The sequence below is a fragment of the Bradyrhizobium sp. CB1717 genome (assembly GCF_029714325.1).
Classification (GTDB): Bacteria; Pseudomonadota; Alphaproteobacteria; order Rhizobiales; family Xanthobacteraceae; genus Bradyrhizobium.
This window is the reverse complement of sequence record NZ_CP121666.1, coordinates 8333693-8446332: the sequence shown is the minus strand read 5'-3', so window position 1 is coordinate 8446332 and position 112640 is coordinate 8333693. Positions and strand designations below refer to the sequence as shown.

The following is a 112640-nucleotide window of genomic DNA, read 5'->3' as shown; positions in this document are numbered from 1 at the left end:
CGGGCTTTCCCTCCGTGATCATCGACGGCGAGCATTACTGGGACGGCGGCATCGCCTCCAATACCCCGCTCGATTACGTGCTCGATGCAGAGCTCGCGCGCGACATGCTGATCTTCCAGGTCGATCTGTTTTCCGCCCGCGGCGATTTGCCGAATTCGCTGCTCGAGGCCACCGAGCGCGAGAAGGACATCCGCTTCTCCAGCCGCACGCGCATGAATACGGACAAGAACAAGCAGATCCACAACGCGCGACGGGCGGTGCGCGACCTGATTTCCAAATTGCCCGATTATCTCAAGAACGACCCTTCCGTCGAATTCCTTGCCAAGGCAGCACGTGAGAGCACCGTCACGGTGGTGCATTTGATCTACCGCAGCAAGAACTACGAATCCTCGTCCAAGGACTACGATTTCTCGCATGTCGCCATGGTCGAGCATTGGGAAGCCGGCGTGCGCGACGTGCATCTGTCGATGCGCCACAAGGACTGGCTCGAGCAGCCGCAGTCCGGCGAGACCATGGTGACCTACGATCTCACGGGGGACGTCACCGCGCCCCCGCCAAAAAGGAGCGAATGACATGGGTACTTTGTCAGGCAAGAACGCCGTCGTCACCGGTTCGACCAGCGGCATCGGACTCGCCTACGCGCGCGGCTTCGCGGCTGCCGGCGCCAACGTCGTCATCAACGGCTTCGGCTCGCCCGAGGACATCGAGAAGGAGCGCGCCAAGATCGAATCCGATTTCGGCGTCAAGGCGGTTTACTCGCCCGCCGACATGACCAAGCCCGCCGAAATCGCCGGCATGATTGCGCTCGGCGAGAAGTCGTTCGGCTCGGTCGACATCCTCGTCAACAACGCCGGCATCCAGTTCGTCTCGCCGATCGAGGAATTCCCGCCGGAGAAGTGGGACCAGATCATCGCGATCAACCTGTCCTCGGCCTTCCATGCCATCCGCGCCGCCGTGCCCGGCATGAAGAAGAAGGGCTGGGGCCGCATCATCAACACCGCCTCGGCGCACTCGCTGGTCGCCTCGCCCTTCAAGTCGGCCTATGTGTCGGCCAAGCACGGCATCGCCGGCCTGACCAAGACAGTGGCGCTCGAGGTCGCGACCCACAAGATCACCTGCAACTGCATCAGCCCCGGCTATGTCTGGACCCCGCTGGTGGAGAAGCAGATCCCCGACACGATGAAGGCGCGCGGCCTGACGCGCGAGCAGGTCATCAACGATGTGCTGCTCGACGCGCAGCCGACCAAGGAGTTCGTCACCTCCGAGCAGGTCGCAGCGCTGGCGCTGTTCCTGTGCAGCGACGATGCCGCGCAGATCACCGGCACCAACCTGTCGATCGATGGCGGCTGGACCGCGGAGTAAGCACGCGATGCCGTAGGGTGGGCAAAGGCGCGCCAGCGCCGTGCCCACCATCTTTTTCTGATCGAGAGAAATGGTGGGCACGCTCCGCTTTGCCCACCCTACGAGAGCGAGAATGAGGCGGCGGTCGCCTCGCTCAATGCGTCCAGGCCAGCGCCGTCACGATGGCCGACGACAAATTCAGCTCCGCGAACATGATCTTGCCGGCGACCACGAACAGCACGCTGGCAAGGGTCAGGCGCAGCACCGTCTCGGGGACGCGTGTCGCGCTGTAGCTGCCGACGATGATGCCGGGCAGTGAGCCAAGCAGCAGCACGCCCATCAGCGCCCAGTCGACATCGCCAAGCGCCCAGTGCCCGATCCCGGCCACCAGCGTCAGCGGCACGGCATGGGCGATGTCGGAGCCGACGATGGTTGCCATCGGCAGGCGCGGGTAGAGCAGCAGCAGCACGGTCACGCCGACGGCGCCGGCGCCGACCGACGAAATCGAGACGAGCACGCCGAGCACGATGCCCGTGATGACGGTCGCAACCGCCGTGGTGCGATCGTCGACCTGCTCCAGTCTCCTGCGATAGCGCTCCATGATCGCCTTGCGGAAGATCAGCGACGTGGCGGTCAGCAGCAGTGCGAAGCACAGCACCAAATTGACCAGGCTGCGCTCGGTATCGCTTTTGAGATCGAGCTTCCACAGCACCAGCAGCGTCAACGCGCTGGCCGGAATGCTGCCGCAGGCAAGCCGCAGCACCGCCGGCCAGTGTACGCTGCGCGACCAGCCATGCACGATGCTGCCGCCGGTTTTGGTGGCGGCGGCGTAGAGCAGGTCGGTGCCGACGGCGGTGGAAGGATGGACGCCGAACAGCAGGATCAGCAGCGGCGTCATCAACGAGCCGCCACCCACGCCGGTCATCCCGACAAGCAGGCCGACGCCGAATCCGGAGGCGACATAAAGCGGATCAATCATGGTCTCGGGAATCTTAGGTTTATCTCGTCAGTTGGGCAATACGACGTAGAATAAACTTTCCCTGAGGCGCAACTAGTTGGAGGGAATAAGAAAAATCATGCTGCGGGTCGGGTGCCGGTAGTCATTCCATCCAACCTGCCGCTCTCCTGCGAAACGGCCGTTTCGTCCCGTCCGCGTAGACTAGGGCAGGATTGCACAGTTCGTTGGCGAAGAAATCTTGCGGAGACCGCTTTAACCTCACTCTCGGTAGCAACCTCGCCGCGATCTATGGAGGCCAAGGCGGCATCGATCATCCGCAGTTCATCCGCGGTGGCATAATACTCGCCTCCGCCCGGCTCGTCTTGAGGAGTGACTGTCTGGTCGGACTTCGTCATGGCCTGAAGTCTATCAGAGCGTCGCAGCAGGCTCTACCGCACCAAATGGCTAACGTCCGAACGCCAGCACGTGCAGGCCGAGGCGCTGCCGCACGATCCAGAACAGCAGCACCGTCTCGAAGCTCAGCGAGATCGAGGTCGCTGCCGCCGCGCCATGGCCGCCGTAGCGCGGCACCAGGATCAGGCAGAGCACGAGGTTCATCACGAAGGCCAGCGCGTAGGCGAGCGCGCAGATCTTCTGCTCGCCGAGCATGTTGAGCAGGCGCTCGACCGGCCCGATCGCGGCGCGCACCACGAGGCCGATCGCGGCGACGAACATGATGTCGTAGCCAACCACGAATTGCGGCCCGAACAGCCAGAGCAGTGGCCTGCCGAGCGCGAGCAGCACGATGGTCGCCGCCAGCGACGGCCAGAACGTCCAGTTGATGGCATGCGCGACGTAAGCCGACAGCCGCGCCTTGTCGCCGCTGGCGTTGTATTCCGCGAAGCGATGCGCCGTCGTCGCCGACATCGCGTAGTGGATGAACGAGACCAGCGCCAGTGTCTTCACCACGGCGAAATAGACGCCGACCTCATCGGACGGCCGGAACTGCTGCAGCACCAGCACGTCGGTATAGGACAAGAGCAGGTAGAAGCTCTCCACCAGCAGGATCGGCAGCGACACGGCGAGCCAGCCGCGCACGTCGTAAGCCCTGGGACCCGGCTCGATGTGGTCGGCGAGCTTGCGGTTCAGGACCACCATTTGCCCGGTCATCGCGATCCACACCGCGCCCAGGCTCGCGACCATCGCGGCGACCGCGCCGAGATGGTAGCCGAGCAGGAAGGCAGCGCCAGTGATGCCGATGATCAGAGCCTGGCGGATGATGAATTGCGGCATCAGGCCGAGCTGCATCCAGTCGTGTGAGCGCGCGATGCCGTCCTGGGTGTTGGCGACGACGAAGGCCGGCAGCGTCATGCAGCCGATATAGAGCGGCAACACCTCGGCCGGATCGATCCAGGGCGACAGCAGCCTGACGATGCCGGCAAGTCCGAGCGACACCAGCGTGGAGGCGGCAAAGGTCAGCCAGCGGCTGCCGGAGAGGAAGCCGCGCAGCAGCGCATGCGCGCCGCTCGTGCGGTACTCCGGAATGATCTTTTGCGCGGAGGCCGAGATGCCGAAATCCATCATGCTGCCGAGCAGCAGCACCCAGGTCCAGACATAGACATAGATGCCGTAGTCAGACGTGCCCATCCAGCGCGCCAGCAGCACCTGCGAGACATAGGCAAGGCCTGCGCTGATCACGCGGATGATGAAGATCGTACCCGCCAGCCGCCGCGTCAGCGACGCCTCGCTCGATCCGCCCGTGAGCTTTGCCCGCAGCCGCGCGATCAGCCCGGCCGGTCCGGTCGTTGCGGGTTGTGCATCCATCACGGCCACGTCGAGGTCCCCAAGCATCCCGCACCAAGCGCCGCATGCTGCGGCAGCCTTTGACCTAGCAACCATTCGTTAAGATACGGTTGGGTCAACCATGTTGTCCCGGCCCTAGGGCGCGTACGCATGAACTGGCGCGGTGGTCAGGCCGAGTAAGAGGTGAGTGCTGTGCCGAGAGGGGCCAGCGACCATCGGCTGGAAGACAAGCGTCTGGTCGCCTCCACGTTGGCCCACTCAGGACGACAACCACGGTCGGGCATGAAACAGGCGGCCCTTTGGGGCCGCCTGACGTAGCCCAAGTGCGGATGGGTTATTGGCAGAGATGCTGGCGACCGTCGGCACCCTTGTAAGTGGTGCCAGGCCTGCAGACGATGCCGTTGCGAGCGGCATATGCAGACCAGCTGCCGTTCCAGCCGTAACCGCCGCCGACGCCGCCGCCATACATGGCGTAGGAATTGCCCCAGCCGCCGGGATTGCCCCAGCTGCCGGCGGCGGGAGCGCCTACTGGCGCCGACTGTTGATACGCCGTTCGACGAGATGCTTGCCGATACCGAGGGCCGGCGGGGGTACTGCCGGTTCCAAGACCCGTGCAGTTGGCGAATTCAGCTTGGCAGAGATCCGGATTGGATTGGGCCCACTGCGCTGGTGCAGCAGAACTGAACAAGGCGGATGCCGCAACCACGGCCGCGCCAAGAATCCTTAGCATCATGGCTTGCTCCTTGTGGTTCGACGTGGCGCTGATTGCCACGTCTGGCAGAGCCTATACGACGCTTACGAGACTGACCATGCTGCTCGGCATCGCCAAAATTGGGACTGCTCTGGGTCCACGAACGGTAATGCTCTGGCTGATCGTGAGATTTCCGCTTGAGCGTCAGAGGCCGACGTCTGCGCTTCTCGAGTACACGTTCTCGTGTGCAATATGCACGGGAGCGGGGACGATCGGGAAACATCATTCCAGGTTCGTATTGAACTCGTACGACTTCTCCGGCCCAACCAGCGTGAACTTCAGCGCTGCGCCCTCGGCCTTGGCGCCTGGCGGCAGCCCGTCGAGCTCAAATGAGAAGCGCTTCACGCCGGGCGGGCTGGGCTCGACCGGCGCGGGGATCGGCAACGACCAGTCGGGCGTCGGCCCTTCGACGAACAGATTGACGTTGCGGCCATCAGGCACAATCACGTCGACCACCACATTCTTGGCCCCGTCGCGCTTGATGTCGCGGATGGTGAGCGGATTGGGATCACCGATCGTGGCGGGCTTGGGCACGGTGTCGAGTGCGGCACGCAGGTTCGCGTCCTCGGTCGATGCGACGCTGTTGAAGCCGAGCTCGGCATTGGCCTCGACGGGTATGCAGAGTTTTTCGCACACCGCGTAGTTGATCTCGGCACGCAGCGTCACCGGCTTGTCGGCGGACTTGGCGACGATGCGCAGCGGCAGCACGATCTGGTCGTGATAGCCGATCGAATGGCCGCCCGCGCCGTCGTCGAACTTCAGCGGCGCCGGCCACATCACCGTCACCGCTTCGACATTTTCTGATTTCGAGAAGTCGAACCGCGGCGGAACGCCGGAATCGCCGGGCATGCGCCAATAGGTCTTCCAGCCGGGCTGGAGCTGGAAGGCGATACCGCCGAGCAGCACGGCGCCGCTACGCGATCCCGCCAGCAGCCGCACTGCGGAATGTCCGTCGCGCTGCCAGGGCGAGGCGTCGTCGGCGCGCACGGCAAGCGCCGACGCAAGCAGGGTTGTCGCGACGCCAATCGCCGCACGCAGGGGAACTCTTGTCAGCATAGCACGTCTTTACAGGGTCACACCTGGGCAAACCATTGAATTGCTTGTGATGCATGCACTCGAATCAAATCTCTGCAAGCCTTGATTTGACAGCGGCTAGGTCCGACATCAGGATAGGAATTGAAACCGGAGTGCTTCAGCGATGGCTCCCACTGGCAAGAGGACGGGCGAAAGCACCCGCGGCGCGGGCGCCGGGCTCCCCAATTCGGCCGGTTATCTCGACGGCCGACTCCTGATCGCGATGCCCGTGATGGGCGATCCCCGTTTCGAGCGCTCGGTGATCTATCTCTGTGCCCACTCGGCCGAAGGCGCCATGGGCATCATCGTCAACCACCCGGCCGGCAGCATCGATTTCCCCGAGCTGTTGCAGCAGCTCGGCATCATCAAGAAGGGCGAGCACATCAAGCTGCCGGGGAACGCCGAGAGCATGAAGGTGCTGCAAGGCGGTCCCGTCGATACCGGCCGCGGCTTCGTGCTGCATTCCAGCGACTTCTACATCGAGAAGGCGACGCTGCGGATCGACGACGGTGTCTGCCTCACCGCGACCGTCGACATCCTGCGCGCGATCGCCAATGGCTCCGGCCCCAAGCACGCCATCCTCGCGCTCGGCTATGCCGGCTGGGCACCGGGCCAGCTCGAGACCGAGATCCAGAGCAATGGCTGGCTGCATTGCGATGCCGACGCCGACCTGATCTTCGGCGACGACGTCGACGAGAAATACGGCCGCGCCCTGCGCAAGATCGGCATCGATCCCGGCATGCTCTCGAACGAGGCGGGGCACGCGTAGCTGGCGTTGAGTGTAGCTCAGCTCCCACCACGTCATTGCGAGGAGCGAAGCGACGAAGCAATCCAGAATCCCGACGCGGTGGGATTCTGGATTGCTTCGCTTCGCTCGCAATAACGGAGTGTGTTGAAGCGCCCGCGCCCTGTCGTCGGCATCTCTGCAGTTGCTGCCTTTTCACCACGACGGCCGGGCCTACTCCGCCGCCTGCTGCTGCACCGTCGGCTCGGTCCCTGCGACCGTCGCCCTGCGCATGTCGCGGGGCTGGGACTGGTCGTAGCGGCGGACGCGGTGCATGGTCTGGCGGTTGTCCCACATCACGAGATCATGCAGCTTCCATTTGTGCACGTAGACGAACTCTGCTTGCGTCGCGTGTTCATTCAGATCGCGCAGCAAGAGGCGTCCCTCCGGCACGCTCATGCCGACCACCTTGCCGGCATGCGATGAGAGATACAGCGACTTGCGGCGATGCACGGGATGCGTCCGCACCAGCCGTTGCAGCACCGGCTTGAACATCTCCTTCTCTTCGTCGGTGTACTCGGTGAAGCCGAGCGATCCGCGCGAATACATCAGCGAGTGCTCGCAGAGGAGGTCCTGGATCTCCGCCCTGGTCTCCTCGTCGAGCGCGTCGTAGGCCGCGCGCATGTCGGCGAACTCGGTGTTGCCGCCCTTCGGATTGACCACCCGCGCGGACAGCAGCGAGAATTTTGCCGGAATGGGGCGGAACGAGCTGTCGGAATGCCACAGGCAGTTGCCGAGGTTGAACAGATGCGCGCGGCTATCCTTCGCCAGCGGCTTGCCGTCCTTGCCGAGATTGGAGACGTCGTTGAGGCCGGACTGCAGCCGGTAATCCTTTTCCTTGGTCACGGTGCCGCCGCGCGCGTCCTCGCGCTGGCCGAAATTCAGCGCGAAGGCCATCTGCTGCTCGTCGTTGATGTCCTGGTCGTGGAAGACCAGCACCGCGTATTTGTCCATGGCAGCCTCGACCTCGCGCGCCTCGTCAGGTGTGAGAGGCTTGCGCAGATCGAGGCCGGACACCTCGCCCACAAAATGTTTCTGAAGCTGCCGGATGGCGATCGTCATGACGTTCTCTCCCGCGTGCCGCGAACGGTTGGTCCCGTTCTGTCGGTGAAAAAGCTACTCCTGCGTCCGACGATGTCAACGCTTCGAGCGCATGGCAGCCCGTAGCCCGGATGGAGCGTAGCGAAATCCGGGAAGGTCTTTCCGCGAGGTGAGACCCCCGGACTACGCTGCGCTCCATCCGGGCTGCGATCCTTTAACAGCTCTCACGCGTTGCGCGCCATCAGCCCGCCGTCGACCGGGATCACAGCGCCGGTCAGGAAGGACGCCGCCGGCAGGCACAGGCTCAGCGTCATATGCGCGACCTCTTCGGGGTCGCCGTAACGGCCGAGTGCGGTGCGGCGCTTGGCGTAGATGGTCTTGTGCTCCTCGGAAATGCGGTCGGTGATGGCGGTGCGGATCGGGCCCGGGCAGATGCAGTTGACGGTGATGCCTTCACGGCCGAGCTCGACCGCGAGCGAACGGGTGAGGCTCGCGACGCCGCCCTTCGCCGCCGAATAGGGGCTGTGCAATGCGGTGGCGCCGAGCGCCTCGGTGGAAGCGATGTTGACGATGCGCGGGCTCTTCGACCGGCGCAAATGCGGCAGCGCGGCGCGGATGATGCGCGGATGCGCCGTCAGCATCACGGCGATGCCCTTGGCCCAGGCGTCCTCGTAAGCTTCGTCATCGATCGCAACGCGCACGGAGATGCCGGCATTGTTGACGACGATGTCGAGCCCGCCGAAATGCGCGGCGACATCGCCGACCACGCGCTTGATCTCGCTGGCGTCGGCAACGTCGAGCTTCCACGCCTTCGCTGTTCCGCCGCTCGCCGCGATCTCCTTCGCGACGGACAATCCACCCTGCTCGTCATAATCGGTGACAGCGACGTTCGCGCCCTCGCTTGCGAACACGCGTGCGGTGGCGCGCCCCATGCCGCTGGCAGCTCCGGTGACGAGAACGGTCAGGCCCTTCACGGAGCGGCTGAGCTCTTTGAACTCGGACATGCTGTTTCCTCGCTGCGTTTTGCTTGTTGTTATGAGATTGACAAGGCTGGCATCGATCCGCAGAGAGGTCAAACAAGCAAGACAAAATGGGAGGCCGCGATGGCGAACGAGCTGGATTTTTCAGGCAGGCAGGTGCTGGTCGTCGGCGGTTCCAGCGGCATCGGCAACGGCATCGCACAGGCCTTTCGCAGCCGGGGCGCAGCTGTCGCCGTTTGCGGCACGCGTGCTCACGCAACGGAATATTCAGCCGAAGAAGGCTCCGATCTCACCGGTCTTTCCTATGCGCAGCTCGACGTCAGCAATGCCGCTGCGATCGAAGCGTTCAAGCCGTCGTTCGATCGGCTCGACATCCTGGTGCTCGCGCAGGGCGCGGTGATCTATCGCCGCGGCGAGTTCGAGATGAGCGGCTTCCGCAAGGTCGTCGAGGTCAATCTGATGAGCCTGATGGCCTGCGCCACGCGGTTTCATTCCATGTTGCGGGATGCGAAGGGCGCGCTGATCATGGTGTCCTCGACCGCCGCCTTTCATTCCACGATGGGCAATCCCGCCTACAACGCCTCGAAGACCGGCGCGGTCGGATTGACGCGCACGTTGGGCGAGGCCTGGGCCGAGGACGGCATCCGCGTCAACGGCATTGCGCCCGGCCTCGTCGACACCAAGATGACGAAGGTGACGACTGACAATCCCAAGCGGCTCGAAGCGGCGCTGTCGCGCATTCCGCTGCGGCGACTGGGCACGCCGGCCGACATGGCAGGCGCAGCCTTGTTCCTGGCCTCGCCGCTGTCGTCCTACATCATCGGCCAGACGCTGGTCGTTGATGGCGGTCTGATCTTGTAGAGGATCCCGTAGCGCGGATGGAGCGCAGCGCAATCCGGGGTCGTTCAATACGACTGACGCTGTCCCGGATTACGCTGCGCTCCATCCGGGCCACACACTACACTTTCGTCGAGACTTGGAACTGCGCTGCGCCTGATCGGTTACTTGGGCTGACCCCCGAGGAGGAGCATCATGGACACGGATCGGATTGTCGGATCAGCCAAGGAATACGCCGGACGCGCGGAAGGCGCAGTCGGAGACATGGCAGGCGATGCCAAGACGGAGGCGTCGGGCAAGGCGCGCGAAGCTGCAGGCGCGGTGCAGAACCTCTACGGCCAGGCCAAGGATGCGGTGCGCGACGCTGCGGATACCGCGACGAGCTATGCCAAGGACGCCTATGAGAACAGCGGCGACACCTTCCGTGATGGCACGCAGGCGCTGTCGAAGAAAGTGCAGGACAATCCGCTCGGCGCGCTGCTCGTTGCCGGCGGCATCGGCTTTGCGCTCGCGCTGCTGATGTCGCGCCCCGCCCGCCGTCCGCCGCCGCGCTGGCGCTATTACGGCTAGGAACCAAACACACACTCGTGCCCCGGACGCAATGCGGCGTGTAACGCCGCGTTGCTGAGCCGGGGCCTGTTCTTTGTTGATGCCGCAACTGGGTCCCGGCTCTGCGCAGCAACGCCAAGGAGCGTTGCAGCGCTTCCGGGACACGAGACCTCAGTACAGAAAATTACCTAACTTCCGCCGCGCGCCCGACATTGCCGGGCGGGCGCGGGATCGCAGGGTTCTGCGCCGGATTGCGCGGTCCGGGTGCCGGCGTCATTTGCCGAGGCGCCGGCGGCGGCGAGCCGAAGCCAAAGAAATCCCGGAACGACGGCGTGGCCTGCGCCGGCTGCTGCTGCTGTGGCGCGACTGGCGGTTTCTTCGGCGCGAGCTTGGGCGGGGCGATCGCAGCGGCCGCACCCGATGCATTGGGAGAGGCGGTGGCGCCGTCAGGCGTCGTCGCCGCCATCGGCGTATCGCCTTTGGCCTGCTCGCGGCCGACCTCGCGGCGGGGCCAGGCATAATCGTCGGCGCGTCCGGCGGGCGCCGACAGCGGCTCGCCCTTCACCATCGTCTTCGCAGCGAGTGCATCGACGGCGGCGGGACGCGAGCCCGGGCCGCCCAGCAATTGATCGGTCGAGATCGAAGCCGCGACCAGCGGCACGATCGGGCCGGCGAGCGGCCGGGGCGCGGGCTTGCCGGGTTCGGCGCTGGTGTCGGGCGTCGCAGGCTCGCTCGGCAACGCGATCGGGCCGGAGCGCCCCGCCAGCAGGCGCGTGATCTCGCGCTCGACATAGTGCGCGAGTTTTCGCGCGCCCGGCTTGGTGAAGTAGACGCCGTCGGAGCTGCGGAGCTGGCGGATCTGGCCTTCGAAGTCCGGGCCCTTCTGCAGGAAGCGGCCGGCCTCGTCGACGAAACCGTCCCAGACATCGACATAGGTGATTCCGGCCTTGGCCGCGCCCTCGCGATAGAGCGAATCCAGGAACAGCATGTCGGCCGTCCCTTTCTGTCCTCGGATCGCGGGCAGGCCGACCCAGAGCACCGGCACGCCCTTGGCCTTGAGCAGATTGGCCAGCTCCTCGACCTTCTTGGTGTAGAGCTCGACCCAACGTTCGTCGCGGAATTCGTAGAGGCCGTTGGGATTGCGCGCCGTCTTTTCCGGAGCGGCCGCAGGCGTGTCGGCATTGTCGGCGTCATCCTGCGGCAGGTCGGCATCGGCAGGCTTGTCGTCCGGCTTGGTGGCGGTGTCGGGTTTGGCGTCGCCGGGCTTCGCAGGTTGCTTGGCGCGGGCGCCCTTGTCGTTCTTCTTGTCCTTGTCTTTGTCCTTGTCCGACTTGTCGGCGACAGGTTCGCGGATCGCGATGCGGTCGTTGAGGCCGAGCATGACGACGATCACGTCGGGCTTCTCGGTCTCGAGGATGCCCTTCGCCGCCGCGGTCCAGTCCGAAGGCTCGCCCTTCGGCTGGTACTTGATCAGGCCGGACGTGGTCTTGTGCTTGCGGATGACGCCCATGTCGGGCTGCTCGGTGTAGGCATCTTCGAGGCCGTAGGCGAGCCAGTCGGCCATGGCGTCGCCGATCACGAGCACGTTCTTGTCGGGCGTGGTGTCGCGCTTGGCTGGTGCCGGTGCGCGCGAAAAATCCTGGCGCGGCGCCTGCTGCTGTTGCTGCTGGAACGGCGCGAAGAAATCGCCGCCGAACCAGCCGCCACCACCACCGCCTTGGCGCGGCGGCGGGGCCGAACGTTGCGGCGGGCCGCCGAAGCCGGGGAAGTTGAAGAACTGCGCAGAAGCGGGTCCCGCGACCGAGACCAATATCGCAAGCGCCGTCCCCAGCGCGATCAGCGGGCCGGTCTCGGTCAGCGCCTTGAACAGGGACTTCTTCGACATGCGATCTCGGCCGCGCAGTGGGTCTGGAATAGGCTCGATATAATAACGGAATCGGGCGCCAAACGGGCAGATTCCGTTGCGGATTTTTGACGGATTCTCGCGCCATACACCGGGGAACAGCCGCCCCCGTCAAGACCGCCGGGCAAAATCCCTGTTCAGGGTTACTTTCGGCGCGATTTTACCGCCCGCGCAGCCGGTCCAGCACGTCGGAGGAGGCAAATCCGTCCGCAGGCACCCCGATCGAGGCCTGGAAGCTGCGCAGCGCTTCCCTCGTCTGGCCGCCGAACTGGCCGTCCGGGGTGCCCTTGTAGAAGCCGCGCTGGGCCAGAAGCTGCTGCAGTTCCAGCCGCTCGGTCCGGGACAGCTCGCGTTCCTGGCGCGGCCAGGGCTGCACGAAGGGCTGCCCGCCGCGCAGGCGGTCGGCGAAATGACCGATCGCCAGCGCATAGGCCTCGGCCGGGTTGTACTTCATGATGACCCGGTAGTTCTGCAGCATCAGGAAGCCCGGGCCCTGCGCGCCCGCCGGCGCCAGCAGATAGGCTTTCTCCGCCGGATGCGGGAACGGCTGGTTGGTCGGGCGCTTCAGCCCGAGCTTCTCCCACTGCGCGATCGTCTGCGCCTTGGCGCGGTCGGCCAGCATGTAGTTGAACCCTTGCGGCACCACGACCTCGAAGCCCCAGGTCTGGCCGGACTGCCAGCCGTCCTTCTTCAGATTGTTGGCGGTGGAGGCAATCAGGTCGGTGGGATTGTCGACGACGTCGCGCCGTCCGTCGCCGTCGCCGTCGACCGCGAAGCGCTTGAACGCGGTCGGCATGAACTGGGTCGGGCCGAAGGCGCCGGCCCAGGAGCCGCGCATCTGCTCCGGGCTCAGATCGCCGCGGTTGAGGATCTCCAATGCGGAGAGGAATTCGTCCTTGAAATAGGCCTGGCGGCGGCCGATGCAGGCGAGCGTCGCGGTCGATTGCAGCACGCTGCGATCGCCCATCTGCGTCGAGTAGTTGGACTCGATGCCCCAGATCGAGGCGATGATGTAGCGATCGACGCCGGTGGCCTTTTCCGTGGCATCGAACTGCGCCTTGTATTTGGCGAGCACCTCGCGGCCCTTGGCGAGGCGATTGTCGTTCACGAGGATGTCGAGATAATCCCAGATCGACTTGGTGAACTCCGGCTGCGAGTCCATCAGGTCCATGATGCGCAGATCGGGGCTGAGGCCCGCGGTGAAGCGTTGGAAGTTGTCCTGGGTGATGCCGCGCCGTGCGGCATCGGGCCACATGCCTGCGACGCAGTTGTCGAAATTGCCGGCGGCTTCGCGGATCGCGGCGGCCGTCATCAGCGGATGGCCGGAGGCGCCGTCCTCGCCGCTCCAGGGTTGCGCGCCGCCTGGGCTTGGTGCGGGTTGCGAGGGCGCGGGATTCGTCCCGGAGAAAATGCCGCCGAACAGGTTCGACAGCCCGTTCTGCGCCTGGGCGTGTGCATGAACCGGCAGCAACAAGGCGGCCGCAATCATCGCTCCACCGGTCACGGATCGAGCACGTTTTGCCAGCCCTGCCATCGATTGCATCATGTCCCACCTGTCCGGCCAAAAATCCGCCATCAGGAGGCCCGGTACCGGTTGCCAATAGCTTAACAAAGGTGAAATTTTAGTGGCTGCTTTTTTCTTAACTCTGTGATCGCGAGGCCCCACATCCGCCTTTGTTAGCGGCTGCAAACAGTCTAGCAAGACACCATTGCTCCCTTCACGTCCTCAGGTATTCGATCAATCCCATGAAAATTCGCAAAGCTGTATTCCCCGTCGCCGGCCTCGGCACCCGCGTCCTGCCCGCCACCAAGGCGATGCCGAAGGAGATGTTGACCATCGTCGACAAGCCGCTGATCCAGTACGTGTATGACGAGGCGAGGGAGGCCGGCATCGAGCACTTCATCTTCGTCACCGGCCGCAACAAAAACGTCATAGAAGATCATTTCGACAAGATGTTCGAGCTCGACACCACGCTGGCCGCACGCGGCAAGAAGGCCGAGCAGGAGATCCTGGCGCAGAACCAGCCGGATGCCGGCGCCGTCAGCTTCACCCGCCAGCAGGCGCCGCTCGGCCTCGGCCACGCGGTCTGGTGTGCACGCGACATCGTCGGCAACGAGCCGTTCGCGGTCGTGCTGCCGGACGAGCTCGTGCTCAACACGCCCGGCTGCCTGAAGCAGATGATCGAGACCGCCGCAACGCTCGGCGAGAAATCCAATCTGATCGCGGTCGAGGCGGTGCCCGATCATCTCACCCATCAATACGGCATCTGCGGCGTCGGCAAGCGCACCGGCAAGATGTTCGAGGTCGACGGCATGGTCGAAAAGCCGGCCAAGGGCACCGCGCCCTCCAACCTCTCGATCACCGGCCGCTACATCCTGCAGCCGGAGATCTTCAAGATCCTCGAGACCCAGGAGCGCGGCGCCGGCGGCGAGATCCAGCTCACCGACGCCATGATCGGCCTCGCCAAGTCGCAGAAATTCTACGGCGTCGAGTTCGAGGGCGAGCGCCATGATTGCGGCTCCAAGCCCGGCTTCCTCCGCGCCAACATCGCCTACGGCCTGCAGCGCCCCGAGCTGCGCGACGGGCTGATCGCGGAGATGAAGAAGTATCTGGGGCGGTAGCCCCCGCCGTCATTGCGAGCCACCGGGTCCGCGCGAAGCGCGGCCCGATGACAGGCTCCGCGAAGCAATCAAGAATCTTTCCGCGGAGAAAGTCTTGCTTCGTCGCAAGAGCTCCTCGCAATGACGGGGAGAGAGCCCCTCACGCCACCAGCGACAGCTTCGGCAGGCTCGCGACCACGGACTGGTTGCGGCCGCCGGCTTTGGCGGCGTAGAGCGCCTTGTCGGCGGCGGCGACCAGGATCGTCCAGTCCATGCCGGCGGCGGGGACGAGGCTGGCGATGCCGCAGGACACCGTCGATGCCGCCTGGTCGTCGGACCAGCCCTGCACCTTGAGGCGGATCGTCTCGGCGGTCTTGAAGGCGTCGGCTGCCGAGGTGTCCGGCAGCAGCACCGCGAATTCCTCGCCGCCATAGCGCGCAGCGCAGTCGCCGGCCCGTCGGACCGAGTCGGAAATGCAGATGGCGATGCCGACCAGCACCTGGTCGCCGGCCTGATGGCCGAAGGTGTCGTTGTAGGCCTTGAAGTGATCGGCATCGATCATCAGCAGCGCGACCGGCGTCTTCTGGCGCATGGCGCGCCGCCATTCCACGTCGATGACGGTGTCGAACTTGCGGCGGTTCTTCAGGCCGGTGAGCGCATCCGTCGTCGCCAGCTCCTCGAGCTTGCGCTCGGCCTCGGCGCGCCGTCCGATCTCGCGCGCGAGCACGAGCGTCGATGCCAGCATGAACACGATCAGCGCCAGCACCACGGCGCCGATTCGATAGGCCTCCTTCTGCCACAGCTCGAACACCGCGCTCAGGGGCTTGCCGGCCACGACGAACAGCGGGCTGTCGCCGTTGCTGCGAACATAGAGCCGCGGCGTGGTGTCGACCGGGCCTTGCCCCGCATAGGAGGTACCGGCGCGGAGATTGTCGGCCTTCCAGTTCTGACGGTCGTTCAAATTCCTGCCGATCACGTCGAGGTCGAACGGCCGCCGCATCATGATGGTGCGGTCGCGCTTGAGCACCGTGATGGTGTCTTCGGCATCGAGGCTCAGGCGTTCGAACAATTCGTGGAAATAGCTGAAGCGGATCGAGCCGGTGACGACGCCGAGGAAGCCGCCGTCGGTGTCGCTGATGCGCCGGCTCAGCACGATCGAATAGGCGCCGCGGAACAGCATCGGGCGACTGATGAAGAGGCCGGCGCCGGGATTGTCACGGTGAACCCTAAAATAGTCTTCGTCGCCGCGATTCTCGGGAGACGGATCGAGCGTGGAGGCGTCGATGGTCAGCCTGCCCTCCGAATCATAGACCTGGATGGCGCCGAAATGCCGGGCCGTCGTCGCGTGATCGAACAGGATCAGGTGCCGGACCGGCTTCGAGACTGTGGCGAGCTCCGGCAGCAGCATGTTGCTGGCGACCGCCTTCAGCGACAAATCGTAGATTTCGATGTTGCGGCTGATGTCGGATTCGATGGTGGTGGCGAGGTTTTCCAGGGTCTGGCGGGCCAGCGCCTCCTCGCCGCGGCGCATGTCGAGCATGACGTTGACGCAAATGGCGGAAAAGCCGATCACCGTCACCACGGACGAGATGATCAGCAGCTTCGCCGAAATCCGCCACGGCCGGCGGGCCATGACTTCGCGCCATCCAGACAGCATCGTTTGCTCCCGACCCTGATGGATGCGCCCTAAACCTTGAGCAGTGTTTAAGCTGGTACGGCGCTGCCGCAATGAGTTAAGAATCGGTTGATGCGGCTAACGATTTTCGGCAGGCCTCATGTGAAGAGATCCGGGCTTCGGACGAGAGGACGAGTGTGAACGACTACGACGCGTTGCGCGATTATCTGCTGCGGCAGAAGCAGGCAGAATTCGTGCTGACCTTTGAGCAGATCGAGGAGATCATCGGTGCGGCGCTGCCGCGCGCGGCCAATCGTGCCTCATGGTGGGACAGCCTGCGCAGCCCCGACATCCAGATGCCGCAGCGCGAAGCCTGCCTCGCCGCCGGATTCGTGGCGACACGGATGCCCGATGGCCAGAGCGTGCGGTTCAGGAAGAAGAGCGACCGGCGGCGGTAGTGTGCGGCACGCTGTCCACCCTCCCCCTCCAGGGGAGGGTAAGAGCCCGCGCCACAAAAGCAGTATCGTAAGGGGGGCAAAGCGTCTTGTCGCCATAGCTCGAAGAGCGACGGCGGAAGCGGGCCCACCATGAGCGCAGCATGCGCGGAGAGATGGTGGGCACGGCGCAAGTGCGCCTTTGCCCACCCTACGGTACGAGATCAAATGGACGCGCTGGTCCACCGCGAATGTGAGAACGGTTGCCGCTAGCCGAGCCGTCGTGCCCCGGCCTTCATTGGCGCTCACGGAACCAGCGTTCGTCGGCGGCGTGTGCTCGTATCAGACATCTCGTTGTCTGCCGGTCGCAGGCGCGCATGCACACGTTCTGGCGGCCCCGAACGTCACCGGCCCCGCCGGTGTAGTCGGCACATGTGCCGACGCAGTTTGCGCCTCGATCCTCGCATCGTGCAGCCGTCACTGCTTCGGCCGAGGGGGCGAGGAACATTCCGGTGCCTATGAGGGTGATCGCGTAGAAAAGGTGCCGGCTCATCCGTAACTCCTGAGAAGGACGCGCTTGGTCTGCTCATTCCTGTCGTTGCGCTTGACGCGTGTGGGCACGCCGAGAACGACAGTGGCGAGCCCAACGACCTCGATGACGAACCCGTTCTGGATCGAATGCTGCGCGCCCTTTTTCGCGGCGGTTGAGCCGCGGCCCATTGATCTGGATCAAGCACGGCCTCATCGGCCCCTCACCCCGTGGCCTCGCGGGCGGCCCCTCAAGAAGGGGGAGGAGGGAGGTTAGCTCGCCGCTTCCAGCCGCACTTCCGTCAAGAGGCGCATCGCCGCGTCCGCGTCCATCGGCTCGCCGAAGGCAAAGCCTTGCGCGTATTCGCAGCCCATCTGGTAGAGCTCGACCGCGTCGGAATCGGTCTCGGCGCCTTCGGCGACCACGTCCATGCCGAGGTCGTGCGCGAGCGCGATGATCGACTTCAGGATCACCGGTCGCGTGCCGCGGTTGGTGGTGCGCACGAAGGACTGGTCGATCTTGATGGTATCGAATGGGAAGCGCTGCAGATAGGCCAGCGAGGAATGGCCGGTGCCGAAATCGTCGAGCGACAGGCCGGTGCCGAGCTCGCGGATGCGCGTCAGCATCTGGGCTGCGTGCTCCGGGTTCTCCATCACCAGCGATTCCGTCAGTTCGAGCTTGAGCGTGCCGCGCGCCACCGAAGAGCGCGACAGCACGGTGCGGATGTCGTGGATGAGGTCGTGGCGCAGCAGCTGCCGCGAGGAGACGTTGACGCTTGCGAAGATCGGCTCGCGCGAGCGCATCGCGCGCTGCCACACCGAAAGCTGCTTTGCGGTCTGGTCGAGCACGAACATGCCGAGGTCGACGATCAGGCCGGTCTCTTCCGCGATTGAGATGAACTCCGAGGGCGCCATGCGCCCGAGCTTCGGATGATCCCACCGCGCCAGGGCCTCGAAGCCGGCGACGGAGCGATCCTCCAGCCGCACGATCGGCTGGTAGAGGATCGTGATCTCCTGCCGCTCGATGGCGCGCCGCAGCTCGCTCTCCAGCGTCAGGCGGTCGGTTTTTCGCGCGCGCATCGCGGGCTTGTACACATCGATGCGGTCGCCGCCGATGCGCTTGGAATGATACATCGCAAGCTCGGCATCCTTGATGATCTCGTCCGTCAGCTGAACCTGCGGATCGGAGAGCGCAAGACCGATTGAAGCCGTCAGGAAGATCTCGCGATCGTTGAAGGCGATCGGCGCGCGGATGGTCTTGCGGATGGTCTCGGCGAAATTGGTGATCCGCGCCGGATCCTGCTCCGACAGAAGGATCAAGCCGAACTGGTCGCCGGCGAGCCGCGCCAGCGTGTCCTGTGGCTTCAGGATGCGGGTGAGGCGGCGGGCGAGCGTCAGCAGGATGGAGTCGCCGACCGCGATGCCGACGGAATCGTTGACCTGCTTGAAGCGGTCGAGGTCGATCACCATCAGCGTCGGCCGCAGCGTCGGCATGGTCTTGGCGAAGTTTGCGACGGCGCCGAGCCGGTCCATGAACAGTTTTCGGTTGGGCAGGCCGGTCAGGTTGTCATGCACGGAATCGTGCAGCAGGCGCTCCTCGGCGTTGCGCAGCTCGGTGACGTCGGTGAGCGTGCCGACCACGCGCGAGACCTCGCCGTCGGAGCCGACCACGGGGCGGGCCTTCAGCGCGAACCACATGAAATGGCCGTCCGGAGTGCGCAGGCGGAAATCCTGCACCAGGCGGCCGCGGCGCTGGTCGAGCACGCTGTCGAGCGCGGCGCGGAAACGGTCCTGGTCGAGCGGATGCAGCACCTCGAGCCACGAGGCGGCCGGGCCTTCCAGCGTGCCGCGCTTGAGGCCGAGCAGGGCTTCGGTCTCGGGGCTGGTGAAGACCTTGTCGGCCGATACGTCCCAGTCCCAGATCAGGTCGCCGGAGCCGGCCAGCGCCAAGGCCCGCCGCTCGATGTCGGAGACGACGCCGGTGGTGGCGCCGCCGCCGGCAAAGGCGTGCTGCATCACCGTGAAGCCGATCAGCATCACGATCAGCACGAGGCCGCCGAGCAGGGCGGGGCCGACGATATCGTTGGTGACGGAGCCCGCCACCGTCATGCCGGCCGCGACCACCCAGACCACGAGGAGGAACCAGGTCGGGATCAGCAGCACCGCGCGGTCGAAACCGTGGGTGGAGAGATAGACGATCAGCGCAAAGCCGGCGAAGGCAATCAGCACCAGCGAGATGCGGGCGATGCCGGAGGCGACCGCCGGATCGAACAGAGCGAGCGCGACGAGAGAGCCGAGGAACGCGAGCCAGCCCACCGTGATGTGCGAGTAGCGCACATGCCAGCGGCTGAGGTTCAGATACGCGAACAGGAACACCAGGAGCGTCGCCGCCAGGATCGCCTCGCCCGCCGCGCGCCAGATGCGCTCGGCGTTGTTCGACATGTCGAGCACCTTGCCCCAGAAGCCGAAATCGACGCCGATATAGACCAGCACCGCCCAGGCCAGCGCCGCGGCGGCCGGGAACATGATGCTGCCCTTCACCACGAACAGGATGGTCAGCACCAGCGCCAGCAGGCCCGAGATGCCGATCACGATGCCCTGGTACAGCGTGAACGAGTTGACCTTGTCCTTGTAGGACTCGGGTTCCCACAGATAGAGCTGCGGCAGCTTGTCGGTGCGCAGCTCCGCGACGAAGGTGACGACGGCGCCGGGATCGAGCGTGATGCGGAACACGTCCGCGGTTGCGCTTTCTTGGCGTTCGGGCCGGTCGCCGATCGACGGTGTGATGGTCGCGATGCGCGACAGGCCGAGGTCGGGCCAGAGCAGGCCCGAGGAGACGATGCGGTAGTGCGGCGCGACGATCAGGCGGTCGAGCTGGTCGTCGGTGTTGTTGGCGAGCGCGAACACCACCCAGTTCTGGCCGCCTTCGCGGGCACGCACCTCGATGCGGCGGACGATGCCGTCGGTGCCGGGTGCGGTGGAGACCTGAATGCGGTCGGCATCGCTGCGCTGATGCTCGAGCACGCCGGTGAGGTCGATCGCGGGCGCGTCACTGCGGACGCTGACGGCGTCGAGCGCGCGCGCAGGGTACGCGGCGACGAGAATCATGAGGCCCAGCGCGATGGGCGCGAGGCACCTGATCAGACGCAAGGCCAGTTCTCCGCGTTCGACGCAACTCTTCGGTGGAAGGCGATTTCACACCGGACAGAATTGGTTCGGTGCGTCGCGATAGATGCCACGAAAGCGAGGAAAATCAAAGGGTTTCCGGCTGGCCTTGTGGGCCAGCGGCCTAGACCTCCAACACAATTTTGCCAATATGTGCGCTCGTCTCCATGCGCCGGTGGGCGTCGGCTGCCTTTTCCAGCGGGAAAGTGCTGTCCATCAGCGGTTTGACGCGGCCTTCGCGGAAAAGCGGCATCACTTTCTGTTCGATCGCGGCCACCATCGCCGCCTTGTCCGCATTACTACGGGGGCGCAGCGTCGAGCCGGTATGGGTCAGGCGCTTGACCATCACCTTGGCGATGTTGGCGGTGATCTTGGGGCCGTTGAGGGTCGCGATCTGGACGATGCGGCCCTCGACCGCGGCGGCATCATAGTTGCGGTCGACATAATCGCCGGCGACCATGTCGAGGATCAGGTTCACGCCGGCCTTGTTGGTCTCTTCCTTGACGACAGTGACGAAGTCTTCCGTCTTGTAGTTGATGGCGCGATCGGCACCGAGCTTGAGGCAGGCGTCGACCTTGTCCTGCGATCCCACGGTGACGAACACTTTTGCGCCGAACGCCTTCGCGAGCTGGATGGCCATGGTGCCGATGCCGGAGGAGCCGCCGTGGATCAGCAGCGTCTCGCCGGCCTTCAGGCCGCCGCGCTCGAACACGTTGTGCCAGACCGTCATCAGGGTTTCCGGCAGCGCACCGGCTTCCTTGATCGACAGCGCCGGCGGCACGCTCATCGCCTGGGCATCCTGCGCGATGCAGTACTGCGCATAACCGCCGCCGGCGACCAGCGACATCACCTTGTCGCCGATCTTGTGCCGCTTGGCGTTGCTGCCGACCGCGACCACTTCGCCGGCGATCTCGAGGCCGGGCAGGTCGCTGGCGCCGGGCGGCGGCGGGTAGGCGCCGGAGCGCTGCGCCACGTCGGGGCGGTTGACGCCGGCAGCCATCACCTTGACCAGGATCTCGTCAGGACCGGGCTGCGGCACGCTGCGTTGTTCCGGCACCAGCACCTCCGGTCCGCCGGGTGTGGAGATGGCGACCACGGTCATTTGCGCGGGCAGCTTGTCCATGATGTGTCCTTGAGCAAAGGTGCGGGAGGAACGAGGCCATTGCTTAGCCAGCGCGGCCCAAGCTGGCAACCGCCTCAGCCGTGTGACAGGCACGAACGCAGGAGGAACGACATGCCGATCGAAGACGACGACCGCCCGCGCAAGAAGGTCACCCACGAAATCGGACAGGATCTCTCACTCTTGTCAGTGGAGGAACTGACCGAGCGCGTAGCTCTCCTGAAGACCGAGATCGCCAGGTTGGAAGAAGCCGCCACCAGGAAGCGCGCCTCGCGCGATGCGGCCAACAGTTTCTTCAAGTCGTAGTCGCCGCCACACCAACGGCTGTCGTCCCGGCCGAGTGCGCAATTGCGCACTCGGCCGGGACGACTCGCGGAGAGCGTTTTGTTCCGCACTGCACTCGGCCAGCGGCCGACATGCCTAACGAACCCTCAAAAAATTAGCTCGTTTACGGTCGATTAAGCTTTCGGGTTTATGACTGGAACTGTCCTCGTTTGGACACCGAGTGGCTCCTGTCCACTCTGTTTGACGCCTCCCTGTTATCAACTTTCAAAGCCGCCGGTCTCCGGCGGCTCTTTTTTTGAATCTCCTTCCACTTTTTGCGTCTAGCCCCGGTTGAATTCTGAGGAATGACCCGCGGAAACCATATCCGCGCTTGTCGCTGGACTCCGCGCTTCGCCCGCGCAATGATTTGTTCATCATAATCCGGCGCCAAAGCCGGACCGGTAAACAGTTGCGTAAGGGGCGTTAACCATGGAACGTTTGCAAGTCGAAGGTGCTCTCGTTCAACTCAGCGAGCGGTTCACCAATTCTGCGGCGTTCGGCGCCCTGTTCCGTGAGGGTATGGATCTGGTCGAAGAGACCGCCGCCTATCTCGACGGCGCCGGCCGCACCGAGGCCAAGGCGCTCGACCGCGCCGTCAGCCTCACCTACGCGACCGAGAGCATGCGCCTCACCACCCGCCTGATGCAGCTCGCCTCCTGGCTGCTGCTGCACCGCGCGGTGAAGGAAGGCGAGATGACGCTGATGCAGGCCAACCGCGAGAAGACCAAGGTCAAGCTCACCGCCGCCGATCCCGGCCCGGCCGACACCATCGAGAAGCTGCCCTCGCAGCTCCAGGAGCTGATCCATCGCTCGATGAGCCTGCAGATCCGCGTCCGCCGCCTCGACACCTCGATCCACACCCCGCCGGCCGAACACGTCGCCATCGGCAACCCGCTGGTGCCGCACCTCAACGCGCTGAAGGCCGCGTTCGAGCGGTAATCACAGGTGCCGTAGGGTGGGCGAAGGCGCGCAGCGCCGTGCCCACCATCTCTCTCTTGAGGACCATAATTGCGGTAGGGTGGGCACGCTCCGCTTTGCCCACCCTACGAGTCCTCGGCCTTGGCGACGACCCGTCCCCAAAACAAAAACGCCCCCGGTCCTCCGGGGGCGTTTTTCGTCTCCAGCCTTGCGGGCCGGATCAATCCTTTTTGAGAAAGCCCGAAAACTTCTTCTGGAAGCGCGAGACGCGGCCGCCGCGATCCATCAGCTGCTGGGAGCCGCCGGTCCAGGCCGGGTGCGACTTCGGGTCGATGTCGAGGTGCAGCTTGTCGCCTTCCTTGCCCCAGGTCGAGCGGGTCTGGTACTCGGAACCGTCGGTCATCACGACCGTAATCGTATGATAATTCGGGTGAATTTCGGCTTTCATGGCAATTCCTCGGCGCCCTGCGCCTATCGCTAGAGTGATGATCGATGACGGATTTGGGCGGCTCTATACCCCACAGGCCCCCTTAAAACAAGCCATTGTGGGGACTGGAGAACCGGGCCGTCCCCTAAGGGACATCCCGGATTTGCCACTCCTCCTGCACCGGCCTATGTGGGGAGAATTGTCTCCTTGGGTCCGATCTCATGAGCGCTGTGGAACGGCTTGACGACCAGTACCGCGACGGGCGCGACACCGCGCCGGCAGACACCCCGTCGATCGAGGCCGAGCTGATCGAGCAGCCCGCCAAGGGGCGCCCGAAGCTGCGGCCGCTGCTGGCGCTCGCGCCCTATGTGAGCCGCTATCGCGGGCGCGCCGCGCTCGCCTTTGTCGCGCTCACGATCGCGGCACTGACCACGCTGCTGGTGCCGGTCGCGGTGCGCCGGATGATCGATTTCGGCCTGACGCCCGAGGGCATCGAGCTGATCAACAGTTACTTCTCGGTGATGATCGCGGTCGTTGCCGTGCTCGCGCTGGCGAGCGCGGCGCGCTACTACCTCGTGATGACGATCGGCGAGCGCATCGTCGCCGATCTGCGCCGAGACGTGTTCGCGCATCTGTTGTCGCTGTCGCCCTCCTTCTTCGATTCCGCGCGCAGCGGCGAGCTGATCTCGCGGCTCACCGCCGACACCACCCAGATCAAGTCCGCCGTCGGTGCCTCCGTGTCGATCGCGCTGCGCAACCTGATGATGTTCTTGGGCGCCGCCGCGATGATGGTGATCACCAGCCCGAAGCTGTCGGGCTTCGTGCTGCTGGCGATACCCTTGATCGTGCTGCCGCTGGTCGCCTTCGGGCGCTGGGTGCGCCGGCTCTCGCGCAACGCCCAGGACACGCTCGCCGATGCCTCCGCCTATGCCGGCGAGCTGGTCGGCGCGATCCGTACCGTGCAGGCCTATACCAGCGAGGGCTTCGCCGAGAAGCGTTTCGGCGGGGAGGTGGAGCAGGCCTATGAAGCCGCGCGCACCTCGACCCAGGCCCGCGCCGTGCTCACCGCCATCATCATCTTCATCGTGTTCGCCAGCGTGGTCGCGATCCTCTGGATCGGCTCGCATGACGTCCTCACCGGAGCCATCACGCCGGGCCGGCTCGGCCAGTTCGTCCTCTATGCCGCGTTTGCCGCCGCCGGCCTCGGCCAGCTCAGCGAGGTCTGGGGCGAGGTCTCGGCTGCCTCGGGCGCCGCCGAGCGCCTGTTCGAGATTTTGCACGTGCAGCCCGAGATCGCCGCGCCCGCTGCACCGCGCGCACTGCCGATGCCGCCGCGCGGCGAGGTCGGCTTCGACCGCGTCAGCTTCGCCTATCCCGCGCGTCCCGACGTCAATGTGCTCGACGCCGTGTCGTTCACCGTGCGGCCCGGCGAGAAGGTCGCGATCGTCGGCCCCTCCGGCGCCGGCAAGAGCACGATCTTCCATCTACTGCTGCGCTTCTACGATCCGCGCAATGGCGCGATCTCGCTCGACGGCGTGCCGGTGAGGTCAGCCGATCCCCGCGACTTCCGCTCCCGCATCGCGCTGGTGCCGCAGGAATCCAACGTGTTCGCCGCGAGTGCCCGCGAGAACATCCGCTTCGGCCGGCCCGATGCGACCGACGCCGAGGTCGAGCGCGCCGCCGAGCTGGCGCACGCCGCCGAATTCATCCGCCGCCTGCCCGAAGGTTTCGACACCCCGCTCGGCGAGCGCGGCGTGACGCTGTCAGGCGGCCAGCGCCAGCGCATCGCGATCGCGCGCGCCATTTTGCGCGATGCGCCGCTGCTGCTGCTCGATGAAGCCACCTCCGCGCTCGATGCCGAAAGTGAGACGCTGGTGCAGACCGCGCTGGAGGAATTGATGCGCCACCGCACCACGCTGGTAATCGCGCATCGTTTGGCCACCGTTCTCTCCTGCGACCGCATCCTGGTGATGGACCACGGCAAGATCGTCGAGCAGGGCACGCATGCCGAGCTCGTCGCCGCGAACGGGCTTTATGCGAGGCTCGCGAGGCTGCAGTTCGAGGGGGCGTGAGGCACTGCGAGGGGCGTGAGGCGTTGCCGCACTTTTCGTCATTGCGAGCGCAGCGAAGCAATCCAGACCGCTTCTACGGAAAGACTCTGGATTGCTTCGCTACGCTCGCAATGACGTGTAGAGGGAACTTCGCACCTTACCGGCACTTCGGCGACAGCGCCGGCACGTTCGGCCACGGCCAGTTCTTCCAGCTTCCATCTGCGTCCACGCAGGCCGGCGGGCCTGCGCCGTTCGTCTGCGCAGGGGCGCTTGATGTCGCAAAGCGCTGGTCGACATAGATCGTCGACAGGTATCCGGCGACGATGACGCCCAGCATCACCGAGGACCCCTTGGCCAGCTCGTTCAGCTTCATCGATCGCCTCCATCGGCTTGTCGTGCCTGAGACAACGAATAACCGGCGCCGCGGGATCCAACCGTGACAGGCCTCACGCCCGCCATACCATCTTCAGCACCGGCCGGCCCGAGGTCGGGTTCACATCGTCTCCGGCATGGGCAAAGCCGTTGCGCTCGTAGAAGCGGATGGCGCGGGCATTGTCCTTGTTGACGAGCAGCGTGACGCCTACGGGCGACAGGCGCTTGGCCTCGTCCACCAGCAGCCGTGCCGCATCCGAGCCCCAATGCGCGGGATCGACCACGAGCTGGTCGAGATAGCCTTCGTCGTCGATGGTGACGAAGCCGGTCAGCACGCCGTCTTGTTCCGCAACGACGATCGAGGCCTTCGGCACCAGATCCTTGCGCCAGCGCTCGCGCCACCATTCCAGCCGCGCGGCAAAATCGATCTGCGGATAGGCCTGCTGCCAGGTGCGATGCCAGAGGTCGATCGAGGCTGCCTCGTCCTCGGGGCGGTAGGGGCGGAGGTGGATGGCGCCGCTCACTACCGCTCCGTCAGCTTCAGCTCGATGCGGCGGTTGCGCTTGAAGGCTTCCTCCGTGTTGCCGGTGTCGAGCGGCTGGAATTCACCGAAGCCGGCGGCGACGAGGCGCTGGGCGGGCACGCCGAGCGAGATCAGGTATTGCACCACCGAAATCGAACGAGCGGCTGACAGGTCCCAGTTCGACTTGAAGTTCGCGCCACTGACGGGACGCACGTCGGTATGGCCGTCGACGCGCAGCACCCACGGGATATCGCTCGGGATCTTCTTGTCGAGCTCGATCAGCGCGGCTGCCAGGGTGTCCAGCTCGGCGCGGCCCTCGGGCAGAAGCACCGCCTGGCCGGTGTCGAAGAACACTTCGGACTGGAACACGAAGCGGTCACCGACGACGCGAATGTCGGGACGGTTGCCGAGGATGGCGCGCAGGCGGCCGAAGAATTCCGAGCGGTAGCGCGACAATTCCTGCACGCGCTGCGCCAGCGCCACATTCAGGCGCGAGCCGAGATCGGCGATCCGGTTCTGCGATTCCTTGTCGCGCTTCTCGGATGCATCGAGCGCCTCCTCCAGCGCCGCCAATTGCCGGCGCAGCGCGCTGATCTGCTGGTTCAGCACCTCGATCTGCGCCAGGGCCCGCGCCGAGACCGCCTTCTCGGAGTCCAGCGCTTTGCCGAGCTCGGTGCTCTTGCCCTGCGCGTCGCTGCCGGCGGCAGCGAGGCCCTCATAGAGGCCCTTGATGCGGTCGCGCTCGGACTCGGCCGAGGCCAGGCCGGCCCTCAGCTGCGAGACCTGGTCGTCGAGCGTGAGCTTGCCGAGCTTCTCCAGCGACAAGAGCTCGTTGAGCTGGGCGATCTTGGCGTTGAGCTGCTCCAGCGCCTTGTCCTTGCCGGTGACCTCCTGCGACAGGAAGAACTGCACCACCAGGAACACCGACAGCAGGAACACGATCGACAGCACCAGCGTCGACAGCGCGTCGACGAAGCCGGGCCAGTAGTTGAAGGCGCCTTCGCTGCGGCGGCCGCGGGCTAGAGCCATGTTGCTAACCCTTCTCGGGCTGGCGCGCGAGGCGCTCCAGCAGGCGCCGGATCTCGCGGTTCTGCTCGCCCTGGCCGTCGGCCCATTCGCGGATCATCTGCTGCTCGGTGCGCATGTGCGAGACCAGCGCCTGGATCGCTTCGGCAAGGCTCGCCATCGCGGCCGTGGTGCCGCGGCTGGCGCTGCCTTCCTCGAGCACGGAGCGCAGTCGCTCGACCGCGGCCTGAAGCTCGCCGCTGGCAACCCCGCCGCCGGCGGCGGCGACAGGCACCTCGCCGCGGCCATATTCGCGCACGGTGGTGGCGAGCCAGTCCTCGAGGTCGGTGTAGAAGCGGTTCTGCGCCTGGCTCGATTGCAGATCGAGGAAGCCGAGGATCAGCGAGCCGGCGAGGCCGAACAGGGAGCTCGAGAACGAGATGCCCATGCCGCCGAGCGGGGCGGCGAGGCCCTCCTTCAGCGTGTCGAACAGCGCCCCGGAATCGCCGCCGACCTTGAGGCCGTCGATCACCTTGCCGACCGAGCCGACCGTCTCGATCAGGCCCCAGAAGGTGCCCAGCAGGCCGAGGAAGACGAGCAGGCCGGTCATGTAGCGGGAGATGTCGCGGGCCTCGTCGAGGCGAGTCGCGATCGAATCGAGCAGGTGCCGCATGGTGGTCTGGGTGATGGTCATCCGCCCGGTGCGCTCGCCGCCCAGGATCATCGCCATCGGCGCCAGCAGTTTTGGGTGCCGGGCGGGCGCAAGGCCGGGATCGGCGATGCGGAAATTGTTGACCCAGGACACCTCAGGGTAGAGCCGGATCACCTGGCGGAAGGCCAGGATGATGCCGATGAACAGGACGCCGCCGATCAGGGCGTTGAGCCCGGGATTGGCGAAGAAGGCCAGGATGATCTGCTTGTAGAGCACCACGCCGACGAGGGTGCAGAGCACCAGGAAGACCAGCATCCGCACCAGGAAGACGCTGGGCGAGGATAGTTTGGTGTATTCGATGTCCATGGGGGAGCGGGGCGAGGTGCCAGACGGCATGGCCGGTATCATCCGTTACGAACGTGATTGCGGGGCGCACTATGGCACAGGCCCAGCCCAAAAAAAGCGCCGGATACGCCGATTTAGTGGAGAGCGCCGGAACCTGAAGCGGAAACCGCGCTTTGATAGCGTGACATTTGCAAGACTTCGGCATCCCGCAGGCCGCCGGTGCCCTGTGGCTGCCCCGGCCGTTGCCGGCACCTGCCCGTTCTTCCCTCCGCCGCCCGACGAGACCTGACCAAGGGAGTGGTCGCATGAGCGTCGTTTCCGCGATCATCGGGACTGCAGAACGCGTGCCGCTGCCCGATGTCGTGATCCGGGCTGCGATCCAGCGCCTCTGCTCCCGCACCGCAACCCGTCTCGCCGCGCATGATGCGGCCGGCGATGCCGCCATCGCCGGGCGGATGCTGCTGCGGCCGATCGCGGGGGACGCGGGTGCCGGGGCTGACGAGGTGCCTGCTTCGTTCTTCGCAGAAGTGCTCGGCCCCAACCGCAAATACTCGTGCTGCTTCTACAAGACCGACGCGACCACCCTGCAGGAGGCGGAGGAGGAGGCGCTGCGCCAGACCGTCGAGCATGCCGGTCTCGCCGACGGCCAGGCCATCCTCGAGCTCGGCTGCGGCTGGGGCTCGCTATCGCTGTGGATGGCGCGGCAGTTTCCGCACGCGGCGGTGACCGCGGTCTCGAACTCGCGGGCGCAGCGCGCCCTGATCGACGAGGAGGCGCGGCTGCGCGGGCTGTCCAACCTCCACGCGGTCACCGCCGACATGAACGTGTTTGCACCCGATAGCCGGTTCGACCGCATCGTCGCAGTCGAGACCTTCGAGCACATGATGAACTGGCGCAAGCTGATGACGCGCCTGCGCTCATGGCTTGCGCCCGAGGGGCGCTGCTTCATGCACATCGCCACGCATCGCACCGGCTCCCATCTGTTCGACCGGGCCGATCGCGAGGACTGGGTCGCCCAGCACGTCTTCACCGGCGGGCTGATGCCGAGCCATCACCTCGTCAGGCAGTTCGACGACATCTTCACGGTCGAGAAGGAATGGTGCTGGAGCGGCACGCATTATCAGCGCACCGCCAACGACTGGCTCGCCAATTTCGACGCGCATCGCGAGACGATCGAAGAGGCCTTGCGCCAGGTCTATGGCGATGACACCGGTCTTTGGATGCGTCGCTGGCGCTGGCTGTTCCTGGTGACATCGGGCCTGTTCGGCTATGCCGCCGGAACCGAATGGGGCGTCAGCCGGTACCGGATGAAGGCCGCCGATTAGCGCGCCTACGGGTGCATGCCGCGCCCCATTCCCCGACAACCTGTCAATTACCCTCGGACACCCACTTCAATGTCGCAAGCCATAGATCGTGGCCCCGGTGCAGCAGGCTCTCATCGGTCTCTCGCAGGTGCGCGGCATCCTTGCCGATGCCGACTTCATCGGTGACGACCAGGCAGCTCGCGCCTCGAGGGGCCAGATACCAGGTGTGATAGAAGCTCGGTTGCGTCCCCGGCGCGTAACCGTACCAGCCGAGGCGCGCGTGTGGCAGGTATTCGTTCACCTTGCTCTCGATAGACAGGCCGAACGTGCTCCATCGCCACGTCGTGTCGTTGCCAAGGACCTTGGTGCCCTCGGGAAGTTCGACGTCCCTGGAGTTCGGATACCACTGCGGCCACTTGCTGGCGTCCACGATGTGGCTCCAGACCTTCTCGCATGACGCATTGATGAGAAGCTCGTTGTGGGCAAACAGATCCGCAGTCGCAGGATTGAAGCGCTCTGGCCAGTGAATTTCGTTCGAGCGCATCGCGAGGTCTTGCTTCATCGTCATGATCGCTTCCTTTCTTGTGCCTGGGGGAGGTGCGTTAGTTTGAGCGCCGGCAGACGCCGTGATCGAAAGCAGCGACGCGCCTAGCAACGTCCAGCGTGTGCAATACTTGATGCTCGGAAAATAAGACCGTTTCGTCATGTTCGCCTCCGCGTCTTCGGTGGCGACACTGATGTCAGATGGTGATTGCGGATCCAAATTCCGTTATGTCAAAATAGACATTCATATAAATCAGGAATTGCGATGCCCTTCGATGGACGATTGCTGTCGGGTGTTACTGTCCTCTCGGCTGTCATCGAGGCCGGCACCATCGCACGCGCGGCCGATGCGCTGGGCCTGACGGCCTCGGCCGTCAGCCGCGCCATATCGCGTCTGGAAGCGCGCGTCGGGGTCAGATTGCTTGAACGCACAACGCGCTCGCTCTCCTTGACCGACGAGGGGCGACGCTTCTACGAGCGCGTCGGACCGCACCTTGCCGGCATCGAAGAAGCTGCAACCGAGGCTTCGGGCTCCGCCGGCATCGTACGCGGACGGCTCAGGGTGAACGTCGATCCGTTCTTCTCGCGCATCGTCCTGTCATCCCACATCAGGATGTTCCTGGTGCGGCATCCGCAGGTCTCGCTGGAGCTTCTCATGCGTGACGCGATCGGAGATCTCGGCGCTGGCGGCTTTGATCTTGCGTTGCGGTTCGGTGAGCCGCCGCAGGGTTCGTTGGTGGCGCGCAAGCTCGTCGAGACCCGCGTTCTCACTGTTGCCTCGCCCGCCTATATCGCCGAGCACGGCCGGCCACGACATCCGTCCGAAGTCCCGGACCACGATTGCATCGGTTTCTATGACGCGGCGAACCAGCGGCCTTTCGATTGGGAGTTTCGTAAGGGAAAAGAGGTGCTCCCCGTGAAGGTGTCCGCCCGCGTTCTGGTTTCGGATGTCGGCGCCATGCTCTCGGCTTGCGAAGCCGGCGCAGGCATTGCGCAGATTCTCCAGCTGGGCAGCAGTCACCTCGTGCAAAGCGGGGCGTTGATCAATCTGTTTCCGGAATGGTCAGGTGAGATGTTCCCGCTCTATGCGCTGTTTCCGTCACGCCAGCATCAGCCCGCGAAAGTGCGGAGCTTCATCGACTTCTGCCTCGGTGTGATCGCAAGGGAGAATGCCTGAAGGTTTGCCGGATTGCGATCTTCTGTCGCAGTAGCCAATGACGGAACCCGACTCACAATCCGGTGAGTCCCGAAAAGCCTCAACAAGTCAGTGCGATAGGTCGTGTGACATTGAGCCGCCCGTAGCATGCGTTGCGTCGCAGCAGGTCCATTCTATTTTGACGGCATCAGCTGCGCGCAAATCGCCCAGAACGGGCAGGCTCGCGCGTGACCAGTTTCAACAATTCGGGGCACTTCACTTCATGTCAGGACTTCGCGCGCGATCGGCATGCGTTGCTATGATGCTCGCGGCCCTTGCGCCGCTGCTCGCGGGTTGCGAGGAATCGAGCTCGGCCGTCTCTGCCGCTCCGCCCGCCGATCCTGACGTCAGCATCGTCGTCGTCAAGCCGCAGCCGCGCGCCGTGGTGCGCGAGCTGCCGGGCCGCATTGCGCCGACGCGCGTCTCCGACGTGCGGCCGCGCATCTCCGGCATCGTGGTCGAGCGTCTGTTCCGCCAGGGCAGCGAGGTCAAGGCCGGCGATCCGCTCTACCGCATCGATCCGCGTCCGTTCGAGGTCGAGGTGATGGCCAACGAGGCCGCACTCGCCAAGTCCGAGGCCGCGCTGATGCAGGCCAAGCAGCAGGCGCATCGCATCGCCACCCTCACCAGGGATCGCGCGGCTCCGGAGGCCGAGAACGAGAAGGCGATCGCCGCCGAACGCCAGGCCCATGCCGAGGTCGAGGGACGCAAGGCCGAGCTCGCCCGCGCCAAGCTCAACCTCGACTATGCCACCGTGCGCGCGCCGATCGACGGCGTCGTCGGTGCGGCCCTCGTCAGCGAGGGCGCGCTCGCGGTGCAGAACGAGACCAATCTGGCCACCATCCAGCAGCTCGATCCGATCTATGCCGACTTCACCCAGTCGGTGACCGAGCTCAACCAGCTCCGCCGCGCCTTCGAGAGCGGCGATCTCGAGCGCATTGCGGCCGATGCCGCCAAGGTGCGCCTCGTTCTCGACGACAACACGCTTTATTCGCTCGACGGCAAGCTGCTGTTCTCCGATGCCAAGGTCGACGCCCATACCGGGCAGGTGACGCTGCGCGGCGAATTCCGCAACCCCAAGCGCGAGCTGCTGCCGGGCATGTATGTCCGCGTCCGCATCGACCAGGGTCTCGACAGCGACGCCATCGCGGTGCCGCAGCAGGCGATCCAGCGCAACGGCGGCGGCGGCAGCGAGGTGTTCGTCGTCAAGGACGACAACCACATCGCGGTGCAGCCGGTGCGCACGGGCTCGGTGCAGGACGGCCTCTGGTTCGTCACCGAAGGCCTGAAGGCCGGCGACAAGGTCGTGGTCGAAGGCTTCCAGAAGTTCGCGGCCGGTGACAGGGTCAAGCCGCAATCCTGGTCCGAGGCGGACGCGACCGCGGACAATCGGCACGCCCAAAAGCTCACGCGGTAACGCGCCATGGCGAGTTTCTTCATCGACAGGCCGATCTTCGCCTGGGTGGTCGCGCTTTTCATCTGTCTGATCGGCGCGATCTCCGTGCCGCTGCTGCCGATCGCGCAATATCCGATCATCGCGCCGCCCTCGATCTCGATCTCGACCAGCTATCCCGGTGCCTCGCCGGAAAACCTCTACAACAGCGTCACGCGCCTGATCGAGGAGGAGCTCAACGGCGCCTCCGGCATCCTCAATTTCGAATCGACCAGCGACTCGCTCGGTCAGGTCGAGATCATCGCCAATTTTCAGCCGGGCACCGATACCAGCGCGGCCTCGGTCGAGGTGCAGAACCGCATCAAGCGCGTCGAGGCGCGCCTGCCGCGCGCGGTGATCCAGCAGGGCATCCTGATCGAGGAAGCCTCCAGCGCGGTGCTGCAGATCATCACGCTGAACTCGACCGACGGCAGCCTGGATGAGGTCGGCCTCGGCGACTTCATGATCCGCAACGTGCTCGGCGAAATCCGCCGCATTCCCGGCGTCGGCCGCGCCACGCTCTATTCGACCGAGCGCAGTCTTCGTGTGTGGGTCGATCCCGCAAAACTGGTCGGCTACGGGCTGACCGCCGACGACGTCAACAAGGCGATATCGGCGCAGAACGCACAGGTCGCTTCGGGCAGCATCGGCGCCGAGCCGTCGACATCGAGCCAGCGCACCTCGGCGCTGGTGCTGGTCAAGGGCCAGCTTGCCTCGCCGGACGAATTCGGCGCCATCATCCTGCGCGCCAACCCCGACGGTTCGACCGTGCGCCTGCGCGACGTCGCGCGCGTCGAGGTCGGCGGCCTCAGCTATCAGTTCAACACCCGCCTCGACGGCAAGCCGACCGCCGGCCTCTCGGTGCTGATGTCGCCGACCGGCAACGCGCTGGCGACCGCCAGCGCGGTCGAAGCCAAGATGAAGGAGCTGTCGCGCTTCTTCCCGGCCAACATCTCCTACGAGATCCCGTACAACATCACGCCGGTGGTCGAGGCCTCGATCAAGAAGGTGCTGACGACGCTGCTCGAAGCGGTGGTGCTGGTGTTCGTGGTGATGTTCCTGTTCCTGCAGAACATCCGCTACACCATCATTCCGACCATCGTGGTGCCGGTGGCGCTGCTCGGCGCCTGCAGCACGCTGCTGCTCGCCGGCTACTCCATCAACATGCTCTCGATGTTCGGCATGGTGCTCGCGGTCGGCATCCTCGTCGACGACGCCATCGTCGTGGTCGAGAACGTCGAGCGCATCATGAGCGAGGAAGGCCTGCCGCCGAAGGAGGCGACGCGCAAGGCGATGTCGCAGATTTCTGGCGCCATCATCGGCATCACGCTGGTGCTGATGGCGGTGTTCGTGCCGATGGCGTTCTTCCCGGGCTCGGTCGGCATCATCTACCGCCAGTTCTCGGTGACCATGGTCGCCGCGATCGGCTTCTCCGCCTTCCTGGCGCTGTCGCTGACGCCGGCGCTGTGCGCGACCTTGCTCAAGCCCGTCACGGCTGGCCACGGCCATGCGAAGAGGGGCGTGTTCGGCTGGTTCAACCGCATGCTGGAAGGCGGCAAGGAAAGCTATTCCCGCACCGTCGGCTTCTCGCTCAAGCGCACCGGCCGCCTGATGCTGGTCTATGTCGCGCTGCTGGCTGGTCTGTCCTGGGCCTTCGTCAATCTGCCCGGCGGCTTCCTGCCGATCGACGACCAGGGCTTCGTCACCACCGACGTGCAGACGCCGTCGGATTCGTCCTATGCCCGCACCGAGGCCGTGATCGAGAAGGTCGAGAAATATCTCGCGCAGCGGCCCGGCGTCGACAACGTCACCTTCCTCACCGGCTTCAGCTTCTCCGGTCAGGGCATGAACACCGCGCAGGCCTTCATCACCTTGAAGGACTGGTCGGAGCGCGGTCCGAACGAGTCAGCTGCAGCGATCGTCAATGACATCAACCGTGATCTCGGGTCGTCGATCCGCGACGCAAAAATCTCGGCGCTGCAGCCGCCGCCGATCGACAACCTCGGCAACTCCTCCGGCTTCTCGTTCCGTCTGCAGGACCGCGGCCAGAAGGGCTATGCGGCCCTGATGCGAGCGGCCGACCAGCTGATCGCGGAAGCCAATGCGAGCCCGGTGCTGCAGAAGGTCTATATCGAAGGCCTGCCCGAGGCGGGCGTGGTCAATCTCGTGATCGACCGCGAGAAGGCCGGCGCCTTCGGCGTCACCTTCGAAGACATCAACAACACGATCTCGACCAATCTCGGCTCGAACTACATCAACGACTTCCCGAACCGCGGCCGCATGCAGCGCGTCGTGGTGCAGGCGGATGCGCGCGACCGCATGCGGACCGAGGACATCCTCAACTACAACGTCAAGAACAGCCGCGGCCAGCTCGTGCCGTTCTCCTCCTTCGCCACGGTGGAATGGGCACGCGGCCCGACGCAGATCGCCGGCTTCAACTATTATCCGGCGGTGCGCATCTCCGGCGAAGCCAGGTCCGGCTTCACCTCGGGCGATGCCATCGCCGAGATGGAGCGGCTCGCAGGCAAGCTGCCGCGCGGCTTCGGTTATGAATGGACCGGCCAGTCGCTGCAGGAGAAGCTGTCGGGCTCGCAGGCGCCGTTCCTGCTCGCGCTCTCGGTGTTCGTGGTGTTCCTGTGCCTCGCCGCACTCTACGAGAGCTGGACCATTCCGCTCGCGGTGCTGCTCACCGTGCCGCTCGGCATCGTCGGCGCCGTGGCCGCGGCGATGCTGCGCGGCCTGCCCAACGACGTCTATTTCACCGTCGGCCTGATCACCATCATCGGTCTTGCGGCAAAGGACGCGATCCTGATCATCGAGTTCGCCAAGGATCTGCGCAAAGAAGGCAAGCCGCTGGTGGAAGCCACCATCGAGGCCTGCCGCCTGCGCTTCCGCCCGATCCTGATGACGGGCCTTGCCTTCATCTGCGGCGTGCTGCCGATGGCCATCGCCCACGGCGCCGGCGGCGCCAGCCAGCAGGCGCTTGGCTCCATCGTGATGGGCGGCATGATCGCGGTGGTGATCCTGGCGCTGCTGATGGTGCCGGTGTTCTTCGTCTCCGTGCAGCGCGTGCTGGCCGGGGATCGGGAGCCGGAGGCGGCGCGGGAAGGCGAGGCATACGGGCCGCCTGCGCCGGCAAGAGCCGGCCACTGAACGCCGGATCGGTCGGCTTGCTTTCTCGTGGTCGTCAATCCAGACTGCACCTCTGGATTGAATGGGCATGCATTCGCGCCGCACCGCGAATGCATAGCCAACCCGCCGATTGAGAGCGTGTGATGCGTCTGACCGACGTTGCGATCTCCAACTATCGCTCCATTCGACAACTCTCGATCCCCATTCACCCCTTGTCCGTTTTTGTGGGTGAGAATGGGGTCGGCAAATCCAATCTCTACAAGTCCTTGTCGCTGTTGCGCGACGCGGCCGCAGGTCGAATCACGCGCACGATCGCCGAGGAAGGCGGATTGAACTCCGTCTGCTGGTCCGGCCTTCGCAAGAAAGGCGAGGATGGGCGACTGCGTTTGTCGGCCAGATTCGATAGTCTCAGATATTCCATTGAGCTCGGATTTCCCGGCCCGGTCGAGGCGGCATTTTCCGGCGAGCCGATGATCAAGGCCGAAAGCATCGAGGCGACGCAAGGCAAACGAACGGTTCGACTCATGGAGCGGAAAAATTCGTTCGTCAGCGTCCGCGGCGAGAGCGGTGCCTGGAACGGCCACAAGGATGCGGTGCTGCCGTCAGAGACCGCGCTTGCGGGTTTTTCCGATGGCAAGGATTGCCCTGAAATCGACCTGATCAGAAACGCGATGCTGGGCTGGCGCTTCTATCATGACTTTCGCACCGATCCGGCCTCGCCGATCCGAAAGCCGTGTCTGGCGATCACAACGCCCTCGCTCAGCGCCGATGGAAGCGATTTGGCTGCCGCCTTGGCGACACTCTATTCCATTCGAGAAGATGCCGTCGACCTGCAGGACGCGATCGAGGATGCATTCCCGAGCGCCGAGCTCCGCGCATGGGCAGAAAATGGCTGGTGTGAATTTGATTTGCAGCTGGCGGATATGCCGCGGCCGTTCAAGGCCCACGAATTGTCCGATGGGACGCTGAAATACATCTGCCTGCTCGCAGGGTTCATGGGCTATCGGCTGCCGCCCTTCATCGCGCTGAACGAACCGGAGACCAGCCTGCATCCGTCGCTGCTGGCGCCATTGGCGCGGCTGGTCGTCAAGGCATCACGCCGCGCGGACATCTGGATTGTCACGCATTCGGAACAACTGATGGAGGCATTGCGAAGCGAGAGTTCGGTCCCGCTTCGCCGGGTGGTCAAGCAGAAGGGCGCCACGACCATCGAGGGCCTGACTATTGGCGGAGAGTATCGGGACGAGGAATCCGACGAAGACGACTCTTAGTCGATGCGGGTCAAGCTGTCGTCGGTCAAGCCGCAAGGCAACAGACCGGTAAAGGGCGCACGCTGTCGCATTCCCTCTCCCCGTAAGAACGGGGCGAGGGAGCGCACCGTCAATGCGGCGCGCTACGCAGGTTTCCGCAAAATCCTCACCAGCTCCCCGTGCACGAACTCATTGCCGCACACGACGTGCCCGGTGACCAGCGGGTCGCCCGGCGTTGCGATGTCGCTCACGGTGCCGCCGGCTTCGCGCACCATCAGCATGCCGGCGGCGATGTCCCAGGATTGCAAATTGCGCTCCCAGTAGCCGTCGAGGCGGCCGGCGGCGACGAAGGCGAGGTCGAGCGAGGCGGCGCCGAAGCGGCGCAGGCCTGCGACGCGGTCCTGGATCGCGGTCATCTCGCGGCGGAATTCCTCGTGGTCGCCGCGGCCGATATGGGGCAGGCCGCAGGCCACCACGCATTCGTTGAGCTGGCGGCGGCCGGCGACGCGCAGGCGCTGATCGTTGAGGAAGGCGCCCTTGCCGCGCTCTGAGATGTAGAGCTCGTCATTGGCGGGATTGTAGATCACGCCCGCGATCACCGTGCCCTCGCGGGCGAGGCCGATCGAGATCGCGAATTGCGGGATGCCGTGCAGGAAGTTGGTGGTGCCGTCCAAGGGATCGACGATCCAGGTGTGGCTCTTGTCGGTGCCCTCGCGCATTCCCCCTTCCTCGCCGATGAAGCCGTAGCCGGGCCGGGCCTTGGCGAGGTCCTGGTAGAGGATCTCCTCGGCGCGCTTGTCGGCGAGCGAGACGAAATTGGCCGGCCCCTTCAGCGAGACCTGGAGATGCTCGATCTCGCCGAGATCGCGCTTGAGGCTGCGGCCGGCGCGGCGCGCCGCCTTGACCATGACGTTGATAGTGGCGGAATACAGCATGAGCTCTAGGTCTTGATCGGGGGAATTGGCGCGAAATCGCGCCTGTTGAGGGATTGGGTGCCCTGCGGGAGCCGCAAGGTCAAGTCATTTGGTCCCGAGCCATTTCCTGGCGGCGGCCTCGGCCTTGGCCCGGTCGTCGGCTGGCAGATCGGACAATTGCTTGTCGAGCTCCGGATCGCCCTTGCCGGCGGTCTTGGCCACCAAATGCCATTTGAAGCCCTCGATCTTGTCCGCGGTCGCGCCCATGCCGTTGATCAGCACCCAGGCGAGGCGGTTCTGCGCGATGGCGCTGCCCTGCCGCGACGCCTTGCGGAGCAACGCGACAGCCGCGGGCTGGTTCTTCGGCGTTCCCGTGCCGTTGAACATGGCGATGGCATATTCGACCTCGGCATCGACATTGTCGGCGAGCGAGGCGGCCTGCAGCAGCCGCACGGCCCTTTCGGGATCCTTCGGCACGCCGGTGCCTTCCTTGTAGAAGGTCGCGAGCGCGTATTGCGCCTCGGGCAGGCCGGCGTCGGCAGCCTGGCGCAACAGCTCGGCGGAGCGCTTGACGTCCTGCGGCAGGGTCTGGCCGTCGAGATAAAGCAGCGCGAGGTTATAGGCCGCCTTGGGCTCGCCGAGCTTGGCGGCGGAGGCCATCAGCTTGACCGCCTCGCCCTTGTCGACCGGGCCGCCGCGGCCGGAGATGCGCAGCATGGCGAGCGCGAACATCGCCTCGCGGTCGCCGGCATCGGAGGCGCGCTTGTACCACTCCAGCGCCTTGGCGTAGTCGCGCCGGATGCCCATGGCGTTGGAATAGAGCTCGCCCAGCATGGTCATCGCCTTGGGATCGCCGGCTGCGGCGCGGGCGGTGGCGAGCTCGAACGCCGTCTTGTACTGGCCGCGCTGATAGGCGCCGAACACCAGGTCGACACCGGGGGTGTCGGTCGGCGGCGCCGGGATCACGGTCGCGGGCAGGGCCGGCTTGGGGAGGCGGCGGGCTTGGGCGAGGCCGAAGGTTTCGGCGCCGGTGCGGCTTCCTTCTTGGCAGGCGGAGGCGCCTTGGGCTTCTGCTTCTCGGCCGCAGGGCTCGGCGTCGTGGCCGGCGTGATCTGGAGCTGTGCGGCCGCGGGCGCCGTGAGCAGCAGCGTGGCCAGAATGGTGATGCGCGGGAGCTTCATGTCGGGCGCTAGCCGTGCTCCTGGCCGGCAGTATCTTGGCCGCCAGGCGCGGCCGCATGGGCCTTCTTGATCGCAGCATCGACCTCGATGAGCGCCGCCTTGGGCCCGCGCGGATCGGCCCAGATGAACTCGCCGACCAGCACGAAATCGGCGCCGCTGGCGGCGAAGTCGTAGGCCTCCTCCAGCGAAATCGCAAAGCCGACGCAGGGCGGCTCGAACAGCTCGGCCCACCAGTCCAGCCGCTCGGCAATCGCCTGCGACGACGGCCGCTGGCCCTTCGCGTCGGGCTCGCCGAACAGCAAATAGTCGGCACCCATCTCGCCCGCATCCATGGAATGGTGCCGCGTCGTCAGCCCGCCGACGCCGGCGATGCGATCGGGCTTGAGCGATGGCAGCGCCTCCTTCAGCGCGGCGATGCCGGGCAGGTGTGCGCCGTCGGCGCCGCCACGTGCGACCAGCTCGGGATGGCCGTCGACGAGCAGCGCTGCGCCCGCCTTCTGCACCGGCGGCGCCAGCGCCTTGACGCGCGAGGTCATGGTGCGCTGGTCGGTTTCCTTCAGCCGCAGCAACACGGCCGCGACATCGGCGGCGGCGAGCAGGGCCGGCAGCTCGGCGACGAGCGCAGCGGGATCATCGACAACGGGCGTCGCGAGATAGAGGCGCGGCGCCGGGCGCGGCGGAGGCGGTTTGTTCGACAAGATCTAGGCTGCCTTCTTTTCCAGACTGCTTTGCCATTCGCCCTTGGAGGCGAGGCCGTTCATGCGGGCGCGATGGCTGAAGGCGCGTTGTCCGGCCGCGACGTTCTCGGCCTTGCCGGACCAGGCCTTCTGCGGTGCGGCCTGCAGCGCGCGGCCGTAGGAGAAGGTCAGGCCCCAGGGCAACGGACCGAGCTTGTGCATGGCGTTGAGATGCGCGGTTGCCTCCTCGTCCGACTGGCCGCCGGAGAGGAAGGCGATGCCAGGGACTGCCGCGGGCACGCAGGCCTTCAGCAGCCGGATCGTCTTCTCCGCGACTTCCTCGACGGAGGCCTGCTTCGGTGACTTCTTGCCTGAGATTGTCATGTTCGGTTTCAGCACCATGCCTTCGAGCGCGACGCGCTGCACGCGCAATTCCTGGAACGTCTTGTTGAGCACGCGCTGGGTGACGTCATAGCAGCGCTCGATGTCGTGGTCGCCGTCCATCGGCACCTCCGGCTCGACGATCGGCACGATCTGCGCGGTCTGGCACAGCGCGGCGTAGCGCGCCAGCGCATGGGCGTTGACGCTGATCGCCGTCATCGAGGGGATGCCGCTGCCGATGTCGATCACCGCGCGCCATTTGGCGAAGCGCGCGCCGCGCTCGTAATATTTCTTCAGCCGCTCGGCGAGCTTGTCGAGCCCGACGGTGACGAGCTCACCCGGGCACATCGGCAGGGCCTGCGTACCCTCGTCGACCTTGATGCCGGGAATGGCGCCGGTCTGCTCGATCAGCTTGATGAGGGGCGTGCCGTCCTTGGCATCCTGCCAGATCGTCTCGTCATAAAGGATCACGCCGGAAATATACTGGCTCATGGCTTCGTTGGAGCGGAACAGCATCTCGCGGTAGTCGCGGCGGTTGGCTTCGGTCGATTCCACGCCGATCGCGTCAAAGCGCTTCTTGATGGTGCCGGAGGATTCGTCGGCGGCAAGGATGCCCTTGCCTGATACGACCATGGCGGTCGCGATCCTGTTGAGCTCAGTCAGATTCATCGAGAGGTCCTCCCAAAACGATTCTGCCCTTGCCTGTGAAAATAGACCGTTCTCGGGCAATTGCCGAGTTAACGTTCGTCGCAGGGTAAAGGGGGGGAGGTCAGTTGGGTAAATTGCCGGGCCGAGGCTGGGCGACCCATCACCTCGCCCCGCTTGCGGGGAGAGGTCGGATTTTACGCGACGCGTAAAATCCGGGTGAGGGGGTACAGGTCGATCGATAGGGCACAACTCGCGGAGGGAGCCCCTCACCCCGCCCCTCTCCCCGCGAAGGGCGGGGAGAGGGAGGGAGAGATTACGCGACCTTCGGATCCAGCTCGCCCTTGGCGTAGCGCTTGGCCATCTCGGCGGTGGTCAGGACCTTCTTGATCTTGGAGGCCTGGCCTGCGGTGTTGAACTCCTGCAGGCGCTGCTTGCACAGCTTGGTCATCGCTTCCATCGCCGGCTTCAGGTATTTGCGCGGATCGAACTCTTCCGGATTGTCCTTGAGCACTTTCCGGATCTGGCCGGTCATGGCCATGCGGTTGTCGGTGTCGATGTTGATCTTGCGCACGCCGTTCTTGATGCCGCGCTGGATCTCGGCCACCGGCACGCCCCAGGTCGGCTTCATCTTGCCGCCATAGGCGTTGATGATGTCCTGCAGGTCCTGCGGCACCGAGGAGGAGCCGTGCATGACGAGATGCGTGTTCGGCAGCTTGCGGTGGATTTCCTCGATCACCTTCATGGCGAGGATGTCGCCGTCGGGCTTGCGGGTGAACTTGTAGGCGCCGTGCGAGGTCCCCATCGCGATCGCGAGCGCGTCGACCTTGGTCTCCTGGACGAACTTCACAGCTTCGTCCGGATTGGTCAGGAGCTGGTCGTGGCTCAGCTTGCCTTCGGCGCCATGGCCGTCTTCCTTGTCGCCCATGCCGGTCTCGAGCGAGCCGAGCACGCCGAGCTCACCCTCGACCGAGATGCCGCCGAGATGGGCCATGTCGGTCACGGTCTTGGTGACGCCGACATTGTAGCCCCAGTCGCCCGGCGTCTTGCCGTCGGCCTTGAGCGAGCCGTCCATCATGACGGAGGTGAAGCCGGCCTGGATCGCGGTCATGCAGGTCGCGGGCTCGTTGCCGTGATCGAGATGCACGCAGACCGGGATGTGCGGATAGATCTCGGTGACCGCGTCCATCATGTGCTTGAGCATGACGTCGTTGGCGTAGGAGCGCGCACCGCGCGAGGCCTGGATGATGACGGGGGCGTCGACCTGATTGGCCGCGTCCATGATCGCCAGCGCCTGCTCCATGTTGTTGATGTTGAAGGCCGGTACGCCGTAATCGTTCTCCGCCGCATGGTCGAGCAATTGACGTAACGTGATCCGAGCCATGTGTCTTTTTCTCCGTTTGGGCCTACAGGGCCGCTTCTTTCTTGCCGACGAATTACTTGATGCGAAGGACTTCGACGCCGGGCAGGGGCTTGCCTTCCATCCATTCAAGAAATGCGCCACCGGCGGTCGAGACATAGGTGAAGTCACCGGCCACATGGGCCTGGTTGAGGGCTGCAACGGTGTCGCCGCCGCCCGCGATCGAGATCAGCTTTTTCGCCTTGGTGCGCTCGGCGGCATGCTTGGCGGCCGCGACGGTGCCGCGGTCGAACGGCTGCATCTCGAAGGCCCCGAGCGGCCCGTTCCAGACCAGCGTCGCCGCATCGTCGATCGCCGCGTGGACGCGCGCGATCGATTGCGGGCCGACGTCGAGGATCATGCCTTCGGCCGGGATCGCATCGAGGCCATAGGCGTGCGAGGGCGCGTTCGCCGCGAAATGATAGGCGACGGTGGCGTCCACCGGCAGGATGATCGCGCAGTTGGCGGCTTCCGCCTTCTCCATGATGCGCAGCGCGGTCGGGGCGAGGTCCTTCTCGGCCAGCGACTTGCCGACCGCGACGCCCTGGGCGTGCAGGAAGGTGTTGGCCATGCCGCCGCCGATCACCAGCGCATCGACCTTGGTCACGAGATTTTCGAGCAGGTCGATCTTGGTCGAGACCTTTGCGCCGCCGATGATCGCGATGACCGGCTTGGTCGGCGAGCCCAGCGCCTTCTCCAGCGCATCGAGCTCGGCCTGCATGGTGCGGCCGGCATAGGCCGGCAGCTTGTGGCCGAGGCCTTCGGTCGAGGCGTGGGCGCGATGGGCGGCCGAGAACGCGTCGCTGACCCAGATGTCGCCGAGTTTTGCCAGTTCCGCGACGAAGGCGGGATCGTTCTTCTCTTCCTCTTTGTGGAAGCGCGTGTTTTCGAGACAGAGAATGTCGCCGTCGTTCAGGCTAGCGACGGCCGTGGCCGCAGGCTCGCCGATGCAGTCCTCGGCGAAAGCGACGGGCTTCTTCACGACCTTCGACAGCGCTTCAGCAACGGGCTTCAGCGAGTCCTTGGCATCGCGGCCCTTGGGCCGGCCGAAATGCGCGAGCAGGATGACCTTGCCGCCCTTGTCCGAGATTTCGGTGATGGTCGGCGCGACGCGCTCGAGCCGGGTCGCGTCGGTGACGCGCCCGTTGTCCATGGGCACGTTGAGATCGACGCGCAGCAGCACGCGCTTGCCCTTCACGTCGACGTCGTCGAGGGTGCGGAATTTGTTGGTCATCGGAGGCCCTTGTCCCGGGCGCATAGCGGCGCGCAGTGCCGCTGTGCAGAACCGGGACCCACGTTGCGGCGAGTCCCGCGGTTAAGATGGGTCCCGGCTGTGCGGAGCAGCGCTAATGCGCTGCGCCGCGTCCGGGACACGAAGACCTTGGCTCAGATCACCTTCGCCAACGCGACGGCGGTGTCCGCCATGCGGTTCGAGAAGCCCCACTCGTTGTCGTACCAGGACATCACGCGCACCAGCGTGCCGTTCTGCACCTTGGTCTGGTCCTCGTGGAAGGTCGAGGAGTGCGGGTCGTGGTTGAAGTCGATCGAGACGTTCGGCGCGCTGGTGTAGCCGAGGATGCCCTTGAGCTGCTGCTCGCTGGCGCGCTTCATCGCCGCGTTGATTTCCTTCGCATCGGTTGCGCGCTTGGCGACGATCTTGAGGTCGACGACCGAGACGTTCGGGGTCGGCACGCGGATCGCGACGCCGTCGAGCTTGCCCTTCAGCTCGGGCAGCACGAGGCCGATCGCCTTGGCGGCACCGGTCGAGGTCGGGATCATCGACATCGCAGCCGCGCGGCCGCGGTAGAGATCCTTGTGCAGCGTGTCCAGCGTCGGCTGGTCGCCGGTGTAGGCGTGGATCGTGGTCATGAAGCCGGTCTCGATGCCGACGAGATCGTTCAGCACCTTGGCGACCGGCGCGAGGCAGTTGGTGGTGCAGGAACCGTTGGAGACGACCAGATGATCCCTGGTCAGCGTGTCGTGGTTGACGCCGTAGACGATGGTGGCGTCGGCGCCGTCGGCGGGCGCGGAGACCAGCACGCGCTTGGCGCCGGCGGTCAGATGCGCGGAGGCCTTGTCCTTCGAGGTGAAGATGCCGGTGCACTCGAGCGCGATGTCGACGCCGAGATCCTTCCAGGGCAGCTTCGAGGGATCGCGCTCGGCAGTCACCTTGATCTTGCCGCCGCCGAGGTTGATCGAGTCACCATCGACGGTCACGGTGCCGGGGAAGCGGCCGTGGACGCTGTCGAAACGGAGCAGATGGGCGTTGGTCTCGACCGGGCCCAGATCGTTGATGCCGACGACCTCGATGTCCTTGCGGCCCGACTCGGCGATAGCCCGCAGCACGTTGCGGCCGATGCGACCAAAACCGTTGATTCCGACGCGGACTGCCATGTTTCGTCTCCTTCAATGACCGTTGTCGTCCCGCACAACGCGCTTCGCGCGCCTGCGTGGGTTTTTTAGGGCGGACGCCCGGTTCGGCCGGGCGGGGGCTTGATCATATGAGACGTTACGTAGTCCTTTTTTTTGGCAAGCTCAACTCTCAGGAAACGCGCTTCAGCACAGCGTTAACCGCAGCCTCGGCGGTGATGCCGAAATGCTTGTAAAGCTCCTTCGCCGGACCGCTTTCGCCGAACGAATGCATGCCGATGAATTCGCCATCCTGGCCGATCACGGCATCCCAGCCCCAGCGTACTGCGGCCTCGATCGCGACCTTCACCGGCGCATTGCCGATGATGGCGGCACGCTTGGCTTCTGGTTGCGCTAACAAAAGCTCGAGCGAGGGCACCGACACCACCCGTGACGCGATGCCGCGCTCGGCGAGCTGCTTCTGCGCGGCAACCGCGATCTCGACCTCCGAGCCCGATGCGAACAGCGATACCTTGGCTTCGCCCTGCGCGGGAACCAGCTCATAGGCGCCCGCCGCGCAAGGGTTGTCGTTCGGCGCGGTGGTGCGGAGCTGCGGCAGGTTCTGCCGCGTCAGCGCCAGCACGGTCGGACCGTCGACGCGGTTCAGCGCCAGTTCCCAGCACTCGGCGACCTCGATGGAATCGCAGGGGCGGAACACGCGCATGTTGGGTATGGCGCGCAGTGCGGCGAGATGCTCGACCGGCTGATGGGTCGGGCCGTCCTCGCCGAGGCCGATGGAGTCGTGGGTCATCACGTAGACGACGCCGGCGCCCATCAGCGCGGCAAGGCGCATCGCAGGCCGCGCATAATCGGTGAAGACGAGGAACGTCGCGCCGTTCGGTGCAAAGCCGCCGTGCAGGAAGATGCCGTTCATCGCAGCCGCCATGCCGTGCTCGCGGATGCCGTAATGGATGAAGCGGCCCTTCGGCGTCTTGGCGGAGAAGGCGGTTGCCGACTTCGCCTTGTTGTTGTTGGAGCCGGTGAGGTCGGCCGAGCCCGCCAAAAATTCCATCGGCATCGCGGCTGCGATCGCCTCGATCGCCGCTTCCGACGATTTGCGCGTGGCGGCAACGAGCGGCTTCTCCAGCAGTTCCTTCTTGTGCGCGCGCAGCGCCTTGGCGAGCGAGGCCGGACGCTCATGGCGCAGGCGGCGCTCGAACTCGGCGCGCTTGCGGCTGCCGAGCTCACCGAGCCGCGCTTCCCATTCCTGACGTGCCGCAGCGCCGCGGCTGCCGGCCGCGCGCCAGGCCTTCAGCACGTCATCGGCGACCGCGAACGGCTCGAGCGAGATGCCGAGATTTTCCTTGGCGGCCTTGAGCTCGTCGGCCCCTAACGCCTCCCCGTGCACCTTCGAGGTGCCGGCCTTGTTCGGCGCGCCGAAGCCGATGGTGGTGCGGCAGGCGATCAGCGTCGGCTTGTTGGATTTCTTCGCGCGCGTAATTGCAGCGGCGATCGCGGCCTGGTCCTGGCCGTCGATCTTCTCGGCGGCCCAGCCGGCGGACTTGAAGCGCTTCACCTGGTCGACGGAATCGGCGAGCGAGGTCGGGCCGTCGATCGAGATGCCGTTGTCGTCATAGAGCACGATCAGCTTGTTGAGCTTCCAGTGCCCGGCCATCGCAATCGCTTCCTGCGAGACGCCTTCCATCAGGTCGCCGTCGGAGGCGAGCACATAGGTGTGGTGGTCGACGATCTTCTTGCCGAACTCGGCGGCGAGCATCTTCTCGGCGAGCGCCATGCCGACCGCGGTCGAGATGCCCTGGCCGAGCGGGCCGGTCGTGGTCTCGATACCCCTGGTGCGGAAGTTCTCGGGATGGCCGGGGGTCAGCGAATCGACCTGGCGGAACTGCTTGATCTGGTCCAGCGTCATCTCGGCATTGCCGGTGAGATACAGCAGCGAATAGAGCAGCATCGAGCCGTGGCCGGCCGAGAGCACGAAGCGGTCGCGGTCCGGCCAGGCGGGCGCTGAGGCATCGAATTTCAGGAATTGCGTGAACAGCACCGTGGCGATGTCGGCGGCGCCCATCGGCAGGCCGGGATGGCCCGATTTCGCCTTCTCGACAGCGTCCATCGAAAGGCCGCGGATGGCGTTGGCCATACGGGTGTGGTCGACCTGCGTCATGTCTGAAATCCGTCTGAAATGAGGCGCTTGGCGTGCACGCCCGCGCGGGAAGGAGCCTTTCGGCCGCTGGAAGGTCGGGGCTGGGATAGCACCTCAGTTCCGGGAGTCCAAGGCAATCAAACGCCGGTTTGACCGTAAAAGTTGCCTCTGTGGAGACCGGTTTTGCGCCGGGTTCGTGCCGGAAGGAATTGACCGATCAGGACGATGTCCACCCGATCTATCGGTGCATAGTTTCCGGGCGGCGTTGCGCTTGGCTAGCTTGCCACGTAAATTTCTGCTTCTAACCGCTTGCCGAACCGAGTCTTTTGCCGGACGGCAAGCTCCAGGGAAAGGCCACTGGGCAAAGGCCGCCAGGTTCCGCCGCTGACTGCATGAACGATCGCGTGTCCAACAGCTCTGCCATGACGGAGTCCTCTGCCGTCGAGATCGAGATCGCGACCCGCAGGCTCATGGCGGCGCTCGATGCGCTCGAAAGCGCGGTCGAGCGGCGACGCGATGCCGATCGCGACGAGAACGAGCTTGCGGCGCGAATCCAGGCATTGGGTGCGGACCGCTCGCGACTTGCCGACGAGCTCGACGGCGCGCTGGTGAAGGCGCGCAAGCTCGAGCGCACCAATCGCGAGATCTCCGACCGGCTGGATTCCGCGATCGTCACGATACGCTCGGTGCTCGATACCGGAGAGGATGGATGAGCCACATCAACGTCACCATCAACGGCCGGCAATACCGCATGGCCTGCGAGGAGGGCCAGGAGGTGCGGCTGCTCAAGCTCGCCGAAACCCTGGAGACACGCATCCAGTCGCTGCGCGGAAAATTCGGCGAGATCGGCGATGCACGGCTGACCGTGATGGCCGCGCTGACCGTCTGTGACGAGCTGATCGACACCACCAACCGCGTCCGAACCCTCGAGCAGGAATTGACCGAGCTCCGGGATTTCCGCAACGCCGCCGTCGAGCGCGCCCGCATGACCCAGACCGCGGTGGTGAACGCCCTGAACGCCGCAGCCGAGCGGATCGAGAAGTCGACCCAGGTGTTGAACCGGACGGTGGGCAACGGGATTGCGATCGGGTAGGGCTCGATGTGATTTGCGCGCGCTTACCCTCCCCCTCCAGGGGAGGGTGGCACCGTGAGGGCCGCGAAAGCGATGCGCTCGCCGGGCTGGCGATTCGTCAGCATCGTTGTTACATTGCGCAGGCGAAGCTGCGACGCGCGTCAGGAGCCATATATCCCCGGGGCCTTATCGATCCTTTAGGGAACTGTCCCTGGCCGGGCCCGTGGGCCCGGACATATGGTGCCCACCTACTTTCGTAGGGAACTCCGGGATCGAGTGCTTCAACGGCGTACGCGGCTTCGCACTGTTTTCTTCTGGTTCGTGCCTGTCGAAACGACTGCGGCTAATTCAGTAGGTGTCATGCCCGGCTCGACCGGGGCATCCAGTACGCCGCGGCCCTTGTGTGAATCACCACCGCCTCTGGAATGCTGGATCATTCGCCCCGGTGTGCAAGGGCGCACGAAGCGGGTGATGACGTGGGGGACCGAAGCGCATGTCCAACTCCAAAGCCGAGCTCCGTGCCAAAGCCCTCGCCAAACGCGATGCGCTGAGCGAGAAGAAGCGCACGGCGGCCGCTGCAAAGCTCGCCAAGCGCGGGCTGCCGTTCGAGTTGCTGCCCGGCAGCATCGTCTCCGGCTATTCGCCGATCCGCAGCGAGATCGATCCGATGCCGCTGCTCAAGATGCTCGCCGAGCAGGGCGCCAGGCTCGCGCTGCCTTGCGTCACCACGCGCGGCAAGGCGCTGATCTTCCGTCTCTTCCATCCGAACGACCGCCTGATGCTCGGCCCGCTCGGCATTCCCGAGCCGTCGCCGGCGGCGGCCGAGGTCATCCCCGACGTCATGCTGACGCCGCTCGCGGCCTTCGACCGCCTCGGCCATCGCATCGGTTACGGTGCGGGCCATTACGATTTCACCTTCGCGCATTTGCGGAAAGCCAAGCAAATCGTCGGCATCGGGCTTGCATTTGCAGCGCAGGAGATCGAGGCGGTTCCGGCACTATCCCACGACGTGGCACTTGATTATGTGCTAACGGAATCGGACGTGTTTGATTTCCGGAGTTCTGAAGTTGCGCATTCTCTTCGTGGGTGATGTCGTCGGCCGTAGCGGGCGCGAGGCCATCGCAGAATATCTCCCCGGCATGGTCAAGGATTGGTCGCTCGATTTCGTCGTGGTCAACGGCGAGAATTCGGCGGGCGGTTTCGGCATCACGGAAGCGATCTACCAGGAATTCATCGAGGCCGGCGCCGATGCGGTGACGCTCGGCAACCACTCCTGGGACCAGCGCGAGGCCCTGGTGTTCATCGAGCGCGCCGACCGCTTGGTGCGCCCGGCGAACTATCCGCGCGGCACGCCCGGCCGCGGTGCCGCCTTGGTCGAGACCAAGAACGGCAAGCACGCGCTCGTCGTCAACGCTCTGGGCCGCGTCTTCATGACCCCGTTCGACGATCCCTTTGCCGCGCTCGAGCGCGAGCTCGGCGCCTGCCCTCTCGGCGTTGCCGCGGACGCCATCGTCGTCGATTTCCATTGCGAGGCGAGCAGCGAGAAGCAGGGCATCGGCTTCTTCTGCGACGGCCGCGCCAGCCTCGTCGTCGGCACGCATACGCATGTGCCGACCGCCGACCACCAGATCCTCTCGGGCGGCACCGCCTACATGACCGACGCCGGCATGACCGGCGATTACGACTCCATCATCGGCATGCAGAAGGAAGAACCGCTGCGGAGGTTCACGTCAGGGATTCCGTCGAGCCGCTTCGAGCCGGCAGCAGGCGCTGCGACGCTCAGCGGCGTTGCGGTGGAAACGGATGACGCAACGGGGCTCGCGTTGAAGATCGCGCCTGTGCGTGTGGGCGGCCGGCTGGAGCCGGCGACGCCGAGGTTCTGGTTGAGCTGATTAGTGCGGCAAACGTCGCTGCCACCCTCCCCTGGAGGGGGAGGGTCGATCGCGCGCAGCGCGAGCGGGGTGGGGTGATCTCTCCCACGGGCAGTGTTCAATGCCGAGAGACCGTCACCCCACCCCGCTGCGCATTCCGCTTCGCTGCATGCACAGCGACCCTCCCCCTCCAGGGGAGGGTAAGAGCAGCGCGCCTACTCGGCCGTCTGCCCCCGCAGCTCCGCGACATCCTTCGCCGTCAGCTTCGAGCCCTTCGTCCCGAACCGCGCCGTGACGTAGTTCGCCACCGCTGCGATCTCGTCGTCGGTATAGGCATTGCCGAACGCGGGCATCGACAGTGCACCGTCAGGCGTATGCCGCTTGGTGCCGGAGATCACGATCTGCGCCACGTTGGTGGCGGCGGGGTCGTTGACAGCCCAGGTGCCGGTCAGCGTCGCCATCGGCGAGACCGGGCTCTCGCCGCTCCAGCCATGGCAGCTGGCGCAGGCGCTGGCGAACACCTTCTTGCCGCGCGCGTCCGCCGTGACGCCTTCCTTGTGCGAGGCGGGGGCGACAGGCGCCGTGGTGGCGGGCAAGTCGGGCGAAGGCTGCGGCGGCACGCTGCGCAAGTAGGCAACGATGCTGCTGATGTCTTCGGGGGCGAACTGGCTGAAGCTGTGGTCGACCGCTTCGCCCATCGGACCCGAGGCCGAGCCGTGGCCCGGCGCATGGCCGAGCGACAGATAGGAGATCAGATCCTGATCGCTCCAGTTGCCGAGACCCGTCGCCTTGTCCGAGGAGATGTTGAAGGCGCGCCAGCCCGCCGTGATTGCGCCGGCGAACTTCTTGCGATTGTCGAGAGCGAAGCCGAGATTGCGCGGCGTGTGGCACTCGCCGCAATGCGCCAGCGCCTCAACAAGATACGCACCACGATTCCACTCCGGGCTCTTCGACGTATCAGGCGTAAAGCGCGTGTCCGGGTTGAACACGGCCGACCAGGCAATCATCGCCCAGCGCTGGTTGAACGGGAAGGACAGCGTATTCTCCGGCGCCTTGGCGCGCACCGCGGGCTGGCTGAACAGATAGGCCTTCACCGCCAGCACGTCCTCATCGGTCATGAAGGTATAGGACGTGTACGGCATCGCCGGATACAGTCGCGCGCCGTCACGGCGCTTGCCGCGCTGGACCGCATTCAGGAAATCCTGGTCGCTGTAATTGCCGATGCCGGTGTCCTTGTCCGGCGTGATGTTGGTCGAATAGAGCGTGCCGAACGGCAGCTTGAAGGCGAGACCGCCGGAATAGTCCTTCTCGCCCGGCTTGGTGTGGCAGACCATGCAGTCGGCTGCCTTGGCGAGATATTCGCCGCGTTCGACGATGCCAGCCTTCTCCAGCCTGGCCGGCACGCCCGTGGGCTTGCCGGCGCGGTAATCTGCCAGCGCCACCTTGGTGCCGCCGGCGAAGTCGAGCGGGCCGGGCCCGCGGATGATCCAGACCGCGAGTCCCGCCACCACGATGGCAACTACGACGAGGCTTCCGAGGATACGCATCTTGCCGCTCATGCCTTCTTCCCCGCAGCCAACAGTTTCCGATCGATGGGCAGGCGCCGCAGCGCCACGCCGGTTGCCGCGTAAATCGCGTTGCGCAGCGCCGGCGGTCCGGCGTTGACGCCGGCTTCGCCGATGCCGCCGGGGGGCTCGCCGCTTTTCACGACGATCACCTCGATCTTCGGTGTCTCGTTGATGCGCATCATGCGGTAGTCGTGGAAGTTGGATTGCTGCACGCGGCCCTTGTCGATGGTGATCTCGCCATAGAGCGCGGCGGTGAGACCGAAGATCAGGCCGCCCTCGATCTGCGCCTTCACCGTGTCGGGGTTCACAGCGATGCCGGTGTCGACCACCGAGGTGACGCGGCGAAGCGTGATCTCGCCGATGTCGTCGATCTCGGCTTCGACCACGGTCGCGATGAAGCTCGCGAATGAGGGCTGCACGCAGACGCCGCGGCCGACGCGGGGCGGCAGTGGCTGCCCCCAGCCGGATTTCTCCGCGACCTGGCCCAGCACCGCGAGCATGCGCGGGTTCTTGGTCAGCATGGACTTGCGGAACTCGATCGGGTCCTTGCCTGCCTTGCGCGCGAGCTCGTCCATCGCGCATTCGACCGCGAACACGTTGTTGTTGGGGCCGACGCCGCGCCAGAAGCCTGTTGGCACCGACAGCGGCTCGGCGCGAACATATTCGACGTGGAAGTTGGCGAAGTCGTAGGGCGCATCCACCGCTGCGTCGATTGCGTCGATGTCGATGCCCTTCTGGAACGCCGGCGGCAGCCAGCGCGCCAGCACGGCGGAGCCGGCGACCTTGTACTTCCAGCCCGCGACCTTGCCGTCGACCAGCGACGCCGTGATCTGGTCGCGATAGACGGGGCGGTAGACGTCGTGCTGGATGTCCTCCTCGCGGGTCCACACCACCTTCACGGGGTAGTCGACCTGTTTTGCGATCTTGACCGCCGCGATCACCATATCAGGCTCGAGCTTGCGGCCGAAACCGCCGCCGAGCAGGTGGTTGTTGACGATCACCTTGTCGACGGGAAGCCCAGCGGCCTTCGCCGCCTCCGACTGGACGCGCGTCATGATCTGCGTGCCGGTCCAGATCTCGCAGGAGTCGGGCTTCACGTGCACGGTGGCGTTGATCGGCTCCATCGAGGCGTGCGCCAGGAAGGGCAGTTCGTAGGCCGCCTCGAACCTGTCGCCGCTGGCGAGCGCCTTGGCGATGTCGCCGTCGGACTTGGCGACCGCGCCGTCCTTCTGGCTGGCCTTGCGCAGATCGTCCCAGATGTCTTTCGTGGTGATCTTCGCGTTGGGACCCTCGTTCCACTCGATCTTGAGTGCTTCGAGGCCCTTCTTCGCCGCCCACATGTGATCGCCGATCACGGCGACCATGTCGTCGAGCACCACGACCTTGCGCACGCCGGGCAGCTTCACCGCAGCGCTGTCGTCGACCTTGCCGACCTTGCCGCCGAACACCGGGCAGGCGGCCACGGTCGCGAACTTCATGCCGGGCAGGATCGCGTCGATGCCGTAAACGGCCTTGCCGTTGACCTTGTCGGGCGTGTCGAGCCGCTTCAACGGCTGTCCGATGAGGACGAAATCCCGGGGATCCTTGATGGCAACGTCCTTCGGCGGCGTCTGGCCCTGCGCGGCGAGCGCCAGTTCGCCGTAAGCGAGCTTGCGGCCGCTTGCGGCATGCGCGACCTCGCCCTTCGACGCGGTGCAGCTTGCAGGCTCGACGCCCCATTGGCTGGCGGCGGCCTGCACCAGCATCGCGCGCGCGGTGGCGCCGGCCTTGCGCAGCGGCAGCCACCAGGCGCGGATCGAGTTGGAATTGCCGGTGACCTGCAGGCCGAAGGTCGGATTGCCGTAGAGCTTGTCGTTGGGAGGCGCGTGCTGGACCTCGACCTTGCTCCAGTCGGCATCAAGCTCCTCGGCGAGCACGGCGGAGATCGAAGTGTAGGTGCCCTGGCCCATCTCGACCTGCGGCATCATCAGCACGGTGCGGCCGGTCTCGTCGATGCGGATGAAGGCGTTGGGCGCGAACCTGCCCTCGGTCGTATCGCGCGGCTGCACCGGCTCGTTGACGGCGGCGCGCAGCGGCAGATGGAAGGCGAGCACGAAGCCGGTGGCGAGGCCGCCGGTCAGCAGCGTGCGGCGGGAGAGGTTGTTGTGTGCAATCATGGCGGACCTCACGACTGCCGGCCGTTGGCCGCGTGCTTGATCGCCTCGCGGATGCGGACATAGGTGCCGCAGCGGCAGATGTTGCCGGCCATCGCGGCGTCGATGTCGGAATCGTCAGGGTTCGGCGTTGCCGCCAGCAGCGCGGCGGCCGCCATGATCTGGCCGGACTGGCAATAGCCGCACTGGATCACCTCGGCCTCCAACCAGGCCTTCTGCACCTTCGCGCCTGATGGCGTGCTGCCGACATGCTCGATGGTGGTCACAGTGCGGTTTTCCACCGCGCTCACCGGCAGCACGCAGGAGCGCACCGCCTTGCCGTCGACATGCACCGTGCAGGCGCCGCACTGCGCGATGCCGCAGCCGAACTTGGTGCCGGTCATGCCGAGGATGTCGCGCAGCACCCACAGCAAGGGCATTTCAGGTGGCGCGTCGAACGATTTCGTTTCGCCGTTGATGATGAGAGTTGTTGCCATGTGCATCCCCTTGCTCGACGAACGCTTGCGGCGTCGGCGATTTGCGCGCGACCCTAATCATACCGATGCGAAGCGATGAAGCATCGTTATTTCTCGCAATGCATATTTGCGCGGTCGAAGCGTCAGGCCATGACGTTCACGAATTTGTGCGGCGATCGCGGCAAGCGTTTTGGGCTAATTGATATGATAATCGTCATATTTTGACGCATTTTCGTCACGCGCGGCGTCGGCCTTCGGAAATCGTCGTGCGAATGCGAAAAGCCGTGCGATGACGAAATTCGTGCGATTGGGAAAGTCGGGCGGTGGCGAGCATGCCTCGCTCAGAATGTCATGCTGTTGCGAGATCCGGCGACCCCTTGTTGTCGACGCTTGGTCGACCCTGGTGGCATATCCGGGGATGGGGTGTCAGACCGCGGCTGCCTCTTGCATCGGTCTCGCTGATCGTCAGTACCCGGTTTATCGCGTCCTGGAATATGTCCTGAGATGCCACTACTTGCCGGCATTCCCACCTTGATGTAGCATCGTGAAATAGTTCATCTTTTGGTAGAACGGCGACTGCGAAGCCAAATTGTTGGCTGGCGTCATCAAACGAACAATCCGCACGAACACGCGAGGGAGAATCTCACGATGGCTTTCCGTGCGACGAAGCAGAAGGTTCTCAATCGCGGTATCCCGCCGGACAGTTTTCTCGATGAATTAATTGCGTGGGGCAGAACGGCGCCCGACGAGATCTTCGCCCCGAACGAAAACGCAGACGTTTATTCGAGCGTGGTCGAGGTGCTCGGCCCCTGGCAGGGGCTTCCGCATCGCCGCGCCGCCATGCTGGAAGTGATGCGCGTGCTTGCGGGCTTTGAATCATCCTGGGACTGGAACGCAGGCGTCGATAGCCACAATCCGACATCGACGACGCCAACCACGATTGAAGCGGGCGCCTGGCAGGTCAGTGCGAACTCCATGGTATTTGGGCCGGAGCTCAAGAATCTTGTTCTCACAAAGGTCGGCTCACTGGATGGGAACGCATTCCAAAAGGCCATGAAGCGCGACCATCTTCTGGCGATGGAATACATTGCTCGCCTTCTGCGCCGAACCGTAAGGGCCAATGGCCCCGTCAAACGACACGAAATTGACGAGTGGCTGCGCCGAGACGCCGTCGACGAGTTTCATGCCGTGCTGGGGGCTCCTTCCATGATCCGGGCATTGCGAGCGGAAAGCGTGGAGGCGGACAGTATTACCAGCGTGAGAGCAGAACCGGCCGAGGCCGGGATGCATGGATTCGACGCGAATACGAAGCTGACGGCGACGACGGCCAAGGCGCTGAAAGAAGCGGGATTCAAGTTCGCGATCCGCTATTTGTCGCGCAAAGCGAAACCGCCTGCCAAGGATCTGACCGCCGACGAGCTCGATATCATCCTGGACGCGGGGCTTGCCGTCATGGCGGTCCAGCATGTCGCTCCGTCCGGCTGGACCCCCTCCGATACGCTCGGGGTCGAGTGCGGCGGCAACGCCGCTACGCATGCCCGGGCCATCGGGTTGCCAGAGAAGTCCAGCGTATGGCTCGATCTTGAGGGGATCGCGGCGGGAACGCCGGCAAGCGCGGTGATCGCCTACTGCAATGCCTGGTTCAAGGAGGTGGAGAGCGCCGGCTATACGACAGGTGTTTACGTCGGCGCGAACTGTATTCTGTCTGCGGATGAGCTCTATTTAAGTCTCAAGACAAAACATTACTGGAAGTCCGGCAGCAACGTGCCCGACATTCCGCACCGCGGCTACTGCATGGTTCAGCACATCATTCCGGATGACAAGATCGGCGGCGTTGCGATCGATCGCAACGTGACGTTCGTCGACGCATTCGGCAGCGCGCCCATGCTCGTCACCCGGGGCCTTGCCATGGACGTGGCTGCGTTCGCCAGCCCCATGCTGGCGGAGCCGGTCGCGGCGGACGCTCCCGCAGTTGCCGCGCACGACAACGACGAGGCGATTTTGCGCGAGCTCGCAGCGAGCCATGAACTCTCCGCGCCGATGGAAACCCTGATCAGCTTCAGGAACAACCACGGCACTCCGGTATCGGCCCGCTACTGGGCGATTGCCGATTTCGACCGGCGATCCAGCGAGCCCAGACTCTTCCTGTTCGACGTCAGGGACAACCACGTCCAGTCCTATCTCTGCGCTCACGGCAAGGGATCTGAAGGCCCCACGGACGACGGTTATGCGAACGTCTTCTCCAATCAACCCGGCTCGAACTGCACGTCGCTCGGTGTCTACCATTGCGCCGAGACCTATAATGGAACGCACGGCTTTTCGATGCGCCTCGATGGCCTTGAAGCGTCCAACTCCAAAGCTCGCGCGCGCGCCGTTGTCGTGCACGGCGCGGATTATGTTTCCCAGGATATGATCAGGCGTACCGGGCGGATAGGACGGAGCGACGGATGTCTCGCCGTTGAGAATCGATATGCTACGGAGGTCGTGAGCGCATTGACCGGGGGGTCTCTCGTCCTTGCGTGGTATTCGAACGCCACGCGGCCTGCTGCCGCGCGCTTCGTCGCAGACAGCGCAGCGGACGAAGTCTGGAGCGAGCTCGAGCCGCCGGCGGCCCATCTCGCAATGGATGCCAGCGAAACGACGGCCTCGCTGGCAATGCGAATACTACATTCGCCGAAAATCGTGCTTGCCCGCGGGCACACCTCGGGAGTTCAGGACAACGCCACGGCCTTCGACAACATCAAGGACACGGCTGAGGGGCGTGCGGCACACCGCAGTTCCTACGGAAACGCGCCCGGCGGTGTGGTCAACCTCGATCCGCGCATGCTCAGAGGCATGCTCGATTTGGCGGAATCGTTCAGCTTCTCGGTATCGGAGTTCTGCGGTGGCAGCCACAACACGAACTCCCGGCACTACGCGGGGTGCACCGCCGACATCAACACGATCAACGGCCAGCATGTGGGCGCCGGCCCGTCGGCTGCTTCGTTTCAGCAACGCTGCCGCGAGCTTGGAGCAACGGAAGTGCTCGGGCCCGGCGATGCCGGCCATTCGACGCATATTCACGCGGGCTGGCCACGACCTTGACCTCAATCGATCATGGTTCAAGCCATTGATTCCGCACACCCCGGCTACTGTGCATGGGGTTGTTTTCGAGCTTTTATTTCAGGGACGCCGTCGCGCCGCCCGTCAGCCCTGGCGAAAACCCATCCGGAAGGCGCCCCAGTGTCTGCCGCGGATCACGATCGGCGACGACAGGTCCTTCATCAGCACGAACTGCCCGCCGCCCATATCGCGGCGATAGGTCTGCAGCAGGAACGGCTTCGTGTTGGCTGCGACCTTCTTCACCGCGCGGTCGGTGAAAAGGCGGCGGTTGCGGCAGTTGGCGTTATTCCAGACCGGGTCCTTGCCCTGCGGCAGGCGGTAGTTCGGATTATGGGTCGGCAGATACCCGCCCCTGGCCCAGGCGACGCAGAACACGATACGCGGATCGGATTTCTGGATCGGGTCCTGGATCGCGGGCAGCACGCGATCGGTGAAGTCGACGTAGGCGGTGTTGTACTGCTTCGGATCGGTGCCTGATATCTCGCGGTAGTTCTCGTCCATGAGCTGGTCGAGCGTGATCTCGCCGCGGTCGATCGCGGCCTCGAACTCGGCCGAGATCCGCTTGGCGGTCTCGATGACGACACGGATGAGGGGCGCGTCCGACGTCTCGACGCCGCTGTCGGCGATCAGCGCGATCAGGCCCTCGGAGGTGTCGAGTAGCTTCGCCACCCGCTGGTCGGCGTTCTTGAGATCGCGCGAGGACAGGTCGACGCCCTTGGCGAGCTCGTTGAGCTCGCTGATGACGGTGTCGCAGTGCCCGAGATTGGAGGTCGCCGCGCGCGCGACGCTGTCGATCTCCGCTTCCACCGAGGCGAAGCCCTGCTGGACGCGCGAGATGATCCCGGAGATCTGCTGGGCGCCTTCGCCGGCGGTCTTGGCGCGCTGCGAGGCGTCGCTGCTTTCGCCGATCAGGCCTTCGATCTGGCCGTCGAGGTCGCGCACGGTGTCGGAGATCTGATGCGTGGCCTGGCGGGTGGCTTCCGCGAGGTTCTTCACCTCGCTTGCGACCACCGCAAAACCGCGGCCGGCATTGCCGGCGCGCGCGGCTTCGATGGTCGCGTTGAGCGCCAGCAGATTGGTCTGCTTCGCGATCGCCTCGATCGAGCCGGACACTTTTGCGACCTGCGCCAGCGCCGAGCCCACCGCGCTCAGGCGCGCCTCGATCCGTTCCACAGCTGCGACGAGCTCGGAGATGTGGCTGACGGCGGTGTCGACCGCGCTGCGCGATTGCGCGATCTCGCCAACCGCCGCGGACGTCGTCGTCTGCACCGCCTGCGATGCGTTGGCGATGTCGTGGTTGGCCGAGACCATCGTCTCCGCCGTCTTCTGGAGATGGTGGAACCGTTCAGACTGGTTGGTGACGCGATTGGCCACTTCCTGGACGTTGCCGGCGATGTCGGCGAGCTCGACGCCGAGGCCGCCGATGCGGTCGGCGAGCTGATCGATCAGGCGTTCGGCAAGCGTCCGGTTCGATCCGGTGTCCAGTACTGCAAGTTGTGCCAGGGACATGTACGCGCTTTCTCCAGTCGGAGCCGGTGATCGGCCCTCGGCGGCATTCCCATTCCAGTTTTGACCTTAGAGGATGATTCGCGCCCGGCGTCTTGCCCAGGAGTGCACGAGAGCGGGCACTACAGCTTATAAGCGGTGCGGAATCCGCCCCAGTGCCGGCCCTTGACGCGGATTGGCACGTCGATCTCGCGCATCATCACCGTGTTCCCGTTGCCCATGTCGCGGGCATAGCTCTGGACCAGGTACGAGCGCTGGTTGTGGGCGGCGGCGAGCCCCGCCGGATCGTTGAAGATGCGCCGGTTGCGGCTGTTGGCCGTATTCCAGGCGACATCGCCCTGCCGCTGCGGATGCGAATAGATCTTGTTGTGCACCGGCAGGAAGCCGTTGCGGTCGACCATGGCGCAGAACGCCATACGCGGGTCCTTGGCGAGAAAGGCCTCCTGGAACGGCGGCAGCGCGCGGTCGGCCCAGTCCAGATAGCGGGTGCGGTATTGCTGCGGATTGGTGCCGGCGATCTCGACATAGTCGGTGTCGAAGAGGTCGTCGATCTTGACGTCGCCGCGCGCAACCGCCTGCTCGAAGATTTGGGTCAGCGCGTTGCCCGCCTCCATCGCGCGGGTGACGAACTCGGTGTTCTCCTCGTGGATCGACCAGAGCTTGTCCTCGATCTTCTCGCAGAGCCCGGCATTGGGGCTGACGAATTGCGCGCGGGCGCCGGCCTTGGATTGCTCCGTCACGCGCAGGCGGCAGGCGCCGACCCGTTCGAGGCTGCCTTCGATGATCGCCTGCGGCGCCAGCCGGCCGGCGTCCGGGCCGCCGATCAGGACTCCGTCCATCGCGATTTCATAGACCGGCATCACGCCGCGCGCGCTCTCGAACTTGAGGTGGCAGGGCAGCCGCTCGGTCTTGCGGCGGTCGTCGTGCTCGCTCTGGCGCAGCAGTACCGCGCAGCGCGATTTCAGCTTCTGGGCAAAGGTGGTGACGGCCTTGCCGGCGCTGGCGACGCTCTCGCCATGCGTTTCGGCGGCCTTGGTCGCGGCGTCGATCTCGGCCGCGCTCTCGCCGACCGAGATGATGAACTCCGACGCGCTGGCGGCATTGCCGGAAACTTCGCTCGTGGTGGCGTTCTGCTCGGCCACCGCGCCGTTGACGGTCTCGAACACCGGACGGATTGCCTCGATCGCCTGCGAGATGCGGTGCACGGCATCCGCCGAGCCTGCGGCATCGCGCTGCAGCGCGTCGATCTTTTTCGTGATCTCTTCGGTCGCGCCTTGCGTCTGCACCGCGAGCGCCTTGACCTCGGTGGCAACCACCGCAAATCCCTTGCCGGCGGCGCCGGCGCGCGCGGCCTCGATGGTCGAGTTGAGCGCGAGCAGCGTCGTCTGCCGCGCGATCTGCGCGATCAGATTGACGACGTTGCCGATCGCGGCGGAGGACTCGCGCAAGCGGTCGACATTGGCGCGCGCTTCCTGTGCCGCAGCACTGGCCTCATCGGCGAGCTTGCCGGCCGCGCGGACCTGCGCGCCGATGCCTTGCGCGGACTGGGTGAACTTGTCGGCGGCATGGGCGAAGGTGGATGCGGTCGATTGGGCGGCGTTGGTGCGGCCGGTCAGGGCATCGGTGCGGTCGCGAATGGCGGCAAGCGTCGTGGCGGTCGCCTCGGCGCCGCCGGCCACCGAATTGGCGGCGCGTTCGAGCTGGCGGATCATGGCCCCGAGCTCGAGTTCCAGCAGTTCCAGGATTTCCTTGGCCGAATCGCCCTCACTGGCCGGGACGGGCTCGGACATGGCCGCCGGCTGCGCAGCCTGCGGGGTGGCCGCGGGCGCAGCCATATCCGGCAGACGCTTCCGAAACAGTCCGAATGCCATGAGGTCTCTCTTGTCGGCGGGCGGGCGGACGCTATTTTCGCAGGCCGGAATGAAATCAGGGTTAACAATGCCCGACATCTGGGCACGGACCATTCCGGTGGCTATCTTTACAGTGCTACCTTGAAGCCTCAGGGCCCTTTGATTCCGGTGGGTTGGCGGCCTATAAGGCCGCGCTTCCCACGCTCACCTTTGGCTGACTATTCCACAAGAGACCACGCATGGCCGGACATTCCCAATTCAAGAACATCATGCACCGCAAGGGGCGGCAGGATGCGCAGAAGTCGAAACTGTTCGGCAAGCTGGCGCGGGAAATCACCGTCGCCGCCAAGCTGGGCACGCCCGACCCCGCCATGAACCCGCGCCTGCGTGCCGCCGTGATCGCCGCGCGCCAGGAGAACATGCCGAAGGACAATATCGAGCGTGCCATCAAGAAGGCGCTCGGCAGCGACGGCGAGAACTATGACGAAATCCGCTACGAGGGTTATGGCCCCGGCGGCGTCGCCGTCATCGTCGAGGCGCTGACCGACAACCGCAACCGCGCCGCCTCCGACATCCGCTCGTTCTTCACCAAGTCGGGCGGCAATCTCGGCGAAACCGGCTCGGTCTCGTTCATGTTCGACCGCACCGGCATCATCGAATATGACCGCAGCGTCGCCGATGACGACGCGGTGCTCGATGCCGCGATCGAGGCCGGCGCCGACGACGTTGTTTCGGGCGAAGGCGGCCACGAGATCTACGCCTCGACCGAAGGCTATCGCGACGTCGCCAAGGCGCTGGAAGCCAAATTCGGCGAGCCCCGCAAGGCCGCACTGATCTGGAAGCCGCAGAACACGGTCGCGGTGGACGACGAGACCGGCGAGAAGCTGCTCAAGCTGATGGACCTGCTCAACGAGCACGACGACGTCCAGAACGTCTACGCCAATTTCGAGGTGTCGGACGCTTTGATGGCGAAGATGGGCGGCTGACAGTCATCTCTCGCCGTCACCCTGAGGCGGCCGCTTCTTCAGCGGCCCTCGAAGGGCGACGGCCCGGCTGCATCCCGGCCGTTCATCCTTCGAGGCTCCCCATGGGCCGCGTTGCGTCCCATGCCTCGCACCTCAGGATGACGGACCAGCGGTGTGGGCGCGGAAGGTTCGATCCACCGCTCTCGGCTTCTTCTTCGCCAGCGCTGCGCTGCTCCCGGGGGGCGGGGTCCCACTTCCCCTGTTACTTCCGTTCTGTTTCTGTTTCCCCAGCCGCGGCCAGCCGCTATCACTGGCCCATGACTGCGCTTCCGATTCGTGGCCCCGTTCGCATCATCGGCATCGACCCCGGCCTGCGCCGCACCGGCTGGGGCGTGATCGAGGCTGAGGGCAATCGGCTGATCTATGTCGCCTGCGGCTCGGTGGAACCGCCGGATGATCTGCCGCTGTCGAGCCGGCTGCTCGCGATCCATGAAGGGCTCGCGTCCGTCCTGTCCAGCCACCAGCCGATGGAAGCCGCGGTCGAGCAGACCTTCGTCAACAAGGACGGCGTTGCGACGCTGAAGCTCGGCCAGGCCCGCGGCGTTGCCATGCTGGCGCCCGCAATGTTCGGCATCAGCGTTGCCGAATACGCGCCGAACCAGGTCAAGAAGACGGTGGTCGGCGCCGGCCACGCCGACAAGCAACAGATCGCGATGATGCTGAAGATATTGCTGCCGAAAGCCGAGCCGTCGTCCGCGGACGCCGCCGACGCGCTCGCCATCGCCATCACCCACGCCCATCACCGCCAGAGCACGGCGCTCAGGCTGAAGGTGGCGGGACTATGATCGGCAAGCTCAAGGGCCTGATCGACACCTACGGCGAGGATTTCGTCATCCTCGACGTCGGCGGCGTCGGTTACCAGGTGCATTGCTCGTCGCGTACCCTGCAGCATCTGCCTTCGCCGGGCGAAGCCGCCGTTCTGTCGATCGAGACTTACGTCCGCGAGGATCAAATAAAACTGTTCGGCTTCCGCACGGATCAGGAGCGCGAATGGTTTCGCCTGCTGCAGACCGTGCAGGGCGTCGGCGCCAAGGTCGCGCTCGCGGTGCTCGGCACGCTACAGCCTTCCGATCTCGCCAACGCCATTGCGCTGCGCGACAAGGCCGCGGTGTCGCGTACGCCCGGTGTCGGCCCCAAGGTCGCCGAGCGCATCGTCACCGAATTGAAGGACAAGGCGCCGGCCTTTGCCAGTGTGGATCCCGCCGTCGTGCATCTCGCCGGCGCCGTCGACGACCAGCGCGCGCCGCGGCCCGTGGCGGATGCGATCTCCGCGCTGGTCAATCTCGGCTATGGCCAGCCGCAGGCGGCTGCGGCGATTGCATCGGCTTCGCGCAGCGCGGGTGAAGGCGCCGAAACGGCGCAGCTGATCCGCCTCGGCTTGAAGGAACTGGCGAAGTGAGTGCGGCAATGGTCAGTCTCGTAGGGTGGGCAAAGCGCAGCGTGCCCACCACTTTTGGAGCGATTGGAGAGATATGGTGGGCACGGCGCCAAGAGCGCCTTTGCCCACCCTACGGGGAGTTCGCTAGGTGAGCGATCCCAAAGCCTCCCGCATGGTCTCGCCCGAGCGCCGCAGCGATGATGTCGGCGACACTGCGCTGCGTCCGCAATCGCTGTCCGACTTCGTCGGCCAGCAGCAGGCGCGCAAGAATCTCTCGATCTTCATCGAGGCGGCGCGCAAGCGCGGCGAGGCGCTGGATCATGTGCTGTTCGTCGGTCCCCCCGGTCTTGGCAAGACCACGCTGGCGCAGATCGTGGCGAAAGAACTCGGCGTCGGCTTTCGTGCCACGTCGGGCCCGGTGATCGCCAAGGCCGGCGATCTCGCCGCCCTGCTAACCAACCTCGAAGAGCGCGACGTACTCTTCATCGACGAGATCCATCGCCTCAGCCCCGCTGTGGAAGAGGTGCTCTATCCCGCGATGGAGGATTTCCAGCTCGACCTCATCATCGGCGAAGGCCCGGCGGCGCGCTCGGTGAAGATCGAGCTGTCGAAATTCACCCTCGTCGGCGCCACCACGCGCGCCGGTCTTCTCACTAATCCCTTGCGCGACCGCTTCGGCATTCCGGTCCGGCTGAATTTCTACACGATCGAGGAATTGGAGAGCATCGTCAGCCGCGGCGCGCGCGTGCTCAATGTCGGCATGAGCGCGGACGGCGCCAACGAGATCGCGCGCCGCGCCCGCGGCACGCCGCGCATCGCAGGACGGCTGCTCCGCCGCGTGCGAGACTTCGCCTCGGCCGCCGATGCCGACAAGATCGATCGCAAGATCGCCGACCATGCATTGAGCGCGCTCGAGGTCGACGCCGCGGGCCTCGATGCCATGGACCGCCGCTATCTCTCGACCATCGCGCTCAACTATGGCGGCGGCCCCGTCGGTGTCGAGACCATGGCCGCGGCGCTGTCCGAGCCGCGCGATGCGATCGAGGACATCATCGAGCCCTATCTGATCCAGTGCGGCTATCTCCAGCGCACCCCGCGCGGTCGCCTGCTCACCTCGCATGCCTTCCGCCATCTCGGCCTCGCCGAACCCAATCGCGATGCGGCACAGTTCGGCCTGTTCGGCACCGACGAGAGCGACGACTGATCGCCGCAGCCGATGAACCCGCGGGTTTCATTCGATCACTAATCCGAACGCGCGGCGTGATCGCCGCCGAGGATTGGAGTGGGAAGGAATGGCGCCAGCGGACGATAGCGGATTGCTCGAGTCCGTCGCGGCGGCACCGCAGCTGCGCACGCCCGACGAGACCGAGGCATTCCTCGATTCCCTGCCGCTCGGCGAGCTGGCGTCGATGTGGTGCGCGCTTCAGCGCGTCAGCCGGCGCGACCAGGCCGGCAGCATCTGGGCCATCAAACTCTATTTCGACCATTTGCCGCATCGCCTGCCGCAGGCTGCGCTCGATCTGGTGCTGGAGGTGCTGAAGACGGAGGCGGACAAGCCGACGGTGATGCAGCTCAACGACAAATTCCTGCTGGCGCTGCTCTATGCGCACGGGCCGGACGTGATCGCGCGGATCGAGCACGAGGCCGCGCACAATGACCGGCTGCGCTGGCTGCTTGGCGGCGTGCATGGTGGCCCCGACGACCCCTTGACGCCCCGCATCGCGCGCATCGCCGACAGCGAGGCCTGGCAGGCCGACCATCTGGCGCAGCGCACGCCGCGCGAGCCGCTCGATTGCGCCAGCATGTCGGTCTCCGAGCTCGCCCACGCCTGGGTCGAGCAATATTCGAGGTCCGAGCGCGACCAGGACGACAATCTGTTTGCGATCATGGACTTCGAGCGCGACCTGCGCGAGGAAGATCCCGACGGGATGATCGACCTGATCCTCGAGATCCTGAAGATCGAGTCCAATCCGGTGCTGCTGGCCCTGCTGGCCGCTGGTCCCCTCGAAGACGTGATCAGTGTCGGCACGATCGACCGCATCGAGCACGAGGCGAGGATCAACGAACGTTTTCGTGATCTGCTCGGCGGTGTCTGGTATTATCGGGCGTCCGACGAGCTGAAGACGCGGCTGGATGCGCTGGTCGGCGAGAGCCGCTGGTAAGTTTTGTGCAGGCTTCTGCACGCAGCTGCAGACGGCCTGCACGAGCCTACCCCAATTCCGCTCCAATCGGGTCGCATCAAGGAGCAGCATCACCATCGGGCTTCCATGATCACGCGCCGTCATTTCATCCGGTCCATCGGGGCCTTGTCAGCCCTCGGCGTCTCGAGCGCGGCCTACGGCGTCGGCGTCGAACCGATGCTGCGGCTCCGCGTCACCCGCTATCATCCGACCCCGCGGCAATGGCCGGCGGATTTTCCGCTGAAGATTGCCGCGATCGCCGACATCCATGCCTGCGATCCCTGGATGTCGCTGGAGCGCATAGAAGGCATCGTCGATCGCACCAACGCGCTCAAGCCCGACCTCATCGTGCTGCTCGGCGATTATGTCGCCGGCCTTCACCAGGTCACGCGCTTCATTCCGTCGAGCGAATGGGCGAGGGTGCTGGCGGGCCTGAAAGCACCGCTCGGCGTCCACGCCGTCATGGGCAACCATGATTATTGGGTCGATAAGGCCGTGCAGCAGGCCGGGCACGGGCCGACGGTCGCTCACCGCGCGCTGGAGGCGGCCAGCATTCCCGTGTACGAGAACGATGCCGTGCGCCTCAGCAAGGACGGCCGCCCGTTCTGGCTCGCCGGGCTCGGCGATCAGCTCGCCTTTTTGCCGGCGCGGCGTTTCCGCAGCACGGGGCGCTTCGGCGCCGACGATCTCACGGCAACGCTCGCCAAGGTCACTGACGACGCGCCCGTGATCCTGCTCGCACACGAGCCCAACATCGCGCCGCGCGTGCCTGCGCGCGTCGCGCTGCAGTTGTCAGGCCACACCCATGGCGGCCAGGTCCGCCTGCTCGGCTGGTCGCCGGCCGTTCCGAAGCAGCAGGGGCTGCGGCTCGCCTATGGTCACGTCAGGCTGAAATGCGACGTCATCATCTCCGGCGGCCTCGGTTGCAGCATCATGCCGGTCCGTTTCGGTGTGCCGCCGGAGATCGTTGAGGTGACGCTGGGGCGGGCCGCGCCGGTGGTGTCCTGACCCGCTTGCGCGGACCGCGGTTTTTGCGCAAAACGGAGCGACAGCGACAAGCGAAGAGGCTCGCGACGTGACTGCCCATCTCGACGGCGAGATCCGCGACGGCCGCCACCACATGCAGGTCCGCGTCTACTACGAGGACACGGATTTTTCCGGCATCGTCTATCACGCCAATTATCTGCGCTACATGGAGCGCGGCCGGACCAATCATCTCAGGCTGATGGGCGCCGAGCAGCAGGCGCTGTTCGAGCAGGTGGAGACGGAAGGCGCAGGCTTTGCCTTCGTCGTGCGCTCGATGCATCTCGATTTCCTCAAGCCCGCGCGGATGGACGACGTGCTCGACGTCGTGACCTGGCCGATCGCGGTGAAGGGCGCCTCCATCATGCTGGCGCAGGAGGTCCGGCGCGGTGAGGACGTGCTGGTGAAAGCCGAGGTGCGCGTCGCCTTCATCAGCGGCGGCCGCGCCCAGCCGATCCCGAAGTCGATCCGCACGCTGATGAAAGCTGATTTGATTTCCTGATCGCCCGATAAGTGATCGGCCGATAGGTGATGGCCTATCGACTCCGTCAATTGCAGCGATAGATTTGCGGCCCCGATCAACCGATGAGGCCACCATGTCGCGCCCGCCGCTTCCGCCCTTTACCCGAGAGACCGCCGCGCAGAAGGCCCGTATGGCCGAGGATGCCTGGAATTCGCGCGATCCGGTGCGTGTCTCACTCGCCTATACCGAGGACAGCCGCTGGCGTAACCGCTCCGAGGTGTTTCAGGGCCGCGAGGCCATTGTCGCGTTCCTCACCCGTAAATGGGAGAAGGAGCAGGACTACCGCCTGATCAAGGACCTCTGGGCCTTCGACGGCGACCGCATCGCCGTGCGCTTCCAGTACGAATGGCACGATGCAAACGGCCAGTGGTACCGCTCCTACGGTAACGAGCAGTGGGAGTTCGACGAGCACGGCTTGATGAAACGTCGCGAGGCATCGATCAACGACATCATGATTGCGGAGAAGGACCGCCGCTTTCACTGGGCGGCGCCGGGGCCGCGGCCGGCGGATGTGCCGGGGCTGGGGACGGATCCGTTCTGAGTTTCTTGCAGACGGTGCTGCTTCACCCTCTCCCCTTGTGGGCCTGTTGCGTAATTCGCCAGTTGTGATTCCCTAGGGCAAAGCCTTGAGGGGATGACGATGGCGGTTAAGCGGACGGGACAGCCGAGCTTTGTGGAAGCACTGATGCCGAAGGGGGCCGGCGCCAATGCAGCGCTGGATCGGCTGGCTGGCCTGGTCAAGTGGTACCGGTTCGAGAAGCTGATCGGCCATCTGCGGGATGAAGGGAGCCCCGGTCGTCCAGGCTATCCGGTGCTGGTGCTGTTTCGTGCGGTGCTGTTGCAGTCGCTCTATGGTCTTTCGGAACGCGAACTCGAGGAAGCGTTGGGCGACCGGTTGTCGTTCAAGCGCTTCGTCGGTTTGAGCCTCGAAGATGCGACGCCCGACCACACGGTTCTGAACCGCTTCCGGAACCAGCTCGTCGAACAAGGGCTGTTGGAGAAGCTGTTTGGCGAGCTGGATCGCCAGCTCGAGAATGCCGGGGTCATCCTCAAGCGCGGCACGATGCTGGATGCGACCTTGATCCAGGCGGTGTCAACCCCTCCGAAGCAGGATCGTCCCTCAAACGACCCAGATGCCCGGTTTACCAAGCGGCAGGGCAAGGGTGGTTCGACCTTCGGCTACAAGGCTCACATGGGTGTCGACGAGGGATCCGGCCTGATCCGCGCAGTCCTGACCACGCCCGCCAATGTCAACGACACAACGCCGGCCGACGAACTGATCCGTGGCGATGAAGCCGTGGTGTGGGCCGATGCAGCCTACGACACCCATGCCCGACGGGCTCGGCTGAAAGCGGAAGGCAAGAAGCCCCGCATCGCCCGTCGTCCCAACCGACATCACCCGGAGCTACCGCCTCGGCTCAAACGCTACAACCTCCTCATCGCGCGCCGACGAGCCCAGGTCGAGACCACCTTCGCCACTCTCAAACGCCGCATGCGGCTGACCTGCATCCGCTATGTCGGTCTCATGAAGGCAAGCGGGCAGGTCCTGCTTGCCTCCATCGCGTTCAACATGAGGCGCTGGGCCGCGCTCGCCGCCTGAGACGCCCGCCAAGGGCACCAAGTACAGATCTCGGCCTGACAATCGGCGTCAACACAGCCCTCTCTCCCTACGTCTCCTGCCTCAAAAGGCCGTAGCGCAACAGGCCCCTTGTGGGAGAGGGTGGCTCGCCGCGCAGCGGCGAGACGGGTGAGGGGTTTCTCTCCGCGAGTCCACTCTCACTTTAACTCGCGGATGCGTACCCCTCATCCGGCGCTTCGCGCCACCTTCTCCCACAAGGGGAGAAGGGAAGAGGAGCGTGCCGCCAGCGCCGCGAACTACGGCGACGTGCGCCTTGCCAAAAACCGCGTAATCGCCCCACCCAGCTTGGCGCTGTCCATCGGCTCCGCCAGCGACGCTCTCGCCGTGGCGACGACGTCATCCGGCGCCTTGCCGTCGCGCAGGTCGCAGCATACCTCGGCAAATCCCGCATCGAACTCCGGATGCGGCTGCACGGTCAGCGTCGCGCCGTTGGCATAGAGCAGGCCGGCATGCGGAGTGAACTCGGAGGAGAGGATCGTCAGCGCGTCGTTGGGCGGCTCGATCACCTGGTCCTGATGCGAGGCGGCGATAGCGACCGCTTCGCCGTCGACGACGCCGTTCTCCGGCAGCACCTGATAGACGTGGCGGCCGATGCCCCAGCCCTTGTCGGATTTGCGCACGGTGCCGCCGAGCGCCTGCGCGATCAGCTGATGGCCGAAGCAGACGCCGACCATCGGTGTCTTGTTGGTGTAGGCCTTGCGGACGAAGTCCTCCAGCGGCGCGATCCAGTCGAGCCCGTCATAGACGCCGGCGGCAGCGCCCGTGATCAGCACCGCTTCGAGCTTGCCGGGATCGGGAAGCGCATCGCCGTTGGGGATGCTGACGACCTCGACCGTCGCCGTCGGATCCTCGGTGCGGATCATCCGTTCGAACATGTCCGGAAACGAGCCGTGCCGCTCGCGATATTTTGGCGGGACCCGTCCGGTCTCGATGATGGTGATGCGTGCCATGTGCCCCCCGGATGAAAGGTTGCGAAGCTCAGTCGCTTTCTGCTCCATGTTGCTGGTGTGGCGCTGTGCGCTCCAGCAGCGCGCTTTCCTTGCGCACTTCGTTGAGAAAGGCCTTGGCGAGGCGCGACAGCGGCTCGGCCTCCGACCACAGCATATAGGCAACCGCGTGCGTCGTCGGCGTGAACGGCCGGACGACGAGGCCGCTGCCGCCGTTCTGCCGCGGCGAGAACGGGTCGACCACCGCGGCACCGACGCCGGCGGCGGCGAGCACGCAGGCCGTGTTGCAGTAACGCACCTCGACGGTCGGCTGGAAGGGTGCGCCGGCACGGGCAAAACTGTCGCGCACGGCTTCGCCCAGCCGCGTGCCGCGTTCGAGCCCGATGAAGGGCAGGCCGGACAAATCGGCGGCCGAGATCACGGGGCGGTCGGCGAGCGGGTGCTGCGGCGGCAGCACGCAGACCATCTCGCCGGTGTGCACGACCTCATGTGCGATGCCGGGATGATGCGTCAGCCCGAGCGCGAAGCCGAGCTCGGCGACACGGCTGAGCACGCCCTCGATGATGCCCTCGTAACGCCGCACGTCGAAGAACACGCGTGTCTCCGGGCGCCGGCGCAAGAAACCTGACAGCGCGGAGGGAATGATGCTGTAGGCGAGCGGCGGTGTCGCCACGATGGCGAGATGCCCGGAGCGGTTTTCGCGCAGATCGCGCACGCGGTTCTCGAGTTTTGCGTGCAGTGCGAAGATCGCCTCGCTCTCTTTGTAGAGCGCCATCGCTTCGGCGGTCGGAAACAGCCGGTTGTTGACGCGCTCGAACAGCGCAAAGCCCGCCTGCGCTTCCATGATCTTCAGCGCGTTGCTGACCGCAGGCTGCGACAGCGCCAGTTCGTCCGCCGCCGCTACGGTGGTGCGGTGGCGGATGACGGCACGCAGGATCTCGAGCTGGCGCAGGTTCATATCACTGCCGATTATACTAAGGGCCAAAACATCATAGCAGAACGAATTGATTTTGCAGCCCCGCTTCTCCGTAATGGCAGCGGATTTGCGCGTTGCATCAATGGGTTCATTCGCCCACTGAGGCAGCACTGCGCACAGATTGGAGGCAGTCTTGGTTCGTGTCCTTCGCGCCGCCGCCGCCCAGATGGGGCCGACGCAAAAAGCAGATTCGCGCGAGCATACGCTGGCGCGGATGCTCGCGCTTCTGGAGGAGGCCGCCGGCCGCGGCGCCAGCCTCGTGGTGTTTCCGGAGCTTGCCTTCACCACCTTCTTCCCGCGCTGGCTGCTGGAGGGCGAGGCGCTCGACCAATATTTCGAGCGCGGCATGCCGAACCCGGCGGTGGCAAAGCTGTTCGACCGCGCGCGTGCGCTCCGCGTCGGCTTCTATGTCGGCTATGCCGAGCTGACGCCGGACGGCCGCCGCTACAATTGCGCCGTCCTGGTCGATCGCGACGGCGAGATTCTCGGCCGCTATCGCAAGGTGCACCTGCCGGGCTCGGTCGAGCCGCGCGAGGGCGCCCGCTACCAGCAGCTCGAAAAACGCTATTTCGAATATGGCGACCTCGGCTTTCCCGCGTTCCGCGCCGGCTCGGCCTGGGCTCACGCCATCATGGGCATGATGATCTGCAACGATCGCCGCTGGCCGGAATCCTGGCGCGTGCTCGGCCTGCAAGGCGTCGAGCTCGTCTGCATCGGCTACAATTCGGCGGCCTATGATCCCAATGGCGGCACGACGGAGGACGGAGCGCTCCGCACTTTCCACTCGACGCTGGTGACGCAGGCCAACGCCTATATGAACGCGACCTGGGCGATCTCGGTGGCGAAGGCGGGCGAGGAGGATGGCTCCGGACTGATCGGCGGCTCCTGCATCGTCGATCCCAATGGCCGCATCGTCGCACAGGCGCAGACGCTCGCGGACGAGGTGATCGTCGCAGACATCGATCTCGATCTCTGCCGCCAGGGCAAGGACAAGATGTTCAACTTCGCCGCCCACCGGCGGCCCGAGCAATACCGGGTGATCACCGAACGCGCCGGCGTCATCGAGCCGGCGGTTCTCGACGCCGACTGAGCAAGTGGCACGGCGCTGGCAAAGGAGCTGACATGGGCAAAGGAGCTGACATGACACGCCTCTCGTTTTCTCTCGCCGTTGCCGCGCTGGCTGCGGTGACCTCCGCGCAAGCCGCCGAGCTTCCGGCGGAGATCAAGCAGGCGGGCACCTTGAAGCTCACCGTCAACTCCACCTACGCGCCGATGGAATATCGCGATCCCGCGACCAACGAGCTGGTCGGGCTCGACATCGATCTGGCCAATGAGCTCGCCAAGCGGCTCGGCGGCCTCAAGATCGCCTGGAGCGAGACGCCGTTTGCCGAGCTGATCCCGTCGCTCCAGACCAGGCGCGCCGATTTCATCATCTCCGGCATCTCGGACCGCGCCTCGCGGCGCGAGACTGCCGATTTCGTCGACTATCTCGCGACCGGCCCGCAGTTCTTCGTGATGGCGGACAACGCCGCCAAGGACGCGACCGATCTCTGCGGCAAGAAGGTCGGCACCACCCGCAGCACCAGCTTCCCGGTCGAGATCGAGAAGTGGAGCAAGCAGAACTGCGAGCCGGCCGGCAAGCCGGCGATCCAGTACGTTCCGGGCGAGAACTCGATCGACGTCCGCAACCAGCTCAAGCAGGGCCGCATCGATGCCGCCGTGCAGGGCAGCGAGACGCTGCCCTATGCGCAATCCCAGGAACCCGGCAAATACCGCATCGTCGGCGACGCGTTTGCAAAAGGCTATCAGGGCATCATGTTCCGCAAGGACGATGCCGCTTTGCGCGAGGTGGTGACCGAGAAGCTCGCCGCCATGATCGCCGACGGCGCCTACAAGGCCATTCTCGACAAATGGGGCCTGGGCGCGAACGCGGTGGCCCAGCCCATGATGAACGCGGCGCCGCAATGAAGCCGGCGCCGGCACTCGCGGAGGGATTTCCCGATCTGTCGGGCATGCGGATCGCGCGCGAGCCGCATTGGTTTCGCTGGATCAGCGCGGCCCTGATTATCCTTGTGCTGGCGGCGATCGCGCGCGCGTTTGCGAACGGCCAGATCGAATGGTCCTATGTCAGCCGCTTCCTGACCGTGAAGGTCATCCTCGAAGGCATCGTCAACACCATGGTGATGGCGGTGCTGGCGATGATGCTCGGCATCTTTCTCGGCATCGTCGTCGCGATTATGCGGCTGTCGCCCAATCCGGTGCTGAGTTCCGTTGCTGCCGGTTATACATGGCTGTTCCGCGGCACGCCGCTGATCTTGCAACTGCTGCTGTGGTTCAATCTGGCGCTGGTGTTTCCGACCATCGGCATTCCCGGCCTGTGGAGCGCACGGGCCGTCGACGTCATGACGCCGTTCCTCGCCGCGCTGCTCGGGCTCGGCATCAACCAGGGCGCCTATACATCGGAAGTGATGCGCGCCGGCATGCTGTCGGTCGACATCGGGCAATATGAGGCGGCGCAGGCGATCGGCATGGGACGGCTGCGCGCGCTGCGCCGGATCGTGCTGCCGCAGGCGATGCGGGTGGTGATCCCGCCGCTCGGCAACGAGTTCATCGGCATGGTGAAGGCGACCTCACTCGCGAGCGTCATCCAGTATCCGGAACTGCTGCACAACGCCGAGAACATCTATTACGCCAACTCCCGCGTCATCGAGCTCCTGATCGTCGCGGGGCTCTGGTACCTGCTCGTGGTCTCGATCCTGACACCGCTCCAGATGTTGCTCGAACGCCGCTTTGCACGCGGCACATTGCGGCTCGCGCGATGACAAAACCCCTCGTCGCGATCCGCACCGTCAGCAAGAATTTTGGAGAGTTCCAGGCTCTCAAGAACGTCTCGCTCGACGTCTGGCCCGGCGAGGTGATGTGCCTGATCGGCGCCTCAGGCTCGGGCAAGACCACGCTGCTCCGCTGCATCAACCAGCTCGCGACGATCGATGCCGGCGGCATCTGGCTCGACGGCGAGCTTTTGGGTGTGCGCGAGCAGGGTGGGAAGCTTCACCGTCTCTCCGAGCGCGAGATCGGGCGGCAGCGGCTCAAGACCGGCATGGTTTTCCAGCGCTTCAATCTGTTTCCGCACAAGACTGCGCTGGAGAACATCACCGAAGGCCCGACCCAGGTGCAGGGGCGTAAAGCCGATGAGGTGCGCACTGAAGCGCTCGAGTTGCTCCGCCGTGTCGGGCTTGCGGCCAAGGCGGACTCGTATCCCGCGCAGCTTTCCGGCGGCCAGCAGCAGCGCGTCGCGATCGCGCGGGCGCTCGCGATGAAGCCGATGCTGATGCTGTTCGACGAGCCGACCAGCGCGCTCGATCCCGAGCTCGTCGGCGAGGTGCTCGCGGTCATGAAGGAGCTGGCGCGAAGCGGCATGACCATGATGGTGGTGACGCACGAGCTCGGCTTCGCGCGCGAGGTCGCCGACCGCGTCGTCTATATGGACCAGGGCGCGATCGTCGAGCAGGGCCGCGCATCCGACGTTCTGGGCGCGCCGCGCGAGGAGCGCACCAAGGCATTTCTTTCGGCAGTGATCTGACATTGGGGGTGTGGTGATGAAGAGGCTTTTGGTTGCGGTGGCGCTGGTTGGCGCCATGACCGTTTCGGCTCTAAGTGTTCAGGCTTGGGCCATCGAGCTGCCGCCTGACATCGCCAAGCGCGGCAGCCTCAAGGTGGCGCTGGTGCCGAACTATCCGCCGATGGAATTCCGCGATCCCGCCACCAACGCGCTGTCCGGATTCGACATTGATCTCGGCGAGGCGATCGGCCGCAAGCTCGGCGTCAAGATCGAATGGACCGAGACCAGCTTTGCCGAATTCATGCCGTCGATCTCGACGGGGCGGGTGGATGCCATCCTGTCCGGCTTCACCGATTATGCGAGCCGGCACGAGATCGCGTCCTTCGTCGACTATCTGCGCAGCGGTCCGAAATTCTTCGTGCAGCAGTCCCGTGCGTCCGAGTTCAAGGACATGGCTGCGCTGTGCGGCAAGAAGGTCGGCGCCAGCCGCCGGACCATGTTTCCGGCGGAGATCGACAAGTGGAGCCAGAAGAACTGCGGCAGCAATCCGATCCAGTTCGTCGGCACCGACGGCTCGGCCGATGCGCGTAACCAGCTCAGGCAGGGCCGTATCGACGCCGCCGTGCAGGGCAACGAGACGCTGCCCTATCTGATGGACCTCGAGCCGGGCACCTATGCACCGGTCGGTGATCCCTTCGCGACGCAGTTCACGGGCATCGCGCTGCCGGTCAAGGAAAAGGCACTTCAGCAGGCCATTCTCGAGGCCGTCGATGCGCTGATCGCCGACGGCACCTACAAGACCCTGCTGGCGAAGTGGAAACTCAACGACAACGGATTAGAGAAGGCGACCATCAATGCTGGACAGTAAGGCACTCAAGAGCATCCCGCTCGTCCCGGCCAACACCGCGGATCCCGCGCCCGAATACCCCTGGCCGAAGCCGTACAAGTCGGCGATGTTCCTGTCGTTCGACGTGGACGCGGAGAGCGCCTGGACCAGCAAGGATGCGGTGCATGCGCAGCGGCTCATCACCATGAGCTATGGCGGTTACGAGGCGCGCGTCGGCACGCCGAAGCTGCTGGAGCTGCTCGACCAGCTCGATCTCAAGGCGACGTTCTTCGTCACGGGCTGGTCGGTCGATGCGCATCCCGCGATGGCCGAATCGATTCTGAAGGCCGGCCACGAGATCGGCCATCACGGCTATCACCATCTGCTGCCTGATCCCGGCGATCCCTGGATCGAGGAGGAGCTGGAGCGCGGCTTCGAGGCGCTGAAGCGCCGGCTCGGCGTCAAGCCGACCGGCTATCGCGCGCCCTATGGCGAGTTCACCGAGGAGCTGCGCGTCGCGCTGGTGCGCCATGGCATCGTCTACACCTCCTCATTCCGCGACGACGTCAGGCCCTATCGCCATCGTCTTGCCGACGGCAAGCCCGGCACGATCGAGCTGCCGGTCACCGCCAGCTATGACGACTGGATGCACGGCCTGTCCGCGCGCTTCAGCCCGCGCTCGATCTTCCCCAAGGAGCATGTGCTTTCAATGTGGAAGGACGAGCTGGACGAGGTCCGCGACTGGGGTGCGATGGTGACGACCGTGCTGCATCCGCAATGCAGCGGCCGACCGATGCGGCTGCGTCTGCTGCGCGAGTTTCTCACTTACGCAAAGTCGTGCCCGGACGTCTGGATCACCACGGGCGAGAAGATCGCGGAGAACTTCCTGCGCCACGAAGCCGGCAATCGCTGAGCAGTGCCATGACCCGTCGCCGCGTCCTCGTCATCAACCCCAACTCCTCGGCGTCGGTGACGGCGGCGATCGACGACGCGGTCGCGCCGCTGCGCATCGCCGGCGGGCCTGACATCGAGGTGGTCGGCCTTGCCGAGGGCCCGCCGGGCATCAGCTCGCAGCGCGATGCCGACAGCGTCGTCATGCCGCTGGTGAACCGTGTGTCGCGTGACGATGCCGATGCCTTCGTACTTGCCTGCTTCAGCGATCCCGGCCTGCACGCGGTGCGCGAAGCGGCCGGTGGACGCCCCGTGCTGGGCATCGCCGAATGCGCCATCTTCCGCGCGCTGATGCTGGGCGAGCGGTTTGGAATCATCGCGCTATCGCCGTCGAGCATCCGCCGCCAGCAGCGCATGGCGCGCGTGATGGGCGTTGACAGCCGCTATGCCGGAAGCTGGTCGGTCGGCGCGAGCGCGGCCGAGACGGCCGGCGCGGACATGCGCGGCCGCTTGATCGACGCCGGCCGCGTGCTGGTCACGCAATGTCGCGCCGATGTCGTCGTGATGGGCTGCGCCGGCATGGCCTCGCATCGCGCGGCGATTGCGGATGCGATCGGTGTGCGCGTGATCGAGCCGGCGCAACAGGCGGTCGCGGCCGCGATCGGCGCGGTCTTGTTGAACACGTAAGATCCTTTAGGAGCCTCTTGTAATGCCTATCTCCCGCCGTTCGTTCCTCAAGGCCGCCGCAGCCATGCCGGCGCTGTCGCTGCCGGGCATCGTCCGCGCTGAATCCCAGTCCACGCTGCGCTTCATCCCTGTCATCGATCTCGCCTTCGTCGATCCCATCTATTCGACCGCGCAGGTGTCGCGAAACCATGGCTTCATGGTCTATGACACGCTCTACGGCATGAGCTCTTCCCTGCAAGTTTCGCCGCAGATGCTGTCGGGTCACGTCGTCTCCGGCGACCAGCTCCAGTGGGATCTCAGCTTGCGCGACGGCCTGTTCTGGCACGATGGCGAGCGCGTGCTCGCGCGTGACTGCGTCGCCAGCATCCGCCGCTGGGCGGCGCGCGACGGCTTTGGCGGCGAGCTGCTGGAGGCGACCGCCGAACTGTCGGCCGCCGATGACCGCACCATCCGCTTCCGCCTCAAGCGTCCGTTCCCGCTGCTGCCGCAGGCGCTCGGCAAGGCCGCGATCAACGCCTGCTTCATGATGCCGGAGCGGCTGGCGAGTCAGGATCCGTTCAAGCCGCTGACCGAGGTGATCGGCAGCGGCCCGTTCCGCTATCTCGCCGACGAGCGGGTGCAGGGCGCGCGCAACGCCTATGCCAAATTCGAGCGCTACCAGCCGCGCACGGACGGCAAGCCGGATTGGACCGCCGGTCCGAAGATCGTGCATTACGATCGCGTGGTCTGGACCACCACGCCCGATGCCGGCACCGGCGTCGCCGCGCTCCAGACCGGCGAGCAGGACTGGCAGGAGACCACGCCGCATGATCTGTTGCCGGTGATCAGGGCCGCCGGCGACATCGAAGCGCGCATTCTCGATCCCCGCGGCTACGCTTGCATGCTGCGCCTCAATCACCTTCAGCCGCCGTTCGACAATCCCGCCATCCGCCGCGCGCTGCTCGGCGCGATCGATCAGTCCGCGTTCATGACCGCTGTTGCCGGCATCGATCCGGCATTCCAGGTTTCACCGATCGGCTATTTCGCCCCAGGCACGCCGATGGCGAGCGACGTCGGCCTCGACGTGTTCCGCGGTCCGCGCAACTACGACAAGGTCAAGGCGGATCTGAAGGCCGCCGGCTACAACGGCGAGAAGATCGTGCTGCTCGTTCCCACCAACTCGCTGGCGCAAAAGCCGCTCGGCGAGATCGCCGTGGATAGCTTGCGCAAGGCCGGCATGAATGTCGAATATGCCGGGCTCGATTTCGCCGTGGTGTTGCAGCGCCAGCTCAAGAAGGATCCGATCGGGCAGGGCGGCTGGAGCGCGGCGGTCGGCAACTGGCAGGGCATCGACTGGCTCAACCCGGCCGGCAACACCAACATCCGCGGCGAAGGCAAGGTCGCCGGCTGGTATGCGAGCACGAAGATGGGCGAGTTGCGCAGCCAGTGGCTGGCGGCTTCCCAGCTCGCCGAGCAGCAGCGCATCTGCCGCGAGATCCAGGCGGTCGCGTTCGAGGAAATCCCCTATATTCCGATCGGCCTGTACAAGCAGCCGACCGCCTATCGCAAGGCCATCACCGGCATTCTCGACGGCACCGCCGTGTTCTGGAACGTACGCCCCGCATGAGCACCACAGCAATTTTTGGCAGCTATGTGCTGTCACGGAAAGACGGCGTGCAGGATGTGCTGCGCGACCATTGGGTCCTGGTCGAAGGCAAGAGGATCGCCGCAGTCACGCGCGACAAGCCGCGTGCCGATCAGGTTTTTGATCGGCCCGGCCGCTTCGTGCTGCCGGGCCTGCTCAACCTGCACAATCACTGCTTCTCCGAAGCGGTGGCGCGCAGCCACACCGAGGACGGCAACGGCCGCAAGAACAACCAGAGCATCGTCTACACGGTGCTGCTGCCGCTCACCAAGCGCGGCGCCGATATCCTGTCGGCGGAAGAGCGCCTAGCGGTGGCGCGGCTCGGCATCCTCCAGCTCCTCAAGGGCGGCGCCACCACGGTGATGGAGCCGTTCCGCAACTCGATCCCCGAGATGTTCGACGCCGCGGAGGAGATGGGCATCCGCTTCTACGGCGCGCCTTATCTGTTCTCGACGTCGGACGCCAAGGCGGGCCCCGACGGCGTGGTCCGCTATTCCGGCGAAGACGGCGCCGCCGACATGGCGACGTGGGACGCGCTCTATCAGCGCTGGAATAATCGCGGCGACGGCCGCGTCTCGCTTGCCATGAGTCCGCATGCCACCGACACGTGCGGTCCTGATCTCCTGAAGGCCTGCGCCGCGCGGGCGCGCGAGCTCGGCGTGCCCATCACGACGCACATGGCACAGAGCCGCGCCGAGGTCGAGACCATCGGCAAGCGCTATGGCGGCCGCACCCCGGCACAATATCTCGACTGGCTCGGCCTGCTCGCGCCCGATCTGATGGCGGCGCATTGCATGTTCAGCGGCGACGACGATCTCAAGCTCATGGCCGCGCGCGGCATGACCGTCTTGAACTGCCCGCGCGTATTCGCGCGCGCCGGCATCACCGCCGCCTTCAGCCGGTTCGCCGAGCACGGCGTGCGCACCGTGGTCGGCACCGACGGTTACAACATGGACCTGCTCGGCGAGCTCAATGCGGCCTCGCTGATCTCCAAGGTCACCTCGGCGCGCCCTGATGTCGCGAACTCACCCGAGTTGATCGAAGCGAACACGGCCGTCGCCGCCGATGTCATCAAGCGCCCCGATCTCGGCCGCATCGAGCCAGGCGCCACCGCCGATCTCACCGTCGTCGATCTCACCCATCCCCATCTTCAGCCGCTGTTCGATCCGCGCCGCGCGCTGATCGCGCTGGGCAATCGCGCCAATATCGATCAGGTCATGGTCGACGGCCGCGTGCTGGTCGACGAGGGACGCTATCTCGGTGCGGATGAGGCGACGATCACCGCGGCAGGTACAGCCGCGATCGGCAAGATCTGGGATTTGCCGGAGGCGCAGGCGGCTTTCAGCGGCTGAGCGCGGCCTCGGGCAGGTCCTCAAACTCCACCAGCGCCTTGCGCATGGTCTCGACCAGATCCAGCGCCACCGGCGAGGGGCTGCGCTGCGCCGGAAAAACGGCGGAGAATTCGAAGTCGATGCGCGGCAGGAAGCGGCGCACGACGATACCGCGCGTGGCAAATTCCTGCGCGGTGAAGGGATCGCAGATCGAAACGCCGAGCCCCGACGACACCATGCCGCACATGATCTCCGACAGCGTGGTCTCGACCCGGAGCACGCGGCGGACATCGTGGCGATGGAAGACCTGGTCGACGAGATGCCGGCTCGACGATCCCGCCGACAGCGAGATGAACGTCTCGCCCTCGAAATCGCGCGGCTCCAGCACTTCCTTTTCTGCAAGGCGATGACCGGTCGGCAGCACCGCGACGCGCGCCAATGCCGGCAGCCGCTGGCTCGGCAGGCCGGAATGCGCGATCGGCACCTCGGCAAAGCCGATGTCGCATTGATTGTTCAAGACCCAGTCGACCACGATCGGCGAGATCACGCCGAAGAAGGCAAGATTGAGGTTGGGGCGTTCCATCAGGAAATGTCCGGCAAGGCGTGGCAAATATCCGTTTGCCAGCGCCGGCAGCGCAGCGATGCGCAACGAGCCGGTGCGGCGTCCCCGGATTTCCTCGGCCGCCGCCGTGATGCGTTCGAGGCCGACAAAGGAGCGCTCCACTTCGGTGTAGAGCGCCATCGCCGCGGCGGTCGGCACCAGGCCGGTGCCGCGCCGCTCGAACAGCTCCATCTTCAGCAGCGCCTGGAGGTCGCGCAGCAGCCGGCTCACCGCCGGCTGGGTCACCGCCATCAGCTTCGCCGCCTCGGTGACGCTGCCGGTCAGCATCGTCGCGCGGAAGGCCTCCACCTGCCGCGAATTGATCCGCGCCATCCCCAAGTCCAGTCATAACATTTCGGCATGCAAAGGGTGCCATTATTCATTGGACGATGGAAGTATAGGTTGCGATCTTTTTCATCAGGACTGGAGACAGCCCGCTTTTTCGGCAGATTGGAGGGGTTCAAACCTCCAAATCGCGCCAAAACCCGCCGAATGGGGGCCGGAGCCCTGATCGGAGAGGGATTCGCGCGGAAGGAGATGCGGAAGGCGCTTCAGCCAGCGAGACTCGTCGGCACGTCACCTCATTCCGGTATTGGAGATCGGTCCATATGAAGACTCTTCGCCTTCTGACAGCGATCAGCGTCGCGGCGCTCATTGCCGCCCCCTCGGTCGCCTCGGCCCAGCAGAAAACGCTCTATGTCGCCGGCTACGGCGGCTCGTTCGAGAAGACCATCCGCGACGAGGTGATCCCGGCCTTCGAGAAGGAGAATGGCGTCAAGGTCGAATACGTCGCCGGCAACTCCACCGATACGTTGGCCAAGCTTCAGGCGCAGAAGGGCAATCAGCAGATCGACGTCGCCATCGTTGACGACGGCCCGATGTACCAGGCGATCCAGCTCGGCTTCTGCGGCAAGCTCGACGGCCTGCCGGCCGATCTCTACGACACCGCGCGCTTCAAGGACGATCGCGCGGTCGCGATCGGCATCGTCGCAACCGGCCTGATGTACAACACCAAGGTGTTTGCCGAGAAAGGCTGGGCGCCGCCGACCTCGTGGAACGATTTGAAGGACACGAAATACGCAAAACAGCTCGTGATCCCGCCGATCAACAACACCTATGGTCTCGAAGCGCTGGTGATGCTGTCGAAGATGAATGGCGGCGGCGAGACCAACGTCGATTCCGGCTTCAAGATATTCAAGGAGCAGATCAATCCGAACGTGCTCGCCTATGAGCCGTCGCCGGGCAAGATGACCGAGCTGTTCCAGTCCGGTCAGGCCGTGATTGCGGTGTGGGGCACCGGCCGCGTGCAGAGCTTTGCCAATACCGGCTTCCCCGTCGATTTCGTCTATCCCAAGGAAGGCGCCGCAACGCTGCTCACCACTGCCTGTCCGATCACCAAGCCGAACGCCTCGCCGCTGGCCTCGAGCTTCGTCAAGATGCTGCTCGACCCGAAGATCCAGCTCGTGATGCTCAAGGACTATGGCTACGGCCCGGTGCTGAAATCGCTGGTGATCCCGCCGGAGCTCGGCAAGATGGCGCCGATCGGCGAGCGCGCGGCGAAGCTCTACAATCCGGACTGGACCGTCATCAACGAGAAGCGCGAGGAGTGGACCAAGCGCTGGAATCGTGAGGTCGAACGCTGATCGTTCGCAGCGGAGACAGCGTCATGGCCTATCTCGAGCTCGATCGGGTCGCCAAGCAGTTCGGCGCCCAGACCGTCGTCGACGACTTCAGCCTGTCGGTGGGGAAGGGGGAGTTCATCTCCTTCCTCGGCCCGTCCGGCTGCGGCAAGACCACGACGTTGCAGATGATCGCGGGCTTCCTCGATCCCACGCGCGGCGCGATCCGCCTCGAGGGCAAGGATCTGACCGCGATCCATCCGGCCAAGCGTGGCCTCGGCATCGTGTTTCAGAGCTACGCGCTGTTTCCGCACATGACCGCGGCGGAGAACGTCGCCTTCGGTCTGGAGATGCGCAATGTGCCGCGCAATGAGCGGGCCGAGCGCGTCCGTGCCGCGCTCGCGATGGTGGGGCTCGCCGGTTACGAGGACCGCCATCCGCGCCGCATGTCCGGCGGCCAGCAGCAGCGCGTCGCGCTGGCGCGGGCGCTCGTGATCAAGCCGAGCGTGCTGCTGCTCGACGAGCCGCTGTCCAACCTCGATGCGAAATTGCGTGAGGAGATGCAGATCGAGCTGCGCCAGATCCAGCGCACCATCGGCACCACCACGATCCTGGTCACTCACGACCAGAACGAGGCGATGTCGCTGTCCGACCGCATCGTGGTGATGAGCCAGGGCAAGATCGAGCAGATCGGCACGCCGCAGGAAACCTATGAGAAGCCGGCGTCGGCCTTCGTCTCGCAGTTTTTGGGCAAGACGAATGACTTCGCCGGAACGATCGACCGGACCGTCTCGCCGACGCAGTTGGTGGCGGGCTCCTGGCGCGCGCCGGCGCCGGCAGGGCTCGGCGGTCCCGTGACCGTCAGCGTTCGCCCCGAACGAATCGGCTTTGGCGATACGGGGCTCAGCGCAAAAATCATCACGCGCATCTTCCAGGGCAATCATTGGCTGTTCCAGTGTGACAGCGAATGCGGCCCGGCGATCGTGATCCGCCAGAATGACGGCCAGGCGCAGCCGGCCGAAGGCGACGCGGTTCGCCTTACGTGGCGTCCAGAGGACATGAGCGTGCGCGCGAGGGCCGTCGCATGAGCGCGGTCGCCGAGGAACGGAGTTCGCGTGCGCCATGGGCGCTGACGGCGCCGGCACTGATGCTGTTCGTCGGCGTGCTGCTGATTCCGCTGGCGATGACGGTGATGCTGTCGTTTCACGATTGGGGCCAGTACAAGGGCATCGAGCCGGTCTTCATCCTCAAGAACTGGCACGAGATCGCGACCGATCCCTATTACGCCGAGATGTTCTGGCGGACGTTTCGGATCGCGATCCTGACGACGCTGCTCACCGCATTGTTAGGTGCGCCGGAAGCCTACATCCTCAACCGCATGAGCGGCCGCTGGAAGAGCTTCTTTCTGCTCGTCATCCTCGGTCCGCTGCTGATCTCCGTCGTCGCGCGCACGCTCGGCTGGGCGCTGCTGTTCGGCGGCAACAATGGCCTCGTCAACAAGCTCCTGATGTCGCTCGGGGTGATGCGCTCTCCCATCCCCTTCATGTTCACCGAAACCGGCATGGTCGTCGCGCTCGCGCATGTGATGATGCCGTTCATGGTGCTGTCGGTGTGGGCGGCGCTGCAGCGGCTCGATCCGCAGATCGAGAATGCCGCGATGTCGCTCGGCGCCGGCCCCGTGACCATCATCCGCCGCATCATCATGCCGCAGATCATGCCGGGCGTGCTGTCGGGCGCGATCATCGTGTTCTCGCTCTCGGCCAGCGCCTTCGCGACGCCCGCGATCATCGGCGGCCGCCGGCTCAAGGTCGCGGCGACGCTGGCCTATGACGAGTTCCTCAATACGCTGAACTGGCCGCTGGGGGCGGCGGTTGCGACGCTGCTGCTGGTCGCGCTGGTGCTGATCGTCGTCGGCAGCAATGCGCTGATCGAGCGCCGCTATGCGGAGGTGTTCCGATGAGACGGAACGGCCCGCTCGCGCTGATCTTCCACACCGTCTTCGTCATCGTCATGGTGGCGCCGATCCTGGTGGTCTGCCTCGTCGCCTTCACGCCGGAAGGCTTCCTGTCGCTGCCGACCAACGGCTTCTCGCTGCGCTGGTTCAGGACCATCCTGAACTATCCCGAATTCATCCACGCCTTCTGGGTCAGCCTCGGCCTCGGTGCGCTGTCGTCCCTCGTGGCGCTCTTGTTCGCAGTGCCGGCGGCGCTCGCGATCGCGCGCTATCGCTTCCGCGGCCGTGACGCGCTCGCGGCTCTGTTCCTGTCGCCGCTGATGATCCCGCATGTCGTGCTCGGCATCGCCTTCCTGCGCTTCTTCACCTCGGCTGGGCTCGGCGGCAGCTTCGCGGCGCTGATCATCGCCCATGTCATCATCGTGTTTCCGTTCGCGCTGCGGCTGACGCTGGCGGCGGCGACCGGCATGGACCGCACCGTCGAGATGGCGGCAGTCTCGCTCGGCGCCGGCGGCTGGACGCTGTTCCGCCGCGTGACCCTGCCGCTGATCCTGCCCGGCGTCATCAGCGGCTGGGCGCTCGCATTCATCCAGTCCTTCGACGATCTCACCATGACCGTCTTCCTCGCGGCACCCGGCACCGAGACTTTGCCGGTGCGCATGTTCCTTTACATCCAGGACAACATCGATCCGCTGGTGACGTCGGTCTCGGCCTGCGTGATCGCGATCACCATGACCGCCCTCATTCTGCTCGATCGCTTCTACGGGCTCGACCGCGTGCTCGCCGGCAAGGGCGACACGGGGCGATAGGAGAACCTATGTCCAGGGATTATGACGTCGCTGTCGTCGGCGGCGGATTGCTCGGCTCCGCCATTGCCTGGGGCCTCGGCCGGCTCGGCAAGAAGGTTGCCGTGCTCGACGAAGGCGACATCACCAAGCGCGCCTCGCGTGCGAACTTTGCGCTGGTGTGGGTGCAGAGCAAGGGCCTGGGCATGCCCGCCTATACGGTCTGGACCGTGCAGGCGTCGCAGGCGTGGGGCCGGCTTGCGTCCGAGCTGAAGCAGCAGACCGGGCTCGACGTCTCGCTGCAGCAGAACGGTGGCTTCCACCTCACACTCGGCGAGGACGAATTCGGCCAGCGTGCCGAGCTCGTCAAGCGCATGCACAATCAGGCCGGCGCGGCCGACTACAAGATGGAAATGCTGCGGCCCTCCGAGGTCAAGAAGGCGCTGCCGCTGATCGGGCCCGAGGTCTCCGGCGGCAGCTATTGCCCGCTCGACGGCCACGTCAATTCGCTGCGCACGTTCCGCGCGTTCCACACCGGCTTTAGGGCGTTCGGTATCGACTATTTTCCGGAGCGTCCGGTCTCGGCGATCAGCAAGAGCGGCGGCGAATTCCGCCTGACGACGCCCAAGGGCGAGCTGCGTGCCGCCAAGATCGTGCTTGCCGCCGGCAACGCCAACCAGACGCTCGCGCCGATGGTCGGCCTCTACGCGCCGATGGGGCCGACCCGCGGCCAGGTCGTCGTGACCGAACGCACCATGCCGTTCCTGCCGCATCCGCTGACCACGATCCGCCAGACCGACGAGGGCACGGTGATGATCGGCGACAGCAAGGAGGACGAGCTCGACGATCGCACGCTGAAGCCTTCGATCAGCGGCGTGATGGCTGATCGCGCGCAGCGGATGTTCCCGCATCTGGCGCGGCTCAACGTGGTCAGGAGCTGGTCCGGCATCCGCGTCATGCCGCAGGACGGCTTTCCGATCTACGATCAGTCGGAGACGCATCCCGGCGCCTTCGTCGCCTGCTGCCATTCCGGCGTCACGCTCGCCTCCAACCACGCTTTCGAGATCGCGCGCATGGTGGCGCAGGGCGCGCTCGAGCCGGAGCTGGTCGGCGCGTTCTCGGCCAGCCGTTTTGGTGGCGCGGGCGCTGCCAACAGCAGCGGCTATTGAAGTTTCTGAAGAAGGAGCCAAGAGGCATCCCCATGTTTAAACGATCCGAACAGGACAAGCGGCCACAGGTGCAGATCTTCGTCGACGGCGTTGCCGTCGCGGCGCGCCAGGGCGACACCGTCTCCGCCGCGCTATTGGCATCCGGTCAGGACGCTCGTCGTTCCACCGCGGTGAGCGGCGCTCCACGTCTGCCCTATTGCATGATGGGCGTGTGCTTCGACTGCCTCGTCACCATCGACGGCGTCGGCAACCGGCAGGGCTGCCTCGTGCCCGTCGCCGAAGGCATGCAGATCGAGATTCAGAAGGGCAAGCGGGAGATCGGAAGATGACTGTGGCTCCCAAGCGCGAAGATTACGACGTCGTGGTGATCGGTGCAGGCCCCGCTGGCCTTGCCGCCGCCGCGACCTCCGCCGAAGCTGGCCTGTCCACGCTGCTGCTCGATGAGAACATCGGCCCGGGCGGCCAGGTGTTCCGCGCGATCTCCTCGACGCCGGTGACCGAGCGCAATCAGCTCGGCGCGGACTATTGGGTCGGTGCCGAGCTCGTGCAGTCGCTGCGCGCAAGCAACGCGGAAGTGATCCAGCGTGCGACCGTCTGGAGCCTCGACCGCAATCTCGATATCGCCGTCTCGATCGGCGGCGCCTCGGCCTTCGTCAAGGCGAAGCGTGTGATCCTCGCGACCGGCGCGCTGGAGCGCCCGTTCCCGATCCCCGGCTGGACGCTGCCGGGCGTGATGACCGCGGGCGCCGCGCAGACCATGCTGAAATCCTCCGCGCTGGTGCCCGACGGCCGCACGGTGATCGCGGGGCAGGGGCCGCTGCTCTGGTTGCTCGCCGCCCAGATTTTGCGCCTCGGCGGCCGCATCGACCGCATTCTCGACACCACCGAGCGCGGCAATTATTTCGCCGCGCTACCGCACGCCCTTGCCTTCCTGACCTCGCCCTATTTCAGCAAGGGCCTGTCGATGATGCGCGAGGTGAAGGCGAAGGTGCAGGTCGTCTCCGGCGTCACCGAGCTTGCTGCATCCGGCGATGGTCAGCTCGCGAGCGTCAGCTATGTCTCGGACGGCAAGCGCGAGACCATTCCCGCCGATCTCTTGCTGCTGCATCAGGGTGTCGTGCCCAACGTCAATTTGGCGATGGCGGCCGGCATCGAGCATCGCTGGGATGATCTGCAATTGTGCTGGTCGCCTGTATTGGATGCGAGCGGCAATTCGTCGGTCGCGGGCATCGCGATCGCCGGCGATGGCGCGGGTATCGGTGGTGCCAATGCTGCCGTGGTGCGCGGTCGTATTGCCGCGCGCGCGGCGGTGGACGCACTGGCGCCCGCTTCTGCCGCAAAACTTCCCGCAATGGCAACGCTCCGCTCCGATCTCGCCAAGGCCGAGCGTGGTCGCCTGTTCCTCGATACGCTGTTCCGCCCAGCGCCGCAGTTCCGGATTCCCTCGGGCGACACCATCGTCTGCCGCTGCGAGGAGGTGACCGCCAAGGACGTTCTCGACTCCGTTGCGATCGGCGCGACCGGACCGAACCAGCTCAAGGCCTATCGCCGCACCGGCATGGGCCCGTGCCAGGGCCGGCTCTGCGGCCTCACCGTCACCGAGCTGATGGCGCAGGCGCGCGGCAAGCCTCCGCAGGAGATCGGCTATTACCGGCTGCGTGCGCCGGTGAAGCCGATCACGCTCGCCGAGCTCGCCGCCGTTCCGAAGAGCGAGGCCGACGTGAAGGCCGTGGTGCGCGGATGAGCAAGAACGTGGATGCGATCGTCATTGGCGGCGGCATCCACGGGTGCTCGACCACGCTGCATCTGTGCCTCGCCGGCCTGAAGCCGGTGCTGATCGAGAAGGACTATGCCGGCCGCCACGCCTCCGGCGTCAACGCCGGTGGCGTGCGCCAGCTCGCCCGGCACATTCCGGAGATCCCGTTGTCGATCCGCTCGATGGGGATCTGGGAGAAGATCACCGATCTCCTCGACGACGATTGCAGCTTCGAGAGCCACGGCCAGGTGCTGGTCGCCGAGAACGAAGACGAACTCGCCGTCTGCCGCGCGCGTGTCGCCGAGCTGAACGCGCTCGGCTTCACCCATGAGGAGCTGATCGACGCCGCCGAATTGCGCCGGCTGGTGCCGGCGGTGGCCGAGACCTGTCCCGGCGGCGTGGTCTCGCGCCGCGACGGCGCCGCCAATCCGGCGCAGACCACGACCGCGTTCCGGCGCAAGGCCGAGCAGCTCGGCGCCACCGTGCGCGAAGGCGTGGCTGCCGGCAATATCCGCTACAGCGACGATCTCTGGCACGTCGATGTGGGTTCGGAGAGTTTTGCAGCGCCGGTGCTGGTCAATGCCGCCGGCGCCTGGGCCGGCAAGATTGCGGCTGATCTCGGCGAGCCGGTACCGGTCGAGACCGTCGCGCCGATGCTGATGATCACCTCGCGGGTGCCGCACTTCATCGACCCCGTCGTGATCCTGCGCGGGCGAAAACTCTCCTTCAAGCAGTTCAAGAACGGCACCGTGCTGATCGGCGGTGGCCATCTGGCGACACCCTATCAGGACCGCAACGAGACGGTGCTGGACTGGAAGAGCCTTGCGACCAGCGCGCAGACCGTATTCGAGCTGTTTCCGGTGATGCGCAGCGCCACCATCGTCCGCGCCTGGGCGGGCATCGAGGCGAAGATGAAGGACGACATCCCCGTGTTCGGGCCGAGCTCGCGCCACAGGGGCCTCTATCACCAGTTCGGCTTCTCGCTGCACGGTTTCCAGCTCGGCCCCGGCGCCGGCGCCGTTATGGCCGAGCTGATCGTCAATGGCGGCACCCAGACCCGCGTCAGCGATCTCGGCATCGACCGATTCCGTCCATCCACGCTCTAAGAAGAGGACAACATGAGCATCACCCGCAGCATCCGCACGCCCATCATGCACCGCGCCGTCGAAGCCAACGGCTTCGTCTTCGTCGGCGGCACCATCGCCGACGACACCTCGGTCTCGATGGGCGACCAGACCCGCAACATCCTCGGCAAGATCGCCGGCTATCTGAAGGAAGCCGGCACCGACCAGAGCCGCGTCGTCAGCGCCTCGATCTTCGTCACCGACCTTTCCAAGAAGAAGGAGATGGATGCGGCCTGGACCGAGTTCTTCGGCGACAATCTGCCGACCCGCGCCACCGTCGGCGTCGCCGATCTCGGCGGCGGCGCGCTGATCGAGGTGGTCGTCACCGCGCTCAAGGGCTGATCGCGAAGGCCGCAAAGGACGACAGCGCCTCTCGTGCTGTTGTCTCCTTGCGCCGCGCCTTGATCTCGCCCTTCGATGGGACTACTTAGGGAGTTCCTCAACCAGGATATTCGCAGCCATGGATTTCACCCCGACCGCAACGCTCATCCGCCTTGCCCACGGGGAATTCCATGCCTGCTTCAATCATCCTGTCGAACCTGTCGCTGTCCACGCCTGACGGCCGTCCTCTTCTCTCCAACATCGATCTGACATTCGCTGCCGAGCGGATTGGTCTCGTCGGCCGCAACGGCGTCGGGAAAACGACGTTGCTTGCGTCGATCTCGGGGGAACATGTCCCCCAATCCGGGCGCGTTCTGGTCAACGGCACCATCGGCCTGCTGCGCCAGGACGTGCAGGTGCTCGCGGGCGCGACCGTGGCCGATCTGTTCGGTGTGCGGCCAGCGCTGGAGCTGTTGCGCCGCGCCGAGCGGGGCGATGCCTCCGCTGACGACATCGCTGCGATCGACTGGACGCTCGAAGCGCGACTGGAAACCGCTCTGGCGCGCGCCGGGTTCGATCTGGCCCCGGACACGGAGCTCTCCTGCCTGTCCGGCGGCCAGATCACGCGGGCTCGCCTCGCCGCGCTGGTGTTCGCCGAGCCGGACTTCCTCCTGCTCGACGAGCCCACCAACAACCTCGACCGGGACGGGCGCAAGGCCGTGGCCGATCTCCTCGGCGCCTGGCGCGGCGGAGCGATCGTCGTCAGCCACGATCGGGATCTGCTCGAAACGATGGATGCGATCGTCGAGCTGACGTCGCTCGGTGCCACGCGATACGGCGGCAACTGGAGCAGTTATCGCGCGCGGAAGGGCGTCGAGCTCGCGGCCGTGAGGCACGACCTCGCGCATGCCGAGAAACGCCTGTCCGAGATCGACGGCAAGGCGCAGGAGGCAGCCGAGAGGAAGGCGCGCAAGGACAGTGGCGGTCGGAAGAAGCGTGCGAAGGGCGACATGCCGCGCATCCTCGCCGGCGCGCGCAAGGATCGCAGCGAAGACACTGGCGGCAGGGTCGCACTGATCGCCGAGCGGCGGCGCGCGGAGGCTCTCGAGGCTGTCGACATGGCGCGCCGGCGCATCGAGATTCTCCAGCCGCTGTCGGTCAAGTTGCCCGCGACTGTCCTGCCGGCGGGCAGGGAGGTGCTTTCACTGGACCGGATCAGCGCCGGCTATCGGCCGGAGCGGCCGGTCTTACGCGATCTTTCGCTTGCGATAGTCGGGCCGGAACGGGTCGCGCTGGTCGGCCCGAACGGCTCCGGCAAGACGACGCTGCTGAAACTCGTCACGGGCGAATTGCGTCCGCTCTCGGGCACCGTGAGGGTCAGGCCGGACCTCGCGTTGTTCGATCAGAAGGTCAGCCTGCTCGACCCCGCGATCTCGATCCTGGAGAATTTTGGGCGCCTCAATCCGAAGGCGGGCGCGAATGAATGCCATGCCGCGCTGGCGCGGTTCATGTTTCGCGCCGATGCTGCCTTGCAAGAAGTCGGACATCTCAGTGGCGGGCAGATGCTTCGCGCCGGCCTTGGCTGTGTGCTGGGCGGGCCAATGCCGCCGTCTCTGCTGATTCTGGACGAGCCGACCAATCATCTGGACATCGAGTCCATCGAGGCCGTTGAATCAGGCTTGAGAGCTTATGACGGCGCGTTGCTTGTCGTCAGTCACGACGAGGCATTCCTGCAGGCGATCGGGATTACGCGGCGATTCGATCTCACCGGCGAACGTGATTCCAAACGCCCGTTAGTCGAATAATAAAAACCCGACGCCCTGCCCCCAGCGCGTCGGGTGGAAAGAAATGAGTATCAATCAGTGATCCCAACGCTGCTGTTGTGACGCGTGCCGCGCCAAATTTCTACTCCGGAAAACTACCGCGGTCGGAACCGGCTTCGTCCGCTCATGGTGCGCGACTTATGAGGTTGCGCCGCCGCCCGGTTCCAGTGCCTCACCGATCTCCAGCGGATGCGCCATGGTCTCGTGCAGCGCGTCGCGGTCGAGCTCACCTTCGGAGATGCTGATGACGACGCAGGCGACGCCATTGCCGATCAGATTGGTCAGTGCACGGCACTCGCTCATGAACTTGTCGATGCCGACCAGGATCGCAATCGACTGGATCGGGATGTCAGGCACGATCGACAGCGTCGCGGCGAGCGTGATGAAGCCGGCGCCGGTCACGCCCGAAGCGCCCTTCGAGGTGATCATGGCGATGCCCAAAATGCCGAGCTCCTGCCAGATGGTCAGATGCGTGTTGGTCGCCTGTGCCAGGAACAGCGTCGCCAGCGTCATGTAGATGTTGGTGCCGTCGAGGTTGAAGCTGTAGCCGGTCGGGATCACGAGGCCGACCACCGACCGCGAGGCGCCGAGATGCTCCATCTTCTGGATCATCTGCGGCAGCACCGTTTCCGACGACGAGGTGCCGAGCACGATCAGGAGCTCGTCCTTGATGTAGGCGATGAAGCGCAGGATCGAGAAGCCGGCGAGGCGGGCAATCGCACCCAGCACGATCAGAACGAACAGGATGCTCGTGAGATAGAACGTGCCGATCAGGGCGGCGAGATTGAGCAGCGAGCCGAGCCCGTAGGCGCCGACGGTGAACGCCATCGCGCCGAAGGCGCCGATCGGCGCCACGCGCACGATGATGCGGATGATGCCGAAGAACATCTTCGCCGCCTTGTCGATCGCCTCCGCAATGGGCTCACCGGCCTTGCCGAGGAAGGCGATGGCGAAGCCCGAGAGGATCGAGATCAGCAGCACCTGGAGCAGGTCGCCGCGCGCGATCGCGCCGAGATAGCTGTCGGGAATGATCGCCATCAGATGGGCGACGATGCCTTCTTCCTTGGCCTTGGTGACGTAAGTCGCGACCGAGTTCGGGTCGATCGTGGCGGGATCGATGTTGAAGCCGTGTCCGGGCTGGAGAACCTCGCCGACCAGCAGGCCGACCGCGAGCGCGACGGTCGAGACCGTCTCGAAATAGATCAGCGACTTCAATCCGACCCGGCCGACACGTTTGAGGTCGCCCATCGAGGAGATACCGTGCACCACGGTGCAGAAGATGACAGGCGCGATCATCATCTTGATCAGCGCGATGAAGCCGTCGCCGAGCGGCTTCAAGGCCTTGCCGAGATCGGGATAGAAATAGCCGATGAGCACGCCGAGCGCGATCGCGATCAGCACCTGGATGTAGAGGATCTTGTACCAGGGCTGGTGCCGGCGATGGACGGCTGGCTGGATCGCGATCTGTGTCATATGATGAGCCCCGGAACACATTGATTTTGCAAGATTTGAATCTTGCATGACTTGCATCATGTGATGGTCACCGCAGAAGCGACAATCACATTTTTGTCGGATCGCACGAACATCGATCGCTGCACCGCAACGGGGGGAATATGACAACCACGACAGGCTCGGACGAGCAGACGCAAGGCTATTTTCCGCGTTGGAAACTGAAGACCTCGGGCGTGATTATGCCGGAGGAGCGGTTGTCATGGGGCCAGACCATCGTCTCCGGTCTGCAGCATTGCGTGGCGATGTCAGGTGCGACGATCATCGCGCCGCTGCTGATGGGGTTCGATCCCAATGTTGCGGTCCTGTTCTCCGGCGTCGGCACGCTGATCTTCTTCGTCATCGTCGCGGGGCGCGTGCCGAGCTATCTCGGCTCGAGCTTCGCCTTCATCGCCGTCGTCCTCGCCGCCACGGGCTATGCCGGGCAGGGGCCGAACCCGAACATCTCCGTTGCGCTCGGCGGCATCGTCGGAGCCGGAGTGCTCTACGGCGCGATTGCGCTGATCGTGATGTGGTCGGGCGTCGGCTGGGTCGAGCGCCTGATGCCGCCGGCCGTCACCGGCGCCGTGGTCGCCGCGATCGGTCTCAACCTCGCACCGGTCGCGGTCAAGGCGGTGAGCGCCAATGCGTTCGACACCTGGATCGGGCTTGCGACCGTTCTGATCATCGGTGTGGTTGCCGTTGCAGCGCCAGGCCTGTGGCGCCGGCTGCCGATCATCCTCGGGGCGATCGGCGGATATCTTTTGTATTTTCTGTTCGCGAACGGCCTCGGCTTCGGCAAGCCGATCGACTTCACCCAGCTTTCGGCCGCGGCGTGGCTCGGCCTGCCGAAATTCACCACGCCGACCTTCCAGGCCGATGCGATCTTCCTGATCGCGCCGGTCGCGGTCATCCTGGTCGCCGAGAATCTCGGGCACATCAAGGCCGTCGGCGCCATGACGGGCCGCAGCCTCGATGCTTATCTCGGTCGCGCCTTGTTCGCTGACAGCCTCGCGACGATCGTGGCGGCCTGCGGCGGCGGCACCGGCGTCACCACCTATGCCGAGAATATCGGCGTCATGGCGGCAACGAAGGTCTATTCGACCCTGCTGTTTGCTTTCGCGGCCACAGTGTCGATCCTGCTCGGCTTCTCGCCAAAATTCGGCGCGCTGATCCTGTCGATCCCGGGTCCGGTCATCGGTGGTCTCTCGATCGTGCTGTTCGGCTTGATCGCGGCGATGGCGGGCCGGATCTGGGTCGAGAACAAGGTCGACTTCGCCAATCCTGCGAACCTCATCACTGTCGCCGTGGCGCTGACCGCAGGCGCGGGCGACCTCACGCTCAAGTTCGGCGCGTTCACCATCGGCGGCATCGGCACCGCGACCTTCGGCGCCATCATCCTGTATCAGATCCTGACCTCGCCGCTGGCGCGCCGCGCGGAATGAATCCCAGCAATGCGCCGAAGGGATGGAACAAAACGCCGGTTCCATCCATGATGAGGCATTCCGGAGAAAACACATGCCGCAGACCGAACGCTCAACTTCCTTTCCCTCGCGCCTCGTCGGCCAGCACGCGCTGGTGACCGGCGCCTCGCAAGGCATCGGCCGTGCCGTTGCCATCCGACTGGCGCAGGAAGGCGCGACCGTCGCCATCAACTATTTCGATCATCCCCAGAAGGCCGAGGAGACGCTCGCCCTTGCGCGAACGGCATCGAGCGACCGTGGTCACGGCAGGCTCGATCATGTCATCGTCAAGGCCGACGTTGGCAACGAGCAGGAGATCGCCGCGATGTTCGAGAGGGTTCTTGCGCGCTTCAAGCGTCTCGACTGTCTCGTCAACAATGCCGGCTTCCAGCGGGAATCCTCGAGCGATGCGCTCGATGTCGAAACCTATCGCCGCATCATCGACGTCAATCTGAACGGCGCCGTGCTCTGTGCGCAGAAGGCGCTGGCGCACTTCGTCGCGCGCGGCGGAGGCGGCAGCATCATCAACTGCTCCAGCGTCCACCAGATCATCCCGAAGCCGGGCTATCTCGCTTATTCGATCAGCAAGAGTGGTATGGCCGGTCTGACGCGGACGCTGGCGCTGGAGTTCGCCGGCCGCGGTATCCGCGTCAATGCGGTCGGTCCCGGCGCGATCGACACGCCGATCAACGCAGCCTGGACCGGTGATCCCGAAAAGCGCGGCGTCGTCACCAGTCACATTCCCATGGGCCGTGTCGGCACGCCGGAAGAGATCGCCGCCGTGTTCGCCTTCCTCGCCTCCGATGATGCCAGCTACATCACCGGGCAGACGATCTATGCCTGCGGAGGTATCACGCTGTTTCCGGAGTTTCGCGAGAACTGGGCCAGTTAACTCGGGCCGCCGCGGGCGGGCCCGCGCGGCATCTGGCAGAATCCGCCGGCGCAGACTACATCTGCGCCATGGCAAGCTCTCCCCTCCAGGATTTCGTCGGCCGGCACGAAAATCTGTTCGTGCTGACCGGCGCCGGCTGCAGCACCAATTCGGGCATTCCCGATTACCGTGACAGTCACGGCAACTGGAAGCGGACCCAGCCGGTCAATTTCCAGGCCTTCATGGCGGACGACGAGCACACGCGCCAGCGCTATTGGGCGCGCAGCCTGGTCGGCTGGCGGCGGTTCGGCCAGGCGAAGCCGAATGATGCGCACCGTGCGCTGGCCCGGCTCGAGGCAGGCGGCCGCTGCGGCATGCTGCTGACCCAGAACGTCGACCGGCTGCATCAATCCGCCGGCCACCGGCAGGTGATCGATTTGCATGGCCGGCTCGATCTCGTCCGCTGCATGGGCTGCGGGGCGAAGACGCCGCGGAGCGAATTCCAGGAGACGCTCGGCCGCGCGAATGCGGAGTGGCTGAGGCTCGATGCCGCGGATGCGCCGGACGGTGACGCCGATCTGGAGCACGCGGAGTTCTCGTCGTTCAAGGTGCCTTCTTGCGAAGCCTGCGGTGGCATCCTCAAGCCCGACGTGGTGTTCTTCGGCGAGAACGTGCCGCGCGACGTCGTCGCCACGGCACAGGACCATCTGTCGCAGGCCGATGCCATGCTGATCGTTGGCTCGTCATTGATGGTCTATTCCGGATTCCGTTTCGTGCAGGCGGCCGCGAAACGGCAGATTCCGATCGCCGCGGTCAATCTCGGACGCACCCGTGCCGACGATCTCCTGACGCTGAAGGTCGAGGAGCGCTGCGAAGCGGCGCTTGCATTCCTGCTCTGAAACGGGGCGGTTAGCCGGGCTTCGGATAGAGTCTCAGGAACGCCGTTGACGCCTCGCTCGCGCGCCGCGCGATCTCGCTGCTGCTTGGGCGATTGACGGCCTGCAGCAGCAGACCCGTCATCAGGTCTCCCCACAACAATCCCAGGAAGGTCTGGGCCATCGCTTCGGGCTCGCCGGCAAGGAGATCCGTCGATCTGGCGTTCGCCATGATTGTCCGCAGCGAGTCGCGGGTCGGCTTGCGGGCGATGCTGTCCAGCGCATGCGCGACCTTTGGTGCATTGACGGCTTCGGATATCGCCAGCCGGAACACGGCGACGACGACCGGGTCGGTCGTTTCCGTCAGAAGCTTCGTCCCGAACGCGATGAGCACTTTCGCCAGCATCTCTCTGTCGTGGATCGCCGGCAGGTTTGCCGGGGCCTTGATCCGCTGAGCGCGCTCGGTGATGCAGGCGACCAGCATCGCCTCCTTGTTGCCGAACAGGGAGTAGAGCTCGCGCTTTGACACGCGTGCGCGCGTCGCGATCTCCAGCGTGCTGGTCTGCGCGTAGCCGCCCTCCATGAACGCGGAAAGCGCTGCGCCCAGGATCCGCTTCCGGACTTCAAGGCCTTCAGCATCTTCCTCGGGCGGCTCTGTCTTTGGACTCATGGACGCAATCTTCTCCTTGCTTCCCCTTGACTCGGTACCTAACGGTACCATATCGATCCTTTGCGCGGTACCGCATCGTACCACAGCGAAGTGAAACGGGAAAGGATCGAGACGATGGCAGAGATAATCCTCGTGACCTCCGCGGCAGGCGGCACCCAGGGCCAGACTGGCCGGCATGTGTCCGAAATGCTGCTTCGGCGGGGTCATCACGTCCGTGCATTCGTGCGTCAAATCGACAGCCGTTCTGACCGGCTGAAGTCGCTCGGCGCTGAGATCTTCGTCGGCGATTTTCTCGACGTCCGCTCCGTTGAACAGGCAGCGAAAGGCGTCTCATCGGTCTATTTTGCCTATCCGGTCCAGGACGGATTGGCGGAAGCAACCGCAGCGATGGCGTTTGCCGCGCGCCGGCACGGCATTTCGCGTCTCGTCAATCTCGTGATGTACCAGTCGTCGATCGATGCGCCGACACCGCGCATGCGGCAGAACTATCTGTCGGAACAGGTCTTCGAATGGGCCGGCGTCGGGCCGCTGCATCTGCGGGCCACGGTGTTCTACGAGAACGTGGCGCGGCTTGTCGGCGCCAACCTGCCGGAACGCGGTGCCATCCGCCTGCCGCTCGGCGACGAAGGCACCATTCTGCCGTTGATCTCGGCTGAGGACGTGGCGCGGGTCGCCGTCGGCCTGCTCGTAGATCCCGAGCAAGCTGCGGGATCCGCGTATCCCATCATCGGCAGCGTCAATTCCGTGGGTGACATCGTCGGAGCGTTCGCGCACGTCTTCGACAGGGACGTCCACTACGAAGAGATCAGCGACGAAGAATGGCGCAACGAGGTTCTGTCGCGCGGCTGGAACGCGCACGCCGTCGAGCATCTGTCCTCGCTCTGGAAGTCGCTGCGGGCCGCCCGGCTCTCGGCCGAGACCGCCCGCTTCGCCGTCACCGACACCATCGGGAAGATCGGCGGTGCGGCGCCGAAGACGTTCGAGCAATTCGTTCGCGAGCAGCAGTCCGAGTTGCTGGCGCCCGCCGCGAAGCCGACGGCCTGACCGGGAGGAATGCTCATGGACAGACGCCGGTTTCTGGCTGCGGCTTTGGCTCCGATCGCTTTGCAGGCGATGCCACCCGCGGTGTCATCAAACGCCTTTGCAGCGAGTGCGGAACGGGATGAGAAAATGACTGGGATCACACAACGAATTATCGAAGCGAACGGAATCCACATCAACATTGCCGAGCAGGGCGAGGGGCCTTTGGTGTTGCTGGTCCACGGTTTTCCCGAGACGTGGTATTCCTGGCGGCATCAGATCGACGATCTTGCTGCCGCCGGCTTCCGTGTCGTCGCTCCCGACATGCGCGGCTACGGCAGGAGCGAGGCACCGCAGGCGATCGACCAATACACGATCCTGCATCTCGTCGGTGACATGGTCGGCATTCTCGACGCATTGGGTGCGCCGACTGCCGTCATCGTCGGGCATGATTGGGGCGCCAGCGTTGCCTGGCAGGCAGCGCTCACGCGGCCTGATCGCTTCAGGGCCATCGCCGCGCTCAGCGTCCCGTTCCGGCCCCGCGCCAAGGCGCCGCCGACCAGTCTGATGCCGCGCACCGAGACCGCGCAGTCCTACCAGCTCTATTTCCAGGAGCCGGGACCCGCGGAGGCCGAGCTCGGACGCGATCCGCGTGCGACCCTGCGCAACATGCTGTTCGGCGCGTCCGGTGACGGTGTGGCAGCAAGCCGCGCGGCCGGCGGAACGACACCAAACCTCGCGATGGTCCCGAAGGGCGGCGGCTTCCTGCGGGGACCAAGTGCGCCGGCAACCCTGCCATCCTGGATCAGCGAGCGCGATATCGATCATTATGGTGAGGAATTCAAGCGGACCGGCTTTCGCGGCGCGCTGAACTATTACCGAAATCTCGATCGCAGTTGGGAAATCACAGGTGCCTTGACGGGCCTCCAAGTCAACATCCCCGCGCTCTACATGGCGGGTGATCGCGACTTCCTGCTGTCCTCTCCCGGGACGGACCAGCTGCTCGCAAATCTGAAGACGCTCGTCCCCGGCTTGCGAAAGGTGCAGATGCTTCCGGGCTGCGGCCACTGGACCCAGCAGGAGCGGCCGAGCGAGGTCAGCACCGCGCTCGTGGAATTCATGCGCGGGTTGCCGAGCCGTTCATGAGCGATGTTGTCAGGGCCGGTCGCATGACCGACCCTGACTTGTAGTAGACGCCCAAGGCGCGGCTGGCAATGCTGCATAGGTGCCACGCAAGCCTGCCCCGGCGGCTTCACCAAACGCGCTCCTGCTGGTATGAAAATTGCTGCGGTTTCGACCCCAGTCTCGACGATCAGCACGGAGAATTTGGAATGCTTGAGGGAGCCGAGGTGCGGCTTGCCGTGGATATCGGTGGCACGTTCACCGACATCGTGCTGGACGTGGGCGAGGCGCGCAAGACGCGCAAGGTGCTGACCACGCCGCAGCGCCCGGAGCAGGCGGTGCTGGATGGCATGCGTCTCATCCTCGCCGATGCGCGAGCGCATATCAGCGACATCGACGTCTTCATTCACGGCACGACGCTCGCGACCAACGCGATCATCGAGCGGCGCGGCGCCAGGACGGCGCTGATCGCGACCGACGGTTTTCGCGACGTGCTCGATATCGGCACCGAGAGTCGTTACGACCAGTACGATCTCAGCATCGACAAGCCGAAGCCGCTGGCGCCGCGCAGCCTCCGCTTCACCGTGCCCGAGCGCATCGACGCCCATGGCGCCGTCCGCCTCCCGCTGGACGAAGCCTCGGTGCGCGCACTCGCGCCGAAATTGCGCGAGCTGGGTGTCGAGAGCGTCGCGATCGCCTTCCTGCACTCCTATGCGAATCCCGAGCACGAGCGGCGCGCGGCCGCGATCATCAGCGAGGAGATGCCCGGCATTTCGGTGACGGTGTCCTCGGCCGTGTGTCCGGAGATCCGCGAATATGAGCGCACCTCCACGGCGGTTGCCAACGCCTATGTGCAACCGCTGATCGACGGCTATCTCGCCCGCATGGCCGATGCCTTGCAGGTCGAGCAGTTTCGCGGCGCGATCTATCTCGTCACGTCGGGCGGCGGCGTCACCTCGATCGAGACGGCGCGGCGCTTTCCGGTGCGTCTCGTCGAATCCGGCCCGGCCGGCGGCGCCATCTTCGCGGCGCAGATCGCGGCGCGGTTAGGTGAGAGCAAGGTGCTCTCCTTCGACATGGGCGGCACCACGGCAAAGATCTGCCTGATCGAAAAATACCAGCCGGAGACCTCGCGCGTGTTCGAGGTCGACCGTGCCGCGCGCTTCCTCAAGGGCTCGGGCCTGCCGGTGCGCATCCCGGTGATCGAGATGGTCGAGATTGGCGCAGGCGGCGGCTCGATCGCCCATGTCGATGCGATGAAGCGCGTCACCGTCGGCCCGGAGAGCGCATCGTCGGAGCCGGGACCCGCCTGTTACGGCCGCGGCGGCCAGCGTCCGGCGGTGACGGATGCGGACGTCGCGCTCGGCATGATCGATCCCGATGCGTTTGCAGGTGGCACGATCAAGCTCGACCCGGAGCTGTCGAAGCAGGCGCTGCTGCGCGATGTCGGTGAGGCGCTGGGCCTGTCGGCGGAGACCGCGGCCTATGCCGTGCACGAGGTCGTCTGCGAGAACATGGCGAGCGCGGCGCGCGTGCACGCCGTCGAGCGTGGCGAGATCGTCGGTCAGCATACGCTGATCGCCTTCGGCGGTGCCGCGCCGCTGCATGCGGCGCGCGTCGCCGAGAAGATCGGTGTCTCCCGCGTGATCGTGCCGTCGAATGCCGGCGTCGGCTCGGCGGTCGGATTCTTGGCGGCGCCCATCGCCTACGAGCTGGTGCGCAGCCGTCACGTCCGGCTCGACGATTTCGACACCAAGGCTGTCTCCGATCTCTTGCAGGAGATGGCGACCGAGGCGCGTGCGCTGGTCGAGCCCGGTGCAGCCGGTGCGCCGGTGCGCGAACGCCGCGCGGCCTTCATGCGCTATGTCGGTCAGGGCCACGAGATCACCGTCGAGCTGCCGAACCGGCCGCTGACCTCGGCCGATCTCGCCGGCCTGCGCCAGAAGTTCGAGACGGATTATTCCGCGATGTTCGAGCGTCCGATCCCGGGTGCGGCGATCGAGGTCTTGAGCTGGTCGGTGCTCGCAACCACCGACGCGCGCAATCCTTCCGCGGTTGCGGCCGTTGCGCGCAAGCCCGCGGCCAAGGCTGTCGGCAGCCGAAAATTCTTCGACGGCCGCGCAGGCGAGGTCATCGAGATCCCGCTCTATCGCCGCGAGGACATGGCGCCGGGCGCGACCATCGCGGGCCCCGCCGTGATCGCGGAAGACGAGACGTCCACCTTCGTCTCCACCAGTTTTGACGCGCATATCGACGGTGCCGGCAGCATCGTCATGGAACGAAAGGCGGCTTGATCATGAGCAAGGCAAGCGGCGCGAGCCTGATCGACCTCCAGATCATGTGGCACCGGCTGATCGCCGTGGTGGAGGAGCAGGCGCAGGTGCTCTTGCGCACCGCGTTCAGCCCGATCGTGCGCGAATGCGGCGACCTCTCGGCCGGCGTGTTCGACCTCAGGGGGCGGATGCTGGCGCAGGCGGTGACCGGCACGCCCGGTCACGTCAACTCGATGGCGGAATCGGTCAAGCACTTCATCAACCGCTTCCCGCTGGAAACGATGAAGGAAGGCGACGCTTACATCACCAATGATCCCTGGATGGGCACCGGCCATCTCAACGACTTCGTCGTGACCACGCCCTGCTTCAAGGACGGCAAGGTTGTCGCGCTGTTCTCCTGCACCAGCCACCTCATGGACATCGGCGGCATCGGCTTCGGGCCTGACGCGACCGACGTGTTCATGGAAGGGCTCTACATCCCCATGCTGAAGCTGATCGACCAGGGCGTCGTCAACGAGACGCTGATGGCGATGATCCGCACCAACACGCGGTTGCCGATCGACACCGAGGGCGACACCTATTCGCTCGCCGGCTGCAACGACGTCGGCTGCGAGCGCCTGGTCGAGATGATGACCGAGTTCGGCATCGACACGCTCGACGAGCTCGGCGACTACATCTGCGACCGCTCGCGTGAGGCGGTGCTGGCCGAGATCGCCAAGCTGCCGAAGGGAAGCTGGCGCAACACCATGGTGGTGGATGGCTACGACGCGCCGGTCACGCTGGCGGCGACGCTGACGATCTCGGATACGGGCATTCATGTCGATTTCGACGGCACGTCGGCCGCGTCGAAATTCGGCATCAACGTGCCCTTGTCCTACACCACGGCCTATACAGTGTTCGGCCTCGGCTGCGTCGTCGCCTCGCAGATCCCCAACAATGCCGGCTCGCTCTTGCCGCTGACGGTGTCGGCGCCGGCGGGCGCGATCCTCAATGCGCCGAAGCCGGCGCCGGTCGCCTCGCGCCACATCATCGGCCAGATGCTGCCCGACGTGGTGTTCGGCTGCCTGCGCCAGATCATTCCCGAGCGTGTGCCGGCCGAAGGCACCTCGTGCCTATGGAATCTCGTCGTCCGCGGCGAGACCCGCTCCGGCGCCGGCGGCAATTACGGGTTCTCGATGGCGGTGACCTCCAATGGCGGCACCGGCGCGCGCTTCGGCAAGGACGGGCTGTCGGCGACCGCTTACCCGAGCGGCGTGCGCGGCACGCCGGTCGAGATCGCGGAGACGCAGACGCCGCTGATCTTCTGGCGCAAAGAGCTGCGTCCGAATTCCGGCGGAGCAGGGCGCACCCGCGGCGGCCTCGGCCAGATCATCGAGGTCGGCAGCGGCATCGATGCGCCGTTCGACATTCTCGCTGCGTTCGATCGCATCGATCATCCGCCGCGCGGGCGCGATGGCGGACAGAATGGCGAGGCCGGTTATGTCGGGCTGAAGTCGGGACAGAAGATGCGCGGGAAGGGTTTTCAGCAGGTGCCGTCGGACGACCGGCTGGTCGTGATGACGCCCGGCGGTGCCGGCATCGGCGATCCCAGGGAACGCGACCGTGCGGCCGTCAACGACGACGTCGCGAGCGGTCTCGTGTCCTCGGACAACGCAGTCAAGCTTTACGGGTATGCGCGTTGATGCCAACGGATCGATCGGCTTCGTGCCGCTGCTGACGCTCCGGCCCGGCATCGTCACGATCCTGCCGCGGGTGCTTTACGGATAGCCGTTTCGGTCCGATGGCGATCGAACGGTCAGCGCTGCTGTCGTTTCAGTTCGCTCTCTGCGCCAATTCGCCCCCAGCGCGCATTCCGTCTTTGCACGTTCTATGATCCGTCGTACGCTGTGCAAGCAGACGTGCGACAGCAATCACGGTAGTGAACGTGGCTCCCTCGGCGACATGCGCCGAGAGAAGGGGCATCTGTTTGCAACTCATGTCCGGTGGAGGACAATCGACGCATACTGAACTGCAAACATTCCTCGCAGCGGCGTTCACGAGACGCAATCAATAAACATCAAGCGGGAGGAAGTGCATATGAGGAAGCAGTGGCTCAACTCGGGCTTACCTGTTCTCGCCGTTGCGGCATTTGCGGCGTCGGCGGCGTTGGCCCAAACCGTGGATACGGCCCGGATCGAGGGCGCCGGTCAGAACGACTGGCTCACCTATCACGGTTCATACAAATCCCATCATTACAGCCCGCTCGCGCAGATCAACGCGAACAACGTCGGCAATCTGGGCGTCGCCTGGATGCACATTCCAGGACGATCGACGCGCGGCCTGCAGTCGATGCCGCTCGCGGCCGACGGTGTGCTGTACTACTCGGGTTCCTACAGCCGTGTCTTCGCACTGAACGGCGCGACGGGCGAGGTCATCTGGTCGTTCTTTCCGGAGCTGGATGAGGCGCTCATCAGCCGCCAGACCCACTCTCCCTACAACCGCGGCGTAGCTCTCGGCGAAGGCAAGGTGTTCGTCGGCACGATGGATGGTCGTCTCTTCGGGCTCGATGCGAAAACCGGCAAGGTTCTCTGGGAGACCAGGCTGATCGACTCGCAGAAGCTCACGGTCGGCTTCACCGGCGCGCCGCTTTACGCGAAGGGGAGTGTGATTATTGGTTCGCAAGGCGGCGAATGGCCGGGCCGCGGCCCGATCTTCGCGGTCGATGCCACCACTGGAAAGAAGAAGTGGGAGTTCCTGACGGTCGCGGGCACCGACGAGGCCATGAAGACCTGGGGCAACGATTCCTGGCGCACCGGCGGCGGTGGCGGCTGGATGCCGGGCACCTACGATTCCGAGACCAACACCATCCTGTGGGGCACCGCAAACCCGGCGCCGCTCTATGATTGGTCGGGCGCCGACTACAAGACGCAAGGGGCGCGTCCCGGCGACAACCTCTATACGAGTTCAGTGATCGCTCTCGATATCGATACCGGAAAGCTGAAATCCTACCATCAGGAACTGCCGCACGATGCCTGGGACTTCGACAGTGCCGTCGGCGAGTTCGTGATGCTCGAGCGAGACGGCCAGAAATACGTGGTTCATCCGAACAAGGGCGGCTTCGTCTTCGTCTACGACCGCAATCTCGGCGTGAAGAACGTCTGGCGGTTGGTCGAGAACATCAACTTCGTCAAGGATATCGATCCCAAGACCGGCGCGTTGATCGGCCGTCGCGATTTCCCAGTCGGGAAGGTCACCGAACCACCGCTGTGTCCGTTCATCGGCGGCGGCATCAGCTGGAATGCCGGCTCGTACAGCCCGAAGACCGGTCTCTACTACAAGATCGGCCAGGAATGGTGCATGACGCTCGATATCCAGAAGACGACGCCGGTCACCGCGCCGCAGGTTCAGCTCAACATCGGCGCCGATTTCAAGATGGTGCCGCCCCCTGGCGGTGAGATCTATGGACACCTCGACGCGCGCGACCCCATCACGGGGGCAAAGAAATGGGAGGTTCGCTACCCCGAGCCGCCGCTCGGAAGCGTGCTGTCGACCGCCGGCAATCTGGTGTTCGTGCCTGATTCCCGCGGCGTCCTTCACGCCTACGATGCCGAAACCGGGGCCGAGCTGTGGAAGCACAACAATGGCACCGGCCACCAAGGCGGCATCGTCAGCTATTCCGCGGGCGGCAAGCAATATATCGCCGTGACCGCGGGCTTCGGCGGCATGCTGGCGGACGAGTATGCGCCGAACTTCGGCGGCGCCTACAAGAGCATGCCGCGTGACGACGGAGCGCTCGTCGTCTTCAGCCTGAAATAGTCTGCCGTAAACGTTCGTCGGGAAGCGGGCGCAAGCCCGCTCCCCGGTCGATCGAAGCGGCGGCGTGATTCAGGAATGGAGCGGACGTGTTGAGATTGCATTTGAAAACGATTCCGGCGGGGCTGGCCGCCTCGTTGCTGTGCGTTGCTATGGCCCAAGCACAATCCGCCACGCCGGCGCCCGAGAACGGGACGATCGAGGTCGAGCAGGTGTTCGCGGGGACTTGCGGCTTTTGTCACTCCGACGGTGGCCGGGCAGCCGGCAAGGGACCGCAACTGATGAACTCGCCGCGCGACGACGACTTCATTCGCGACCGCATCAAGCACGGCAAGCAGGGGGCGATGCCGGCATTCGACGGCGCCTTCACCGACGCCCAGATCGACCAGATCGTCAAATACATCCGCGCCTTGAAACCGCGCGAGGGCTGAATCGCAAAGTCCCGATCCATCCAGATGAGAACGCGGAATGAAGGCATTCGCCCCGGCCATCGTCGCTGCCGCCATCGTTCTGTCGGGACCCGCGCAGGCTCGAACCCTGGAGGCTATCCGTTCGAGCGGCGTGATCGGGCTGTGCGCGCATCCCAATTCGCTTCCCTTTGCGCAAAAGGCCGGCGATCCGCCTGGCTTTCAGGTCGAGTTCGGCCGGGTGCTGGCACGCGAGCTCGGCGTCTCGCTCAGGCTCGACTGGATCATCACGCAATATCAGATGCGCAGCGCCGGCTGCGACATTCTTCTGGACGTCATTGCCGACCGCGAAGCGCAGGGCGAAACCCGCTTGAGGATCTCGAAACCGTATTATCGCACGGGCGTCGCGCTCGCGGTGCCGTCATCCAGCAAGCTCACCTCGTTCGGGAGCCTCAACGCGGCGACCAGGGTGGGCGTGCAGGTTGGATCGATCGCAGCCATGATCATCGGCCAACGACGCGTGCCGACGTCGACCTTCGGCTTCGAGAGCGACAGCCTGGAGGCGGTGTCGAACCATGAGATCGATGCCGCCGCCGTCACGCCCACCGCGGCGAGCTACTTCAATCTGACGCATCCGGACAAGGCGCTCAGGATCCTGGATCGCGACGAGAGCGTGGTCGATCTCAACTGGAACGTCGCCGTCGGCATGATCCGTCCGGACGATGCGTTGCGCGAAGCCATCGACGGAGCCGTGGAGCGGCTGCGAAGCGACGGCACGATCGACCGCATCTACGGCCGCTATGGGATCGTGCTGCAGGCACCGAAATAGTCGGGCTGCAGGACGGAACGACGCGGTCCCGATTGAGCCGGGACGGCGTCGCTGTCGCGCGAACTACGGAGACGGCGTTGGCTTCAGGCCGCCGCCTTCTTCCGCGCGAGCTCGGCCTTGTACAGCTCGAACTCCTCTGCAACCGCCTTGGCGACCGACGGCCGCTGGCGCAGGCGTTCGTAATACGCCTTCACGTTCGGCCATTTCGCAAGCTCGATCGGCGGCGTCGCCATGGTCCAGTTGATGACCGTGACGAGATAGGCATCGGCCACGCTGAAATGGTCGAGCAGGAACTCGCGGCCTTTCAGGTAGTCGTCGAGATAATCGAGCCGCGACAGGTTCTTCTCCAGAACATAGGCTTTCGCTTCCTGCGGCGCCTTGCGGTCGAGCACGGGAATGAACAGGCCCTTGTGCAGCTCGGTGCCGACGAAGCAGAGCCATTGATGCAGCCTTGTGCGCTCGATCCCTGCCGTGGCGCCGAGGCCGGATTGCGGAAACCGGTCCGCGACATATTGCAGGATCGCGGCGTTCTCGGTCAGCACCACGCCCTCGTCGGTACGCAGCGTCGGCACGAGCCCGATCGGGTTGACGGTGCGGAAGTCGGAGCCGTCGTTCAGCACGGTCTTGGTCGGCGGATCGACTTCGAGATAGTTCGCCTCGGCGCCGGCTTCATACAATGCGACGCGCGTCGCCATCGAACAGGCGAGCGGCGAGAAATAGAGATCCATCTGTAGCCTCCTTGGGCAATTCCTCTTTGGGTGTCGCTCAACCTGGCCAGATTGATTTTTGTACCATCTTGCATAATATATCCATGGTCAAGGATTATTTTGCGAAATGGTACAAAAATCGAAACCGCCATCTGCTGCCAATCAGTCCGAGCGCCGCGGCGAACCCGAGCGCCGCGGCGAACCCGAGCGCCGCGGCGAACCCAAGCGCCGCGGCCGTCCCCGCGCCTACGAGCCCGACATCGCGCTCGGCAAGGCGCTCGACCTGTTCCGCAAGCAAGGCTTTGCGGCCACCTCGCTCGACGATCTCAGCGAAGCAACCGGCATGAACCGGCCGAGCCTCTACGGCGCCTTCGGCGACAAGCGCGAGCTCTACATCAAGAGCTATCAGCGCTATCGCGAGGAGGCTGCCGCTTCCATGGTCGAGATATTTCGTCAGGAGATGCCGCTGCGCCAGCGGCTGGAGCGCATCTACGCTGCAGCGCTGGACATCTATCTGTCCGGGGACACCGGTCCGCGCGGCTGCTTCACGGTCGTGACCGCGGCGTCCGAGGCCGTCGCCGATCCCGATATCCGCGCCATGGTGCTCGACGGCCTCACCGGCCTCGACAAGGCGTTTGCAAGCTGCTTCCGCCGCGCCAGGGAGAAGGGCGAGCTGCCGGAGAGCGCCGATCCGTTCGCCCTGGCGCAGATCGCCTCCGCCACCGTCCACACCATCGCCATCCGCTCGCGCGCGCGCGTCCCGCGCAAGGAGCTCGAAGCGATCGTGAAGGGCGCGATTGATGTGATGGTGGGGGTCAAGGGGTAAGTTGTCGTCGCGACACCAGTGAGCGTGTGGCGCGACCTATCTCCCCATCGTCGTCCTGGCGAAGGCCAGGACCCATAACCACCGAATGCGGTTTGGCGATAAGTCGGAGTTGCCGGCCTCGCGCCGCAACTGCGCCCTGGGGTAATGGGTCCTGGCTTTCGCCAGGACGACATCCAGTTTGCAGCCCCGCTTACGCCGCGCGGATCTGCGCCAGGAACCGATCCACCTCATCCCGCAGCCGCTGCGACTGCTTCGCCAGCTCGACCGCCGAGCCCAGCACTTCCTCGGCGGCCGTGCCCGTGGCTGCGATGCCGTCGGTGACGCCCGCGATGTTCTGGGAGACCTCGCCGGTGCGGGCCGCGGCCTGCTGGACGTTCTGCGCGATCTCCTGCGTCGCCGTGCCCTGCTGGCCGACGGCGGCGGCAATCGCCGCGGAGATCTCATCAACCTGCTGGATCGTCGTGCAGATCGACTGGATGCCATCCACCGCGCCACTGGTTTCGCCCTGAACGGCCGTCACCTGTGCGCCGATCTCTTCCGTCGCCTTCGCGGTCTGCGTCGCCAGCGCCTTCACTTCCGAAGCGACCACGGCAAAGCCGCGGCCGGCTTCGCCCGCCCGCGCCGCCTCGATCGTCGCATTGAGCGCCAGAAGATTGGTCTGTCCCGCAATGCCGTTGATGAAGGAGACGACGTCGCCGATCTTCTGCGCGGCGTCCGCGAGGCTCTGCACGCGCGCATTCGACTGCCGACCGTCGCTGGCGGCCTTGCCGACCACCTCGGTCGCATGCGCCAGCCGCCGGCTGATCTCGGTCATTGACGAGGACAGTTCTTCCGCGGCCGCCGCCACCGTCTGGACGTTCTCCGAGGCGAGGGCCGAGGCCGACGACACCGTGCGGGTCTGCTCGCGCGACTGCGCGACGATGGCCGACATCGAGCGCGCGGTGTGCTCCATCTCGACCGCCGCCGCGGACACCGTGGTGACGACGTCGCGGATGCTGGCCTCGAAATTGTCGGCGAGCGAGGCGAAAGCGCGGCGTTTCTCCGCCTCCGACTGCGCCTTGGCTTCGAGCTGCTCGGCCTGGAGCTTCGCAAAATTCACCGCATTGTCGCGGAACACCGCGACCGCCTTGACCATGGCGCCGACCTCGTCGTTCGCCTTGCTGACCGGGACGGCGACGTCGAGACGCCCGTCCGCGAGCTCGCGCATCACTGATGTGATCGACAGGATCGGCCGCGAGATGCTGCGGGCGATGAGATAGCCGACGATTGCGGCAAGCACGAGCCCCAGCGCGGCGATGCCGATCGCAAGCATCCAGGCGCGGTCGGCCGACGCCTCGTAATCGGCATTGTCCATGACGAGCTCGACGGCGCCGAGCGGCTTGCCGGAAAAATCCTTGATCGGTCCGACCAGCGCGGCGACCGGCACGTTGTCGAGCTTGGCCTGCCGCACCGTGAACTCGCCGCCGGTGGCGCGGCCGTAATCGGCCGCGTCGAAGAAGCTCTTGCCCTTCAGCGTTCCGCCGAACAGCTTGAAGCCCGAGCCGTCGGCGAGATGGAAGGCGACGTCGACACGGCGGTTGGTCTTGAAGTCGTCGAAGAAGGGCTGGCCGAAGGTCAGGCCGAATTCGACGGTGCCGAGATGCTTGGCCCCTTGCGCGATCGGCACCACGCCGCGGATGCCGAGACCGGCGACGCCGCCCTCGAGGCCGACCACGACCTTGCGGTCCTGGTTGGCGACGACGACGGTCTTGCGGAAGCCGGAGAGGTCGTCGCCGAATTTCGCGGGCTGGTGCACACGCAGGAATGAGGTCGCCGGCGGTACGTGGAACTGGAACTGATCGACGCCGTAGTCGGACTTGATGGCGGCAAATACCGGCCCGAACAGGCGCACCAGCGCCTCGCGGTCCTGCTTCGCCATCGCCTCCTGCGTCGCCGGCATTGCCGCCACCACGGCGCTCATCGCGGCGGCGCGTTGCGATTCCTCGGCGATGCGCGATTGCAGGGCGTCGTAATGGCTGCGCAGCTCGCGCTGGTCGGCGCGGTCGATGATCCCCGCGATGATCCACATCGCGCCGAGCACCGCGATCAGCGCCGTCGCCGCCGCCGTCACCGCCAGCGCAACCGTGATCCGCATCCTGAGGCCGAGGCTCGCCCGCATGTCCGACTCGTTGTTTGAGCGTTGGTTAAGAACGCCTATCAACTTCTCGCTAAGAGAGGGTGAACGGGATACCGGCGGTGCGCGGTGGTTGTAGGGGCGGGCTGCCCGCCCAAATACCAGTGTCGTCCCGGCCTGCGCCGGGACGACACTGAGCGTGTAGAGCTAGCGGGGCCTCAATACCCCCTGACCCGGTCCACCACGTTCTCCAACGCGCGGCCCGCCTCGAAGCTTGCGATCTGCTCGGCGACGTAGGCCGAGATCGCTTCCGCGTCGGTGTCGGCGGCGTTGTGCGGGGTCAAGAGCACCTTGGGGTGGGTCCAGAACCGGCTGTCCTTCGGCTGCGGCTCCTGGACGAAGACGTCGAGCGAGGCGGCACCGAGCGTGCCGTCATCGAGACAGGCGAGAATGTCGGCTTCGTTCTGCAGGCCGCCGCGGCCGGCATTGATCAGCACCGGCGCGCCGAACGGGCCCTTGCGGTTGAGTTTTGCAAAGACGTCGCGGTTGAGGATGCCGTGCGTGTCCGGCGTCAGCGGCAACAACGACACCAGAATGTCGGTCTTGCGCAGGAACGCGTCCATGCCTGCAGTGCCATGGAAGCATTCGACGCCCGCGATCGTGCGCGGGCTGCGGCTCCAGCCAGTGACGCGGAAGCCGAGCCGCCGCAGCACGTCGGCCGCGTCCGCGCCGAGGGTGCCGAGCCCCATCACGCCGACAGTGACGGCGCTCGCCGGCCACTGATATTTCGGCTCCCAGCGCTTCTCGCGCTGCGACTCCCGCAAGTACAGCTCCTGGCGGTGGTGCATCAGAACGTGCAGCACGACATATTCGGTCATGCGGTTGGTGAGGTCAGGTACGGCGACACGGACCAGCGGCACGTCGGGCAGGCTCTTGTCGGCCATCAGCGCATCGACGCCCGCGCCGAGATTGAAGATCGCCCGCAGATTGGGGAACGCGCCGAGATCGCCCGGCACCGGCTTCCACACCGCCGCATAGTGCACCTCGGCCGGATCGAGCTTGGGATCGGGCAGCAGCACCACGCGGCGGCCGCCGCAGACCCCATCGAACCGGGCCTTCCAGCGCTCCGGCAGCCAGTTCTGCTGCGTGCTGTTGATCAGGACGGCCAGTGTGCCCATGGTCATTCGAAGTGCCTCATAAGGTTCCGCTTTTGGAGGCCCTCCTTGGCACGATCTGCCGGATTTTTCTTGCAAAATCTTTCCGCAGCCCTGTCGGGGCGGGGCATAGTGGATCGTCTTCAGAACAAGAGGTCGGGGAAGGTGCTGCCCATGCTTTATGCGATTCTTTGCTATCACGATGAGGACTTCGTCGGCTCCTGGAGCAAGGAGCAGGACGAGGCCGTGATGAAGAAGCTCGCTGTGGTGCAGGAGAAGCTCACCCAACAGGGGCGGCTCGGGCCGGTGGCGCGGCTGCTGCCGACCACGGCGGCTGCGACCCTGCGCAAGGAGGACCCGCCGCTGGTGCTGGATGGTCCCTATGCCGAGACCAAGGAGCAGTTGCTCGGCTTCTACATCGTCGATTGCAAGAACCTCGACGACGCGCTCGACGTCGCGCGCGAGCTGGCTGCGGCCAATCCCGGCGGCGCCTATGAGGTGCGTCCCGTCGGCGTGTTCCGGCCCGGAGGAAACCTGACGTGAGCGAGACCGAAACCGCCTGGATCGAGACTGCGCTGACCTCGGCGCGACCCCAGGCGGTAGGCGCGCTGCTGCGCTATTTCCGCGATCTCGACACCGCCGAAGAAGCCTTCCAGAACGCCTGCCTGCGCGCGCTGAAAACCTGGCCGCAGAACGGACCGCCGCGCGATCCCGCGGCGTGGCTGATCATGGTCGGCCGCAACGTCGCGATCGACGAGGTGCGCCGGACCCGCAAGCAGCAGCCGCTGCCCGAGGACGATCAGGCGATCTCCGATCTCGACGACGCCGAGGGCGCACTCGCCGAGCGGCTCGACGGCTCGCATTATCGCGACGACATCCTGCGGCTGATGTTCATCTGCTGCCATCCGCAGCTGCCGGCGACGCAGCAGATCGCGTTGGCCTTGCGCATCGTCTCGGGCCTCACCGTGAAGCAGATCGCCCGCGCCTTCCTGGTCTCCGACGCGGCGATGGAGCAGCGCATCACGCGGGCCAAGGCGAAGGTGGCGGAGGCGGGGACGCCGTTCGAGGCACCCGGCGCCGTCGAGCGCTCCGAGCGGCTCGCCGGCGTGGCGGCGATGATCTACCTGATCTTCAACGAGGGCTATTCGGCGAGCGGCGACACCGCGGCGATCCGGACGCCGCTGTGCGAGGAGGCGATCCGCCTGGCGCGGCTGCTGCTGCGGCTGTTCCCGAGCGAGCCGGAAATCATGGGACTGACCGCGCTCATCCTGTTGCAGCATGCACGCAGCGCCGCGCGCTTTGCCGCGGACGGCTCGCTGATCCTGCTGGACGATCAGGACCGCTCGCTGTGGAACGGCACCATGATCGCGGAGGGGCTGGCGCTGATCGACAAGGCGATGCGCCATCGCCGCAGCGGGCCGTACCAGATCCAGGCCGCGATCGCCGCACTGCATGCGCGCGCGGCAACGCCGGAGGAGACCGACTGGGCCCAGATCGACCTGCTCTATGGCGCGCTCGAGCTGGTGCAGCCTTCGCCCGTGGTGACGCTCAACCGCGCCGTCGCGGTCTCCAAGGTGCACGGGGCCCAGGCCGCGCTCGACCTGATCGAGCCACTGGGGCCGAAGCTTGCCAACTACTTTCACTTCTATGGCGTGCGCGGCGCCTTCCTGATGCAGCTCGGCCGCAATGACGAGGCGCGAATCGCCTTCGACCGCGCCATCGCGCTGGCCAACACCTCCGCCGAAGCCGCCCATATCCGCATGCATCTCGATCGGCTGATCCGGGATAGCCAGCCGAAGGCAAAGGAAAGCGCGAAGGTGAAGTGAGTTCTCGTCATTCCGGGGCACCCGAAGGGTGAACCCGGAATCTCGAGATTCTCCGGTGCGCAATTGCGCACCTGAGGCCTGGTCCTTCGGACCATCCCGGAACGACGGGCAAGAAAATCTCATTTGCTCTTGTCGGCCCCAGCCATCCTCCTTCGTCTTAATCCCATATCCAGGGAGCCACCTATGCTGAAAGCCATTGCCATCATCGCCGTCGTTCTCGCCGTCGGCATCGCCGGAGTCCTCGTCTTTGCGTTGACAAAACCCGACACCTTCCGCGTCGAGCGCAGCCTCGCGCTGAAGGCGCCGGCCGGCGCGATCTATCCGCTGGTTGCCGATTTCCATCTCTGGACGACCTGGTCGCCCTATGAGAACCGCGATCCCGCCATGAAGCGCAGCTTCGGTGGAACTGCGTCAGGCAAGGGCGCTACCTATGCCTGGGACGGCAACAACAATGTCGGCGCCGGCCACATGGAGATCCTCGAGGCGAGCTCGCCGTCAAAACTCCGCATCAAGCTCGATTTCGAGCGCCCCTTCGAGGGCCACAACACCGCCGAGTTCACCTTTGTGCCGCAAGGCGAGACTACTCTGGTCACATGGGCGATGTACGGTCCGGCCCCGTTCCTGTCCAAGGTGATGCAGACCTTCATCAACATGGACAGCATGATCGGCAAGGATTTCGAGGCCGGCCTTGCGAGCCTGAAGAAGCTCACCGAGAAACAATGAGCCTCACTGCCCAAGGAAGAGAAGAGGAGAGAAACATGCTCAATCCCTATCTGTTCTATCAGGACACCTGCGAAGCGGCGTTCACCTATTACGCCAAGGTTCTCGGCGGCAAGATCGACGCGATGATGCGAGCATCCGAAGCGCCGCCGGACATGCCGGCTGCACCCGGCCGCGAGAAGATGATCATGCATGCGCGGATGTCGCTGCCAGACGGTAGCGTCTTGATGGCCTCCGACGCACCAGGCGAGCACTTTCACAAGCCGCAGGGCTTTTCGGTATCCTTGACGATCAAGGATGTCGCGGACGCCGAGCGCAAGTTCAACGCGCTCGCGGACGGTGGCTCGGTCACCATGCCCTTCAGCAAGACGTTCTGGGCCAAGGGCTTTGGCATGTGCGTCGACAGGTTCGGCATTCCCTGGATGGTGAATTGCCCGGCCGAGGGCATGTGACAATAGCGGTCGTCTGACACACCGGCGGCGCGCCCCCTTCGATCATTGCGG

Annotated in this window: 101 protein-coding genes, 1 other RNA gene and 1 pseudogene (1 of these 103 cut by a window edge); 64 read left to right on the top strand and 39 right to left on the bottom strand. The window is 65.3% G+C overall.

Features of this window, described 5'->3' with window-relative positions:
* Both QA649_RS39230 and QA649_RS39225 read left to right on the top strand, forming a co-directional pair.
* A protein-coding gene (locus QA649_RS39230) for a DUF3734 domain-containing protein (protein WP_283021830.1) crosses the window boundary here: on the top strand, positions 1-572 show its 3' portion. 604 nt of this gene lie to the left of the window's left edge; the window shows 572 of its 1176 coding nt (coding positions 605-1176); its start codon lies beyond the left edge, outside the window; its stop codon occupies positions 570-572.
* A 1-nt stretch (position 573) separates the two neighbouring features.
* The gene (locus QA649_RS39225; protein WP_283021829.1) at positions 574-1362 is read left to right on the top strand and encodes a 3-hydroxybutyrate dehydrogenase; all 789 of its coding nucleotides are present in this window, start codon (positions 574-576) and stop codon (positions 1360-1362) included.
* Between the two features lie 133 nt (positions 1363-1495).
* On the opposite strand, the gene QA649_RS39220 is transcribed toward QA649_RS39225, so the two are convergent.
* The 4 genes from QA649_RS39220 to QA649_RS39205 form a co-directional block, all read right to left on the bottom strand.
* Positions 1496-2320, bottom strand: coding sequence for a sulfite exporter TauE/SafE family protein (locus QA649_RS39220; protein ID WP_018646657.1), 825 nt, complete (start codon positions 2318-2320; stop codon positions 1496-1498).
* A 423-nt stretch (positions 2321-2743) separates the two neighbouring features.
* Positions 2744-4111, bottom strand: a complete 1368-nt coding sequence (locus QA649_RS39215) for a flippase (RefSeq protein WP_283021828.1) — start codon at positions 4109-4111, stop codon at positions 2744-2746.
* A gap of 304 nt (positions 4112-4415) precedes the next feature.
* Positions 4416-4814, bottom strand: coding sequence for a hypothetical protein (locus tag QA649_RS39210; RefSeq protein ID WP_283021826.1), 399 nt, complete (start codon positions 4812-4814; stop codon positions 4416-4418).
* 240 nt (positions 4815-5054) lie between these two features.
* On the bottom strand, positions 5055-5888 hold the full coding sequence (locus QA649_RS39205) for a protein-disulfide reductase DsbD domain-containing protein (RefSeq protein WP_283021825.1): 834 nt from the start codon (positions 5886-5888) through the stop codon (positions 5055-5057).
* A gap of 142 nt (positions 5889-6030) precedes the next feature.
* On the opposite strand from QA649_RS39205, the gene QA649_RS39200 reads away from it, so the two are divergent.
* Positions 6031-6675 (top strand): YqgE/AlgH family protein, encoded by a 645-nt coding sequence (locus QA649_RS39200; RefSeq protein ID WP_018646661.1) that lies wholly within the window; start codon positions 6031-6033, stop codon positions 6673-6675.
* A gap of 189 nt (positions 6676-6864) precedes the next feature.
* Here QA649_RS39200 and QA649_RS39195 read toward each other — a convergent pair whose 3' ends face one another.
* Complete coding sequence (locus tag QA649_RS39195) at positions 6865-7752, bottom strand: TauD/TfdA family dioxygenase (RefSeq protein ID WP_283021824.1); 888 nt, start codon at positions 7750-7752, stop codon at positions 6865-6867.
* Positions 7753-7955: 203 nt separating this feature from the next.
* Positions 7956-8735, bottom strand: a complete 780-nt coding sequence (locus QA649_RS39190) for an SDR family NAD(P)-dependent oxidoreductase (protein ID WP_283021823.1) — start codon at positions 8733-8735, stop codon at positions 7956-7958.
* A gap of 99 nt (positions 8736-8834) precedes the next feature.
* On the opposite strand from QA649_RS39190, the gene QA649_RS39185 reads away from it, so the two are divergent.
* Both QA649_RS39185 and QA649_RS39180 read left to right on the top strand, forming a co-directional pair.
* Positions 8835-9572 (top strand): SDR family oxidoreductase, encoded by a 738-nt coding sequence (locus tag QA649_RS39185; RefSeq protein ID WP_283021822.1) that lies wholly within the window; start codon positions 8835-8837, stop codon positions 9570-9572.
* A 171-nt stretch (positions 9573-9743) separates the two neighbouring features.
* Positions 9744-10118, top strand: coding sequence for a CsbD family protein (locus QA649_RS39180; RefSeq protein ID WP_283021821.1), 375 nt, complete (start codon positions 9744-9746; stop codon positions 10116-10118).
* A 163-nt stretch (positions 10119-10281) separates the two neighbouring features.
* Here the strand turns inward: QA649_RS39180 and QA649_RS39175 are convergent, their stop codons facing one another.
* Both QA649_RS39175 and QA649_RS39170 read right to left on the bottom strand, forming a co-directional pair.
* On the bottom strand, positions 10282-11982 hold the full coding sequence (locus QA649_RS39175) for a DUF459 domain-containing protein (protein ID WP_283021820.1): 1701 nt from the start codon (positions 11980-11982) through the stop codon (positions 10282-10284).
* A gap of 178 nt (positions 11983-12160) precedes the next feature.
* Positions 12161-13546, bottom strand: a complete 1386-nt coding sequence (locus tag QA649_RS39170; protein WP_283021819.1) for a lytic murein transglycosylase — start codon at positions 13544-13546, stop codon at positions 12161-12163.
* 200 nt (positions 13547-13746) lie between these two features.
* On the opposite strand from QA649_RS39170, the gene QA649_RS39165 reads away from it, so the two are divergent.
* Entirely contained in the window at positions 13747-14622 is an 876-nt protein-coding gene (locus QA649_RS39165; RefSeq protein WP_283021818.1) for a UTP--glucose-1-phosphate uridylyltransferase, read from the top strand.
* Positions 14623-14761: 139 nt separating this feature from the next.
* On the opposite strand, the gene QA649_RS39160 is transcribed toward QA649_RS39165, so the two are convergent.
* Positions 14762-16258, bottom strand: a complete 1497-nt coding sequence (locus tag QA649_RS39160; protein WP_283021817.1) for a diguanylate cyclase — start codon at positions 16256-16258, stop codon at positions 14762-14764.
* 155 nt (positions 16259-16413) lie between these two features.
* On the opposite strand from QA649_RS39160, the gene QA649_RS39155 reads away from it, so the two are divergent.
* Positions 16414-16674: a hypothetical protein gene (locus QA649_RS39155; RefSeq protein WP_283021816.1), complete on the top strand. Its 261-nt coding sequence runs from the start codon at positions 16414-16416 to the stop codon at positions 16672-16674.
* 525 nt (positions 16675-17199) lie between these two features.
* Here QA649_RS39155 and QA649_RS39150 read toward each other — a convergent pair.
* The 3 genes from QA649_RS39150 to QA649_RS39140 all read right to left on the bottom strand — a co-directional run bounded on the left by QA649_RS39150 (position 17200) and on the right by QA649_RS39140 (position 21466).
* Positions 17200-17370, bottom strand: coding sequence for a hypothetical protein (locus QA649_RS39150; protein ID WP_283021815.1), 171 nt, complete (start codon positions 17368-17370; stop codon positions 17200-17202).
* An 81-nt stretch (positions 17371-17451) separates the two neighbouring features.
* On the bottom strand, positions 17452-20328 hold the full coding sequence (locus QA649_RS39145; RefSeq protein WP_283021814.1) for an EAL domain-containing protein: 2877 nt from the start codon (positions 20326-20328) through the stop codon (positions 17452-17454).
* A gap of 139 nt (positions 20329-20467) precedes the next feature.
* The gene (locus QA649_RS39140; protein ID WP_283021813.1) at positions 20468-21466 is read right to left on the bottom strand and encodes an NAD(P)H-quinone oxidoreductase; all 999 of its coding nucleotides are present in this window, start codon (positions 21464-21466) and stop codon (positions 20468-20470) included.
* Positions 21467-21577: 111 nt separating this feature from the next.
* On the opposite strand from QA649_RS39140, the gene QA649_RS39135 reads away from it, so the two are divergent.
* Positions 21578-21769, top strand: coding sequence for a DUF1192 domain-containing protein (locus QA649_RS39135; protein WP_283021812.1), 192 nt, complete (start codon positions 21578-21580; stop codon positions 21767-21769).
* 447 nt (positions 21770-22216) lie between these two features.
* Entirely contained in the window at positions 22217-22726 is a 510-nt protein-coding gene (locus QA649_RS39130; RefSeq protein WP_283021811.1) for a DUF1465 family protein, read from the top strand.
* 199 nt (positions 22727-22925) lie between these two features.
* On the opposite strand, the gene rpmE is transcribed toward QA649_RS39130, so the two are convergent.
* Positions 22926-23153: a 50S ribosomal protein L31 gene (rpmE, locus tag QA649_RS39125; protein WP_018646677.1), complete on the bottom strand. Its 228-nt coding sequence runs from the start codon at positions 23151-23153 to the stop codon at positions 22926-22928.
* 200 nt (positions 23154-23353) lie between these two features.
* On the opposite strand from rpmE, the gene QA649_RS39120 reads away from it, so the two are divergent.
* A complete protein-coding gene (locus QA649_RS39120; RefSeq protein WP_283021810.1) occupies positions 23354-25204 on the top strand; it encodes an ABC transporter ATP-binding protein/permease in 1851 nt (616 codons plus the stop codon).
* 136 nt (positions 25205-25340) lie between these two features.
* Here the strand turns inward: QA649_RS39120 and QA649_RS39115 are convergent, their stop codons facing one another.
* The 4 genes from QA649_RS39115 to QA649_RS39100 all read right to left on the bottom strand — a co-directional run bounded on the left by QA649_RS39115 (position 25341) and on the right by QA649_RS39100 (position 28131).
* A complete protein-coding gene (locus QA649_RS39115; RefSeq protein ID WP_283021809.1) occupies positions 25341-25556 on the bottom strand; it encodes a hypothetical protein in 216 nt (71 codons plus the stop codon).
* A gap of 73 nt (positions 25557-25629) precedes the next feature.
* Positions 25630-26079 carry a GNAT family N-acetyltransferase gene (locus tag QA649_RS39110; RefSeq protein WP_283021808.1) on the bottom strand — a complete coding sequence of 150 codons (450 nt, stop codon included), beginning with the start codon at positions 26077-26079 and terminating at the stop codon, positions 25630-25632.
* Positions 26079-27107, bottom strand: coding sequence for a peptidoglycan -binding protein (locus QA649_RS39105; protein WP_283021807.1), 1029 nt, complete (start codon positions 27105-27107; stop codon positions 26079-26081). The genes QA649_RS39110 and QA649_RS39105 overlap by 1 nt, the downstream gene beginning before the upstream one ends.
* A gap of 4 nt (positions 27108-27111) precedes the next feature.
* Positions 27112-28131 carry a hypothetical protein gene (locus tag QA649_RS39100; protein ID WP_026312566.1) on the bottom strand — a complete coding sequence of 340 codons (1020 nt, stop codon included), beginning with the start codon at positions 28129-28131 and terminating at the stop codon, positions 27112-27114.
* A gap of 254 nt (positions 28132-28385) precedes the next feature.
* On the opposite strand from QA649_RS39100, the gene QA649_RS39095 reads away from it, so the two are divergent.
* A complete protein-coding gene (locus QA649_RS39095) occupies positions 28386-29405 on the top strand; it encodes a cyclopropane-fatty-acyl-phospholipid synthase family protein (RefSeq protein WP_283021806.1) in 1020 nt (339 codons plus the stop codon).
* Between the two features lie 43 nt (positions 29406-29448).
* On the opposite strand, the gene QA649_RS39090 is transcribed toward QA649_RS39095, so the two are convergent.
* Complete coding sequence (locus QA649_RS39090) at positions 29449-29952, bottom strand: SRPBCC family protein (RefSeq protein ID WP_283021805.1); 504 nt, start codon at positions 29950-29952, stop codon at positions 29449-29451.
* Positions 29953-30192: 240 nt separating this feature from the next.
* Here QA649_RS39090 and QA649_RS39085 point away from each other — a divergent pair, with 240 nt between their 5' ends.
* The 4 genes from QA649_RS39085 to QA649_RS39070 all read left to right on the top strand — a co-directional run bounded on the left by QA649_RS39085 (position 30193) and on the right by QA649_RS39070 (position 36957).
* Positions 30193-31104 (top strand): LysR family transcriptional regulator, encoded by a 912-nt coding sequence (locus QA649_RS39085; RefSeq protein ID WP_283021804.1) that lies wholly within the window; start codon positions 30193-30195, stop codon positions 31102-31104.
* A gap of 241 nt (positions 31105-31345) precedes the next feature.
* On the top strand, positions 31346-32539 hold the full coding sequence (locus QA649_RS39080; protein ID WP_283021803.1) for an efflux RND transporter periplasmic adaptor subunit: 1194 nt from the start codon (positions 31346-31348) through the stop codon (positions 32537-32539).
* Between the two features lie 6 nt (positions 32540-32545).
* Positions 32546-35707: a multidrug efflux RND transporter permease subunit gene (locus tag QA649_RS39075; protein WP_283021802.1), complete on the top strand. Its 3162-nt coding sequence runs from the start codon at positions 32546-32548 to the stop codon at positions 35705-35707.
* Positions 35708-35829: 122 nt separating this feature from the next.
* Positions 35830-36957, top strand: a complete 1128-nt coding sequence (locus QA649_RS39070; protein WP_283021801.1) for an AAA family ATPase — start codon at positions 35830-35832, stop codon at positions 36955-36957.
* A gap of 122 nt (positions 36958-37079) precedes the next feature.
* Here the strand turns inward: QA649_RS39070 and QA649_RS39065 are convergent, their stop codons facing one another.
* The 8 genes and pseudogenes from QA649_RS39065 to tkt all read right to left on the bottom strand — a co-directional run bounded on the left by QA649_RS39065 (position 37080) and on the right by tkt (position 46661).
* Positions 37080-37871, bottom strand: coding sequence for an inositol monophosphatase family protein (locus tag QA649_RS39065; protein WP_283021800.1), 792 nt, complete (start codon positions 37869-37871; stop codon positions 37080-37082).
* Between the two features lie 84 nt (positions 37872-37955).
* A pseudogene (locus QA649_RS39060) lies at positions 37956-39031 on the bottom strand (tetratricopeptide repeat protein).
* 8 nt (positions 39032-39039) lie between these two features.
* Positions 39040-39729: a thiamine phosphate synthase gene (locus QA649_RS39055; RefSeq protein WP_283021799.1), complete on the bottom strand. Its 690-nt coding sequence runs from the start codon at positions 39727-39729 to the stop codon at positions 39040-39042.
* A 3-nt stretch (positions 39730-39732) separates the two neighbouring features.
* Positions 39733-40758 (bottom strand): class I fructose-bisphosphate aldolase, encoded by a 1026-nt coding sequence (locus tag QA649_RS39050; RefSeq protein WP_283021798.1) that lies wholly within the window; start codon positions 40756-40758, stop codon positions 39733-39735.
* A 292-nt stretch (positions 40759-41050) separates the two neighbouring features.
* Positions 41051-42118: a class II fructose-bisphosphate aldolase gene (gene fba, locus QA649_RS39045; RefSeq protein WP_283021797.1), complete on the bottom strand. Its 1068-nt coding sequence runs from the start codon at positions 42116-42118 to the stop codon at positions 41051-41053.
* 52 nt (positions 42119-42170) lie between these two features.
* The gene (locus QA649_RS39040) at positions 42171-43367 is read right to left on the bottom strand and encodes a phosphoglycerate kinase (RefSeq protein WP_283021796.1); all 1197 of its coding nucleotides are present in this window, start codon (positions 43365-43367) and stop codon (positions 42171-42173) included.
* 152 nt (positions 43368-43519) lie between these two features.
* On the bottom strand, positions 43520-44527 hold the full coding sequence (gene gap / locus QA649_RS39035; RefSeq protein WP_212344850.1) for a type I glyceraldehyde-3-phosphate dehydrogenase: 1008 nt from the start codon (positions 44525-44527) through the stop codon (positions 43520-43522).
* Between the two features lie 148 nt (positions 44528-44675).
* On the bottom strand, positions 44676-46661 hold the full coding sequence (gene tkt / locus QA649_RS39030) for a transketolase (RefSeq protein ID WP_283021795.1): 1986 nt from the start codon (positions 46659-46661) through the stop codon (positions 44676-44678).
* A 371-nt stretch (positions 46662-47032) separates the two neighbouring features.
* Between tkt and QA649_RS39025 the strand changes: the two genes are divergently transcribed.
* The 5 genes from QA649_RS39025 (at position 47033) to QA649_RS39005 (ending at position 49604) form a co-directional block, all read left to right on the top strand.
* Positions 47033-47353: a DUF4164 domain-containing protein gene (locus tag QA649_RS39025; RefSeq protein ID WP_020608063.1), complete on the top strand. Its 321-nt coding sequence runs from the start codon at positions 47033-47035 to the stop codon at positions 47351-47353.
* On the top strand, positions 47350-47733 hold the full coding sequence (locus QA649_RS39020) for a cell division protein ZapA (protein WP_035998340.1): 384 nt from the start codon (positions 47350-47352) through the stop codon (positions 47731-47733). The genes QA649_RS39025 and QA649_RS39020 overlap by 4 nt, the downstream gene beginning before the upstream one ends.
* 122 nt (positions 47734-47855) lie before the next feature.
* A non-coding RNA gene (gene ssrS / locus QA649_RS39015) (6S RNA) lies at positions 47856-48016 on the top strand.
* A gap of 189 nt (positions 48017-48205) precedes the next feature.
* Entirely contained in the window at positions 48206-48802 is a 597-nt protein-coding gene (locus QA649_RS39010; RefSeq protein WP_283021794.1) for a 5-formyltetrahydrofolate cyclo-ligase, read from the top strand.
* Entirely contained in the window at positions 48780-49604 is an 825-nt protein-coding gene (locus QA649_RS39005) for a TIGR00282 family metallophosphoesterase (protein WP_283021793.1), read from the top strand. The genes QA649_RS39010 and QA649_RS39005 overlap by 23 nt, the downstream gene beginning before the upstream one ends.
* Positions 49605-49798: 194 nt before the next feature.
* On the opposite strand, the gene QA649_RS39000 is transcribed toward QA649_RS39005, so the two are convergent.
* From QA649_RS39000 to QA649_RS38990, 3 genes are read right to left on the bottom strand one after another with little or no spacing between them, the layout of a single operon-like run.
* On the bottom strand, positions 49799-51142 hold the full coding sequence (locus QA649_RS39000; RefSeq protein WP_283021792.1) for a c-type cytochrome: 1344 nt from the start codon (positions 51140-51142) through the stop codon (positions 49799-49801).
* Positions 51139-53307 (bottom strand): xanthine dehydrogenase family protein molybdopterin-binding subunit, encoded by a 2169-nt coding sequence (locus tag QA649_RS38995; RefSeq protein ID WP_283021791.1) that lies wholly within the window; start codon positions 53305-53307, stop codon positions 51139-51141. Before QA649_RS38995 ends, QA649_RS39000 begins: the two co-directional genes overlap by 4 nt.
* A gap of 8 nt (positions 53308-53315) precedes the next feature.
* Positions 53316-53780, bottom strand: coding sequence for a (2Fe-2S)-binding protein (locus QA649_RS38990; protein ID WP_283021790.1), 465 nt, complete (start codon positions 53778-53780; stop codon positions 53316-53318).
* Positions 53781-54407: 627 nt separating this feature from the next.
* Between QA649_RS38990 and QA649_RS38985 the strand changes: the two genes are divergently transcribed.
* On the top strand, positions 54408-56843 hold the full coding sequence (locus tag QA649_RS38985; protein ID WP_283021789.1) for a murein L,D-transpeptidase catalytic domain-containing protein: 2436 nt from the start codon (positions 54408-54410) through the stop codon (positions 56841-56843).
* Positions 56844-56945: 102 nt separating this feature from the next.
* On the opposite strand, the gene QA649_RS38980 is transcribed toward QA649_RS38985, so the two are convergent.
* Both QA649_RS38980 and QA649_RS38975 read right to left on the bottom strand, forming a co-directional pair.
* On the bottom strand, positions 56946-58370 hold the full coding sequence (locus QA649_RS38980) for a methyl-accepting chemotaxis protein (protein ID WP_283021788.1): 1425 nt from the start codon (positions 58368-58370) through the stop codon (positions 56946-56948).
* Positions 58371-58489: 119 nt separating this feature from the next.
* The gene (locus QA649_RS38975; RefSeq protein ID WP_283021787.1) at positions 58490-60238 is read right to left on the bottom strand and encodes a methyl-accepting chemotaxis protein; all 1749 of its coding nucleotides are present in this window, start codon (positions 60236-60238) and stop codon (positions 58490-58492) included.
* Between the two features lie 218 nt (positions 60239-60456).
* On the opposite strand from QA649_RS38975, the gene QA649_RS38970 reads away from it, so the two are divergent.
* From QA649_RS38970 to QA649_RS38930, 9 genes are all read left to right on the top strand, one after another.
* A complete protein-coding gene (locus tag QA649_RS38970; protein WP_283021786.1) occupies positions 60457-61203 on the top strand; it encodes a YebC/PmpR family DNA-binding transcriptional regulator in 747 nt (248 codons plus the stop codon).
* A 296-nt stretch (positions 61204-61499) separates the two neighbouring features.
* Positions 61500-62027 (top strand): crossover junction endodeoxyribonuclease RuvC, encoded by a 528-nt coding sequence (ruvC, locus tag QA649_RS38965; RefSeq protein ID WP_283021785.1) that lies wholly within the window; start codon positions 61500-61502, stop codon positions 62025-62027.
* A complete protein-coding gene (gene ruvA / locus QA649_RS38960; RefSeq protein WP_018646708.1) occupies positions 62024-62641 on the top strand; it encodes a Holliday junction branch migration protein RuvA in 618 nt (205 codons plus the stop codon). Before ruvC ends, ruvA begins: the two co-directional genes overlap by 4 nt.
* 151 nt (positions 62642-62792) lie before the next feature.
* Complete coding sequence (ruvB, locus tag QA649_RS38955; protein WP_283026201.1) at positions 62793-63824, top strand: Holliday junction branch migration DNA helicase RuvB; 1032 nt, start codon at positions 62793-62795, stop codon at positions 63822-63824.
* Between the two features lie 88 nt (positions 63825-63912).
* Entirely contained in the window at positions 63913-64782 is an 870-nt protein-coding gene (locus QA649_RS38950; protein WP_283021783.1) for a DUF6869 domain-containing protein, read from the top strand.
* Positions 64783-64887: 105 nt separating this feature from the next.
* The gene (locus QA649_RS38945; RefSeq protein ID WP_283021781.1) at positions 64888-65808 is read left to right on the top strand and encodes a metallophosphoesterase; all 921 of its coding nucleotides are present in this window, start codon (positions 64888-64890) and stop codon (positions 65806-65808) included.
* Positions 65809-65875: 67 nt separating this feature from the next.
* Positions 65876-66325 (top strand): tol-pal system-associated acyl-CoA thioesterase, encoded by a 450-nt coding sequence (gene ybgC, locus QA649_RS38940; RefSeq protein WP_283021780.1) that lies wholly within the window; start codon positions 65876-65878, stop codon positions 66323-66325.
* A 94-nt stretch (positions 66326-66419) separates the two neighbouring features.
* On the top strand, positions 66420-66887 hold the full coding sequence (locus tag QA649_RS38935; protein ID WP_283021779.1) for a nuclear transport factor 2 family protein: 468 nt from the start codon (positions 66420-66422) through the stop codon (positions 66885-66887).
* A gap of 93 nt (positions 66888-66980) precedes the next feature.
* Positions 66981-67946 carry an IS5 family transposase gene (locus tag QA649_RS38930; protein WP_283020138.1) on the top strand — a complete coding sequence of 322 codons (966 nt, stop codon included), beginning with the start codon at positions 66981-66983 and terminating at the stop codon, positions 67944-67946.
* A 275-nt stretch (positions 67947-68221) separates the two neighbouring features.
* On the opposite strand, the gene QA649_RS38925 is transcribed toward QA649_RS38930, so the two are convergent.
* Complete coding sequence (locus QA649_RS38925; protein WP_283021778.1) at positions 68222-68935, bottom strand: gamma-glutamyl-gamma-aminobutyrate hydrolase family protein; 714 nt, start codon at positions 68933-68935, stop codon at positions 68222-68224.
* Positions 68936-68963: 28 nt separating this feature from the next.
* Complete coding sequence (locus QA649_RS38920) at positions 68964-69890, bottom strand: LysR family transcriptional regulator (RefSeq protein WP_283021777.1); 927 nt, start codon at positions 69888-69890, stop codon at positions 68964-68966.
* 184 nt (positions 69891-70074) lie between these two features.
* Here QA649_RS38920 and QA649_RS38915 point away from each other — a divergent pair, with 184 nt between their 5' ends.
* Genes QA649_RS38915 through QA649_RS38875 form a run of 9 tightly spaced genes read left to right on the top strand, consistent with a single transcriptional unit; the run spans position 70075 to position 78850 of the window.
* On the top strand, positions 70075-70998 hold the full coding sequence (locus tag QA649_RS38915) for an N-carbamoyl-D-amino-acid hydrolase (RefSeq protein ID WP_283026200.1): 924 nt from the start codon (positions 70075-70077) through the stop codon (positions 70996-70998).
* Positions 70999-71048: 50 nt separating this feature from the next.
* Positions 71049-71876, top strand: coding sequence for an ABC transporter substrate-binding protein (locus QA649_RS38910; protein WP_283021776.1), 828 nt, complete (start codon positions 71049-71051; stop codon positions 71874-71876).
* On the top strand, positions 71873-72730 hold the full coding sequence (locus QA649_RS38905; protein WP_283021775.1) for an amino acid ABC transporter permease: 858 nt from the start codon (positions 71873-71875) through the stop codon (positions 72728-72730). Before QA649_RS38910 ends, QA649_RS38905 begins: the two co-directional genes overlap by 4 nt.
* The gene (locus QA649_RS38900; RefSeq protein WP_283021774.1) at positions 72727-73491 is read left to right on the top strand and encodes an amino acid ABC transporter ATP-binding protein; all 765 of its coding nucleotides are present in this window, start codon (positions 72727-72729) and stop codon (positions 73489-73491) included. The genes QA649_RS38905 and QA649_RS38900 overlap by 4 nt, the downstream gene beginning before the upstream one ends.
* 16 nt (positions 73492-73507) lie before the next feature.
* Positions 73508-74338 carry an ABC transporter substrate-binding protein gene (locus tag QA649_RS38895; RefSeq protein WP_283021773.1) on the top strand — a complete coding sequence of 277 codons (831 nt, stop codon included), beginning with the start codon at positions 73508-73510 and terminating at the stop codon, positions 74336-74338.
* Positions 74325-75209: a polysaccharide deacetylase gene (locus QA649_RS38890; RefSeq protein WP_283021772.1), complete on the top strand. Its 885-nt coding sequence runs from the start codon at positions 74325-74327 to the stop codon at positions 75207-75209. The genes QA649_RS38895 and QA649_RS38890 overlap by 14 nt, the downstream gene beginning before the upstream one ends.
* Positions 75210-75217: 8 nt before the next feature.
* Positions 75218-75874: an aspartate/glutamate racemase family protein gene (locus QA649_RS38885; protein ID WP_283021771.1), complete on the top strand. Its 657-nt coding sequence runs from the start codon at positions 75218-75220 to the stop codon at positions 75872-75874.
* A gap of 22 nt (positions 75875-75896) precedes the next feature.
* Positions 75897-77480: an ABC transporter substrate-binding protein gene (locus QA649_RS38880; protein ID WP_283021770.1), complete on the top strand. Its 1584-nt coding sequence runs from the start codon at positions 75897-75899 to the stop codon at positions 77478-77480.
* The gene (locus QA649_RS38875; RefSeq protein ID WP_283021769.1) at positions 77477-78850 is read left to right on the top strand and encodes an amidohydrolase family protein; all 1374 of its coding nucleotides are present in this window, start codon (positions 77477-77479) and stop codon (positions 78848-78850) included. Before QA649_RS38880 ends, QA649_RS38875 begins: the two co-directional genes overlap by 4 nt.
* Here QA649_RS38875 and QA649_RS38870 read toward each other — a convergent pair.
* Positions 78840-79763 carry a LysR substrate-binding domain-containing protein gene (locus tag QA649_RS38870; protein WP_283021768.1) on the bottom strand — a complete coding sequence of 308 codons (924 nt, stop codon included), beginning with the start codon at positions 79761-79763 and terminating at the stop codon, positions 78840-78842. The two genes, QA649_RS38875 and QA649_RS38870, sit on opposite strands and share 11 nt — an antisense overlap.
* A 275-nt stretch (positions 79764-80038) precedes the next feature.
* On the opposite strand from QA649_RS38870, the gene QA649_RS38865 reads away from it, so the two are divergent.
* The 10 genes from QA649_RS38865 to QA649_RS38820 all read left to right on the top strand — a co-directional run bounded on the left by QA649_RS38865 (position 80039) and on the right by QA649_RS38820 (position 89963).
* On the top strand, positions 80039-81073 hold the full coding sequence (locus QA649_RS38865; protein ID WP_283021767.1) for an ABC transporter substrate-binding protein: 1035 nt from the start codon (positions 80039-80041) through the stop codon (positions 81071-81073).
* A 23-nt stretch (positions 81074-81096) separates the two neighbouring features.
* Positions 81097-82137 (top strand): ABC transporter ATP-binding protein, encoded by a 1041-nt coding sequence (locus tag QA649_RS38860; RefSeq protein ID WP_283021766.1) that lies wholly within the window; start codon positions 81097-81099, stop codon positions 82135-82137.
* Positions 82134-83009 (top strand): ABC transporter permease, encoded by an 876-nt coding sequence (locus tag QA649_RS38855; RefSeq protein ID WP_283021765.1) that lies wholly within the window; start codon positions 82134-82136, stop codon positions 83007-83009. Before QA649_RS38860 ends, QA649_RS38855 begins: the two co-directional genes overlap by 4 nt.
* Complete coding sequence (locus QA649_RS38850; protein WP_283021764.1) at positions 83006-83812, top strand: ABC transporter permease; 807 nt, start codon at positions 83006-83008, stop codon at positions 83810-83812. The genes QA649_RS38855 and QA649_RS38850 overlap by 4 nt, the downstream gene beginning before the upstream one ends.
* A gap of 8 nt (positions 83813-83820) precedes the next feature.
* Complete coding sequence (locus QA649_RS38845; RefSeq protein WP_283021763.1) at positions 83821-84957, top strand: FAD-dependent oxidoreductase; 1137 nt, start codon at positions 83821-83823, stop codon at positions 84955-84957.
* Positions 84958-84989: 32 nt separating this feature from the next.
* Positions 84990-85286, top strand: a complete 297-nt coding sequence (locus QA649_RS38840; protein ID WP_283021762.1) for a (2Fe-2S)-binding protein — start codon at positions 84990-84992, stop codon at positions 85284-85286.
* Positions 85283-86701, top strand: coding sequence for an FAD-dependent oxidoreductase (locus QA649_RS38835; RefSeq protein WP_283021761.1), 1419 nt, complete (start codon positions 85283-85285; stop codon positions 86699-86701). Before QA649_RS38840 ends, QA649_RS38835 begins: the two co-directional genes overlap by 4 nt.
* A complete protein-coding gene (locus QA649_RS38830) occupies positions 86698-87819 on the top strand; it encodes an FAD-dependent oxidoreductase (protein ID WP_283021760.1) in 1122 nt (373 codons plus the stop codon). Before QA649_RS38835 ends, QA649_RS38830 begins: the two co-directional genes overlap by 4 nt.
* 12 nt (positions 87820-87831) lie before the next feature.
* Complete coding sequence (locus tag QA649_RS38825; RefSeq protein WP_283021759.1) at positions 87832-88179, top strand: RidA family protein; 348 nt, start codon at positions 87832-87834, stop codon at positions 88177-88179.
* 170 nt (positions 88180-88349) lie between these two features.
* Positions 88350-89963, top strand: coding sequence for an ABC-F family ATP-binding cassette domain-containing protein (locus QA649_RS38820; RefSeq protein ID WP_283021758.1), 1614 nt, complete (start codon positions 88350-88352; stop codon positions 89961-89963).
* Positions 89964-90119: 156 nt separating this feature from the next.
* On the opposite strand, the gene QA649_RS38815 is transcribed toward QA649_RS38820, so the two are convergent.
* Complete coding sequence (locus QA649_RS38815; RefSeq protein WP_283021757.1) at positions 90120-91454, bottom strand: dicarboxylate/amino acid:cation symporter; 1335 nt, start codon at positions 91452-91454, stop codon at positions 90120-90122.
* Between the two features lie 140 nt (positions 91455-91594).
* On the opposite strand from QA649_RS38815, the gene QA649_RS38810 reads away from it, so the two are divergent.
* The 3 genes from QA649_RS38810 (at position 91595) to QA649_RS38800 (ending at position 94702) form a co-directional block, all read left to right on the top strand.
* Complete coding sequence (locus QA649_RS38810) at positions 91595-92914, top strand: solute carrier family 23 protein (protein WP_283021756.1); 1320 nt, start codon at positions 91595-91597, stop codon at positions 92912-92914.
* A gap of 73 nt (positions 92915-92987) precedes the next feature.
* On the top strand, positions 92988-93824 hold the full coding sequence (locus tag QA649_RS38805; protein ID WP_283021755.1) for an SDR family oxidoreductase: 837 nt from the start codon (positions 92988-92990) through the stop codon (positions 93822-93824).
* A 68-nt stretch (positions 93825-93892) separates the two neighbouring features.
* Positions 93893-94702 (top strand): NAD-dependent protein deacetylase, encoded by an 810-nt coding sequence (locus QA649_RS38800; RefSeq protein WP_283021754.1) that lies wholly within the window; start codon positions 93893-93895, stop codon positions 94700-94702.
* Between the two features lie 10 nt (positions 94703-94712).
* Here the strand turns inward: QA649_RS38800 and QA649_RS38795 are convergent, their stop codons facing one another.
* Positions 94713-95348, bottom strand: coding sequence for a TetR/AcrR family transcriptional regulator (locus QA649_RS38795; RefSeq protein WP_283021753.1), 636 nt, complete (start codon positions 95346-95348; stop codon positions 94713-94715).
* Positions 95349-95462: 114 nt separating this feature from the next.
* On the opposite strand from QA649_RS38795, the gene QA649_RS38790 reads away from it, so the two are divergent.
* The 7 genes from QA649_RS38790 (at position 95463) to QA649_RS38760 (ending at position 104791) form a co-directional block, all read left to right on the top strand.
* Positions 95463-96392, top strand: a complete 930-nt coding sequence (locus tag QA649_RS38790; RefSeq protein WP_283021752.1) for an NAD(P)H-binding protein — start codon at positions 95463-95465, stop codon at positions 96390-96392.
* A gap of 126 nt (positions 96393-96518) precedes the next feature.
* Complete coding sequence (locus QA649_RS38785) at positions 96519-97514, top strand: alpha/beta hydrolase (protein ID WP_283021751.1); 996 nt, start codon at positions 96519-96521, stop codon at positions 97512-97514.
* 185 nt (positions 97515-97699) lie between these two features.
* Positions 97700-99784: a hydantoinase/oxoprolinase family protein gene (locus tag QA649_RS38780; protein WP_283021750.1), complete on the top strand. Its 2085-nt coding sequence runs from the start codon at positions 97700-97702 to the stop codon at positions 99782-99784.
* A 2-nt stretch (positions 99785-99786) separates the two neighbouring features.
* Positions 99787-101445: a hydantoinase B/oxoprolinase family protein gene (locus tag QA649_RS38775; RefSeq protein ID WP_283021749.1), complete on the top strand. Its 1659-nt coding sequence runs from the start codon at positions 99787-99789 to the stop codon at positions 101443-101445.
* Between the two features lie 394 nt (positions 101446-101839).
* Positions 101840-103558 carry a PQQ-binding-like beta-propeller repeat protein gene (locus QA649_RS38770; RefSeq protein WP_283021748.1) on the top strand — a complete coding sequence of 573 codons (1719 nt, stop codon included), beginning with the start codon at positions 101840-101842 and terminating at the stop codon, positions 103556-103558.
* A gap of 149 nt (positions 103559-103707) precedes the next feature.
* Entirely contained in the window at positions 103708-103986 is a 279-nt protein-coding gene (locus QA649_RS38765; RefSeq protein WP_283021747.1) for a cytochrome c, read from the top strand.
* A gap of 37 nt (positions 103987-104023) precedes the next feature.
* The gene (locus tag QA649_RS38760; protein WP_283021746.1) at positions 104024-104791 is read left to right on the top strand and encodes a transporter substrate-binding domain-containing protein; all 768 of its coding nucleotides are present in this window, start codon (positions 104024-104026) and stop codon (positions 104789-104791) included.
* An 83-nt stretch (positions 104792-104874) separates the two neighbouring features.
* Here the strand turns inward: QA649_RS38760 and QA649_RS38755 are convergent, their stop codons facing one another.
* Positions 104875-105519, bottom strand: a complete 645-nt coding sequence (locus tag QA649_RS38755; RefSeq protein ID WP_283021745.1) for a glutathione binding-like protein — start codon at positions 105517-105519, stop codon at positions 104875-104877.
* A gap of 106 nt (positions 105520-105625) precedes the next feature.
* Here QA649_RS38755 and QA649_RS38750 point away from each other — a divergent pair, with 106 nt between their 5' ends.
* Positions 105626-106324 carry a TetR/AcrR family transcriptional regulator gene (locus tag QA649_RS38750; RefSeq protein ID WP_283021744.1) on the top strand — a complete coding sequence of 233 codons (699 nt, stop codon included), beginning with the start codon at positions 105626-105628 and terminating at the stop codon, positions 106322-106324.
* Positions 106325-106514: 190 nt separating this feature from the next.
* Here QA649_RS38750 and QA649_RS38745 read toward each other — a convergent pair whose 3' ends face one another.
* Both QA649_RS38745 and QA649_RS38740 read right to left on the bottom strand, forming a co-directional pair.
* A complete protein-coding gene (locus QA649_RS38745) occupies positions 106515-108482 on the bottom strand; it encodes a methyl-accepting chemotaxis protein (protein WP_283021743.1) in 1968 nt (655 codons plus the stop codon).
* A gap of 173 nt (positions 108483-108655) precedes the next feature.
* The gene (locus QA649_RS38740) at positions 108656-109621 is read right to left on the bottom strand and encodes a glyoxylate/hydroxypyruvate reductase A (RefSeq protein ID WP_283021742.1); all 966 of its coding nucleotides are present in this window, start codon (positions 109619-109621) and stop codon (positions 108656-108658) included.
* A gap of 144 nt (positions 109622-109765) precedes the next feature.
* On the opposite strand from QA649_RS38740, the gene QA649_RS38735 reads away from it, so the two are divergent.
* The 4 genes from QA649_RS38735 (at position 109766) to QA649_RS38720 (ending at position 112589) form a co-directional block, all read left to right on the top strand.
* The gene (locus tag QA649_RS38735) at positions 109766-110134 is read left to right on the top strand and encodes a YciI family protein (RefSeq protein WP_283021741.1); all 369 of its coding nucleotides are present in this window, start codon (positions 109766-109768) and stop codon (positions 110132-110134) included.
* On the top strand, positions 110131-111417 hold the full coding sequence (locus QA649_RS38730; RefSeq protein ID WP_283021740.1) for an RNA polymerase sigma factor: 1287 nt from the start codon (positions 110131-110133) through the stop codon (positions 111415-111417). The genes QA649_RS38735 and QA649_RS38730 overlap by 4 nt, the downstream gene beginning before the upstream one ends.
* A gap of 183 nt (positions 111418-111600) precedes the next feature.
* Entirely contained in the window at positions 111601-112140 is a 540-nt protein-coding gene (locus QA649_RS38725) for an SRPBCC family protein (protein ID WP_283021739.1), read from the top strand.
* Between the two features lie 35 nt (positions 112141-112175).
* Positions 112176-112589, top strand: a complete 414-nt coding sequence (locus tag QA649_RS38720) for a VOC family protein (RefSeq protein ID WP_283021738.1) — start codon at positions 112176-112178, stop codon at positions 112587-112589.
* The last annotated feature ends 51 nt before the right edge of the window (positions 112590-112640 follow it).

What these genes read in the sequence shown, in the direction of transcription:
- QA649_RS39225 (WP_283021829.1), top strand. Translation starts at nt 574, where the DNA reads ATGGGTACTTTGTCAGGCAAGAACGCCGTCGTCACCGGTTCGACCAGC.
- QA649_RS39220 (WP_018646657.1), bottom strand. Translation starts at nt 2,320, where the DNA reads ATGATTGATCCGCTTTATGTCGCCTCCGGATTCGGCGTCGGCCTGCTT.
- QA649_RS39210 (WP_283021826.1), bottom strand. Translation starts at nt 4,814, where the DNA reads ATGATGCTAAGGATTCTTGGCGCGGCCGTGGTTGCGGCATCCGCCTTG.
- QA649_RS39205 (WP_283021825.1), bottom strand. Translation starts at nt 5,888, where the DNA reads ATGCTGACAAGAGTTCCCCTGCGTGCGGCGATTGGCGTCGCGACAACC.
- QA649_RS39200 (WP_018646661.1), top strand. Translation starts at nt 6,031, where the DNA reads ATGGCTCCCACTGGCAAGAGGACGGGCGAAAGCACCCGCGGCGCGGGC.
- QA649_RS39195 (WP_283021824.1), bottom strand. Translation starts at nt 7,752, where the DNA reads ATGACGATCGCCATCCGGCAGCTTCAGAAACATTTTGTGGGCGAGGTG.
- QA649_RS39190 (WP_283021823.1), bottom strand. Translation starts at nt 8,735, where the DNA reads ATGTCCGAGTTCAAAGAGCTCAGCCGCTCCGTGAAGGGCCTGACCGTT.
- QA649_RS39185 (WP_283021822.1), top strand. Translation starts at nt 8,835, where the DNA reads ATGGCGAACGAGCTGGATTTTTCAGGCAGGCAGGTGCTGGTCGTCGGC.
- QA649_RS39180 (WP_283021821.1), top strand. Translation starts at nt 9,744, where the DNA reads ATGGACACGGATCGGATTGTCGGATCAGCCAAGGAATACGCCGGACGC.
- QA649_RS39175 (WP_283021820.1), bottom strand. Translation starts at nt 11,982, where the DNA reads ATGTCGAAGAAGTCCCTGTTCAAGGCGCTGACCGAGACCGGCCCGCTG.
- QA649_RS39170 (WP_283021819.1), bottom strand. Translation starts at nt 13,546, where the DNA reads ATGATGCAATCGATGGCAGGGCTGGCAAAACGTGCTCGATCCGTGACC.
- QA649_RS39165 (WP_283021818.1), top strand. Translation starts at nt 13,747, where the DNA reads ATGAAAATTCGCAAAGCTGTATTCCCCGTCGCCGGCCTCGGCACCCGC.
- QA649_RS39160 (WP_283021817.1), bottom strand. Translation starts at nt 16,258, where the DNA reads ATGCTGTCTGGATGGCGCGAAGTCATGGCCCGCCGGCCGTGGCGGATT.
- QA649_RS39150 (WP_283021815.1), bottom strand. Translation starts at nt 17,370, where the DNA reads ATGGGCCGCGGCTCAACCGCCGCGAAAAAGGGCGCGCAGCATTCGATC.
- QA649_RS39140 (WP_283021813.1), bottom strand. Translation starts at nt 21,466, where the DNA reads ATGGACAAGCTGCCCGCGCAAATGACCGTGGTCGCCATCTCCACACCC.
- QA649_RS39135 (WP_283021812.1), top strand. Translation starts at nt 21,578, where the DNA reads ATGCCGATCGAAGACGACGACCGCCCGCGCAAGAAGGTCACCCACGAA.
- QA649_RS39130 (WP_283021811.1), top strand. Translation starts at nt 22,217, where the DNA reads ATGGAACGTTTGCAAGTCGAAGGTGCTCTCGTTCAACTCAGCGAGCGG.
- rpmE (WP_018646677.1), bottom strand. Translation starts at nt 23,153, where the DNA reads ATGAAAGCCGAAATTCACCCGAATTATCATACGATTACGGTCGTGATG.
- QA649_RS39120 (WP_283021810.1), top strand. Translation starts at nt 23,354, where the DNA reads ATGAGCGCTGTGGAACGGCTTGACGACCAGTACCGCGACGGGCGCGAC.
- QA649_RS39115 (WP_283021809.1), bottom strand. Translation starts at nt 25,556, where the DNA reads ATGAAGCTGAACGAGCTGGCCAAGGGGTCCTCGGTGATGCTGGGCGTC.
- QA649_RS39105 (WP_283021807.1), bottom strand. Translation starts at nt 27,107, where the DNA reads ATGGCTCTAGCCCGCGGCCGCCGCAGCGAAGGCGCCTTCAACTACTGG.
- QA649_RS39100 (WP_026312566.1), bottom strand. Translation starts at nt 28,131, where the DNA reads ATGCCGTCTGGCACCTCGCCCCGCTCCCCCATGGACATCGAATACACC.
- QA649_RS39095 (WP_283021806.1), top strand. Translation starts at nt 28,386, where the DNA reads ATGAGCGTCGTTTCCGCGATCATCGGGACTGCAGAACGCGTGCCGCTG.
- QA649_RS39090 (WP_283021805.1), bottom strand. Translation starts at nt 29,952, where the DNA reads ATGACGATGAAGCAAGACCTCGCGATGCGCTCGAACGAAATTCACTGG.
- QA649_RS39085 (WP_283021804.1), top strand. Translation starts at nt 30,193, where the DNA reads ATGCCCTTCGATGGACGATTGCTGTCGGGTGTTACTGTCCTCTCGGCT.
- QA649_RS39080 (WP_283021803.1), top strand. Translation starts at nt 31,346, where the DNA reads ATGTCAGGACTTCGCGCGCGATCGGCATGCGTTGCTATGATGCTCGCG.
- QA649_RS39075 (WP_283021802.1), top strand. Translation starts at nt 32,546, where the DNA reads ATGGCGAGTTTCTTCATCGACAGGCCGATCTTCGCCTGGGTGGTCGCG.
- QA649_RS39070 (WP_283021801.1), top strand. Translation starts at nt 35,830, where the DNA reads ATGCGTCTGACCGACGTTGCGATCTCCAACTATCGCTCCATTCGACAA.
- QA649_RS39065 (WP_283021800.1), bottom strand. Translation starts at nt 37,871, where the DNA reads ATGCTGTATTCCGCCACTATCAACGTCATGGTCAAGGCGGCGCGCCGC.
- QA649_RS39050 (WP_283021798.1), bottom strand. Translation starts at nt 40,758, where the DNA reads ATGAATCTGACTGAGCTCAACAGGATCGCGACCGCCATGGTCGTATCA.
- fba (WP_283021797.1), bottom strand. Translation starts at nt 42,118, where the DNA reads ATGGCTCGGATCACGTTACGTCAATTGCTCGACCATGCGGCGGAGAAC.
- QA649_RS39040 (WP_283021796.1), bottom strand. Translation starts at nt 43,367, where the DNA reads ATGACCAACAAATTCCGCACCCTCGACGACGTCGACGTGAAGGGCAAG.
- gap (WP_212344850.1), bottom strand. Translation starts at nt 44,527, where the DNA reads ATGGCAGTCCGCGTCGGAATCAACGGTTTTGGTCGCATCGGCCGCAAC.
- tkt (WP_283021795.1), bottom strand. Translation starts at nt 46,661, where the DNA reads ATGACGCAGGTCGACCACACCCGTATGGCCAACGCCATCCGCGGCCTT.
- QA649_RS39025 (WP_020608063.1), top strand. Translation starts at nt 47,033, where the DNA reads ATGAACGATCGCGTGTCCAACAGCTCTGCCATGACGGAGTCCTCTGCC.
- QA649_RS39020 (WP_035998340.1), top strand. Translation starts at nt 47,350, where the DNA reads ATGAGCCACATCAACGTCACCATCAACGGCCGGCAATACCGCATGGCC.
- QA649_RS39010 (WP_283021794.1), top strand. Translation starts at nt 48,206, where the DNA reads ATGTCCAACTCCAAAGCCGAGCTCCGTGCCAAAGCCCTCGCCAAACGC.
- QA649_RS39000 (WP_283021792.1), bottom strand. Translation starts at nt 51,142, where the DNA reads ATGAGCGGCAAGATGCGTATCCTCGGAAGCCTCGTCGTAGTTGCCATC.
- QA649_RS38995 (WP_283021791.1), bottom strand. Translation starts at nt 53,307, where the DNA reads ATGATTGCACACAACAACCTCTCCCGCCGCACGCTGCTGACCGGCGGC.
- QA649_RS38990 (WP_283021790.1), bottom strand. Translation starts at nt 53,780, where the DNA reads ATGGCAACAACTCTCATCATCAACGGCGAAACGAAATCGTTCGACGCG.
- QA649_RS38985 (WP_283021789.1), top strand. Translation starts at nt 54,408, where the DNA reads ATGGCTTTCCGTGCGACGAAGCAGAAGGTTCTCAATCGCGGTATCCCG.
- QA649_RS38980 (WP_283021788.1), bottom strand. Translation starts at nt 58,370, where the DNA reads ATGTCCCTGGCACAACTTGCAGTACTGGACACCGGATCGAACCGGACG.
- QA649_RS38975 (WP_283021787.1), bottom strand. Translation starts at nt 60,238, where the DNA reads ATGGCATTCGGACTGTTTCGGAAGCGTCTGCCGGATATGGCTGCGCCC.
- QA649_RS38970 (WP_283021786.1), top strand. Translation starts at nt 60,457, where the DNA reads ATGGCCGGACATTCCCAATTCAAGAACATCATGCACCGCAAGGGGCGG.
- ruvC (WP_283021785.1), top strand. Translation starts at nt 61,500, where the DNA reads ATGACTGCGCTTCCGATTCGTGGCCCCGTTCGCATCATCGGCATCGAC.
- ruvA (WP_018646708.1), top strand. Translation starts at nt 62,024, where the DNA reads ATGATCGGCAAGCTCAAGGGCCTGATCGACACCTACGGCGAGGATTTC.
- ruvB (WP_283026201.1), top strand. Translation starts at nt 62,793, where the DNA reads ATGGTCTCGCCCGAGCGCCGCAGCGATGATGTCGGCGACACTGCGCTG.
- QA649_RS38950 (WP_283021783.1), top strand. Translation starts at nt 63,913, where the DNA reads ATGGCGCCAGCGGACGATAGCGGATTGCTCGAGTCCGTCGCGGCGGCA.
- QA649_RS38945 (WP_283021781.1), top strand. Translation starts at nt 64,888, where the DNA reads ATGATCACGCGCCGTCATTTCATCCGGTCCATCGGGGCCTTGTCAGCC.
- QA649_RS38935 (WP_283021779.1), top strand. Translation starts at nt 66,420, where the DNA reads ATGTCGCGCCCGCCGCTTCCGCCCTTTACCCGAGAGACCGCCGCGCAG.
- QA649_RS38930 (WP_283020138.1), top strand. Translation starts at nt 66,981, where the DNA reads ATGACGATGGCGGTTAAGCGGACGGGACAGCCGAGCTTTGTGGAAGCA.
- QA649_RS38925 (WP_283021778.1), bottom strand. Translation starts at nt 68,935, where the DNA reads ATGGCACGCATCACCATCATCGAGACCGGACGGGTCCCGCCAAAATAT.
- QA649_RS38920 (WP_283021777.1), bottom strand. Translation starts at nt 69,890, where the DNA reads ATGAACCTGCGCCAGCTCGAGATCCTGCGTGCCGTCATCCGCCACCGC.
- QA649_RS38915 (WP_283026200.1), top strand. Translation starts at nt 70,075, where the DNA reads ATGGGGCCGACGCAAAAAGCAGATTCGCGCGAGCATACGCTGGCGCGG.
- QA649_RS38910 (WP_283021776.1), top strand. Translation starts at nt 71,049, where the DNA reads ATGACACGCCTCTCGTTTTCTCTCGCCGTTGCCGCGCTGGCTGCGGTG.
- QA649_RS38905 (WP_283021775.1), top strand. Translation starts at nt 71,873, where the DNA reads ATGAAGCCGGCGCCGGCACTCGCGGAGGGATTTCCCGATCTGTCGGGC.
- QA649_RS38900 (WP_283021774.1), top strand. Translation starts at nt 72,727, where the DNA reads ATGACAAAACCCCTCGTCGCGATCCGCACCGTCAGCAAGAATTTTGGA.
- QA649_RS38895 (WP_283021773.1), top strand. Translation starts at nt 73,508, where the DNA reads ATGAAGAGGCTTTTGGTTGCGGTGGCGCTGGTTGGCGCCATGACCGTT.
- QA649_RS38890 (WP_283021772.1), top strand. Translation starts at nt 74,325, where the DNA reads ATGCTGGACAGTAAGGCACTCAAGAGCATCCCGCTCGTCCCGGCCAAC.
- QA649_RS38885 (WP_283021771.1), top strand. Translation starts at nt 75,218, where the DNA reads ATGACCCGTCGCCGCGTCCTCGTCATCAACCCCAACTCCTCGGCGTCG.
- QA649_RS38880 (WP_283021770.1), top strand. Translation starts at nt 75,897, where the DNA reads ATGCCTATCTCCCGCCGTTCGTTCCTCAAGGCCGCCGCAGCCATGCCG.
- QA649_RS38875 (WP_283021769.1), top strand. Translation starts at nt 77,477, where the DNA reads ATGAGCACCACAGCAATTTTTGGCAGCTATGTGCTGTCACGGAAAGAC.
- QA649_RS38870 (WP_283021768.1), bottom strand. Translation starts at nt 79,763, where the DNA reads ATGGCGCGGATCAATTCGCGGCAGGTGGAGGCCTTCCGCGCGACGATG.
- QA649_RS38865 (WP_283021767.1), top strand. Translation starts at nt 80,039, where the DNA reads ATGAAGACTCTTCGCCTTCTGACAGCGATCAGCGTCGCGGCGCTCATT.
- QA649_RS38860 (WP_283021766.1), top strand. Translation starts at nt 81,097, where the DNA reads ATGGCCTATCTCGAGCTCGATCGGGTCGCCAAGCAGTTCGGCGCCCAG.
- QA649_RS38855 (WP_283021765.1), top strand. Translation starts at nt 82,134, where the DNA reads ATGAGCGCGGTCGCCGAGGAACGGAGTTCGCGTGCGCCATGGGCGCTG.
- QA649_RS38850 (WP_283021764.1), top strand. Translation starts at nt 83,006, where the DNA reads ATGAGACGGAACGGCCCGCTCGCGCTGATCTTCCACACCGTCTTCGTC.
- QA649_RS38845 (WP_283021763.1), top strand. Translation starts at nt 83,821, where the DNA reads ATGTCCAGGGATTATGACGTCGCTGTCGTCGGCGGCGGATTGCTCGGC.
- QA649_RS38840 (WP_283021762.1), top strand. Translation starts at nt 84,990, where the DNA reads ATGTTTAAACGATCCGAACAGGACAAGCGGCCACAGGTGCAGATCTTC.
- QA649_RS38835 (WP_283021761.1), top strand. Translation starts at nt 85,283, where the DNA reads ATGACTGTGGCTCCCAAGCGCGAAGATTACGACGTCGTGGTGATCGGT.
- QA649_RS38830 (WP_283021760.1), top strand. Translation starts at nt 86,698, where the DNA reads ATGAGCAAGAACGTGGATGCGATCGTCATTGGCGGCGGCATCCACGGG.
- QA649_RS38825 (WP_283021759.1), top strand. Translation starts at nt 87,832, where the DNA reads ATGAGCATCACCCGCAGCATCCGCACGCCCATCATGCACCGCGCCGTC.
- QA649_RS38820 (WP_283021758.1), top strand. Translation starts at nt 88,350, where the DNA reads ATGCCTGCTTCAATCATCCTGTCGAACCTGTCGCTGTCCACGCCTGAC.
- QA649_RS38815 (WP_283021757.1), bottom strand. Translation starts at nt 91,454, where the DNA reads ATGACACAGATCGCGATCCAGCCAGCCGTCCATCGCCGGCACCAGCCC.
- QA649_RS38810 (WP_283021756.1), top strand. Translation starts at nt 91,595, where the DNA reads ATGACAACCACGACAGGCTCGGACGAGCAGACGCAAGGCTATTTTCCG.
- QA649_RS38805 (WP_283021755.1), top strand. Translation starts at nt 92,988, where the DNA reads ATGCCGCAGACCGAACGCTCAACTTCCTTTCCCTCGCGCCTCGTCGGC.
- QA649_RS38800 (WP_283021754.1), top strand. Translation starts at nt 93,893, where the DNA reads ATGGCAAGCTCTCCCCTCCAGGATTTCGTCGGCCGGCACGAAAATCTG.
- QA649_RS38795 (WP_283021753.1), bottom strand. Translation starts at nt 95,348, where the DNA reads ATGAGTCCAAAGACAGAGCCGCCCGAGGAAGATGCTGAAGGCCTTGAA.
- QA649_RS38790 (WP_283021752.1), top strand. Translation starts at nt 95,463, where the DNA reads ATGGCAGAGATAATCCTCGTGACCTCCGCGGCAGGCGGCACCCAGGGC.
- QA649_RS38785 (WP_283021751.1), top strand. Translation starts at nt 96,519, where the DNA reads ATGACTGGGATCACACAACGAATTATCGAAGCGAACGGAATCCACATC.
- QA649_RS38780 (WP_283021750.1), top strand. Translation starts at nt 97,700, where the DNA reads ATGCTTGAGGGAGCCGAGGTGCGGCTTGCCGTGGATATCGGTGGCACG.
- QA649_RS38775 (WP_283021749.1), top strand. Translation starts at nt 99,787, where the DNA reads ATGAGCAAGGCAAGCGGCGCGAGCCTGATCGACCTCCAGATCATGTGG.
- QA649_RS38770 (WP_283021748.1), top strand. Translation starts at nt 101,840, where the DNA reads ATGAGGAAGCAGTGGCTCAACTCGGGCTTACCTGTTCTCGCCGTTGCG.
- QA649_RS38765 (WP_283021747.1), top strand. Translation starts at nt 103,708, where the DNA reads ATGGCCCAAGCACAATCCGCCACGCCGGCGCCCGAGAACGGGACGATC.
- QA649_RS38760 (WP_283021746.1), top strand. Translation starts at nt 104,024, where the DNA reads ATGAAGGCATTCGCCCCGGCCATCGTCGCTGCCGCCATCGTTCTGTCG.
- QA649_RS38755 (WP_283021745.1), bottom strand. Translation starts at nt 105,519, where the DNA reads ATGGATCTCTATTTCTCGCCGCTCGCCTGTTCGATGGCGACGCGCGTC.
- QA649_RS38750 (WP_283021744.1), top strand. Translation starts at nt 105,626, where the DNA reads ATGGTACAAAAATCGAAACCGCCATCTGCTGCCAATCAGTCCGAGCGC.
- QA649_RS38745 (WP_283021743.1), bottom strand. Translation starts at nt 108,482, where the DNA reads ATGCGGGCGAGCCTCGGCCTCAGGATGCGGATCACGGTTGCGCTGGCG.
- QA649_RS38740 (WP_283021742.1), bottom strand. Translation starts at nt 109,621, where the DNA reads ATGACCATGGGCACACTGGCCGTCCTGATCAACAGCACGCAGCAGAAC.
- QA649_RS38735 (WP_283021741.1), top strand. Translation starts at nt 109,766, where the DNA reads ATGCTTTATGCGATTCTTTGCTATCACGATGAGGACTTCGTCGGCTCC.
- QA649_RS38725 (WP_283021739.1), top strand. Translation starts at nt 111,601, where the DNA reads ATGCTGAAAGCCATTGCCATCATCGCCGTCGTTCTCGCCGTCGGCATC.
- QA649_RS38720 (WP_283021738.1), top strand. Translation starts at nt 112,176, where the DNA reads ATGCTCAATCCCTATCTGTTCTATCAGGACACCTGCGAAGCGGCGTTC.